The organism is Bacillus sp. 2205SS5-2 (genome assembly GCF_037024155.1).
In the GTDB taxonomy this organism is placed as follows: Bacteria; Bacillota; Bacilli; order Bacillales; family Bacillaceae_K; genus Bacillus_CI.
Map to the genome: position 1 here is coordinate 115,344 of NZ_JAYKTS010000003.1, position 115,343 is coordinate 230,686.

The 115,343-nt window shown below is 38.3% G+C and carries 114 protein-coding genes, 5 pseudogenes and 3 riboswitches (2 of these 122 cut by a window edge); of the genes and pseudogenes, 81 read left to right on the forward strand and 38 right to left on the reverse strand.

Going from position 1 to position 115,343, the window contains the following annotated elements:
• Positions 1–888, forward strand: the 3' portion of a protein-coding gene (locus tag U8D43_RS02985) for a TRM11 family SAM-dependent methyltransferase (RefSeq protein ID WP_335869613.1). Its footprint begins 48 nt before the window's first position; the window shows 888 of its 936 coding nt (coding positions 49–936); its start codon lies beyond the left edge, outside the window; it ends in the stop codon at positions 886–888.
• A gap of 61 nt (positions 889–949) precedes the next feature.
• On the opposite strand, the gene U8D43_RS02990 is transcribed toward U8D43_RS02985, so the two are convergent.
• Positions 950–1,771, reverse strand: a complete 822-nt coding sequence (locus U8D43_RS02990) for a hypothetical protein (RefSeq protein ID WP_335869491.1) — start codon at positions 1,769–1,771, stop codon at positions 950–952.
• A 163-nt stretch (positions 1,772–1,934) separates the two neighbouring features.
• Between U8D43_RS02990 and U8D43_RS02995 the strand changes: the two genes are divergently transcribed.
• Positions 1,935–2,534 carry a TetR/AcrR family transcriptional regulator gene (locus U8D43_RS02995; RefSeq protein WP_335869492.1) on the forward strand — a complete coding sequence of 200 codons (600 nt, stop codon included), beginning with the start codon at positions 1,935–1,937 and terminating at the stop codon, positions 2,532–2,534.
• A gap of 206 nt (positions 2,535–2,740) precedes the next feature.
• Here U8D43_RS02995 and U8D43_RS03000 read toward each other — a convergent pair whose 3' ends face one another.
• Positions 2,741–3,502, reverse strand: a complete 762-nt coding sequence (locus U8D43_RS03000) for an SDR family NAD(P)-dependent oxidoreductase (RefSeq protein WP_335869493.1) — start codon at positions 3,500–3,502, stop codon at positions 2,741–2,743.
• A 276-nt stretch (positions 3,503–3,778) separates the two neighbouring features.
• Here U8D43_RS03000 and U8D43_RS03005 point away from each other — a divergent pair, with 276 nt between their 5' ends.
• The 11 genes and pseudogenes from U8D43_RS03005 to U8D43_RS03055 all read left to right on the forward strand — a co-directional run bounded on the left by U8D43_RS03005 (position 3,779) and on the right by U8D43_RS03055 (position 13,601).
• Positions 3,779–4,138, forward strand: a complete 360-nt coding sequence (locus tag U8D43_RS03005) for a MerR family transcriptional regulator (RefSeq protein WP_335869614.1) — start codon at positions 3,779–3,781, stop codon at positions 4,136–4,138.
• Positions 4,139–4,285: 147 nt separating this feature from the next.
• Positions 4,286–4,477: pseudogene (locus tag U8D43_RS03010) on the forward strand (cysteine hydrolase); the annotation flags it as partial.
• Between the two features lie 404 nt (positions 4,478–4,881).
• A complete protein-coding gene (locus U8D43_RS03015) occupies positions 4,882–5,199 on the forward strand; it encodes an ArsR/SmtB family transcription factor (protein ID WP_335869494.1) in 318 nt (105 codons plus the stop codon).
• Positions 5,189–5,626 carry an SRPBCC family protein gene (locus U8D43_RS03020; protein ID WP_335869495.1) on the forward strand — a complete coding sequence of 146 codons (438 nt, stop codon included), beginning with the start codon at positions 5,189–5,191 and terminating at the stop codon, positions 5,624–5,626. Before U8D43_RS03015 ends, U8D43_RS03020 begins: the two co-directional genes overlap by 11 nt.
• Positions 5,627–5,648: 22 nt before the next feature.
• On the forward strand, positions 5,649–6,044 hold the full coding sequence (locus tag U8D43_RS03025) for an SRPBCC domain-containing protein (RefSeq protein WP_335869496.1): 396 nt from the start codon (positions 5,649–5,651) through the stop codon (positions 6,042–6,044).
• Between the two features lie 510 nt (positions 6,045–6,554).
• On the forward strand, positions 6,555–8,015 hold the full coding sequence (locus tag U8D43_RS03030; protein WP_335869497.1) for a nicotinate phosphoribosyltransferase: 1,461 nt from the start codon (positions 6,555–6,557) through the stop codon (positions 8,013–8,015).
• 676 nt (positions 8,016–8,691) lie between these two features.
• On the forward strand, positions 8,692–9,390 hold the full coding sequence (locus tag U8D43_RS03035; protein WP_335869498.1) for a hypothetical protein: 699 nt from the start codon (positions 8,692–8,694) through the stop codon (positions 9,388–9,390).
• Between the two features lie 96 nt (positions 9,391–9,486).
• Positions 9,487–10,398 (forward strand): HD domain-containing phosphohydrolase, encoded by a 912-nt coding sequence (locus U8D43_RS03040; protein WP_335869499.1) that lies wholly within the window; start codon positions 9,487–9,489, stop codon positions 10,396–10,398.
• Positions 10,399–10,890: 492 nt separating this feature from the next.
• Positions 10,891–11,328, forward strand: a complete 438-nt coding sequence (locus U8D43_RS03045; RefSeq protein ID WP_335869500.1) for a MarR family winged helix-turn-helix transcriptional regulator — start codon at positions 10,891–10,893, stop codon at positions 11,326–11,328.
• Between the two features lie 64 nt (positions 11,329–11,392).
• Positions 11,393–11,788, forward strand: a complete 396-nt coding sequence (spxA, locus tag U8D43_RS03050) for a transcriptional regulator SpxA (RefSeq protein ID WP_335869501.1) — start codon at positions 11,393–11,395, stop codon at positions 11,786–11,788.
• Positions 11,789–12,494: 706 nt separating this feature from the next.
• On the forward strand, positions 12,495–13,601 hold the full coding sequence (locus U8D43_RS03055; RefSeq protein ID WP_335869502.1) for a histidine kinase N-terminal domain-containing protein: 1,107 nt from the start codon (positions 12,495–12,497) through the stop codon (positions 13,599–13,601).
• Positions 13,602–13,932: 331 nt separating this feature from the next.
• Here U8D43_RS03055 and U8D43_RS03060 read toward each other — a convergent pair whose 3' ends face one another.
• Positions 13,933–14,343, reverse strand: coding sequence for a VWA-like domain-containing protein (locus tag U8D43_RS03060; RefSeq protein WP_335869503.1), 411 nt, complete (start codon positions 14,341–14,343; stop codon positions 13,933–13,935).
• 1,345 nt (positions 14,344–15,688) lie between these two features.
• On the opposite strand from U8D43_RS03060, the pseudogene U8D43_RS03065 reads away from it, so the two are divergent.
• The 4 genes and pseudogenes from U8D43_RS03065 to ilvA form a co-directional block, all read left to right on the forward strand.
• Positions 15,689–15,991, forward strand: a pseudogene (locus tag U8D43_RS03065) (aminotransferase class IV); the annotation flags it as partial.
• A pseudogene (locus U8D43_RS03070) lies at positions 15,984–16,967 on the forward strand (aconitase family protein); the annotation flags it as partial. The pseudogenes U8D43_RS03065 and U8D43_RS03070, both read left to right, overlap by 8 nt.
• 15 nt (positions 16,968–16,982) lie before the next feature.
• Positions 16,983–17,582 carry a 3-isopropylmalate dehydratase small subunit gene (gene leuD / locus U8D43_RS03075; protein ID WP_335869505.1) on the forward strand — a complete coding sequence of 200 codons (600 nt, stop codon included), beginning with the start codon at positions 16,983–16,985 and terminating at the stop codon, positions 17,580–17,582.
• Between the two features lie 26 nt (positions 17,583–17,608).
• Positions 17,609–18,559 (forward strand): threonine ammonia-lyase, encoded by a 951-nt coding sequence (ilvA, locus tag U8D43_RS03080; protein ID WP_335869506.1) that lies wholly within the window; start codon positions 17,609–17,611, stop codon positions 18,557–18,559.
• A gap of 192 nt (positions 18,560–18,751) precedes the next feature.
• On the opposite strand, the gene U8D43_RS03085 is transcribed toward ilvA, so the two are convergent.
• Positions 18,752–19,924 (reverse strand): pyridoxal phosphate-dependent aminotransferase, encoded by a 1,173-nt coding sequence (locus tag U8D43_RS03085; RefSeq protein ID WP_335869507.1) that lies wholly within the window; start codon positions 19,922–19,924, stop codon positions 18,752–18,754.
• Positions 19,925–20,022: 98 nt separating this feature from the next.
• On the opposite strand from U8D43_RS03085, the gene U8D43_RS03090 reads away from it, so the two are divergent.
• On the forward strand, positions 20,023–20,808 hold the full coding sequence (locus U8D43_RS03090) for a carbon-nitrogen family hydrolase (RefSeq protein WP_335869508.1): 786 nt from the start codon (positions 20,023–20,025) through the stop codon (positions 20,806–20,808).
• A gap of 296 nt (positions 20,809–21,104) precedes the next feature.
• Here the strand turns inward: U8D43_RS03090 and U8D43_RS03095 are convergent, their stop codons facing one another.
• Positions 21,105–22,418, reverse strand: a complete 1,314-nt coding sequence (locus U8D43_RS03095; RefSeq protein ID WP_335869509.1) for a serine hydrolase — start codon at positions 22,416–22,418, stop codon at positions 21,105–21,107.
• 224 nt (positions 22,419–22,642) lie between these two features.
• Here U8D43_RS03095 and U8D43_RS03100 point away from each other — a divergent pair, with 224 nt between their 5' ends.
• The 5 genes from U8D43_RS03100 (at position 22,643) to U8D43_RS03120 (ending at position 26,668) form a co-directional block, all read left to right on the forward strand.
• Positions 22,643–23,290 (forward strand): hypothetical protein, encoded by a 648-nt coding sequence (locus U8D43_RS03100; protein WP_335869510.1) that lies wholly within the window; start codon positions 22,643–22,645, stop codon positions 23,288–23,290.
• A 382-nt stretch (positions 23,291–23,672) separates the two neighbouring features.
• Complete coding sequence (locus tag U8D43_RS03105) at positions 23,673–24,218, forward strand: sigma-70 family RNA polymerase sigma factor (RefSeq protein WP_335869511.1); 546 nt, start codon at positions 23,673–23,675, stop codon at positions 24,216–24,218.
• Entirely contained in the window at positions 24,218–24,649 is a 432-nt protein-coding gene (locus tag U8D43_RS03110; protein ID WP_335869512.1) for an anti-sigma factor family protein, read from the forward strand. The genes U8D43_RS03105 and U8D43_RS03110 overlap by 1 nt, the downstream gene beginning before the upstream one ends.
• Position 24,650: 1 nt before the next feature.
• A complete protein-coding gene (locus tag U8D43_RS03115; RefSeq protein ID WP_335869513.1) occupies positions 24,651–25,730 on the forward strand; it encodes a hypothetical protein in 1,080 nt (359 codons plus the stop codon).
• The gene (locus U8D43_RS03120) at positions 25,727–26,668 is read left to right on the forward strand and encodes a hypothetical protein (RefSeq protein ID WP_335869514.1); all 942 of its coding nucleotides are present in this window, start codon (positions 25,727–25,729) and stop codon (positions 26,666–26,668) included. Before U8D43_RS03115 ends, U8D43_RS03120 begins: the two co-directional genes overlap by 4 nt.
• Before the next feature lie 654 nt (positions 26,669–27,322).
• On the opposite strand, the gene U8D43_RS03125 is transcribed toward U8D43_RS03120, so the two are convergent.
• Positions 27,323–28,405 (reverse strand): D-alanyl-D-alanine carboxypeptidase family protein, encoded by a 1,083-nt coding sequence (locus U8D43_RS03125; RefSeq protein ID WP_335869515.1) that lies wholly within the window; start codon positions 28,403–28,405, stop codon positions 27,323–27,325.
• Between the two features lie 284 nt (positions 28,406–28,689).
• Here U8D43_RS03125 and U8D43_RS03130 point away from each other — a divergent pair, with 284 nt between their 5' ends.
• The 6 genes from U8D43_RS03130 to U8D43_RS03155 all read left to right on the forward strand — a co-directional run bounded on the left by U8D43_RS03130 (position 28,690) and on the right by U8D43_RS03155 (position 31,713).
• A complete protein-coding gene (locus tag U8D43_RS03130) occupies positions 28,690–28,905 on the forward strand; it encodes a DUF4397 domain-containing protein (RefSeq protein WP_335869516.1) in 216 nt (71 codons plus the stop codon).
• Positions 28,906–28,930: 25 nt separating this feature from the next.
• The gene (locus U8D43_RS03135) at positions 28,931–29,203 is read left to right on the forward strand and encodes a DUF4397 domain-containing protein (protein ID WP_335869517.1); all 273 of its coding nucleotides are present in this window, start codon (positions 28,931–28,933) and stop codon (positions 29,201–29,203) included.
• A 32-nt stretch (positions 29,204–29,235) separates the two neighbouring features.
• The gene (locus U8D43_RS03140) at positions 29,236–29,484 is read left to right on the forward strand and encodes a hypothetical protein (RefSeq protein WP_335869518.1); all 249 of its coding nucleotides are present in this window, start codon (positions 29,236–29,238) and stop codon (positions 29,482–29,484) included.
• 14 nt (positions 29,485–29,498) lie between these two features.
• Positions 29,499–30,047, forward strand: a complete 549-nt coding sequence (locus tag U8D43_RS03145; RefSeq protein ID WP_335869519.1) for a class F sortase — start codon at positions 29,499–29,501, stop codon at positions 30,045–30,047.
• Between the two features lie 242 nt (positions 30,048–30,289).
• Positions 30,290–30,622 carry a hypothetical protein gene (locus tag U8D43_RS03150; protein WP_335869520.1) on the forward strand — a complete coding sequence of 111 codons (333 nt, stop codon included), beginning with the start codon at positions 30,290–30,292 and terminating at the stop codon, positions 30,620–30,622.
• A gap of 11 nt (positions 30,623–30,633) precedes the next feature.
• The gene (locus U8D43_RS03155; protein WP_335869521.1) at positions 30,634–31,713 is read left to right on the forward strand and encodes a threonine aldolase family protein; all 1,080 of its coding nucleotides are present in this window, start codon (positions 30,634–30,636) and stop codon (positions 31,711–31,713) included.
• Between the two features lie 196 nt (positions 31,714–31,909).
• Here the strand turns inward: U8D43_RS03155 and U8D43_RS03160 are convergent, their stop codons facing one another.
• The 7 genes and pseudogenes from U8D43_RS03160 to U8D43_RS03185 all read right to left on the reverse strand — a co-directional run bounded on the left by U8D43_RS03160 (position 31,910) and on the right by U8D43_RS03185 (position 33,483).
• Positions 31,910–32,047 (reverse strand): hypothetical protein, encoded by a 138-nt coding sequence (locus U8D43_RS03160; RefSeq protein WP_335869522.1) that lies wholly within the window; start codon positions 32,045–32,047, stop codon positions 31,910–31,912.
• The gene (locus tag U8D43_RS03165) at positions 31,998–32,165 is read right to left on the reverse strand and encodes a hypothetical protein (RefSeq protein ID WP_335869524.1); all 168 of its coding nucleotides are present in this window, start codon (positions 32,163–32,165) and stop codon (positions 31,998–32,000) included. The genes U8D43_RS03160 and U8D43_RS03165 overlap by 50 nt, the downstream gene beginning before the upstream one ends.
• The gene (locus U8D43_RS03170) at positions 32,116–32,283 is read right to left on the reverse strand and encodes a hypothetical protein (RefSeq protein WP_335869525.1); all 168 of its coding nucleotides are present in this window, start codon (positions 32,281–32,283) and stop codon (positions 32,116–32,118) included. The genes U8D43_RS03165 and U8D43_RS03170 overlap by 50 nt, the downstream gene beginning before the upstream one ends.
• A gap of 54 nt (positions 32,284–32,337) precedes the next feature.
• Positions 32,338–32,544 carry a hypothetical protein gene (locus U8D43_RS03175; RefSeq protein WP_335869526.1) on the reverse strand — a complete coding sequence of 69 codons (207 nt, stop codon included), beginning with the start codon at positions 32,542–32,544 and terminating at the stop codon, positions 32,338–32,340.
• A 41-nt stretch (positions 32,545–32,585) separates the two neighbouring features.
• Positions 32,586–32,912 (reverse strand): helix-turn-helix transcriptional regulator, encoded by a 327-nt coding sequence (locus U8D43_RS20880; RefSeq protein WP_442893548.1) that lies wholly within the window; start codon positions 32,910–32,912, stop codon positions 32,586–32,588.
• 42 nt (positions 32,913–32,954) lie between these two features.
• Positions 32,955–33,131: pseudogene (locus U8D43_RS20885) on the reverse strand (WYL domain-containing protein); the annotation flags it as partial.
• On the reverse strand, positions 33,082–33,483 hold the full coding sequence (locus U8D43_RS03185) for a helix-turn-helix transcriptional regulator (protein WP_335869616.1): 402 nt from the start codon (positions 33,481–33,483) through the stop codon (positions 33,082–33,084). The gene U8D43_RS03185 and the pseudogene U8D43_RS20885, both read right to left, overlap by 50 nt.
• A gap of 593 nt (positions 33,484–34,076) precedes the next feature.
• On the opposite strand from U8D43_RS03185, the gene U8D43_RS03190 reads away from it, so the two are divergent.
• The 8 genes from U8D43_RS03190 (at position 34,077) to U8D43_RS03225 (ending at position 45,275) form a co-directional block, all read left to right on the forward strand.
• On the forward strand, positions 34,077–35,084 hold the full coding sequence (locus U8D43_RS03190; RefSeq protein WP_335869527.1) for a LacI family DNA-binding transcriptional regulator: 1,008 nt from the start codon (positions 34,077–34,079) through the stop codon (positions 35,082–35,084).
• Positions 35,085–35,376: 292 nt separating this feature from the next.
• Positions 35,377–36,711, forward strand: coding sequence for an ABC transporter substrate-binding protein (locus tag U8D43_RS03195; protein ID WP_335869528.1), 1,335 nt, complete (start codon positions 35,377–35,379; stop codon positions 36,709–36,711).
• Between the two features lie 87 nt (positions 36,712–36,798).
• Positions 36,799–37,701 carry a carbohydrate ABC transporter permease gene (locus U8D43_RS03200; protein ID WP_335869529.1) on the forward strand — a complete coding sequence of 301 codons (903 nt, stop codon included), beginning with the start codon at positions 36,799–36,801 and terminating at the stop codon, positions 37,699–37,701.
• 2 nt (positions 37,702–37,703) lie between these two features.
• Positions 37,704–38,534 (forward strand): carbohydrate ABC transporter permease, encoded by an 831-nt coding sequence (locus tag U8D43_RS03205; RefSeq protein WP_335869530.1) that lies wholly within the window; start codon positions 37,704–37,706, stop codon positions 38,532–38,534.
• 13 nt (positions 38,535–38,547) lie between these two features.
• On the forward strand, positions 38,548–39,882 hold the full coding sequence (locus tag U8D43_RS03210) for a GH1 family beta-glucosidase (RefSeq protein WP_335869531.1): 1,335 nt from the start codon (positions 38,548–38,550) through the stop codon (positions 39,880–39,882).
• A gap of 80 nt (positions 39,883–39,962) precedes the next feature.
• Positions 39,963–41,303 carry a glycoside hydrolase family 30 protein gene (locus U8D43_RS03215; RefSeq protein ID WP_335869532.1) on the forward strand — a complete coding sequence of 447 codons (1,341 nt, stop codon included), beginning with the start codon at positions 39,963–39,965 and terminating at the stop codon, positions 41,301–41,303.
• A gap of 270 nt (positions 41,304–41,573) precedes the next feature.
• The gene (locus U8D43_RS03220) at positions 41,574–44,807 is read left to right on the forward strand and encodes a cellobiose phosphorylase (protein WP_335869534.1); all 3,234 of its coding nucleotides are present in this window, start codon (positions 41,574–41,576) and stop codon (positions 44,805–44,807) included.
• 285 nt (positions 44,808–45,092) lie between these two features.
• A complete protein-coding gene (locus U8D43_RS03225) occupies positions 45,093–45,275 on the forward strand; it encodes a hypothetical protein (protein ID WP_335869535.1) in 183 nt (60 codons plus the stop codon).
• A 235-nt stretch (positions 45,276–45,510) separates the two neighbouring features.
• On the opposite strand, the gene U8D43_RS03230 is transcribed toward U8D43_RS03225, so the two are convergent.
• The 4 genes from U8D43_RS03230 to U8D43_RS03245 form a co-directional block, all read right to left on the reverse strand.
• Positions 45,511–48,573, reverse strand: a complete 3,063-nt coding sequence (locus U8D43_RS03230) for an efflux RND transporter permease subunit (RefSeq protein WP_335869536.1) — start codon at positions 48,571–48,573, stop codon at positions 45,511–45,513.
• A 398-nt stretch (positions 48,574–48,971) separates the two neighbouring features.
• The gene (pepT, locus tag U8D43_RS03235) at positions 48,972–50,204 is read right to left on the reverse strand and encodes a peptidase T (protein ID WP_335869537.1); all 1,233 of its coding nucleotides are present in this window, start codon (positions 50,202–50,204) and stop codon (positions 48,972–48,974) included.
• Between the two features lie 203 nt (positions 50,205–50,407).
• The gene (locus U8D43_RS03240; protein WP_335869538.1) at positions 50,408–51,448 is read right to left on the reverse strand and encodes a metallophosphoesterase family protein; all 1,041 of its coding nucleotides are present in this window, start codon (positions 51,446–51,448) and stop codon (positions 50,408–50,410) included.
• A 244-nt stretch (positions 51,449–51,692) separates the two neighbouring features.
• Positions 51,693–52,298 (reverse strand): hypothetical protein, encoded by a 606-nt coding sequence (locus tag U8D43_RS03245; RefSeq protein WP_335869539.1) that lies wholly within the window; start codon positions 52,296–52,298, stop codon positions 51,693–51,695.
• A gap of 144 nt (positions 52,299–52,442) precedes the next feature.
• Here U8D43_RS03245 and U8D43_RS03250 point away from each other — a divergent pair, with 144 nt between their 5' ends.
• The 5 genes from U8D43_RS03250 to U8D43_RS03270 all read left to right on the forward strand — a co-directional run bounded on the left by U8D43_RS03250 (position 52,443) and on the right by U8D43_RS03270 (position 57,904).
• Entirely contained in the window at positions 52,443–52,949 is a 507-nt protein-coding gene (locus tag U8D43_RS03250) for a ferritin (RefSeq protein WP_335869540.1), read from the forward strand.
• A 251-nt stretch (positions 52,950–53,200) separates the two neighbouring features.
• Entirely contained in the window at positions 53,201–53,752 is a 552-nt protein-coding gene (locus U8D43_RS03255; protein WP_335869541.1) for a DUF3231 family protein, read from the forward strand.
• 450 nt (positions 53,753–54,202) lie between these two features.
• Positions 54,203–55,258: a PQQ-dependent sugar dehydrogenase gene (locus U8D43_RS03260; RefSeq protein ID WP_335869542.1), complete on the forward strand. Its 1,056-nt coding sequence runs from the start codon at positions 54,203–54,205 to the stop codon at positions 55,256–55,258.
• A 49-nt stretch (positions 55,259–55,307) separates the two neighbouring features.
• Complete coding sequence (locus U8D43_RS03265; RefSeq protein ID WP_335869543.1) at positions 55,308–56,315, forward strand: DoxX family membrane protein; 1,008 nt, start codon at positions 55,308–55,310, stop codon at positions 56,313–56,315.
• A 149-nt stretch (positions 56,316–56,464) separates the two neighbouring features.
• Positions 56,465–57,904, forward strand: a complete 1,440-nt coding sequence (locus U8D43_RS03270; protein WP_335869544.1) for a DEAD/DEAH box helicase — start codon at positions 56,465–56,467, stop codon at positions 57,902–57,904.
• A 670-nt stretch (positions 57,905–58,574) separates the two neighbouring features.
• Here the strand turns inward: U8D43_RS03270 and U8D43_RS03275 are convergent.
• The 6 genes and pseudogenes from U8D43_RS03275 to U8D43_RS03300 form a co-directional block, all read right to left on the reverse strand.
• Positions 58,575–58,742, reverse strand: a complete 168-nt coding sequence (locus tag U8D43_RS03275; protein WP_335869545.1) for a hypothetical protein — start codon at positions 58,740–58,742, stop codon at positions 58,575–58,577.
• On the reverse strand, positions 58,739–58,861 hold the full coding sequence (locus U8D43_RS03280) for a hypothetical protein (protein ID WP_335869546.1): 123 nt from the start codon (positions 58,859–58,861) through the stop codon (positions 58,739–58,741). The genes U8D43_RS03275 and U8D43_RS03280 overlap by 4 nt, the downstream gene beginning before the upstream one ends.
• A 283-nt stretch (positions 58,862–59,144) precedes the next feature.
• Positions 59,145–59,868: pseudogene (locus U8D43_RS03285) on the reverse strand (DUF421 domain-containing protein).
• A 240-nt stretch (positions 59,869–60,108) separates the two neighbouring features.
• A complete protein-coding gene (locus tag U8D43_RS03290) occupies positions 60,109–60,375 on the reverse strand; it encodes a hypothetical protein (RefSeq protein WP_335869547.1) in 267 nt (88 codons plus the stop codon).
• Positions 60,326–60,493 carry a hypothetical protein gene (locus U8D43_RS03295; RefSeq protein ID WP_335869548.1) on the reverse strand — a complete coding sequence of 56 codons (168 nt, stop codon included), beginning with the start codon at positions 60,491–60,493 and terminating at the stop codon, positions 60,326–60,328. The genes U8D43_RS03290 and U8D43_RS03295 overlap by 50 nt, the downstream gene beginning before the upstream one ends.
• Positions 60,494–60,644: 151 nt before the next feature.
• Positions 60,645–61,928, reverse strand: a complete 1,284-nt coding sequence (locus U8D43_RS03300; protein ID WP_335869549.1) for an MFS transporter — start codon at positions 61,926–61,928, stop codon at positions 60,645–60,647.
• Between the two features lie 404 nt (positions 61,929–62,332).
• Here U8D43_RS03300 and U8D43_RS03305 point away from each other — a divergent pair, with 404 nt between their 5' ends.
• The gene (locus U8D43_RS03305) at positions 62,333–63,781 is read left to right on the forward strand and encodes a SulP family inorganic anion transporter (RefSeq protein ID WP_335869550.1); all 1,449 of its coding nucleotides are present in this window, start codon (positions 62,333–62,335) and stop codon (positions 63,779–63,781) included.
• A gap of 14 nt (positions 63,782–63,795) precedes the next feature.
• Complete coding sequence (locus tag U8D43_RS03310) at positions 63,796–64,215, forward strand: universal stress protein (RefSeq protein ID WP_335869551.1); 420 nt, start codon at positions 63,796–63,798, stop codon at positions 64,213–64,215.
• Between the two features lie 309 nt (positions 64,216–64,524).
• Here U8D43_RS03310 and U8D43_RS03315 read toward each other — a convergent pair whose 3' ends face one another.
• The 3 genes from U8D43_RS03315 to U8D43_RS03325 form a co-directional block, all read right to left on the reverse strand.
• A complete protein-coding gene (locus U8D43_RS03315) occupies positions 64,525–64,968 on the reverse strand; it encodes a CHRD domain-containing protein (RefSeq protein WP_335869552.1) in 444 nt (147 codons plus the stop codon).
• 610 nt (positions 64,969–65,578) lie between these two features.
• Positions 65,579–65,773 carry a YwbE family protein gene (locus tag U8D43_RS03320; RefSeq protein ID WP_335869553.1) on the reverse strand — a complete coding sequence of 65 codons (195 nt, stop codon included), beginning with the start codon at positions 65,771–65,773 and terminating at the stop codon, positions 65,579–65,581.
• Between the two features lie 33 nt (positions 65,774–65,806).
• Positions 65,807–66,472, reverse strand: coding sequence for a DUF6944 family repetitive protein (locus tag U8D43_RS03325; protein ID WP_335869554.1), 666 nt, complete (start codon positions 66,470–66,472; stop codon positions 65,807–65,809).
• Between the two features lie 437 nt (positions 66,473–66,909).
• Here U8D43_RS03325 and U8D43_RS03330 point away from each other — a divergent pair, with 437 nt between their 5' ends.
• From U8D43_RS03330 to U8D43_RS03355, 6 genes are all read left to right on the forward strand, one after another.
• Positions 66,910–68,163, forward strand: a complete 1,254-nt coding sequence (locus U8D43_RS03330; RefSeq protein ID WP_335869555.1) for an MFS transporter — start codon at positions 66,910–66,912, stop codon at positions 68,161–68,163.
• A 133-nt stretch (positions 68,164–68,296) separates the two neighbouring features.
• Positions 68,297–68,785: a GNAT family N-acetyltransferase gene (locus U8D43_RS03335; protein ID WP_335869556.1), complete on the forward strand. Its 489-nt coding sequence runs from the start codon at positions 68,297–68,299 to the stop codon at positions 68,783–68,785.
• Between the two features lie 330 nt (positions 68,786–69,115).
• Positions 69,116–70,114, forward strand: coding sequence for a Gfo/Idh/MocA family protein (locus tag U8D43_RS03340; RefSeq protein ID WP_335869557.1), 999 nt, complete (start codon positions 69,116–69,118; stop codon positions 70,112–70,114).
• A 296-nt stretch (positions 70,115–70,410) separates the two neighbouring features.
• The gene (locus U8D43_RS03345; protein ID WP_335869558.1) at positions 70,411–70,641 is read left to right on the forward strand and encodes an excisionase family DNA-binding protein; all 231 of its coding nucleotides are present in this window, start codon (positions 70,411–70,413) and stop codon (positions 70,639–70,641) included.
• A gap of 182 nt (positions 70,642–70,823) precedes the next feature.
• A riboswitch (purine riboswitch) is annotated at positions 70,824–70,924 on the forward strand.
• 343 nt (positions 70,925–71,267) lie between these two features.
• Positions 71,268–72,428: an MFS transporter gene (locus U8D43_RS03350; RefSeq protein ID WP_335869617.1), complete on the forward strand. Its 1,161-nt coding sequence runs from the start codon at positions 71,268–71,270 to the stop codon at positions 72,426–72,428.
• 419 nt (positions 72,429–72,847) lie between these two features.
• The gene (locus U8D43_RS03355) at positions 72,848–74,071 is read left to right on the forward strand and encodes an aminopeptidase (protein ID WP_335869559.1); all 1,224 of its coding nucleotides are present in this window, start codon (positions 72,848–72,850) and stop codon (positions 74,069–74,071) included.
• A 242-nt stretch (positions 74,072–74,313) separates the two neighbouring features.
• On the opposite strand, the gene U8D43_RS03360 is transcribed toward U8D43_RS03355, so the two are convergent.
• A complete protein-coding gene (locus U8D43_RS03360; RefSeq protein ID WP_335869560.1) occupies positions 74,314–74,793 on the reverse strand; it encodes a hypothetical protein in 480 nt (159 codons plus the stop codon).
• 245 nt (positions 74,794–75,038) lie between these two features.
• On the opposite strand from U8D43_RS03360, the gene U8D43_RS03365 reads away from it, so the two are divergent.
• The 3 genes from U8D43_RS03365 to U8D43_RS03375 all read left to right on the forward strand — a co-directional run bounded on the left by U8D43_RS03365 (position 75,039) and on the right by U8D43_RS03375 (position 77,062).
• Positions 75,039–75,368: a thioredoxin family protein gene (locus U8D43_RS03365; protein ID WP_335869561.1), complete on the forward strand. Its 330-nt coding sequence runs from the start codon at positions 75,039–75,041 to the stop codon at positions 75,366–75,368.
• Positions 75,369–75,843: 475 nt separating this feature from the next.
• Positions 75,844–76,605 (forward strand): threonine/serine exporter family protein, encoded by a 762-nt coding sequence (locus U8D43_RS03370; RefSeq protein WP_335869562.1) that lies wholly within the window; start codon positions 75,844–75,846, stop codon positions 76,603–76,605.
• A 13-nt stretch (positions 76,606–76,618) separates the two neighbouring features.
• Positions 76,619–77,062 carry a threonine/serine exporter family protein gene (locus U8D43_RS03375; protein ID WP_442893544.1) on the forward strand — a complete coding sequence of 148 codons (444 nt, stop codon included), beginning with the start codon at positions 76,619–76,621 and terminating at the stop codon, positions 77,060–77,062.
• Positions 77,063–77,089: 27 nt separating this feature from the next.
• Here the strand turns inward: U8D43_RS03375 and U8D43_RS03380 are convergent, their stop codons facing one another.
• Together U8D43_RS03380 and U8D43_RS03385 are read right to left on the reverse strand one after the other, a co-directional pair.
• Positions 77,090–78,307, reverse strand: coding sequence for a lipase family alpha/beta hydrolase (locus U8D43_RS03380; protein WP_335869564.1), 1,218 nt, complete (start codon positions 78,305–78,307; stop codon positions 77,090–77,092).
• A gap of 409 nt (positions 78,308–78,716) precedes the next feature.
• On the reverse strand, positions 78,717–79,577 hold the full coding sequence (locus tag U8D43_RS03385) for a hypothetical protein (RefSeq protein WP_335869565.1): 861 nt from the start codon (positions 79,575–79,577) through the stop codon (positions 78,717–78,719).
• Between the two features lie 208 nt (positions 79,578–79,785).
• Here U8D43_RS03385 and U8D43_RS03390 point away from each other — a divergent pair, with 208 nt between their 5' ends.
• On the forward strand, positions 79,786–80,082 hold the full coding sequence (locus tag U8D43_RS03390; RefSeq protein WP_335869567.1) for a DUF5658 family protein: 297 nt from the start codon (positions 79,786–79,788) through the stop codon (positions 80,080–80,082).
• 38 nt (positions 80,083–80,120) lie between these two features.
• Here the strand turns inward: U8D43_RS03390 and U8D43_RS03395 are convergent, their stop codons facing one another.
• On the reverse strand, positions 80,121–80,591 hold the full coding sequence (locus tag U8D43_RS03395) for a hypothetical protein (RefSeq protein ID WP_335869568.1): 471 nt from the start codon (positions 80,589–80,591) through the stop codon (positions 80,121–80,123).
• 777 nt (positions 80,592–81,368) lie between these two features.
• Between U8D43_RS03395 and U8D43_RS03400 the strand changes: the two genes are divergently transcribed.
• Positions 81,369–82,358 (forward strand): aldo/keto reductase, encoded by a 990-nt coding sequence (locus tag U8D43_RS03400; RefSeq protein WP_335869569.1) that lies wholly within the window; start codon positions 81,369–81,371, stop codon positions 82,356–82,358.
• A 222-nt stretch (positions 82,359–82,580) separates the two neighbouring features.
• On the opposite strand, the gene ade is transcribed toward U8D43_RS03400, so the two are convergent.
• Positions 82,581–84,128, reverse strand: coding sequence for an adenine deaminase (ade, locus tag U8D43_RS03405; protein ID WP_335869618.1), 1,548 nt, complete (start codon positions 84,126–84,128; stop codon positions 82,581–82,583).
• A 15-nt stretch (positions 84,129–84,143) separates the two neighbouring features.
• Positions 84,144–84,308, reverse strand: coding sequence for a hypothetical protein (locus U8D43_RS03410; protein ID WP_335869570.1), 165 nt, complete (start codon positions 84,306–84,308; stop codon positions 84,144–84,146).
• Positions 84,309–84,362: 54 nt separating this feature from the next.
• Positions 84,363–84,464: riboswitch (purine riboswitch) on the reverse strand.
• Between the two features lie 137 nt (positions 84,465–84,601).
• On the opposite strand from U8D43_RS03410, the gene U8D43_RS03415 reads away from it, so the two are divergent.
• A complete protein-coding gene (locus tag U8D43_RS03415; protein WP_335869571.1) occupies positions 84,602–85,735 on the forward strand; it encodes a glycosyl hydrolase family 18 protein in 1,134 nt (377 codons plus the stop codon).
• Between the two features lie 59 nt (positions 85,736–85,794).
• Here the strand turns inward: U8D43_RS03415 and U8D43_RS03420 are convergent, their stop codons facing one another.
• Positions 85,795–86,871: an ATP-binding protein gene (locus U8D43_RS03420; protein WP_335869572.1), complete on the reverse strand. Its 1,077-nt coding sequence runs from the start codon at positions 86,869–86,871 to the stop codon at positions 85,795–85,797.
• A gap of 239 nt (positions 86,872–87,110) precedes the next feature.
• Positions 87,111–87,200, forward strand: a riboswitch (cyclic di-GMP riboswitch).
• 191 nt (positions 87,201–87,391) lie between these two features.
• On the opposite strand from U8D43_RS03420, the gene U8D43_RS03425 reads away from it, so the two are divergent.
• The 8 genes from U8D43_RS03425 (at position 87,392) to U8D43_RS03460 (ending at position 95,365) form a co-directional block, all read left to right on the forward strand.
• Positions 87,392–88,138 (forward strand): EAL domain-containing protein, encoded by a 747-nt coding sequence (locus U8D43_RS03425; RefSeq protein WP_335869573.1) that lies wholly within the window; start codon positions 87,392–87,394, stop codon positions 88,136–88,138.
• A gap of 52 nt (positions 88,139–88,190) precedes the next feature.
• Positions 88,191–88,844, forward strand: a complete 654-nt coding sequence (locus tag U8D43_RS03430; protein WP_335869574.1) for a GGDEF domain-containing protein — start codon at positions 88,191–88,193, stop codon at positions 88,842–88,844.
• A 312-nt stretch (positions 88,845–89,156) separates the two neighbouring features.
• Positions 89,157–89,870, forward strand: a complete 714-nt coding sequence (locus tag U8D43_RS03435; protein ID WP_335869575.1) for an EAL domain-containing protein — start codon at positions 89,157–89,159, stop codon at positions 89,868–89,870.
• A gap of 236 nt (positions 89,871–90,106) precedes the next feature.
• A complete protein-coding gene (locus tag U8D43_RS03440) occupies positions 90,107–90,826 on the forward strand; it encodes an SDR family NAD(P)-dependent oxidoreductase (RefSeq protein WP_335869576.1) in 720 nt (239 codons plus the stop codon).
• The gene (locus U8D43_RS03445) at positions 90,826–91,857 is read left to right on the forward strand and encodes an S-adenosylmethionine:tRNA ribosyltransferase-isomerase (protein WP_335869577.1); all 1,032 of its coding nucleotides are present in this window, start codon (positions 90,826–90,828) and stop codon (positions 91,855–91,857) included. Before U8D43_RS03440 ends, U8D43_RS03445 begins: the two co-directional genes overlap by 1 nt.
• A complete protein-coding gene (locus U8D43_RS03450) occupies positions 91,854–92,201 on the forward strand; it encodes a VOC family protein (RefSeq protein WP_335869578.1) in 348 nt (115 codons plus the stop codon). The genes U8D43_RS03445 and U8D43_RS03450 overlap by 4 nt, the downstream gene beginning before the upstream one ends.
• Before the next feature lie 498 nt (positions 92,202–92,699).
• Positions 92,700–95,000: an ATP-dependent DNA helicase gene (locus U8D43_RS03455; protein WP_335869579.1), complete on the forward strand. Its 2,301-nt coding sequence runs from the start codon at positions 92,700–92,702 to the stop codon at positions 94,998–95,000.
• 122 nt (positions 95,001–95,122) lie between these two features.
• Complete coding sequence (locus tag U8D43_RS03460) at positions 95,123–95,365, forward strand: YkuS family protein (RefSeq protein WP_335869580.1); 243 nt, start codon at positions 95,123–95,125, stop codon at positions 95,363–95,365.
• Between the two features lie 121 nt (positions 95,366–95,486).
• On the opposite strand, the gene U8D43_RS03465 is transcribed toward U8D43_RS03460, so the two are convergent.
• On the reverse strand, positions 95,487–96,407 hold the full coding sequence (locus U8D43_RS03465; protein ID WP_335869581.1) for a zinc dependent phospholipase C family protein: 921 nt from the start codon (positions 96,405–96,407) through the stop codon (positions 95,487–95,489).
• Positions 96,408–96,861: 454 nt separating this feature from the next.
• The gene (locus tag U8D43_RS03470) at positions 96,862–97,656 is read right to left on the reverse strand and encodes an SRPBCC domain-containing protein (RefSeq protein WP_335869582.1); all 795 of its coding nucleotides are present in this window, start codon (positions 97,654–97,656) and stop codon (positions 96,862–96,864) included.
• 134 nt (positions 97,657–97,790) lie between these two features.
• Between U8D43_RS03470 and U8D43_RS03475 the strand changes: the two genes are divergently transcribed.
• From U8D43_RS03475 to U8D43_RS03495, 5 genes are all read left to right on the forward strand, one after another.
• Complete coding sequence (locus tag U8D43_RS03475) at positions 97,791–98,570, forward strand: EAL domain-containing protein (protein ID WP_335869583.1); 780 nt, start codon at positions 97,791–97,793, stop codon at positions 98,568–98,570.
• 490 nt (positions 98,571–99,060) lie between these two features.
• A complete protein-coding gene (mdxK, locus tag U8D43_RS03480; RefSeq protein WP_335869584.1) occupies positions 99,061–101,355 on the forward strand; it encodes a maltose phosphorylase MdxK in 2,295 nt (764 codons plus the stop codon).
• Between the two features lie 13 nt (positions 101,356–101,368).
• Positions 101,369–102,037: a beta-phosphoglucomutase gene (gene pgmB, locus U8D43_RS03485; protein ID WP_335869585.1), complete on the forward strand. Its 669-nt coding sequence runs from the start codon at positions 101,369–101,371 to the stop codon at positions 102,035–102,037.
• A gap of 434 nt (positions 102,038–102,471) precedes the next feature.
• Positions 102,472–102,999 (forward strand): DoxX family membrane protein, encoded by a 528-nt coding sequence (locus U8D43_RS03490; protein ID WP_335869586.1) that lies wholly within the window; start codon positions 102,472–102,474, stop codon positions 102,997–102,999.
• Between the two features lie 158 nt (positions 103,000–103,157).
• Positions 103,158–103,544 carry a thiol-disulfide oxidoreductase DCC family protein gene (locus U8D43_RS03495; protein ID WP_335869587.1) on the forward strand — a complete coding sequence of 129 codons (387 nt, stop codon included), beginning with the start codon at positions 103,158–103,160 and terminating at the stop codon, positions 103,542–103,544.
• Positions 103,545–103,673: 129 nt separating this feature from the next.
• On the opposite strand, the gene yxzF is transcribed toward U8D43_RS03495, so the two are convergent.
• Positions 103,674–103,790, reverse strand: coding sequence for a small protein YxzF (gene yxzF, locus U8D43_RS21150; RefSeq protein ID WP_335869588.1), 117 nt, complete (start codon positions 103,788–103,790; stop codon positions 103,674–103,676).
• A gap of 410 nt (positions 103,791–104,200) precedes the next feature.
• Between yxzF and paaA the strand changes: the two genes are divergently transcribed.
• The 11 genes from paaA (at position 104,201) to paaX (ending at position 113,782) form a co-directional block, all read left to right on the forward strand.
• Positions 104,201–105,151 carry a 1,2-phenylacetyl-CoA epoxidase subunit PaaA gene (gene paaA / locus U8D43_RS03505; RefSeq protein ID WP_335869589.1) on the forward strand — a complete coding sequence of 317 codons (951 nt, stop codon included), beginning with the start codon at positions 104,201–104,203 and terminating at the stop codon, positions 105,149–105,151.
• Between the two features lie 22 nt (positions 105,152–105,173).
• Complete coding sequence (gene paaB / locus U8D43_RS03510) at positions 105,174–105,521, forward strand: 1,2-phenylacetyl-CoA epoxidase subunit PaaB (protein ID WP_335869590.1); 348 nt, start codon at positions 105,174–105,176, stop codon at positions 105,519–105,521.
• On the forward strand, positions 105,494–106,330 hold the full coding sequence (gene paaC, locus U8D43_RS03515; protein ID WP_335869591.1) for a 1,2-phenylacetyl-CoA epoxidase subunit PaaC: 837 nt from the start codon (positions 105,494–105,496) through the stop codon (positions 106,328–106,330). Before paaB ends, paaC begins: the two co-directional genes overlap by 28 nt.
• Positions 106,331–106,333: 3 nt before the next feature.
• Positions 106,334–106,822, forward strand: a complete 489-nt coding sequence (gene paaD / locus U8D43_RS03520; RefSeq protein WP_335869592.1) for a 1,2-phenylacetyl-CoA epoxidase subunit PaaD — start codon at positions 106,334–106,336, stop codon at positions 106,820–106,822.
• 26 nt (positions 106,823–106,848) lie between these two features.
• The gene (locus U8D43_RS03525) at positions 106,849–107,157 is read left to right on the forward strand and encodes an EthD family reductase (protein ID WP_335869593.1); all 309 of its coding nucleotides are present in this window, start codon (positions 106,849–106,851) and stop codon (positions 107,155–107,157) included.
• Complete coding sequence (locus tag U8D43_RS03530) at positions 107,150–107,926, forward strand: enoyl-CoA hydratase-related protein (RefSeq protein ID WP_335869594.1); 777 nt, start codon at positions 107,150–107,152, stop codon at positions 107,924–107,926. The genes U8D43_RS03525 and U8D43_RS03530 overlap by 8 nt, the downstream gene beginning before the upstream one ends.
• Before the next feature lie 13 nt (positions 107,927–107,939).
• On the forward strand, positions 107,940–108,713 hold the full coding sequence (locus tag U8D43_RS03535) for an enoyl-CoA hydratase/isomerase family protein (protein ID WP_335869595.1): 774 nt from the start codon (positions 107,940–107,942) through the stop codon (positions 108,711–108,713).
• 232 nt (positions 108,714–108,945) lie between these two features.
• Positions 108,946–110,457: an aldehyde dehydrogenase family protein gene (locus U8D43_RS03540; protein ID WP_335869596.1), complete on the forward strand. Its 1,512-nt coding sequence runs from the start codon at positions 108,946–108,948 to the stop codon at positions 110,455–110,457.
• A gap of 92 nt (positions 110,458–110,549) precedes the next feature.
• Positions 110,550–111,413, forward strand: coding sequence for a 3-hydroxyacyl-CoA dehydrogenase (locus tag U8D43_RS03545; protein WP_335869597.1), 864 nt, complete (start codon positions 110,550–110,552; stop codon positions 111,411–111,413).
• Positions 111,410–112,609, forward strand: coding sequence for an acetyl-CoA C-acyltransferase (locus U8D43_RS03550; protein WP_335869598.1), 1,200 nt, complete (start codon positions 111,410–111,412; stop codon positions 112,607–112,609). Before U8D43_RS03545 ends, U8D43_RS03550 begins: the two co-directional genes overlap by 4 nt.
• Positions 112,610–112,906: 297 nt before the next feature.
• Positions 112,907–113,782 carry a phenylacetic acid degradation operon negative regulatory protein PaaX gene (paaX, locus tag U8D43_RS03555; RefSeq protein WP_335869599.1) on the forward strand — a complete coding sequence of 292 codons (876 nt, stop codon included), beginning with the start codon at positions 112,907–112,909 and terminating at the stop codon, positions 113,780–113,782.
• A gap of 54 nt (positions 113,783–113,836) precedes the next feature.
• Here paaX and U8D43_RS03560 read toward each other — a convergent pair whose 3' ends face one another.
• A complete protein-coding gene (locus U8D43_RS03560) occupies positions 113,837–114,331 on the reverse strand; it encodes a hypothetical protein (RefSeq protein ID WP_335869600.1) in 495 nt (164 codons plus the stop codon).
• Between the two features lie 44 nt (positions 114,332–114,375).
• On the reverse strand, positions 114,376–114,897 hold the full coding sequence (locus U8D43_RS03565) for a gamma carbonic anhydrase family protein (RefSeq protein ID WP_335869601.1): 522 nt from the start codon (positions 114,895–114,897) through the stop codon (positions 114,376–114,378).
• A 249-nt stretch (positions 114,898–115,146) separates the two neighbouring features.
• Between U8D43_RS03565 and U8D43_RS03570 the strand changes: the two genes are divergently transcribed.
• On the forward strand, positions 115,147–115,343 hold the beginning of the coding sequence (locus U8D43_RS03570; RefSeq protein ID WP_335869602.1) for an NAD(P)H-dependent flavin oxidoreductase. It continues 751 nt past the right edge of the window; only the first 197 of its 948 coding nucleotides appear in the window; the start codon lies at positions 115,147–115,149; its stop codon lies off the right edge, out of view.

A 115,343-nucleotide genomic window follows, 5' to 3' on the forward strand; every position in this document is an offset into this window, starting at 1 on the left:
TTATGTGCTTTAGAACAAAGGGCATTGTTTGGTAGGAGCGCAGAGTCTAATATTCTAGAAAGCTCGGTGGAAATCGACCCAAGCCGTAGTCCATTTATTCGTGAAAGGCTAGATGTTATTTGCGAAGGGAATGGATTAGAAGAGTTAGTTACTAAAATTAAAGAGCTAGATGAAGTAAGTACAAGCTTCAAGCTAGTCTATTTGAACCATCCTAATTTAACAACGTCTGAGAAAGTAGGCTTTAGAGAACGGCGTCGACTTGAAAAAGAAGTTGGTATGAACATAAAAGGGGAAGCTAATTTAACTCACCCAGATATCATGTATGGAATAGTGAATATGCATGGGCGTTGGGTATTTGGAAACTATGTGAAAAATCAAGCGGTTTGGCTGCACCATCAACGAAAGCCACATAGCTATTCGACTTCTTTAAGCACTCGTGTAGCCAGAGCTGTCGCAAATATTGCTGCCCCTAATCCAAAGGGGATGAAACTGATAGACCCTTGCTGTGGAATTGGAACAGTGGTAGTGGAGGCGCTGTCGATGGGAATGGATTTGGTCGGAAGTGATCGCAATCCGTTGATTATTCAAGGTGTAAAAGAAAATCTAGCCTATTTTGATTTAGAAGGTGAAGTAACGTTGAAGGATATTAACGACGTCACAGGCCATTTCGATGCAGCGATTATTGATATGCCCTATAATTTATGTTCAGTTGTCTCAGCGGAAGAACAACTTACGATGCTACAAAGCGCCCAAGCTTTTGCCGAAAGAGTCGTGATCGTAACGTTAGAAGAAATTGACTCGATTGTGGAAAAGGCTGGGCTGAAGATTACCGATCGGTGTGAGGTCAGCAAAGGAAGATTTATTCGCCAAGTACTTGTTTGTGAATGAGATTAGATAAAAAAAGCCTGACACGAATCGTTGGATAAACGAAGACCGTCAGGCTTTTTTATTAGGCAGATTTCAAACGTCTAAAGCTAACATTTGCTTTATTGCTGTGTAATTGCCACATATGCCAGAAGACGTAAGGGACAATTAAGACGAAGTTGATAATGCCCCACACTTTAAGCACCTCTGGATTGAACCAAGCAGAAGAGTCCATCACTTGTGGGAAAACATCAAAGCTAGCTCTTAGCAATAAATGAGCAGCTAATGTGTAAATTCGAGCTGTGATATATAATTCAGGTCGTCTTTTAATAATCGGGTAAATTTCAGCTGCTAGTAAAATACAGAGTGAACTAGCGAAATATGTTGGGGACTCTGCATATACAAAGCAGGCGTTCCAAGAAGTGTACAAAAAGTTCCAAGAAGCTGTTGTATTGGCGATCAAGTCTCCATACGCAGATGATGTGGTGAACTTCCAAAATTTTGGTGCAAAAGGGATCGTCACACAAAGCAGGAATCCAACAGCTGCATTAAAATAATTACCCATTGTAGCATCTTTAATTGTCGCTTCTAAGATGTTTAAAAAAAGGATTCCATAAAAGAACCATAAGAATTCTTCTCGTTTTAAAAAGTCCCATATCTTCCCTTTCCGATCCTCATAAACAGCAATACGAGAGAATCCGACGATAATCGTTGGAATGAGTACACTTAAGATTTTGACCCAGCGGAACCAACCATCGACACCCCCAATAATCCATAGCGGAAAGGTAAGTAAAGAAGCTATCCAAAAATAAGCTGAAAGTTTGTAATGTTTTCGAAAAAAAGCGATGATTGCAAGCAATAAACCAAAATAGATCGGCATGGATAAAACATAAGGAAAAATAGTCATTACTACACCCTCTTTTCAATTAATGAAAAACCGAACGTTCGTTATGTTTTTAGTATAGTCCTATTTTACCAGGTAGTCAATGCTCAATGTTTCACAAAGTTATGGAATTTATGTGACAGTTTGCGTATGGTATGATGCTAGTGAACAAATAAGGAGGATCATAATGAAAGTGGACGGAAAAACGAAGATATTGGCTGCAGCAAGAAGAGTGATTAGTCAACAAGGTTCCAATGGTGCCACATTAAGAGCAATCGCGGAGGAAGCCGGAATGAGTACAGGGGCCATCTATCATTATTATAAAAACAAAGATGATGTTTTATATGATGTTCTTGATGAAAGCCTATCCGCTTCCACTCGAATCGCGAAAGAGCTCGGTCATCATGAAGTAGAAAAAGAGAGAGTGATCCAGGAAATATTCAATAGCACGGAGGAAAGATTAAAGAAAGAGACAGAGAATCGATTGCAATATCATTTTGCTCACGAGATTATACTTGGAAACAAGGAACTGCAGGAGAAATTTCATGAAAAATACAAGGAATGGAATCAGAGAATTGAGCAGATTTTGACAACAATTTATGGGCTACAAGGTACGCCATTGAATTCAGCGCTAACATCCTGGTTGCTTGGAGCGGTAGACGGAGTGGTCCTGCAATATTTATTAGAAGTGAATGATAATGATGTGGAAGATATGATGAAGGTTTTTGATCTTCTTTTGGAGAAAGGATTGCCCCAATTTATCGAAATTTTGAATGAAAGAGAATGAATATTGTACTTCTGAAAATTCATGAAAAACTGCGACTGCCAGATGAAAAAATAACTAATGCTCTACAATCAATACTACATATGAACAGCACGGGGTGCATGGAGCTAGACAGTTAACTAACTGTCGAAAACTGAAACTTTTAAAAAGCCTGCCTCCCTCAGCACAAATGATTCAACGCAGTGGGAGACAGGATTTTTTACACATATTTACTTCTGATTACGATCGGCATAAGGATAAAGTGGATCTCGAAGTGAGAACTCGTATGTTTGTCCGTTGACAATGCCAACAATTTTTTCACTATCATAGAGCTCAAGCATGTAATTGGCCATTTCTTTGGCGGTGTGAAATTGCGGAACAGCCCCTTCATATTGGAACGAGTCCATATCCATCGAACGTTGGGCAAACTCGGTTTCTGTTGCAGCAGGAGCCAATACTTTTGCCTGTAATTTTGCTCCTTTTCCTAGTAGTTCTTGAGCCAGACCTTCAGTGAAAGCACTGACATAAAATTTTGTGGCACAATAGGTGACCGCATCAGCAACAATAGTGTAACCACCAGCTGAAGAAACGTTGATTAATTGAGTACCTTCCACCGAAGAATAGTCGCGTACGTAAAGGGAAGAAAGAACTGTTAATGCTTCAATGTTCAAATGAAGCATTGTTTCGATCTTAGACAGATTCTGTTCACCAACTGAATCGAAGTTTCCAAAACCAGCATTATTGACCCAAGTTTCGATGTCATATTCTTTCAATGAGTTATAGAGAGAGTGAAGATTTTCTGAAATGGATAAATCCGACGTCTTAATCACAACATTCACAGCTGGGTATTTTTGCTGAAGGTCCTTCTTTAATTCTGCTAGCTTTTCTTCTCTTCTAGCGACAACAATTATGTTTTTCCCGCGGCCGGCAAAAGCAAAAGCGGCTTCGTATCCAATTCCAGAACTAGCACCTGTGATAACCGTATACTTCATTTGTTTTCCTCCTAAATGGATAAACCATTGAATTTTTCTTTCTAGTAGGCTGTTTTCGTATACTGTGGCTGCAGCAAATAAATGTGAATGGAAATCCCCGTAAATGTAGTTCATCGGGTGTGAAATTGATTCTAAGAGATCTCCTAAGTCTATCTTTATTGAGATGTTTGACTTAATGCGAAAAGCCACAATGTATACGAAAATAGATTTCTAGTATGAGTATAATGGATAGAGTTTACTCTAGGTCAAGTAATAACCACTCGGAGGTGAGAATTGATGAAATCCATCGGCGAAGTTGCAAGCGTGTTTAATGTGAGTGTTCATACATTACGATATTATGAAAAAGAAGCGATTCTTTTTCCTCAACGGAATCATAATGGAGAAAGAATTTATGACGAAACACAAATAAAATGGCTACGGTTCGTTCTAAAATTAAAAGAGACTCAGATGCCGATTGCACAAATAAAAGAATACACAAAATACGTCAAACAAGGCGAAAAAACCACCTTAGAACGACTAAAACTACTTGAAAACCATCAACAAACCATTCAACAGCAAATGGAAAATTTACATGCTACAAATGAGATGTTAGAGAAGAAGATTTCGGTGTATAAAGATTATTTAAATACAGTGTGATAGGAAATCATGGAGTGGCAGTCTCTAACCTTTTTTTGAGGTGGACTTTGATTTCCACGTTGTGACAAGTAGGCAAAATTGAGGATTGAAAAACCTATTTAGAGAAAGCAATAAGTACAAATTTCCAATCCAAACAGTAAATAACTTATTAGCGGTTTGGATGTAACATTAGTCTGTGAAGGACATTCTACAACGGACAATGATGTAAGAAGTGCAGAACAAATAATAAAGCATCATAACAATACTCTTTATGGTCATTACAATGTCGAACATTTATCAATTGTTAGAAATACACAGGAAAACTTGTTTCTTCCAATTCATGATTCATACTGGCAATAAAATCCGAAAAATATACATGCACCAACTTAAGAACAACTGGATACGGGTAGGTTGTTTTGTATGCGGGAATTCCGTTATTTAAGGATATGGTGAATAGAGAAGCGCCTAAGGAATGACAAACCTAGGCGTTTTTTTGTTATTGAATTTGTTGTCTTAATGGTATTTGACTGCTAATTGCACTACTAAGTCTCGTACTAAATGGTGTACGACTTATCGTTTTGTAATTCAAATAGGGACTCATTTCCGTGCAAGAAATACGTTTCTTTTTACTCTAGTCGTAACTCATAAGTTTCATATTTTGAGGTCATATTAAACGTGTGCCAAAGTAATTTATGGTAAAAATTTGACAAAGGAATTTCTTTAATTAAGTTGACACTTAATTAAGTGTAAGCTACAATAGTGACATGATCATTCAAACCATACATTCATTGTCGGTACCGACACGTCTCACCATTTTACAGATTTTACGTGATGGGGAGCTAACATCAAGTGAAATTGCGTCTCATTTTAGCATTTCAGCACCTGCGATTTCACAACATTTGAAGGTGCTTGAAAGCTCAGGATTAGTGGATGTCCGCAAAGATGGCACGAAGCGCATTTACAGAATTAGGAGGGAAGGTTTTACTGAATTAAAAGACTTCATTGACCAATTCTGGGAGGACAGTCTGCTTCGATTAAAGGAAGTAGCTGAAGAGGAGGAAAGGAAAAAGCATGACCAGTGAACCGTTAAGAAAAGAAATATTTATTGAATGTAGTCCCGATACGCTTTTCTCCTTTTTTATCGATCCAAATAAAATGGTTCGCTGGATCGGGCGACAGATCTTACTCGAACCTAAGGTATCTGGAAAATACCGGATCGATATTGACGGGGAGAACATTGCCTTAGGGGAGTACAAAGAAATTATTCAGAACGAAAAAATTGTGATGACGTGGGGGTGGGAAAAATCAGAGCTTATGCCACCTGGCTCCAGTACCGTGGAGTTCTTGTTGAGCCCCTTGAAGAAGGGAACCTTGCTGCAATTAACTCATTACAACATTCCAAGCGAAAAACTGACTTCCAATTCTAACGGCTGGACCCATTATATGGACCGACTGCAACGTTTATCGCAAGGAGACAATATTGGGGAAGATCCATGGTCAACAAAATAAAAAATACAGAGGAGCAACAAAAATGACAATTACTATTCATGAAGAAGTTATCTTTCAAGCAACACCGGAAAAACTATATGCAGCCCTAACAGAATCCACGCAATTCAGTGAAGTAACAGGAGGAGCACCAACAGACATTCAAGCAGAAGACGGAGGATCATTCTCTTTATTCGGGGGGATGATTACAGGTAGAAACATTGAGCTTGTTCAAAATGAACGTATTGTACAAGCATGGCGTCCGGGGAACTGGGAGCAAGGTGTTTATTCATTAGTGAAATTCGAATTGAAGAAACAAGATTCAAGCACGTTATTAGTATTTGATCATATTGGTTTTCCAGAAGGACAAGCAGAGCACCTAAAAAAGGGTTGGGAAGAAAACTATTGGTCTCCGCTGAAGAAATACTTCGGAGAAGAATAAGACTAGAGGAGACCGGCACAATGACGGTCTCTTTTCTTTAGGTTTTTTTTCGTAAGCTTTGTTGCTAGTCATATTCAAAGTTTAAGTGAATCAAGATCGTTACATGTTCGCTGTTAGTGAGGGAACAAGGTTTGTGATAAATGAAAAGTACCGCATAATTCTTTGTCTCAGGAGCAACAATGTTTACGAAAGGCTGTTTTTGCAAAGTTTGTGGCTTTTCGAATCAGTTGATCATCAATGAAATAGCTTTATTTCGGGCATCATTTCGTCTATTTTTGATGGAAATCAACAGAGAAATGGAAGATTTAATCAAAAATAAGATAAAATAGCCACAATGTATACGAAAAGAGCCTTGCAAAAAATAGATTTTCTCTATTTCCCCACCTTGTTTAACCTATACAAACGAAAGGGTATTAATAGAAGAAAAGAGCACAGACGGCTTCAGTGAAATTTCTTACATGAAGTGGATAGTTGTGGGAAAAATGAAAATAAACTAAAGGAGAGATGGCGATGAAGAACGAGCTAGATGATAGTTTAGCATTACATACGGACCTTTATCAAATTAATATGGCCAAAACTTATTGGGAAGATGGCATCCACAATCGAAAAGCGGTGTTTGAAGTGTTTTTTCGTAAACTTCCGTTCGGAAATGGGTATGCTGTTTTCGCTGGGCTTGAGCGTGTAATTGAATATGTGAAAAATTTTCATTTCACGGAGACGGATATCTCCTATTTAAGAGACCTGGGATATGAAGATGCGTTTCTTCTCTATTTATCAAATTTAAAATTTACAGGAAGCATTCGCTCGATGGAAGAAGGTGAGCTGGCTTTTGGAAATGTACCTTTGATCCGCGTTGAGGCTCCACTGGCGCAATCTCAATTACTTGAAACAGCACTCTTAAATATTGTGAATTTCCAAACGCTAATTGCGACTAAAGCGAATCGAATTAAGCAGGTAGTGAAAGAAGATGTTGTGATGGAGTTTGGAACAAGGCGTGCTCATGAAATGGATGCAGCGGTATGGGGAACAAGAGCCGCCTTTATTGGCGGATGTGATGCGAGTAGTAATGTCCGAGCAGGAAAACTATTTGGATTACCAGTATCTGGGACTCATGCCCATTCGATGGTTCAAGCTTATCGAGATGAGTATACAGCCTTTCACAAATACGCAGCTAGTCATAAAGAATGTGTGTTTTTAGTGGATACGTATGACACACTAAAGTCAGGAGTTCCAATCGCGATCCAAGTGGCAAAAGAGTTAGGAGATAAAATCAACTTTAAAGGGATTCGTTTAGATAGTGGAGATCTTGCTTATTTATCAAAGCAGGCACGAAAAATGCTCGATGATGCAGGATTCACCGAAACGAAAATTGTTGCATCTAATGATTTAGATGAATACACCATCCTGAACTTGAAAGCACAGGGGGCAAAAATCGATATATGGGGAGTCGGTACAAAACTAATTACCGCCTATGATCAACCAGCACTTGGAGCGGTATATAAGATCGCTTCGATTGAGAATGAGACAGGAGAAATGGAAGATACGATTAAAATTTCGAGTAACGTCGAAAAGGTTTCCACCCCAGGCGTAAAAAAAGTGTATAGAATAATAAATAAGATTAGCCATAAATCTGAAGGGGACTACATCGCGCTCGATGATGAGACACCTCAAAATGAGAATCGATTAAAAATGTTCCACCCCATCCACACGTATATCAGCAAATTCGTTACGAATTTCGAAGCAAAAGACCTGCATGTAGATGTATTTATAGAAGGGGAATTCGTTTACAAAAGTCCACCTTTAGCCGAAATGAAGTCCTTTTTAAACGATAACTTAGAATTGCTCTGGGAAGAGTATAAACGGGCTATGAACCCAGAAGAGTATCCTGTCGATTTAAGCATGAAATGCTGGAGCCAGAAAATGAACTTGATTGAAAAAATAAAAACAAAAGTGGGGAATAAGAGATTATAGTGATTCAAATCTATTTTTTTATAAGGTTGTTGGAAAAATAGATGATTCTTACGATAAGATGCAGATTGTCTCTTTTTAATCTCAAAGGGGACCATCTTTCTGAATGGCTGTTTTCGCAAAGATTGTGGCTTTTCGAATAAAAAGGAATCCCTTGACTTGTATGATTTCGTGCTCTTTTCCTAATGAAAAATTCTTCATTTCTAGATTAAAAAGAAGAAATCAATCGAAAAAACCCTACTGCCTGTTTTTTCTTTGTGTCAAGAGCAACAATGTATACGAAAAGAGCCTTCTGAATAAATATTTATTATGTCCAGTCCCGGCTTCTGGGGCTTTTTTTATCAACATTTGGAGGGGAATGCGGGATTATGGAGGACTATTAAGACAAAAACTGCCAAATAAAAGGAAATAAATTTGTTTTTTGATAAAATTCATAAATATTCAACAATATGTGCCTATTGTAGGAAGATGGTGGTTGGTTTATAATTATGTTAATATTTAGAATTATTACTCCGGAGAAATAGTGGAAAGGAGCGGAGGGAACATTATTTTTTTTGGCAAAAACGTCTAAAAATATTGGAAACACACTGTGCATTAGGGATTTAGTTAACTTAATTTAGTAGGATAGAAAAAGGTTAATATTTATTCAAAGAAAAAAGCCATGAATAGGAGTGTATTTATGAAAAAGTTATTCTCAATTTTGATTCTGTTATTAGCTTTAATGGGAACTGCTTCTCAAGTCTCTGCAAGCAGTTTCACTGAAGATCAGCAAAAGGCTATCGATTTAATCGGAAAAACCAATCAAGAAATCAAGGTGAAAATTGAAGAAGCCGCAGAGAAAGCAGATAAGCTTCAAGCCGAATACCTTGCGGACATTCTTAAGTTAGAAGAAGGAAAAAAAGCGACCAAGTTAAAGGAAGAAAGAGAAAAAATCCTTGCTGAACTAGACGAAAATGCATCTGATGAGAGTAAAGTAGATAAATTACATAAAAAACTAGCAGAAATTGAAAGTGATATTGAAAAAGAGCAAGAGAGAACGAGTGAAAAAGTTAAAAAGATTCAAAAAGAACTAAGTGATTTGACAGTTGAATTGGCAGCGGAAAATGAAAAAGATTATGAAAAAACAACTAAAAAAATCGATAATTTAAAAGACAAACTGAAAAAAGTGTCCTCTTATCACGAAGAGATAACGAATAAATATACAGAAGATCTAGAAAAAATAATCAGCAAAGTATATGATGAGACCCTTGAAATGTCATTAGAAACTATTGAAGAAGCGGCAGAAGCAGGCGTAATAGCCGAATGTAGTTGGACGCTTGTGCGGTTTGCCGATCGATGGGTATGGATTGATCCGATTAAAATTGTAGGAGAAAACTAGTCTCATTATGATATTATGAATCCATATTGATAAAGTTTATTAACAAGTATTTGAAATTGAAATACTTGTTTTTCTTAGTAAAATGAGGTGATCAAGATGGAAGGATTCAAAATCGGGAAAAAGGGCTCTGTTCTTGAAAAAGTTCAATATAATCAGAACGAAATGAGTCTATTGGCAGATGGAGATGGCACAGAGGTTTTATTTCAAACCATAAAAAAGGATCGCTTATTTTATATTTATCCATCTGAAAACTTGGAAGTGATGGAATTTTATTTAATTTTGTCGGGAGAAGTCGAGTGTGAATTAAATAAGGAAAAAGTTAGATTAGGACCTCAGGACTATTTTTCTGCAAAAGGGCTTAAAGAACCGATCCATTTCACAACATTAACAGATTTAAAGTTATTGTGGGTAGTAACTGAACCAACATTTTCTACAGTAAGCAAAGAAAGGTCTACTTTAATGGAAGTAGTAAAACAAGTCGAATTAAAAGATCGATATACTTATATGCACAGCGATCGGGTTGCGAATCACGCTTTTAAAATTGCTAAGAAAATGAACTTAGATATGTTAAGGTTGGATAAGATAAACACCGCTTGTTTTTTACACGACATTGGAAAAATTCATGTTCCAGAGGAAATATTAAATAAACCTAGTAGATTAACAGATGAAGAGTTTGCAATCATAAAAAAACATCCTATCGACGGCGCAGAGATGATTAAAGGGACGTATTATGAGGAACTTGTCCCAATCATTGAACAGCACCATGAACGATTAAATGGCAGTGGGTATCCTTATGGGCTAAAAGGGGACGAAATTCTTTTAGAAGCTAGAATTGTTGCCGTAAGCGACACGTTTGATGCGATGACAGAGGACCGAGCCTATCGGAAGGCCTTCACTCCTCAAGTAGCCATGGCTGAGTTGAAAAGTTTATCTGGCTCCCATTACGACACAGAAGTAGTCAATGTTTTTGAAGGGATTTTAATTGAAGAAGGAGTATTAAGTGGTTGACGTAGTTGAACCTCATTCAAAAAAAGTACAGCAAATTTAAGGTGAATTGATCTTGATACGTAGATAAAATCTACATTTGTAAATAATATCAATTTTGAGTGGAATTATTGCCGCCGTTTTGCTTAGAAAAGCTGGAACGCGTTTTCGTTAAATGTCAATCGGTAATGTGATGAATACAAACCGACCACAAACAATAAGCGACTCATTCTTCCCCTACCATGAAGTAAGTGGTAGGGATCGTTTTATTTCTGAAATTCAAAGTCCGATTGTTAGTGGTAACCTTTCGACTATTGGAGAATAATATAATTCAATCTCCACGTAGAAAAAAATTGAGTACTCATTGCGATATAAGGAATAATGGATGGAAAGAAAAAACGGTAAAGTTAGTAGATGGTGGAAATACGATTCTTGAAGTTGGATAAAAAAGGATGTAAAAATACTTGCATATGCAATGGTTTGATGTTAGGATAGTTATTGAAGGAGGTCATATCCTTGAAAACACATTCTAATTTATCTGATTCAATATGTTTTTTAATTAGTAATACAGGGAAAGCAATCATTAATCAAATTGCTAACTCATTTAAAGAGTCGGGTTTTGACGTAACGTATGAACAGTGGACGATATTAACGCAATTATGGGACCAAGATGGCCGAACTCAAAATGAACTAGCCAATATGACAAGTCGCGACCAAACATGCACTTCTCGCTTGCTGGATAATCTGGTGAAGAGAGGGTATATTACCCGAAATCCAAGTGAAAACGACCGCAGAATTAAGGAAATCTACTTGACTGTGGATGGACAGAAAATTCGTGAGCGATTAAGCGAGCTTGCACAGCAGACCATTACTCAAGCTACAGAGGGTATTAGCGAGAAAGAGCTTGCTAGTTGCAAACAAGTGCTAAAAACCATTTCAACGAATTTACAATAATTTTTACAAATAATACTTGCATATACAAGTAGTGGGATATATTAATAATAATGGAGGGAATAATATGATTTCATTATATACGGCTCCTAGTTGTGCCTCTTGTCGGAAAGCAAAAGCATGGTTAGATGAGCAAGAATTGGAATACACAGAAATAAATATTATGAAACAAGAGCTATCTTTAGATGAATTTAAGTCAATCATTCGCATGACGGAGGATGGAACTTCCGAAATTATTTCAGAGCGTTCGAAGGCATTTCAAAAACTAAATATGGATATAGAAGACCTTACCTTTACGGGACTCTACGAGCTTGTAAGAAAAGATCCAAGTATTTTGAAGCGACCGATTATTGTCGATGAAAAACGTCTTCAAGTTGGATTTAATGATGAAGAAATACGCAGTTTTCTTCCACGAAAAGTAAGAGCCTATCAAGTACAACGTCTGTTAGAAGAAGCGAATTAATCTAGAAGTGCCCTTGTTAAGAGGGTGCTTTTTTTATACTGTTTTCGCAAAGATTGTGGCTTTTCGTACCAGTCTATAAACGTTGATATGGCTTTGTTTCGGACATCATTTAAGAAAAGCGAAAGTGGCTGCCCAGGGACGGCAGGCATCTGGCAGAACACGCAGTGAAGCCTGCTTCACGTAGTGGGCTGACAAATGCCCGAGTCCCTAGCCACAGTAGCTGGATCCGTCTATCTTTTGATGGAAATCAACAGTGAAATGGAGGATTTAATCAAAAATCAGATGAAATAACCACAATGTATATGAAAAGAGCCTTTGGTTAAAAAGATAAGTTTCAGGGCGTATTTTTGTCTTTTTTGAACAAAGTCACTGACCAAATGGCAGATTTCATGGACTATGAAATTAAATAGCAACACTGTATTGAATGAGCTTTACTATAAAAATAATAATGAAGGAATTTATATAGGGTTTTATGTCTTACTTCAGCGAAATAGTTGTATAAATGAATTACGAAAAATATCGACCAATTTTGAATGAACTTTTCTGCCAAAATGCTTTTTTGAAGTTAGTGATGCAAGAAGTCCATGAGCATTGCCCTAATGTTGGTGGAGGGAGGGAAGATTACTAGGCTTCGATGTAATATTCTCGAGAATTTCTGTTATGATAATAGTATGATTAAATAGGCAAGGGGAATGGGTGTAAATCGATGAAAGCTTGTGAAAGACTGACTAAATTTTTAGAAGAAAATTCAGAAGAATTTTTACAAAACTGGAGAAGCAAAGTAGTTCTTGATGAGAATGACTTATACAAAAATGAAGTAATTCAAAATGGAGTTCAGATGTTTGAGTTAATCAAAAAATCACTACGATTTCCATTGAATGAGAGAGGTGTGAAGCTTCTCGCCGACAAAACGGCTCAAGAACGAGTGAACGCCAATGTGAATATTAGTGAATTTGTATACAATATGGGGATAGGTAAGAGTGAAGTGGTTAAATGGGCTGGTAGATCCGGAATTGAATTGCATGAGTTACAACCGTTATTGGACAATATTAATTCCCTGTTTGACCGATTTTCCTATTTCGCTGTTAGGCGTTATACAGAAATCAAAGACAAGCAGCTACAGGATAAAGATTTATTCATCAACCAAACACATAAAGAAAGACTCACTATTCTAGGGCAAATGAGCTCGAGTTTTGTGCATGAATTTAGAAATCCGCTAACCTCTATCATTGGCTTTACGAGTCTATTACAAAAAGAATATCCAGATTTACCCTATTTAGATATTATGAAGCATGAATTGGATCAATTGAATTATCGAATATCTCAATTTCTCCATGTATCGCGTAAAGAAATAATTGAAAGTAAACAGGAAAAGGTGAATTTGGGGAGTCTTCTAAGTGAATTAGAGCATTTTTTATTTCCAAGCTTATTAGCTGGAGATGTCCAACTAAATCTATATGTTGAGAGTGAAATTGATGTTATTAGCAATAAAGGTGAGTTAAGGCAAGTGCTGTTAAACCTGATTGTGAACTCTATTGACGCCCTTCAGGAAAATGAAACGAACCGAAACATTGATGTGGAAAGTGAAGTTTCTGGAGATCAGATAATGTTAACGGTATCAAATAATGGACCAAAAATTAAAGAAGAAGAGATTAAGGCAATTTTTGAACCGTTTTTTACGACGAAGGATCTAGGCACAGGAATTGGCTTGTATATCTGTAATAAGTTGATTGAGAAACATGGTGGTAAATTAACTTGTCGGTCAACAGATGAGAAAACGGATTTTATCATCAGCTTTTTACCTGAAAGCTAAAGTTCGGGCAATTTTTCAGTTAGGTTGCTTTCGCAAAAATTGTTGCTTTTCGAACCAATCTTAACCGTTGATATAGCTTTGTTCGGGGCATCTTTTTGTCTGTTTTTTATGGGTATCAGGTTCCATCTGATATCTGACTAAAGAACCACAAGGTTTACGAAAAAGCCTTCACATAAAACTGAAATGAAGTTGAGGTGCAAGAAGGAAAGTAGTCCAATGAATGTTTTCTCAATTATTAAAATCTTTACATGCTGATTTGAAAAATAGAACTGGATATTCTTGAAAAAGGGCTTCTTGAAAATAGTTTCGAGAAGCCCTTTTTATATTCCTCCTAAGCAACTCTGATGGCCTTCCCAAAAGGAACTTTCGGTATAAAGTCTTCTGGTACAAGCCAAAAAATCTCATAATTGACTGTTAATTCATCATAAAAATAACCGGTTACATCTGTAATATAAAATAGAGAATCAATATTTTCCTGTTCGGCCCATTCCAAAGCTTCCGTATACGAGGACTTACCGTGTTTAAAATACTTTATTGTGGTGAGATCCGTTATAGGGGTGACGCTCCTCACTTGAAAATCAGCCTCCACAAAAATCGTGTTAGGAATCATTTCGGTAAACAATTTCACTATATTGTTGGTTAACATCATATTGGTTGGACTCGTAGATGTATCGACAACAAGTGCCACTTTTTTCTTCTGCCGCTCTTTCAATAAATTCAATAAATTTTTTTGCCATTTCACCTCGTACCATCTCCCCACTTTTTTTACGCACTCTTATTCTGCTCAGTCATCTAGAAAAAATAAAAGAAACTATTTCCAGAACGTTTATCTAAATACAATGAATCACCAACATATAATAATGGATGGTGACGAAAAAATAAATTCCCATCTCTCAAGAATGCTGATTTATATTGGAGAAAGTTTTATTGAATGGATATAGATAAGAAATATATCGTCCGGATTCAGATGATACAACATGGTAAATGGGGGACAGGTATCAATTTGTTCAATTCATTAGTTTATGATGATTAGATTTCCTAATTACTATTATTTTGAAAAAATTTTTTTGGGGAAGCGAACGAAATTTCGTTGAAGGAGTTTTGAAGAAAAAGAATTGATATATTAATAAAATATGTCATTTGAGAAAAGTTTAAATACCACTTTTTCCTAACTCCTCTTTTTAGAATCTTTTTTGTTATTGGCTACTTTCGAACTTGCGTTGCTATTAAAATAATAAACAGATGATTCTACCTATTTTTATCAGTAATTCCATTTTAATGACGAAAAGATGCCCGAAACTTTTACATATCTGATATTCAGACTAATACACAAAACAACAATTTTTGCGAAAAAAGCCTTGTTATTTCAAAATGAATAATATTTGTAAGGAATAGGGGGCGAAAGGTTTTTTCTTTTTGAAAGGCTCTTTGTATGAAAAAAGGCATATTTAGGCATCGCCAAATTAGTAAGTTTGCCCCAAACATACCGGGTTTATACCGTTATTGGGGTTGAAATTACTTTTTTTCATGATAGGCGGTGGCGGCGTGACGTGAGCGCTGCCATCGGGTTTTTCGTATACATTGTGGCTATTTCACCTGATTTTTGACTAAATCCTCCATTTCATTGTTGATCTCTATCAAAAACAGACGAAAAGATGCCCGGAACAAAGCTATATCACAGATGATTAACTGATACGAAAAGCCACAATCTTTGCGAAAAAAGTCTTTTGAAATAAACCGTGCATCGCCGCTCAAGAAATTTGGTTTACCTCCTATAATTGGTTCTCTCGTCTTAATATAAAAAAATTTATTCTTACTCCAAAAACATTAACGAGAAAGAGATGTAAATGCTTACTAATAATCTGAATAGTCAAAAAACTCAAAAAAACAATGTTGACCTTCCTTTGAGACCGGAGTAATATTGTCCACAATATTAAAAAATGAAAGCCAAGATATGTAAATGAGTGGACATGAAAACATGTATTTCAAAAGCGGGATTGAACATAAGAACATCGCAACAGTCAATTCAATCTGTTACTGAAAAAGTAGAGATTTTCTACAAGACAAGCGTGGAAAGGCGGGGGAGCATGAGTGAACAATGGATTTACTTGAACGGGCAATTTGTGAGAAAAGAAGATGCAGTTGTGTCTGTTTATGACCACGGTTTTCTGTATGGCGATGGAGTATTCGAAGGGGTTCGGATGTACAGTGGAACAGTTTTTCGCTTAGAAGAGCATATTGATCGCCTGTATGAATCGGCCAAATCAATTATGTTAAATATTGAAGTTTCAAAGCAAGAGATGAGTTCCATTGTGGTTGAAACATTGAAAAAAAATCAACTTCAGAATGCGTATATACGGATAGTTGTATCAAGAGGTGTCGGGAATCTTTGAAGTGGAACATGTTTTAGCAACACAAACGCTTTGGCAACTAAAACCGAAAACACTCCAACTGGAAGTATCTGGTCAATTAGGATTTGCTGTTACAGCCAAGGATTTGATATTACACATTATCTCAACAAATGGAATCGGCTTTGGAACAGGTTATGTGATCGAATTCACAGGTGAGGTTATTCGCAATCTCTCTATGGAAGAACGTATGACGGTTTGTAATATGAGCATTGAAGCAGGTGCCAAAGCCGGGCTAATTGGTCCGGATGAAGTGACCTTTGCTTATTTGGAAGGTAAAGAACATCTACCGAAATAGAAGGGATTTGCCGACTATAAACGGGAATGGAGTGCGCTTAGGAGTGATATAGATGCACGTTTTGACCTAAAAATGGAAGTGAGGGGGGAAGAGGTAGAACCACATGTTACGTGGGGAACCAATCCAGGAATGGGGACATCAATTTCTAAGTATGTTCCGTATCCTGAGGAGTTTATGGACCATTCAGAAAGGGATAGTGTGGAAAGAGCTCTTACTTATATGGGAATTGAAGCAGGAATGTGGATGGAGGATATTGAGATTGATTATGTTTTCATCGGATCATGTACAAATTCCAGGTTGAGTGATTTAAGAGCGGAAGCGGAAGTGGCTCGGGGCCATACGGTTAAACCGGGAGTGATGGCTTTAGTTGTCCCGGGGTCTCTTAAAGTAAAAAAATCAGCTGAAAAAGAAGGTTTGGATCAGATTTTTATCAAGGCTGGTTTTCAGTGGCTGGAGGCTGGTTGCAGCATGTGTCTCGCAATGAATGATGATATTGTTCCTCCAGGTAAACGCTGTGCTTCTACATCAAATCGGAATTTTGAAGGAAGACAAGGGAATGGGTCCCGAACTCACTTACTTAGTCCAGCCATGGCTGCCGCCGCAGCCATAACCGGAAAATTAACCGATGTTCGAAAAGTCGAAACCATACCGATAGTTTAAGGAGGATTGATGACGATGAATGATTTTGTAGGAAAGGTATTTCCGCTTCAGCGAGATCACGTAGATACAGATCAAATTATCCCTAAGCAATTTTTAAAGCGTATTGAAAGAAGTGGATTCGGTCGCTATTTATTTTATCATTGGCGGTTTGAGGACGATGGTAAAAGTTTGCGAAAGCAATTCTATTTAGATCAGCCGAAGTATCAAGAGGCAACCATTCTTTTGACTGGACATAATTTTGGCTGTGGCTCCTCAAGAGAGCATGCTCCTTGGGCTCTGAAGGATTTTGGGTTTCAAGTGATTGTAGCTAAAAGCTATGCGGATATTTTTTATAATAATTGCTTAAAAAATGGGATTTTGCCGATTCAATTAGAGGAAGACTTGATCCAGACATTAACAGAACATGAAAGCGGGGAGAATTCTTACAAAATCACCGTTTTGCTTGATAAACAACTTCTTCGTGATTCTCGCGGTCTTCAAGCTTCCTTTGAGATTGATCCTTATTGGAAAATGATGCTATTGAATGGCTATGATGAAATTGATTTAACCTTTGAGCATCAAAATAGGATTAAACAATATGAAGAGCGAAATGAGGTCAGTGCATTGGGAATTTAATGACTAGTAGAGATGTGGTAGAAGCCATGGAGAGAATTAGTCAATATGTCCATCGAACCCCGTTAAAGCAATCGACTACATTGAATGCTCTGACGGGTGGCAAGATCTTTTTAAAAATGGAAAATCTACAAAGAACGGGTTCATTTAAGCTAAGGGGAGCGATGAATAAAGTGGTGTCCTTGTCTGACAGAGAAGCAAGTAGAGGGATTATTGCCGCTTCGGCAGGGAATCATGCTCAAGGAGTCGCGCTTGCTGCTTCTTTACGAGGAAGATCGTCAACGATTTTTATGCCAAAGAAAACCCCATTTACGAAAGTATCAGCAACCAAGGAATACGGAGCAGAAGTAGTTCTCGATGGAGCGACTTATCAGGAAGCCTATCAATTGGCATTGGATGAAATGAAGAGGGAGGGATCAACCTTTATTCATGCATTTGATGATCCAAAGGTAATGGCTGGGCAAGGAACCGTAGCGCTTGAAATGCTCCAACAATTCAGTGATTTAGATGTAATTTTAGTTCCAGTTGGTGGTGGTGGATTATTAGCGGGCATGGCTATAGCTGTGAAAGCTTTATATCCACATGTTTCAATTATTGGTGTACAGGCGCAAGGAGCACCGGCGCTGTATAACTTTTTCAAAGGAAAAAGCAAACGAGCAATAGATCATGCTCATACCATTGCTGAAGGGATACTTGTGAAGAAACCAGGAGAACTTACTTTCCCAATTATACAGAAATATGTAGATGATATGGTCACGGTAAGAGATGAAGAAATTTGCCAAAGCATCATATTCATGCTGCAAAGAGAGAAGACCTTAGTAGAAGGGGCTGCGGCATTAGCAGCAGTCATGTGTCAAAAGGTGACTGTTCCTGGGAAGAAGGTAGGCTGCGTTATAAGCGGTGGAAATGTTGATCTTAATATGCTTGCAAGCTATCGTGACTTATCAAGAAGGATGACTCATCTAGATGAGAGTGGATAGGAGGTCATTTTTCTTTAGAAACAAAATAATAAAAATAGACGGACAAAAGGGAAGGAAAACAGAAGTCTATTTAGGAAGCATTAAAGGTCGTTTCAGAGAGTTATTTAGGAATAGAACTCCTCAATTAGAGAAAAGAATGGAGAAAATCGACAGCCTTTGCTGTCGATTTTTACTGTTTCAGCAAATGGAAAGTTAGAAAATAGCTAATTTGTTTATCCGCTGAATCGCTTCCTTTAACCGAGCTTCATCACATAATAGAGCACAGCGTACATAGCCTTCTCCGTGTGTACCAAAACCAATACCTGGAGCAACAGCTACATGTGCTTTTTCGAGAAGGAAATCTGTAAAACTTTCTGACGTAAAGCCAGTGGGAACAGGCAGCCAAGTGAAAAAAGATCCAGCAGGTGCTTCTACTTTCCAACCAATGTTGTTTAAGCCTTGAATCCAAGTATTTCTGCGTAACTCGTATCGATTTTTGAGTTCTTCTACACATTGCTGTGATCCTAGTAACGCAGTAGTCGCAGCCTCTTGAACCGCTCCGAATAGACTACAATACAGATGATCTTGAAGTTTATTCAGTGCTTCAATCACACTTTTGTTTCCAACAGCAAAGCCAACACGCCATCCGGCCATATTATAGGTTTTCGAGAGGGTATATACTTCAATGCCAATTTCTTTTGCTCCAGGAAATTGCATAAAGCTAAAAGGTTTTTGGTTGTCAAAGCCAATAGCACCGTAGGCAAAATCATGAACGACACAAAACTCATGTTGATTAGCCAATTCAATTGTTTCTTGAAAAAATGCTTCTGTCGCGATGGCCCCTGTTGGGTTATTTGGGTAATTTAAAAACATTAGTTTTGCTTTGTTTAGTGTGGCAGGGTCTATTTTTGAGTAATCAGGCAAAAATTGATTCTGTTTCGTTAATGGCATAGATTCCATGTGTGCTTGAGCGAGAGCAATGCCAGACCAATAGTCCGGATACCCAGGATCTGGCACTAGCGCAATGTCGCCTCTATTCAAGAAGCATTGGCTTACTTCAACGAGTCCACTCTTTGCTCCAAATAATATAGCGACCTCAGTGTTAGGATCAATCTCAACGCCAAAATCACGCTTATAAAAAGTCGCAATCCCTTCTCTGAAAAACTTATTTCCACGAAAGGGTGGGTATTTATGGTGTTGCGGATTTTCACTTGCTTTTTGTAGAGAGCGAACGATGTGTTCAGGAGTTGGTTGATCTGGATTTCCTTGTCCTAGATTAATAATGTCATATCCTTTTGATGTATAGGATTGAACCTTATGTGCAAGCACCGCAAAAAATTGATCTGGTAAATCATTTATGGTCTGTGAATGAGGAAAGTTTTTCATTAGAAATCTCCTTTTTTGAAATATTCTTGAAATTATCGAGGTGAATAGGATATCGTTAAATTAATATAGAAACTTATTTGAATGGAAGGGAGTCTGAGATGACCATGAGAATAACTTGTTTACAAATAGATGTAGCCTTCGGAGATCCTGAAATCAATTTTACAAGAGTAAAGTCAGAGTTTCAGCGGCTATTTCAAACCCAAAAACCGGATGTGGTGGTGTTGCCAGAGTTATGGAGTACTGGGTATGATTTATCTCGTCTAGATGAAATTGCTGACGATGAGGGACAGAAAACACAAGCTTTTTTGTCGACCTTAGCTAAAAAATATCATACTAATATTGTATCAGGTTCTATTGCAAAAAAAAGTGGCAATGAGACCTTCAATACGATGTATGTTTTCGATCGTAACGGGTTGTGCCAAGGTGAATATAGTAAAACACATTTATTTCAGCTGATGAATGAGCATTTATATTTATCACCAGGTCAACACAAAGGTGATTTTACGATTGAAGGACAGGCTTGTGCAGGGTTTATCTGTTATGATCTCCGTTTTCCGGAATGGATACGAAAGCATACGGTTAGTGGAGCAGAGGTTTTGTTTATTGTAGCGGAATGGCCTTTGGTGAGATTGGCACATTGGCGCACATTATTAATAAGTAGAGCCATTGAAAATCAATGTTATGTCGTTGCTTGTAATCGAACCGGAACAGATCCGAAAAATAAATTTGCTGGACACTCCATGATAGTGGACCCATGGGGAGAGGTTGTAGTAGAAGCGGGAACTGAGCCAATACAAATGAGTGGGGACATTCATTTAGGAAAAGTGAGTGAGGCGAGAAAGAAAATTCCATTATTCCAAGATCGACGACCAGAGCTTTATTAAAGACTGGATTCGGAAAGGAAACTGCTTTATGGAGAGAGGAGTAATTATTGTTTTTAAGCACGAACTGTTGTGATTTACGCACAACTTTCCGAGGTTTATGCACGACTAAAGGTCAAACGTGCACGACTTTTTGGAAATATGCACAAGTATTGATTGGTGCACAAGCTATTGCGAATTATGATCCACTTTTCAGATATACGGGCCACCCCATCACATTCCTGTAAACTTGACTCAAAAAAATCTCGATAATAAAAAACCTATTCCAAATGAATAATTTGGAATAGGTTTCACTGAGATCAAAATAGTTTTTTGAAAAAATCACCAATTGCTTGCGAAGTGAGAACAAACCAATTGGATTTTTCAACCGCCTCTTCGGCAAACACGTCGATGGTGTACTTTTCAAAGAGTGGTTTATCTACCCATTCATATTCTTGTGGATTTTCAATCAGTAGTTCCCCGATTTTTTCTCCTTTTTCAACGGGTGCTTGAAGTTTTCCGTCTTCATCGAGCTTGGATTCATCCATAATAAGCGTGAGATTCACGTTTTCTTTTTGCGACTTGTTCATTTTTAGCTGAATCGTATCATTTGCAGTAAAAGAAAGGCTTTCTTTTTCCCCATCTGCAACTTCAATCGTCCGAGGTAGGTCTTGGTCGTAATCTGCTAAGGAGAAGTCCACCAATCCAAATGAGTTGTAACCAAAATCCAATAACATTCCAGTTTGGATAAAGCGCTCTCCGCTACTCGGTTGATTTTGAGCGTCTTTTGAATTCATGATGACCGTAATATACCTGGTTCCGTCTCTCTCAGCCGTACCCGTAAAGGTTGAGCCGGCGAATGGAGTTGTTCCCGTTTTTAATCCATCGATCCCTGCGTATTCATACTTACGTCCCTGTAACATGGCATTAGTGTTTTTCATGACTAGTTCTTCGCTTGTACCTTCACGAAAGGTTTCAGAAGAAAGGTTTGCGGTCTGTAATAATTCAGGATAATCATTGAGTAAATGATAGGCAAGCGTAGCCGTATCTTGAGCTGAGAGCAGATTTTCGTCATTGAATCCAGTTCCTTCAGGGTGTAAGCCGAACATGTCGTAGTTACTAAGTCCGGTAGAATTAACAAACTGATAGTGCTCTAATCCAAGTTCAGCTGCTTTTCTATTCATCAAACGGACGAATTCGCCTTCGGAACCTGCCACAATTTCGGCTAAGGCGATACTTGCTCCGTTAGCTGACTTAATGACCATTGCTTCATATAGTTCTTTAACCGAGTAAGCCTCATTCTCTCGCAGTGGAACGTTACTTAAACCCGGTGCATTGGCTAAAGCGTAAACTTTGTCACTTACTGTATATGGCTGCTCCCATGTGATTTTTCCACTAGCAATGGCTTCTAATACTAAGTATTCTGTCATCATTTTGGTCATACTGGCAATGCCAAGTGGTTGATCTTCGTTTTGTTTATATAAAATTTCCCCCGAATCAGCGTCTACTAATATGGCTGCATCGGCATTAATATTTAAGTCAGTACTTGCCTTTATTGTAAGTGGGAGCTGAGATAGAAGAATCAGGCTGGTCAGAAAAAGGATACTAGTTTGTTTAACAAAATGTTTTGTCAACATATTCCCTCCATATAGATGTAATTTCACAACTGTGTCATTCTACCACAAAATCAATAGAGTTTCTTAGACTTTTATAGCAGACAGAACCAGAATCTTCTCATATGCACTAGCTCCATGCAATGAATCATCAAAAAAAGCATCTATTTTCACAGCTTTTCGTATGATAGGATAAGAATACCTGTAATGACATAATTAGGTTTAATCTAGAGGGGGTAGACAGAATGGAATGGGTATATAGTATTCTCTATATCTTCTATGTACTATTATTTATAGGCGTCTTTATTCAAGTTATCTATTATCGTTATCAGCTAAGAAGTTCCGTTTACTTAACGAAGCAAGCTATCTTCCCAATGGAACAGGCACAATATGAGACAATAAGGATAGCCCCAGAATGGAATGCGATGCAGCCCTTCACCTCAACGTCAAAGCGCTACAAATGGATCAATATCATTACTTTATTGATTCTCGCCTTTGTAGGTTTCCTAGGCTATTTCGTTTTTATCGATCAAGCCATTCAAGAACAATTTATCCTGGTCATTTATTTGCTAGCTAGCGTACCTGGTTGGATGAAACAACCTGGGAATATTTATATAGTAAAAAAAGGGGTCATTCTACATGGCCTATTCTATCGCTGGTCAGAAGTAAAGTCCTATGAAGTAGAAAAAGTGGTAAAGTGGCATAGTCTTTATGGCTATCATGAAAAAGTGAATAACGGCTACCTCTTAAAAGTACGGATAAAGAGAAAATGGCTTCAGCCTGAAGCTGTCGTGTTTTCCGATAAAAAACGATTGGATGAAGCACTAAGTTATTTTCATCAGCAAGAGATAGTTAAGAAGATAAAAGAGGAGAAAAAAGTACGAAACTATTAGTCTATAGAGACAGAGTAAGAAGAATCCTAGGGGAGAGCGAGGAATTCGTTTTCTGCCCTGGGTTTTTATGTTTTTTTAAGGGGAATATTTTATTATGCTAAATACATGTCTATTTTTAAAAGGCTGTTTTCGAAAAGTTTGTTGCTTTTCAAACCAGTCTATAAATGGTGATATGACGTTGTTTCGGGTTATTTTTACGTCTATTGTTGATGGAAATCAACAATGAAGTGGAGGGTTCAATCCAAAATTAGCCGAAAGAGCCATAATGAATACGAAAGAGCCTTTGATAATCACGGAATAAAAAAGAATTTCAAAAAAAGTGTAGGGGTCAAAAAATTGTCATCGTCTATTCCTATGACAGCGAGAGAAGGGGGGAGAGTTTGTGGAATCGTTGATTGAAAGAGCTCAAAACGGCAGTGAACATGCTTTTCGTATCTTAATAGAAACCTATAAAGAGCAGGTGTTTCGAAGTGTTTACGGCGTTCTTCGCAATCAAAAGGATGCCGAGGATGCTTCTCAGGATGTGTGGATCAAGGTTTACGCGGCTCTCCCTCAGTATCAGCATCAAGGGTTTAAAACCTGGATAACGCGAATCGCGATTAATCATTCTATAGATTGTAAACGAAAGAGAAGTAGGAGTGGTGAAGAGCTAGTCGGTGAATTCCCCAATCCATTAGAATTTAGCCGTCCAAGTAGGAGTCATAACGTTGAAAGCATATTGCTTCAGAAAGAACAAAAACAACTCGTTATCAAAAAGCTTGAAGAAGCTCCAGTTGGGTATCGAGATGTGTTAGAAGGCTTCTACATACAAGAAAAGACGTATCAACAGCTAGCCCATGAACAAAATGTCGCTGTAAAAACAATTGAAACAAAGCTGTATCGAGCTCGGTTGTGGATGAGAAAGCACTGGGAGGAGGAGGATTTTTGATGAAGCATTATTCAGAGGAAGAATGGCAATTGTATGTTCAGGATGTGCTAAGCGAGGAAGACCGACGTGAATATGAACAGCATCTCTATCATTGTGATGAGTGCATGGCCTCCTATTTGCTTGGACTCGAATGGATTCAAGAGGATCTTCCTTCGATCGGAGAAGTGAAAGGTTATACGGATGAACTGATGGGGAAAATCCCCTATCAACGTACTTTGGAGCACCCGCAGCGGAAAAGGGGAAATAAAGAAAAAGTATTCCACTATATGATAGCGATGGTGATGACCTTTTTGTTGATGGCGTCAGGCGTGTTTACCGAACTAATCAAGATTAGCTCACAATTTGGAAATAAGGAAAACTCCTCATTTACGACCAATGTATTAAATAAAACGGGATCCTTAATGGATCAATTAGAACAGGAGGAAGAGTAATATGGTGAAGCAAAAGAATCCAATCATCGCCTTTTTATTAGCCTTTATACCAGGTGCAGGGTTGATGTATTTAGGAAAGATTTTTAAAGGAATATTGTTTTTCCTAGCTGTTATGGGGTCGATTCCACTTGCTATTGTTATGATGGGCCTATTCTGGTCAGAACCGGCAGCTTTTGCATCGATAGCTGGAGGAGGAATTATCTATCTTATTAGCATTGTCAATACGGCCCTCACAGCTTCTGGAATAGTGAAAAAAGATATGGGAACAGAGCGTCATTCGTCAGTTACTTCAGAACGATTCTACACGATTATTTTATCCCTGATGCCTGGACTAGGCCATTTTCAAATGGGTCTAATGAACCGAGGGGTAACCTTCTTGGCCTCTTTTCTCGGAGTGGCAGCGATGATTCTGTTTGTAACAGCGATCACCGGAGAACGAGAATTTATTGTCTTTTTAATCATTCTTCCTGTCATCTGGGTATACAATTTTTTTGACGCGATGCAACTTCTCAACAAGAAGGAAGCTGGGGAACCAATTCAAGACAGGTCTATACTCGAAGATTTTGAAGCTCATCATGAGGGCGGGAAAAAGAGCAAAGCATTGGCAACGTTATTGTCGATGTTTCCAGGAGCGGGTCAGCTGTATTTAGGCTACCAACGAAGAGGAGTACAATTGATGGCAGCCTTCTTATTTTCCATCTATATACTTGATGTTCTTCGGTTAGGGATCTTCCTCTTTTTAATTCCGATTATTTGGTTTTATAGCTTTTTTGATGGATTGCAACGGGCTTCTAAGCATAGCAAGGAACCCATGGAGGATGAACCGATTGTTTCTTATTTCATCAATCATCAAAAATGGATAGGAATCGGACTTGTCTCTCTCGGAGTGTACTACTTATTCACTAATATGCTGGTTCCGATTTTGGCACCGATCGTATCTCAATATTTAGAAGTGGATCTATATAGCTGGGTTTATACCTATTTACAAACGGGGATTGTATGTGTGCTATTAATTGGTGGTGGCATCAAGCTTTTGTCAGGAAGTAAGAAGAAAGGTAGTAAAGAGGGGGTGGCAGAGTGAGAGTATGGCGAGTTGGAACCGTATCGATGGGCGCATCGCTAGTGTTTTTAGGGATAAGCCTATCCCTTTCTCAGATTTTCAAATGGGATGTCGCTTACATTTTAGTGAGCTGGTGGCCAGTGTTACTAATTGTATTAGGAATAGAAATTCTACTCTACTTATTTTTGGCACGATCAGAAAAGCCGAGGTTAAAATATGATTTTCTTAGCATCCTTTTTGTGGCTATTCTTGGAATGGTAGGGATCGGTTTCACCACCTTTCAGGCAACGGGTTTTTTAGATCAGGCTCAACTCTTTTTTAAAGAAGAAGTGACTACGGCGACTCTTCCTGCTTACAGTCAGGATCTCAAAAATGAAATTAATAGAGTTGTCATTTCAACCGGAAATCATCCAATTACGATTGAAAACTCTACGGCGACTGATGTCAGTATTTTTGGCACGTACCGTTCGCAGATGGTGGAGGAGGAACCTCTGCTGAGGGAGGTTGATGATTATTTGCTGATAAAGGTAATTGGCGATACAATGTATGTTTCCTTTAAAGAGTTACCTCAGCGACATAAGTGGATCAATGAACGAGGAAATATAGAAGCAACGGTCGTCATTCCTTCAAGAGTGGCGATGGAGTTGGACAGTGAATACGGTGAGGTCACCTTGAAGCCCAGAAGACTATTAAGCTCTTGGAATGTCTCTGATTCTTCGAATGTAGCACTCCAGCTTTCCGATACAGAGGATTTGACTATCTCTCTGCAAAATGTCGATAGAATTCAAGCTGATGAGCTGCAATGGAGCGATTCCAAAGCGGAAAATGCCAACATCAACGGAGAAGAGTCACTCAACCATCAAGATGATGGGCTGTCGACAAGTGCCCAACTTGGAAGTGGTAAATATTCTATTTCAATTGCCAACGCCGGCTCCGTAACAGCAATGGTGAGAAAATAGGTATATCTCATTGGAAATAATCTTAAGAGAGTGTATCATTATCTCAGGATAATAAAAAACATAGAGCAGAAAAATCTTCTTCTGCTCTATGTTTTTTACTGTCTTAATTTCAGTGGCTAAGTTAAAAAACTCTGTTGATTTCCCCAAACGCTCCTTTTAGTCTTAATTATATAGAGAAAGTATAATTTCTTTTCTAGGAATCTTGGTTTTTGTAAGTTCATCTATAAAGGCTCTTTTCGCATACTTTGTGGCTCTAGCGTATAAAAACGGATGGAAACCCATTTTTCTTTCCTTATTCCGAGTTAAAAATAAGGCGAAAAGATGTTCGAAATCATTCTTCATCACAAAATAGGGACTAATTCGAAAAGCCACAATCTTTGCGAAAACAGCCTAATAAAATAATAATAGTAATTATTTGAACTTAACCTTTGTGCTTATTCTAACTATTTCAAAGGGACCCTCAGATAATCCTATTGAAGCTAGATCATTTTAGCAAAGTATGTTGTTTTTCGTGCCATTCTATAAACTTTGAAGTTCCAGGTTTCGAGTCCTCAATTCGTAATTAGTTGATTAGAATATTTGAAAATAAATGGTTATTCAAGAATGTAGGTTTCATAGCAAAAATGTATACAAAACGACCTTGCAGAATCCACGTTATTGAAAGAAATCTTCCTGTTTCTTCAACGGCGCTGTGATATAAAATAAATGCTTGAGCTTCTTTTCATGTACTTGGATCAAGGTTTTTTGAACGTGGAAATTTTGTTTTTCAACAATAGTAATGAACGCATGATTTGCATCCATTTTTTGAGAAACAGAAATAGAATCGAATCCATAGTTCAAGAGTTTAGTTGCTTGTCGAAATCGTTCATGACTATTAGAATAACCTACACTGTCTTTCGAATTTAAAATTACAGTAATAAATCGTATGCCATTTCGCTCGGCAGTTCCGGTAAATGTAGGTCCTGCGAACGATGTGGTACCGGTTTTTAAGCCATCCATTCCTTCATAAGCATAAATTCTTCCCTCGAGCATCGCATTCGTATTTTTCATCCAAAAGGCGTCTTCTGTCCCCTCTCGAAAGATCTTCCAAGGAATGCTTGCAGTCTCTAATACTTCATGGAAGTCTCTTAGCAGGTGAAAGGCTAATGTTGCTGTATCCCGTGCAGAAAGAAGATTTTCATCTTGGGGGTCTGTTCCAGCTGGGTGCAAGCCTAACATATCGTCATTCCCTAACCCTGATGCATTAATAAATTGATAATGTTCTAGTCCGAGCTGCTTTGCTTTGTCATTCATTTGTTTGACGAAATTCCCTTCTGTACCTGCGGCGATTTCTGCTAAAGCAATAGCGGCTCCATTCGCCGATTTAATCGCCATGGCATCAAATAATTCTCTTACTGTATAACGCGTATATTGGCGAAGAGGAACATTGCTTAGCCCTCCAGCGTTGGCGATTGTATACACTTTTTCACTTATCATATAGGTTTGATTCCACGTGGTTTTACCTGTATGAATAGCCTCTAAGACCAGGTATTCTGTCATGATTTTCGTCATGCTGGCAATGCCCAGTGGTTGATCTTCGTTTTGAGCGTAGATAATTTGGCCAGAGCTGGCATTAATCAAAATGGCTGCGTCAGCATGGATGGTCATATTGGTGCTGGCTTGTGAGAGGTGTGGCACGGTAAGTGAAGATAATGAGTAGAGAAGGAAAAAACAAATCATTTGTTTTATGAATTTCATATAGAAGTTCTTCCTCCTTGTCGAGTAGTTGGAAATTCCCTTTCTCTGCAGTCCAAAGTCATTCTTGAAAAGAAATAGATTCAGAATATAGAATAGTAATGTCGTTTGGATAAGCTTTATTCAGAAAGTTTATTGCTCCTATTTAGAAAAAGTATTTTTTTGAGTTAAAGAGGGTTCAAAATAGAAAGAAATAATGTAACCGAAAACAGTCATTGATAAAGTGAATTCTTTCAATGTGCTCATTGAAGACCATTTGAGTTGAAAATCATAATCAAAAAAAAGAAATGAAAAAGTTTTTTTCGATTTTTGTCATGTTGGTTATGATGATGTCTCTTGCAGATGGTCCATTTGCTGAAGAGAATGACGCAATGGTACGAATTGTCCATGCTTCACCAGATGCGCCTGCAGTTGATGTTTACGTGAATGGAGATACAGTGGTAGAAGGAGCTGCTTTTAAAGCGGCAACTGATTATATGAGTCTAACCAGCAGGAGAACATAAGGTAGAAATTTATGCGACAGGGACGATGGGAAGCACTGATCCGGTTATTTCGGAAAAGCTAAAAGTGAAATCGGGAATGGCTTATACGATTGTGGCGGCCAATCTAGTAGAAAATTTAGAGTTAGCTGTTGTTGGAGATTCTATGAAGGCAATGGATGGTAAGACAAAGGTACGAGTTGGTCACCTGTTACCAGATGCACCAACTGTTGATGTTGGCTTAGTCGATGGAGAGTCTCTTCTTTGTGGTGCTAGCTTTGAAGCGATAATAGATTGTATGGAGTTCAATCCTGGAACATAGGATTTAGAAATTCGCACACCAGAAGGGCAAAAGTGTTGGATTTATCTGGAACGATGTTAAAAGGAAATACTGTGTATAGTGTGAATGCTATTAACACAGTAGATTCATTAGAAGTTCTTATGTTACAAGATTATAAGATTATGCCCGAAAATATGCCTGGAACCGGGATGGGTGGAGCAACGGAAGAACCAGCCTCGTTCTTCCCATTTGGAATTGTGAGCCTATTAGTTATAGGGGGAGCGGTTCTAGTCATTACTCAAAATAAATTAGCCGAACAATGAAAAGAGTATTGTTGGTGGGTCTTTTAGGTGCTTGCTCAGCATCAGGTGCTGTGCCTCAAGTGGTTCAAGAGCCGTTTCCCAAATCGCTTGAGACAGTGAGTGAAGTTAATGAAGCGGACTTAACTTTATTAATCGAAGAGGATTTGAGCGCGATTATCCCTACGAAGCTACCTATCCCCGAATTTGATATTGAAGCACCTATCAAAGCATTCGGATTAGACAGTAAGGGAAATATGGAGCTTCCGGAAAATGGAGTTGATGTCACCTGGTTTCAGCCAGGATACAAACCGGGTGAAAAAGGAAATGCTGTTTTAGCTGGACATGTTGACGACGAAAAGATGTCAGCCATTTTTTTAGACTTTAAGAACGAGAGGAAGGATGAAGAAGCAGTAACGTTTATTGTTCGTGAAAAGATAGCCTATGATAAGGACCGTGGACCAATGCAAAGAATTTTTGGTCCAAATCAAGCAGATCAACTCAACTTGATTAGCTGCACTGGTTATTTCGGGCGGGTAATAAACAATTATGTGGAGCGCTTAGTGGTTTATACTGAGCTAAAATAATGACTTCAAAAAAGGTCCCGTTTGGGACCTTTTTTCGGTATGCTAGTAGTATAGAGAAAAGCAAAAGGGATTTCACCAATCATTTCATTATCATCGCTACAAATCGATGCCCTATCATGCACTTGGCCAGCTTTTCTCGCAATATCAACTAAACAAAGATGATCGAGTGGTTGATTTTGGCTGTGGTAAGGGTAGGTAGAGTTTTTACCTGAATCATCTATTTGATTGTGAAGGAGTAGGGGGTGAAATGGATTCATTTTTTGCGGTGGAGCACTAAAAAACCTAGACCATTTTCGCGAGAGGCTCTTTTGGCATACTTTATGACTCTAGCATATAAAAACGGATGGAAACACACTTTTCTTTCCTCATTTCGAGTTAAAAATAATGCGAAAAGATGCCCGAAACATAGCAATATCTTAAATGATAAACTGATACGAAAAGCAACAAAATTTGCGAAAACAGCCTTAAATAATCACCCATCCTTTGAATTAATAGAGGAATTCCGATTATCAGAAAGTTATGAAAAATATCAGTGTGAACGCTTTTTAATCTATCAACTCGCTTTTAAGCGATAAGGAGAGAAAAAATGAATTCATTAATCGAAGCATATAAAGAAACAAAGTATCAGATCAGCGGACATGGGAAACGAAATTTGGATGTATTAAAAAAATCGATTGAGAGCATACCTAGTGAGCAAGAAAGTGACATATATGGATCAGGAAAAATCATCGAAGACTTTGAAGAGAAGTTGGCTCATCACCTCGGGAAAGAGAGTGCCGTCTTCTTCCCGAGTGGGACAATGGCCCAGCAAATTGCCTTACGGATCTGGTGTGATGAGAAGGGTGCTGCCAAGGTTGCTTATCACCCTTATTGTCATATGGAAATACATGAAGAAGAAGGGTTAAAAGAACTTCACAACATCGAAGCGGTTTTACTTGCAGACAAGGAGCGCTTGATTGATTTAGAGGATGTGGAACGAATGGATTCGGATGTTTCTTGCTTATTGTTAGAATTACCGCAAAGGGAAATGGGCGGATATCTACCAGACTACGAAGTCCTAGAAGCTATTTCAAGTTATTGTCGCGAAAATGGAATCAAGCTACATTTAGACGGAGCTAGACTTTTTGAAGTTGTTCCTCATTATGGTAAATCCGCTGCTGAGATTTGTGGATTATTCGATAGTGTGTATGTCTCCTTTTACAAGGGAATTGGGGGGCTGGCTGGGGCAATACTTGCTGGAGGTGAAGAATTTATTAGTGAGTCAAAGATTTGGAAACGTCGACATGGTGGCGATTTAATAAGTCTCTACCCCTACATTGTGAGTGCGGATTATTATTTTGATCAACGAATCGAGAAAATGGAACGTTATTATGAGGATGCCAAGGAATTAGCTGCATTATTCAATAGCTGTACAGGTGTATTTACCAAACCAGCTATCCCGGTTTCGAATATGTTTCATGTTCATTTTCAAGCTTCAAAAGAAAAACTTGAGGAACTATTTATGGAGATCTATGAAGCAACAGGTATCGGGTTTACTTCGTACTTGCTAGATGTGAAAGAAGGCGAGGTATTCTATGAAGTCAGTATCGGTGATCTGTTCGGGAAGATACCAAAAGAGGAGGTGGCTCTGGCGATAAAAATACTGAGGGAGAGAATGAGTTGTTAATTAATCTATTCTAAAAATGATCATTGATTAAGGGGACTTTCTTTCTTTTAGGCTCTATTCGTATACATTGTGGCTTTTTCATCTGATTTTTGATTAAATCCTCCATTTCGCTGTTGATTTTCATCAAAAACAGACGGATCCAACTGCAGTGGCTAGGGACTCAGGTCAAATGTCAGTCCCCTCCGTGAAGCAGGCTTCACTGCGTGTACTGCCAGATGCCTGCCGTCCCTGGGGCAGCCACTTCCGCTTTTCGTGATCCAGCTACAGTGGCTTGCGGCTCGGGGTCAAATGAATAACTCTCCAGCGATGCAGGCATCACCTCCGAGTTCTTCATTTGCCTGACGCCGCAGGACAGCCACTTCCGCTTTTCGTGATCCAGCTACAGTGGCTTGCGGCTCGGGGTCAAATGAATAACTCTCCAGCGATGCAGGCATCACCTCCGAGTTCTTCATTTGCCTGACGCCGCAGGACAGCCACTTCCTCATTTCGTGATCCAGCTACAGTGGCTTGCGGCTCGGGGTCAAATGAATAACTCTCCAGCGATGCAGGCATCACCTCCGAGTTCTTCATTTGCCTGACGCCGCAGGACAGCCACTTCCGCATTTCGTGATCCAGCTGCAGTGGCTAGCAGCTATGGGACAAATAACATCCAACTCCAAAGGTCAGGACCTTCTCCGTTGGATAACATTTGCCCGCCGCTGCTGGGCGAGCCACTTCCGCTTTTCGTATATGATGTCCGAAGCCATTCTTCATCACGATAGGAGGACTAATTCGAAAAGCCATAATCTCTGGGAAAACAGCCTTTATTTTAATCAATCGAGTCGATTTCATAAATATATTCACTAGCCATTAAATAGGTATCATGAGATTGATTAATATATTTCAAAGATTCTTTTTGCCATGTCTTTTAACTTATTCCGGATATGTTGCGGTTTTAGCACCTCCACATGATCTCCCAAGCTAAGAAGCAGGCGATAGATCCAGCCATCTTCGGGAAATGTTTCCGTTATGTATATCCAACCATCCTCCTCAAAAACCATCCCTTCAAATTCAAAGTAATTTTCAAGTTGATTTAAGGCATGCTGTGTAAACTTTAATGTTAGAGTAACGAAATCTCGGTTTGTGTAAGGTTGATATTGATACTCTTTCACTTCTACGTTTGAGAAAAGTTCACTCTCTAAAACAGTTAGTTTGAACATTCTACCTAATTTAAATAAGCGGAAATCCTTTCGTAGCTGACAAAATCCATACACATACCATTGATTGACCTTTAATATCAGTGAATAAGGTTCCAAGTTTCTTGAAGAGAGATTTCCATTTATATCAAGATATTCGAAAGATAAAATTTTTTCCAAATCAATAGAATTTTTAACGGTAGACAATTTTTTTTGTTCGTTTTGAAGTGGGACCCCACCCACTGAAGTCAAATTGAACAGAGGAAGGGGAAGTCGATAAGGGGGTGGACCGCATGACTGAAAATTTTTCAATAAGCATTTTTACTTGAGTATCATCATAAGCGGAATACACTCCATACAATGAGGTCATCAGGAGCTTATGTTCAATTTCATTTAGAAAGTGGCTTGTCAGTTTATAGCCCTCTACCAAGCCATAGCCACCGTGAGCACCTTTATAGAATATCACCGGGATTCCCGCGATATTGATCGAATCAATATCGCGTTGGATGGTTCGAACTGAAACTTCAAACTCCTCAGCCAGTTGTTTGGCCGTTACTCTTTTATTGTTTAATAATTTGATGACAATCCTAATAATCTGTCAATTTTCATATAGTACTGTTCCCCTTGTTCCTTTGATAAGGCTCTTTTCATATGGCTGTTTTCGTAAAGATTATTGTTTTTCGAATAGTTTATTATGATTGAAATAAAAAAAAACTAGATAGCCGATGCTTTAATTTAACCTTGCGATAGGAAAGAAATAGAAAATACAGCCTTATCATAACAAAAAAAGATAGCGCAAAATCCATACCCTAGGTCAGATCGAAAACAGTAACTTGAAGTAAGAAGGAGAAAACATGCTCAAATCGTTATAGCTAATGGTTAGTTTGGGTAATCATAGCCACTTTTTGCATCATTCTAGACAGAGTTCTGATCATCTTTCCTCATTATTTGCAGGGTAATCTAGCAATAAAGTCTGTTTCCGGTTGATAACTACAAATAATATGAAAATAGCTTAGGTATAAAGAAAAACCACCTGACTTTGTAAAACATGAAATATACTAGAGAGAAAATATACATTGAAGTCTGAAAGTTCACAATTTAGCCCAAAAAAGGGTTTGCAAATTACATAAATAGAGAATATAATAAATTACGAAAGCGCTTTCGATTTATGGATGGAGTGAAAAACCAATGGTTACAATTTACGATATCGCAAAGAAAACTGGTTTTTCAGTTACGACTGTTTCAAAAGCGATTAATAACTATTCCGATGTTAGTGAAAAAACGAAAAAGTTGATTTTAGAAGCTGTAGAGGAAATGAAATACTTTCCGAACTCGTCGGCTAGAACTTTAACAACGAAAAAATCATGGACTATTGGAGTTATTTTTGTCGAGTCACTTGGAATAGGGATTAAACATCCGTTTTTTAATGAAGTGATCGAGAGTTTTAAACAGTCTGTCGAGGTATTTGATTACGATTTACTTTTTGCTTCACGAAATCTGCCGAAACATAACAAAAGTTATTTAGATCACTTTCGTTATCGTGGTGTAGATGGGGTAGTGGTCGTATGTTCTAATGTAGAAGATAAACAAGTGCAAGAGTTAATGAAAGATGCGATTCCGAGCGTGGTTATTGACTTAAATAGCCAAACATCAAGTGTGGTATTTTCTGACAATGTTACTGGTAGTCAACTTGCCGTTGATTATTTATACTCATTGGGGCATAGAAAAATTGCTCATATTGCAGGACATGAAAAAACATTTGCAGGTCAACAACGATTAAAAGGTTATATTGAAAGTATGAAAAGTTTGTCGTTAGATGTTCAAGAAGAGTATATAGTGAATGGAGATTATTTCTCACAAGAGGGCGGATATCGGGCCATGAAGAAGCTTTTGAAGCTTGAATCTCGACCGACAGCCATTTACGCATCGAGTGATAGCATAGCCATAGGGGCAATTGAGGCGATTAAAGATATAGGCCTTGATGTTCCACACGATTTCTCGATCATAGGTTTTGATGATATTGCTCTTGCTCAGCATGTGAGCCCTTCTTTAACCACAATTAAGCAACAAACCGATATTATCGGTCAAAAAGCAGCCGATCTTCTTCTCCAACAGATTAATCAAAAGGAGAAAGTGATCGAACAAATTCAAGTACCAGTTAAACTTATGGTGAGAAATAGCTGTAAAAGAATTTAACTTCTAATAAAGCTATTTTTTATTCCAAAGCGAAACCGGTTCAGAAAAATGAGTTTCTTCTCTTTTTTACATAAATTTCACAAATCAATCAGTAGATGTAGTGATTGATTTGTGAATTATATTGAAAATCTATGTTTAACCTGCTTGTTACGGTAAAAATAGGGAAGCGTTATAAGTTAATTAGCTGCTTTTTTTAACCAAAAACGAAACCGCTTTCGAATTAATAGATTTGGTAATTCAGGTGGCTAGCTAGCATCTATTACAATAAAGAAAACATAATGGGGGTATTAAGATGAAACGATGGATTCATATGCTTTTAGCTCTTACATTAATGGCAGGAATTATTGCTGGGTGTTCTTCAAGTAATGAAGCAAACTCAGACGGAGGTAAAAAAGATAGCAAAGTATTAAAGGTTTGGTCCTTTACAGATGAACTACAAAAAGGTGCAATTAAAACATTTGAAGATAAGCATGATGTGAAGGTGGAACTAACCATTGTTCCTATCGCTGATTATCCAACAAAAATCAAGCCCGTTCTTGAAAGTGGCGTTGGAGCACCAGACGTATTCACCGGAGAAGTTGCTTTCTTAAAACAGTGGACAGAGCGAGATTACTGGGAAAACTTATCTGAAGAGCCTTACAACGTAGATGAATGGGAAGAGGATTATATCCCATATGTATATGATTTAGGGAAAGATTCAGAAGGAAATGTTAAAGCATTATCTTGGCAGACAACTCCAGGTGGAATTTTCTATCGCCGTAGTATTGCTAAAGACGTGTTAGGTACAGATGATCCTACTGAAATTGGAAATATGATGAGCACGTGGGATGGACTGTTTGAAGTCGGAGAAAAGTTAAAACAAGAAGGAGTTCGCTTATTTCCTGATGAAGGAGCTATTCGCTGGTTCGCAAGAGGGGTAGATTCTACACCATGGGTGGACGAGAACAAAGAATTAGTCATGACTCAAGCAAAATTAGATTATTTCGATCAAGCAAAACAACTTCGTGATAAAGATTATACAGCATTTGCACCAGAATGGTCACCATCTTGGTTCGCTTCTATGAACGGTGAGATTGCCTATAACGGCGGATGGGAAGAAGTAAAAGAAGATTCTGGAGACAAAACAGAAGTATTCTCTTATGCTCTACCAACATGGGGATTGCATAGTGTTCTTAAACCAAGTGGAGAAGATACTGCTGGTGATTGGGCTGTTACATCTGGACCAAATCCGTATTTCTGGGGTGGTACATGGTTAGGGATTTACAAAGGATCGGATAAAAAAGATTTAGCGTTTGAATTCGTTAAAATGATGACACATGATGAAGAATTCTTAACGGACTGGGCGAACGAAACAGGAGACGTATTATCATATCTTCCTGTAACTTCAAAGATTAAAGATGATTTCAATGAAGATTTCTTGGGTGGACAAAATAACTATACATTCTTCTTAGAGCAAGCAAAAGCAATTGATGCAAAGGCTGTAACCAAATATGATCAAGAAATTGATACATTATTAGGCGCACATGTAAGCGAATATGTGGATGGCAAAAAGACGAAAGATGAAGCGATTCAAGATTTCTATAAAGCTGTTAAGAACGCCTATCCAGATATCAAAACACCTAAATAAAAAAGAGTGTGAAACAGTAAATGAGGATAGATTTGTTTTTAAGGTCTATCCTCATTTATTTCAGTAATGAGAAAGAGGGAATATATTATGAAAAACATCAATTACAAAGGTTATTTCTTTGTAGCACCATTCTTTTTAATCTTCCTCGTCTTTAACATTTACCCTGTTCTCCTAACTTTTTATTATACCTTCACACATTATGAAGGATATGGGAGTCCAGAATTTATTGGTCTAGAAAACTATATCCGAATATTTTCTGATACATATTTTTATGAAGCATTTTTTAACACCTTAAAAATTTGGGGATTAAACTTCACGTTACAGCTTGGGATCGCGCTACTACTGGCAGCTTTGTTCTCGGATTTACGCTTTAGAATGAAGGGGTTAGGATTTTTTCGAGCGATATTTTACTTACCGAATTTAATTACCATTAGCTCGGTTGCAATTTTATTTAATATTATGCTTGATTGGCAATACGGATCGATTAATCAATTTTTATTGAAATTAGGAATTATTGGCGAGCCAATTAACTGGCTAAATGAACCGATTACTGCACAAGTTTCGGTAGCCCTAATCTTAACTTGGATGTGGTTTGGTTATACGTTTATCGTGTTAATGGCCGGGGTGTCAGGTATTTCAAAGGAATACTACGAAGCTGCTTTGATCGATGGCGCAAACCGTTGGCAAACGTTTACACAAATTACATTACCTTTATTAAAACCAATTATGCTTTATGTGTTAATTACGTCTTTAATTGGTGGTTTGCAGTTATTTGACTTACCAATGCTGATTACAGATGGTTTAGGAGAACCTGAAGGCGCATTAAACACGTTGGTGTTGTATTTATACAACCAAGCATTCCGTTACAATAATTATGGCTACGCAGCGACGATTGCTTACGCGCTATTCTTGATTACTGTAATATTCTCAGCCATTACATTCAAATCCATGTACCGCGATGTAAAAGCGACGAAGAATCGGGGTAAATAATGATGAATTCCAAAAAGAACTTTAAAAAAATAATCATTTATACATTATTAATTGTGCTAGCGGTGATCAGCATCATTCCATTCTATATGATGATAATCAATGCAACGAGAGATAATAAAGATATTATTATGGGTTTTAGCTTTCTTCCAGGCAGCAGTCTTGTTGAAAACTACAAAACGATGATGGATTATGTGAACATCTGGATTGGATTTAAAAATAGTTTGATTGTTTCAGTTTCGGTCACCATTTTAAGTGGCTATTTCTCGGCCTTAACTGCTTATGGATTTGCGGTATACGATTTTAAAGGGAAAAAATATTTATTCCTCTTTATGCTATTAATGATGATGGTTCCAGGGCAGTTAGGATTAATCGGGTTTTATGAATTAAACAAAGTACTAGGTACTCTTGATACGTATATCCCATTAATTGTTCCAGCAATTGCAAGTCCATTTGTCGTGTTCTTCTTACGACAATATTTAGCTACGACTCTTCATCCATCACTATTAGAGGCAGCTAGAATGGATGGGGCTGGGGAGCTTAAAATTTTTCATACGGTTGCATTGCCAATTATGATGCCAGCAGTAGCAACAATGTCAATCTTCACTTTTATTGGATCTTGGAATAACTATATTGTTCCATTAGTGGTGTTGTTCTCACCAGAAAAATACACACTTCCAGTTTTAATGGGATTCTTAAGAGGCTCTCAAGTAGCTCAAAACTTAGGTTCCTTGTATTTAGGGATTGCGATATCGGTTGTGCCAATTATGGTCGCATTCTTGTTCTTCTCTAAGTACATTATTAGCAGTATTTCAGCAGGATCTATTAAAGGATAATGAGGTGTAAGATATGAAACATTTTTCACGAAATTTTATTTTTGGAACAGCCACGTCATCATATCAAATAGAAGGAGCAACAACAGCTGATGGTCGTACCCCTTCTATTTGGGACACTTTCTCAAAAACTCCGGGGAAAGTGTTAAACGGAGACACGGGGGATGTCGCTTGTGATCATTACAATCGAGTGGAAGAAGACATTGAGATCATCAAACGTCTCGGTGTAGATTCGTATCGATTTTCAATTGCGTGGCCACGTGTTTTTCCAAAACAAGGACAGTACAATCCAGAAGGTATGGAATTTTATAAAAAATTAGCTTCAGGTCTACTAGAAGCTGGAATTAAGCCTTTCGTCACTATCTATCACTGGGATTTGCCGCAATGGGCCGATGATCAAGGTGGTTGGGTAAACCGCGCTTCGGTCGATTGGTTTATGGAATTTGCTAAAAAATGTTTTGAAGAGTTAGATGAGTATGTTTCGATGTGGATCACTCATAATGAACCTTGGTGTGCAGCGTTACTTGGATACCATCAAGGCGAGCATGCTCCAGGGCACCGCAATATGGATGAAGCCGTTCGCGCGTCTCATCACATTCTTCTCTCACACGGAAAGGCCGTTCAATTCTATAAAGAAACGATTCAAGCGACAAAACCGATTGGCATCACACTTAACCTTTCACCAATCTATGCTGCTAGTGATAGTGCGAATGATCTGTTAGCTGCAAATAACTTTGATGGATATTTGAATCGCTGGTTTTTAGATCCAATCTTTAAAGGTCACTATCCAATGGATATGATGAACTTGTACTCCAAGTACGTTCATTCCTATGACTTTATCCATGCTGGAGATTTAGACGTAATTTCTACACCAATCGATTTCTTTGGTATTAATTATTATAATCGTGCCCTAATAGAATATTCAGCTGCAGAAGATTTCTTATTCACGTCAGCTTACTCAGATTATGAAAAGTCTGGAATGGGGTGGGATATAGCACCAACCGAGTTTAAAGAATTAATTCATCGACTTCGAAAAGAATATACTAGTCTACCAATTTACATTACAGAAAACGGTGCAGCTTATGACGATGTACTAGAAGAAGATGGTCGTGTTCATGATGCTAAAAGAGTAGACTATATTGAAAAACATTTGTCTGCTGTTGCTCAATTGAATGAAGAGCGTATGAATATTGCTGGTTATTATCTGTGGTCGATGCTGGATAATTTTGAATGGGCATTTGGTTATGAGAAGCGATTTGGCATTACGTATGTAGATTTTAAAACACAAGAAAGATATTTAAAGGATAGTGCAATAAGATATGCAGAGATTATCAAAAATCGTTCCATATAAGCAATATGACAAGGAAAACGAAACCGATTTAGAAAAACCGTAGCTTTGAGATGAGAATGATAATAGGATGTGTATAGACTATGTCAAAAATAACCATGATTCTTACAGCAAAAGATACTGAAGATCGCTTAACAGAGAAAGAGCATCTAGTTTTTTCAGAAAACAAACAAAGAAATCCAGTAGATATTGTCGTATCTCTAGATGAAACCTATCAAACGATGGTTGGATTTGGAGGTGCCTTCACAGAGGCTGCAGCATATACACTTGCCCAAATGCCTAAAGAAAAACGCCAAGAAGCGATTGAGAGCTATTTTGACGAAAAGAAAGGTTTAGGGTACAACATAGGTCGAGTTCATATTCATAGCTGTGATTTTGCTCTAGAAAATTACACGTACGTGGAAGAGAATGATCAAGAACTAGCTACGTTTGATATTGCAAGAGACCATCAATGGGTGATTCCAATGATTAAGGATGCAATGAAGGCAAAAGGGGGAAGTATTCCGTTATTAGCTTCTCCTTGGAGCCCTCCTGCTTGGATGAAGTCGAACCAGGAAATGAATAATGGTGGAAAACTGCTTCCAGAGTTCAGAGATACATGGGCTTCTTATTATACGGAATTTATTAAAGCCTACCAGAAGGAAGACCTCGACATTTGGGGGATTTCGGTCCAAAACGAACCAGCAGCCGTTCAAGTGTGGGATTCGTGTATTTATACCGCCGAAGAAGAACGTGATTTTGTGAAAAATCATTTAGGGCCGATTATGCACGAAGCGGACTTATCGGATGTAAATATCATTATTTGGGACCATAACCGCGACTTGATTGTTGAGCGAGCTTCTACCGTTCTAGAGGACCCAGAGGCAGCGAAATATGTTTGGGGAACAGGTCTACACTGGTATGTGAGTGAAGAATTCGAGAATGTAGGCGAAGTTCATCATCGCTTCCCGGATAAACACTTATTATTTACCGAGGGCTGTCAAGAAGGTGGTGTAAAGCTAGGCGAGTGGTTTACAGGGGAACGTTATGGTCGAAATATGATCGGTGATCTCAATAATTGGGTAGAGGGTTACTTGGATTGGAACTTGGTTCTAAATGAAGAAGGCGGTCCGAATCATGTCGGCAACCTATGTGATGCCCCAATTATTGCCGATACGAAAACAAAGGAATTACACTATAATAGTTCCTTTTATTATATCGGCCACTTCAGCAAATATATTCGACCGGGTGCGGTACGGGTGAAAATTGAAAATAGTAGTGAGTGCATACAGACAACAGGATTCTTAAATGAAGATGGATCAGTTGTCGTCGTAGCGATGAACGAAAGTGACCAAGCAACTGCTTTTACGATGGGATATATGGAAGATGTATGTGAAACGGATTTACCTCCGCATTCAATCGCGACTTTTATTTTCACTAAATAAGTTCTTTTTCAAGAAAATACAAGGGGCGGATCGAGAACTCTCTCAGGTCCGTTTTTTGTATGAATGGTAGATATGCGATGAGTCCGAGTTGTTTTTAAATATTTTGTTGTTTTTTGGATAGAGGAGGATCCCCCTAATAAGGGACTGTTTCTTCGTTATTTTCCCATCTCAATAAACTATTCATTCAACTTTCATTAAGGAGTAGAGAATAAAAGTGTAACAAAAAATGCGAAAAGAGCTTGAATAAAAAACGTTAGGTGGAAAAAGTTCATGACAATGGGAAATTATTCTTTTGATCAGAAAAAAAGATTTGAAATACAAGACTTTGATAAAGCGAATACATTTTCTAGCTTTTTACCAGGGATTGCTGGTGTAAATGGGATTCCAATGTGGACATTTTATGTTAATCGTGGCCAAGGAATCACTAGTTTTGGGGTAAGAGATAAGCATACACCGATTATGGAATTTTCACCGGCTAGTATTGCATATAAAACGGTTGCGACGAGTGGTTTTAGAACGTTTATCAAAATGAAACATCAAGACACGGTTTATGAAGCATTTTGCCCTACGCGAAACCGCAAGCATATTCAACGCAAAATGTTTATTGAAGCGAATCAGTTGAGTATTGAAGAAATCAATCAAGAAATGGGACTAAAGGTAAGTATTCAATATTTTCACATGCCAGAAGCAAATTTTGCTGGATTGGTCCGAAAAGTCGACATTACGAATTTAGCTGGAGAGCCAGTCGAAATGGAAGTGATGGATGGACTACCAGAAATTCTTCCAAACGGTGTAACGAATGAAGCGTTCAAGGAATTAGGAAATCTTTTACGAAGCTGGATGGAAGTATATAACGTTGAAAATCAAATCCCTTACTACCGGGTAAGAGCGAGTATGGGAGACGAAGCAGAGGTAAGTGAAATCAAGAGCGGTCATTTCTATTTATCGTTTTCTAATGACGAGCAGCTTATTTCACCTATTGTTGATGCAGAGCTTATCTTTGGCCGTGATACCTCACTTCAGTATCCAGAAAGATTTAACAGTATATCAATAGAAGAAATCATGAAATCGCAACAAGTGACCGCGAATAAAGTACCATGTGGATTTACGCCTGTGAAACGAGTATTAGGTACAGAAGAGACCATGACGATATGTACGATTATTGGTCATGTCGATGATATAGAGCGTATTCATCAACAAACGGAGGAGATTGTGAGTCTGAAGTTTATCGAACAAAAGCAGCAACTTGCTTTTACGATGATTTCAGAGCTGACGAACCCGATTGAGACGAACTCAGGCTCGGAAATTTTTGATGAATATTGTCGTCAAAACTATTTAGATAATTTACTACGCGGAGGCTATCCTCAAGTGTTAGAGAACGGGGACGAAGGGTTCGTGTATCATCTTTTCTCAAGAAAACATGGAGATTTAGAGCGAGACTATAACTTCTTCAGCATTGCTCCAGAATATTATTCACAGGGGAATGGGAATTTCCGAGATGCCAATCAGAATCGAAGAAATGATATTTACTTTAACCCAAAAGTCGGAAGTTTTAATGCCAAAATGTTCATGAGTTTGATTCAAGCAGACGGATATAATCCTCTATCCGTAAAGGGATGTTCGTTTGAAATAAAACAAGCTCTTCAAAATAAGGTAAAGGAACTAATTCAAAATAATATTCCGGCCCGTCAAGTGGAAATGACCAAGTTGCTGCAGGGGAAATTCACACCAGGTCAAGTAATTCAGTTGCTTACGAATGAGGCAAACGAACAGTTGTTAGAGGGAAATCGCTTTTTAACTGAGGTATTGAAGCTTTCTCAACAAAATATTGAAGCAGGATTCGGGGAAGGATTCTGGATTGATCACTGGACCTATAATTTAGATTTGGTGGAAAGTTACCTCGATATTTATCCTGATAGGCAAGAAGAATTTTTATTTGAGGATAAGGAGTATACCTTCTTCGATAGTCCTGCCTACGTACTGCCGAGAGAAGAAAAATATGTACTCGCAGAAGGAAAGGTAAGACAATACGGTTCTGTGATGGAAGACGACGAGAAGATGGCTACGTTAGGAATCAAGATCAATGATACGAATTGGCTTAAAACAAAGAGCGGTGAGGGAGACATTTATCGTACGAATCTCTTGGTTAAGTTAGTCTCGCTTTCCTTGATGAAGTTTTCCACTCTGGATCCATCGGGTATTGGTGTCGAAATGGAGGCAAACAAACCAGGATGGAATGATGCCTTGAATGGTTTGCCAGGATTAGTAGGTTCAGGGGTCGGTGAGACGTTTGAATTGAAGCGATTGGTTGGATTTATTTTAACAGCGATTTCTTCCTATCAAAATCGAGAGTGTACCTTACCGACTGAGATGGCTACCTTATTAAGAAAAATTTATCCTCTAGTAGAGGCTCAATTAAATGGCGAGTTAACTGATTTTGATTATTGGGATCAGGTGTCTACTTTACGAGAAGCCTATCGCTCTAGTATTCGTTTTGGAATCGATGGATCAGAATCAACACTTATGCTTAGTGAATTAGAGCATATCTATCAAGGGTTTTTACGGAAAATTCAAGTAGGTATTGCAAAAGCAGAAGTACTTGGAGAGGGATTATATCCGACGTATGTAATCTTTGAAGCGGAAGAGTTCGAAGTGGTGATGGATGCGAACGGAAACGAAGTCATGAGTTCTTACGGCCTTCCGAAAGTGAACGTGAAGAAGTTTTCTAAACCGAGACCGTTACCTTACTTCTTAGAAGGTCCAGCTCGCGCTCTAAAAGCCAATGAAACTACTGAAAAAGCAAGAGAGATCTATCGAAAAGTAAAAGAGACGGACTTATTCGATGCTGACATTAAGATGTACAAAACATCTGTCAGCCTAAACGATGAGCCTCATGAAATTGGTCGAATTAAAGCATTCACTCCTGGCTGGTTAGAGCGTGAATCTGTGTTCTTGCATATGTCGTACAAATACTTACTTGAGCTATTAAAATCAGGTTTATATGAAGAGTATTTTAACGAGCTTCAGACCTCGCTAATTCCATTTTTAGATCCAAAAATCTATGGAAGAAGTACGTTAGAAAACTCCTCTTTCATTGCCAGTTCTGTGAATCCGGATGCAAATACGCATGGTCGAGGTTTTGTTGCCCGCTTGAGTGGCTCAACGGCAGAGTTTTTAAGCATGTGGAAAACGATGATGATTGGATCAAGCCCATTCCAAATGTATAAAGGAAAGCTGACGTTTACTCTAGCTCCAAATTTACCTGATTGGTTGTTTAAGAAAAATGGTGAATTGTCCTTCCAACTCTTTGGGCAAACAAAGGTTACGTATCATAATCCGAAAAAATTAAGTACCTTCGGTGATAGCAAAGTAGAGGTACGTTCTTATGAATTACTCTTCAAGGACGCGAGGATGCAAACGCTACTAGCGGATAATCTGGAGGAGAAGGAAGCTCTTTCGATAAGAAATGGTGAAGTTGCAGAGATTCATGTCACTTTAGCCTAAAGAATTTTGTATAAGAAGCTGGAAATCGCTTAGGGAGCGCTTCTCCAGCTTTTTTATTTTTTTGAAAGGCTGTTTTCGTAAGGCTCTTTTCGCATACTTTGTTGATGTAGCATACAAAAAGGATGGAAACACTAATTTCATTCCTCATTCCGTGTTAAAAATGATGCGAAAAGATGCCCGAAGTCAATCTTCATCACGAATTGAGAACTAATTCGAAAAGCCACAATCTTTGCGAAAACAGCCTGTCGTAAAGATTGTGGCTTTACGACAGGCTGGAAAATTGGGGTGGTATATGAAACCAACGAATTATTGTCTAGTGCACAAAAACTAAGAAATATGATTTTAATGATTGCTACCATAGCGGTTATCATCGGACTGATTGTTGCATTTATTGTTGCTAGAAGCATCGAAAAACCTATTTCATTTTTGAATAAGCAGGTACATAAAATATGGCTAGTGGCGATTTGACTGTTCAAGTAACAACGTAGGTAAAAGATGAAACCGGACAGCTTACTAATCATTTTAACTATGATTACTAAAGAATGCTTACGTAAATAGGCTAGCTAATCCGGAAAGTAATAGAAAGAAGGGCGCACTACACGGAATCTAATCCAAATGCTTACTTTACTGTTACACAAGTTAAAGAAATAACCGAGAGACAAAAACACGCTCAAAGTTATGAACGTGTTTTTGTCTCTATACTTTAGATTACCTCTGGAACGCTAGGAGTTGAAGATTCACTGTTTTTTTCCTTCTTTTTACTCCGCCCTACTTGGCTGATCCCAACACCTAAGCTTGAAAATAATCGATAAACAGCAGGAACGAGCAACAAGGTGATAAAAGTGGCAAATAAAAGTCCAGAAATAATGACGGTTGCCATCGGTGCTTGGTAGTTACCGGAGGACCCTGATGCTAAGGCTAATGGAACCATACCACCTGCTGTGGTGAAGGTCGTCATGAAAATAGGACGAATACGATCCTTTCCTGCTCCGACAAGTGCATCTTGAACAGAGAGACCTTGATTTCTTAGTTGGTTTGTACGGTCAATTAACAGAATAGCATTGTTCAGTACAATTCCAATCAACATGATTACGCCCATCCCTGACATGACACTAAGCTCACGTTGTGTGATAAAGAGTCCAAGAATAACGCCGACAATCGTCATTGGAATCACCGACATTACCACAACCGGATGGATAAGATGATTGAATTGTACCGCCATCACGAGATACACCAAGAAGATAGAAATTGCTAAAATCATCAACATCTCCATGATCAATTCTTGTTGAGCCTCCAAGTCACCTGCGACTGATATGCTGTAACCACTAGGCGTTTCAAAGTCGGAAATGAGATTTTGGACCTTACGATTCACAGTTCCAAGATCCGTATCTTCAATGTCAGCAGAGATGGAGATAAAGCGTTCACCATTTTTATGTGAAATTTCATTCGGTGTGTCGATACTTGATAATTCAATAAAGCTAGAAAGTAGTTTTTCTCCATTTAAGGTAGGGATCATTAAATTCAGTACTTCTGAAGTTTCATCTGTTTTTTCTTTCCAGCGTACTTTTATTGGTGTGGTCTCGTTTTCTATTGAAATGGAACCAACAGGCATGTCGATAAATGCTTGTTCGATGAATTGTTTGATTTGTGTGGAGGTTAAACCAGCTTCTTGGATGGGGCCTTCTTTTAACGTAATAACTTCTTCAATCGATGTTCGTTCAATTGATGTCGTCACTCCTACGATTCCAGTGATCGCTTCTAATTCGGATTGAAAGTCTGCGGCTAAGGTTTGAAGATCTGCAAACTTTTCTCCCTGGATTGTGACTTGGACTGGGGAACCACCTCCACCAGTCATGGCACTGGCAACACTTTCAATTGGGGTCGTATCTTCTAGTGCACGTAAAGAACGAAAAATATCTTCATTTACTTCCTGTTGTTCTTTTGTGATATCTTCACCTTTGGTCATATTGATAATCGTATATAACATACTACCTTCATCCATGATGTAGGCCGTATCAACATCTTCCACTTTTGAGAGTGATTCTGTCATTTCTGTTATTATTTTTTCTTTGTCCGCTACGGATACCCCTGTTTCAACACTTACGGCAATTTCTGCGTAACGATTAAACATATCGGGCATAATCGTCATCGGTATTTTCGTTATAAGTAATAATGATCCTACAAAAAACAGAAAGAATAGGGTGACTACCGCAAAACTGGAGCGTTTTTTCTTAACGACCCATGAGATCATTTTGCTGTAGCCTGTAGTGAAATTACTTTCTTTTCTATTAACTGTTTTTTTACGAAGCTTTAAGAAATTCTCTGAAAGTGATGGGATTAGTGTAAAGGATACAATTACTGAACTAGTCAGCGTGATGGCTACTACAACTGATAGCATAATCATAAAACGGCCCATTTCGCCTCCAAGTAACCCGATGGGAACAAATACAACAATAGTGGTAAGCATTGACGCAAACACGGCAGATGCAACTTCTTTTGTTCCTTTAATGACGGCTTCAAGTTTAGAGAAGCCTTGCTCTTTTTTATGATAAATGGATTCTAGGATAACAATGGAGGAATCAACCATCATCCCAACCCCTAAACCAAGACCCACTAAAGTTAGGATATTAAAACTGTAATTTAATAGCCACATTGTCAAAAATGTTAGCAAAATGGAGGTAGGGATTGATAAACCAATGATCAAGGTTGCACGTAAGTTTCGTAAGAAAAGCATCAAAATCACAATGGCGATCACACCACCGATGATGATATTATTCGTAACCCCATCCAATGATTCCTGAACATAATCGGCCAGTGCAACCATTTCATTCATTTCAAATCCTGTGATTAAGTTTTCATCACGAATCGATTGTAGTTCAGCTCTAACGGCATTGGCCATGTCAATCTGGGTATAATTAGAACCGCGTCCTACTTGTATAAAAATAAGATCCTTTGATCCGTTTTTCCAAACAAATGATGAGTTTTCTAAAGGTTGTAAAGAAACGGTGGCAATGTCTTCAATTGCGAGATAGCCAGTAGGTGTAGGGATTTTGACAGCCTTAATATTTTCGACATTTTCTAAAGTGGTATTCCAACGAAGGGTCGGTGTATTATCTTCCCCGCTTAACTTACCAAGAGTGGCAGCGGTATTCGCTTCTGTGATAGCAGAGATGGCTTGTTGTAAGCTTACTCCTTTCTGAATTACCTTATCACGATCGAATTCAATCGCAAGTTCTTGTTCTTGTATCCCCGATAACATGACATCTCCAACCTCAGGGAGTGCTTCTAGTCTAGGTTTAAGGGTTCCTTTTGCAAAGGTAGTCATTTCCGCCATGTCCCCATCTGATAAATCCATATAAAATTCGTAGCTTTGCGTTGTGCTGTATTGATCGGAGAAAACGTCCTGAACACCAGGCGTATTTAAGGCAGTGTTGGCAATTCTTTCGACTTCTTTAGAAAGCTCTTCCCCTTTTCCACGTTCAAAGGTGACATTAAGAGAGCTTCTCCCGATTGAAGAAGTGGAGTTAACATCCTCCACTCCATTCATACTAAGAATTTGCTGTTCTAGAGGCGTGGTAATGTTTCGTTCGACTTCAATAGCAGGCATTTCTCCGGCCGTTACTGAAACATAGGCACCATCAAAATCAAGTGGAGGGAATAATTCTTTGTCTAGTTGGAAAATTGCGTATCCTCCTAATGCTAATACAAATGAAACTAGTAAACCTACAAGAATTTTTCTGTTTACGATGAATCTTAAAAATTTCATAATTGGCCTCCTTTTAAAAGTTTGATTATTCAAAATCTATTCGCATGAACAGTATAATCTATAAAGATTAATGATTGTATAAAATTCTCACTTTTACTATAATTTACATCTTGAGGATGAGTTGATGGTGGTACCGGTGGTGTAGAGGAAGTTAAGAAAAGAAGAGGAGAGTAACCGAGTGGCCATTTTGAGAATAAAAAACCCCATCTGATTGCTAAATCAGATGGGGTTTTTTTATTGGCTCTTTTTGTATACATTGTGGCTATTTCATCTGATTTTTGATTAAATCGTCTATTTCACGATGAATTCCATAAAAAATAGACGAAATGATGCCCGAAACAAAGCTTCCCCGTTTATAGACTGGTTCGAAAAGCCACAAACTTTGCGAAAACAGCCTTTTATTTTGTTGCTTCGGTTAATCGTGCAATTTCTACGATGACCTTTACGGCTTCAATCATATGGTTAACGGATACAAATTCGTATCTACCATGAAAGTTTTCTCCACCTGTGAAGATATTAGGAGTAGGCAGCCCCATATACGATAGTTGGGAACCATCGGTGCCTCCGCGAATGGGTTCGACAATAGGTTCAATATTTAGGTTTTTCATGGCTTGATAGGCGACATCGACGATTTCTTTAACGGGTTCGATTTTTTCTTTCATATTGTAATACTGGTCGTTTAGTTCCAATTGTATCGTTTCTTTTCCGTATTGTGCGTTTAACTCTTGAGTGATCTCCACCATTTTCGCTTTTCTGGAGTGGAACAACTCTTTATTATGATCTCGAATGATATAGTCTAGTTTTGTTTCTTCGACATCACCTTCAAAGGATGAGAGATGATAGAAGCCTTCATAGCCCGATGTGTGCTCTGGTGCTTCTTCTATTGGTAACAGTGAATGAAACTCCATGCCAATTTTAGTTGAGTTCATCATTTTATTTTTTGCCGAACCAGGATGGACATTTCGCCCTTTAATTGTTAGCTTAGCGGAAGCAGCGTTAAAACTTTCATACTGAAGCTCGCCAAGTGGACCGCCATCAATAGTGTAGGCATAGTCTGCGTTAAATTGGTCTACGTCGAATTTATGGGGACCTCTGCCAATTTCCTCATCCGGTGTGAAGGCGACTCTGATGGTTCCGTGCTTGACTTCAGGATGCTGAATGAGGTATTCCATCGCGGTCATAATTTCAGTGATGCCTGCTTTGTTATCAGCACCAAGCAATGTCGTTCCGTCAGTTGTGATTAAGGTTTGACCCATATAGTTTGCTAGTGACGGGAAGTCCTCTTGCGATAATACAATATGTAGTTCTTTGTTTAAGAGTATGTCTTGTCCGTTATAGTTTTCGACGATTTGCGGGTTAACCTTGTGACCGGTAAAGTCAGTAGCCGTATCAAGATGGGCTAGAAAACCAATCGTAGGCAAGGTCTTTTCTGAATTCGATGGCAAGGTTGCCATCACATAACCATTGTCATCCATTGTAACCTCTTGCATACCGATCGAATTTAATTCTTCAACAAGCATATTTCCAAGGGTTAGCTGGCCTTTTGTAGAAGGACAGTGTTCATTGTTTTCATCTGATTGTGTATCTACTTTTACATATGAGGAAAAGCGTTGGATGATTTCTTCTTTCATAATGAATTCAACTCCTATTTAGTTATGCTTCTATTATAGTCATAACCTTGTCGATGTTCTAGTGTAGAGCGGGACTTAGATGCCCCGTTCTGATTTTTCCCTAGAGCTAGTTGTGATCGATTGAATGGGAAGAAACTCGTTTTCATTCTCGTTGATTATTAGCCAAAAGGGGTGCCAGCGATTGTTCGACCAACGAAGGAGTCCTATGCTATTTTTGGTAAGAAGTAGATAATTATTTGCGTCTTATCCGTAGATAATTTCTTCCCGCCATAAGGTTGGTGCAGTTGTGTCGTTTTTTTGATGGCAAAGGTTCTTGTGCAGATTCGCTGAATGACTTTCCTTCTACGTTTCCAGATATTGAGTCGAAGGAATTGTTTAAATAGATAGCCTTTAATTCCAGAGAAGCTACGATTCCGAAGGGGACTACTCGTAAACTGATGAATCTTTATTTTCCACCCAGTGTGCCAGAATATAGTCGCCCTTACTACTGAAGAGGTATGGACATCTCCAGATAGAATAAGGCATGATTGGGGCTGCCATTGAACGAGTTTTTCGAGAAATAGACTAAAGCGGCACCCGTTATATTTCCACATCTCATAGTCCACTGCAGCTTGAATAGGGAGGCCAAGGGAATACAGCAATCTCACCATTTTATTCAAGAAGCTTTCAACTAATCCAATTCCATATAGAGGGGTAGGGGAAACCAAGAGAAGTGGATCCTGTTTTTTCCATCCTGTTGAAAATAGAGAATGCTCAAGGTGCGACCACTCAGCTTCAGAAACTAAGCTTGGACTTAATGCTTTCTTTGCTGGCTCTTGATAGGCACGCTTCGTACGCGTATCGATAAAGAGTGTTGAAGGATAGGTTGGAGTAATAAAATGCCAAGATGTCTCATGCCACATCATCGTTCCCAATTTTTGTTGTAGAGACCTTGAAAGAAAAGGTGAACTTACATAAGCCTGAATAACTTCCTTGAACTCAGGTGAAAAAGAAGAGGGGACATTTCCCCATCCTTGAACAAGCCAATAGGCGGTTAAACCAATTGCGACGACCTGTCTTCCTAGTGGAGCATTCCATACTTTCCGTTTCCAATTAGCAGATAAATTCCAATCATCTGTAACATCATGGTCATCGAAAATCATATAGGTTGGAACATTGGCAAGGAATCGACGAACAGCAGGTAGTGAGGTGTAGAAGGATTTTAGATGAAGGTCTTGCTGCTTTAAGGATCTTTTTCTCCTCAACTTTTGGAAGAAGGATAAGGAGGGATTTTGTGACTCGTAAATCCAGGACGTTGATTTTACGGCCCAATCCCATAGTTCGGGTCACCAGCATAATAAATACATACAGAGGTACTCGCTCAAACGAAGTAAGTGATTCTCAGCTTTAGTTGATGTGAAAAAGCAGAGCTGATGTGCGGTAACGGAACGACTTCTAATTTGATCGATTGGTTTTGAGTTCAGCCGTGGCTCAATGTGGACCAGGTTTTCAGCTTTTTTTTTCCATAAGAGCGGACTGAACGATTTGGATTAAGGAAAATAAGGAATCAGCAACATCATCCGTGTATATTTGATCGCCCATTAAAAATAGACAGTCTGGGTGTTCGGTTGGCGAGTTCACTTTTTCGGCGGCAATTCTTAAGGCATCTGGCCCTTTTCCATGTGGTTTTCTACAGGATCCATACATAATGGTGGCTGGCGAACTAGCTGAAGGGACTGAAAATGTTGGATATGGCATGTTTTGATATACAAGTGAGTATGGATGCTTCTCTGATAAATAGCCGAAATCACCTAAGTCAAGGGTATTGTGATTTGAGATGAAAAATAAATTGTAGCCGAGTAGGACTCCTTCTGGAAATGGTTGACCTTGAGGTGTTAGCTTTATTAAAGAAATATAAAGATGTTCACTAACGACTTGAGTTTCTGTTTCAGAATGAATGGACAAAGGTTCGTATGTGCCAAGATTCGGATTTTGATCCATAAGGTAAAGTTCTCCTTGGATTTGGAGGTTTTCACTAGTGACAATCCAAATATAGGCGTCAACAGCTGTTACTCTTCTTACTATGGGTCCTGCCAAAATAGTAGGGAGGTTCATGAGTAGTCCATCCTTTTCAAATATTTAGAATAGAATATGTTTAGATGAAAAGGGATGTGTGGGACAGACTAATCTCAAGGCAAAATAGTCCAATCTTCATGATATTTAGGGTATACTATACATGAATAGTAGGAGGGATTTTAGATGTTAAGTGAAAAACTAGTCCAGGGTTTAAACGATCAAATGAATTACGAATTTTATTCCGCTCATGCGTATATGGCCATGGCTGCCTATTGCTCCGCTGAGAATTTAGATGGGTTTGCAAACTTTTTCTTGATTCAAGCAGAAGAGGAGCGCTTTCATGCGATGAAATTTTATAATTTTATTAATGATATGGGCGAACGTGTGACATTCGATGGGTTTTCATCACCAAATAATGAATTTTCGTCAGTGTTAGGTGCCTTTGAAGAAGGATTAAAGCATGAAAAGGAAGTAACGAGCCGAATTTATCATCTGGCCGACATGGCTTTAGATGAGCGCGAGCATGCAACAATGACATTTTTGAAATGGTTTATTGAAGAGCAGGTTGAAGAAGAGGCATTATTCGATAGCTTAATTCAGAAGCTCAAAAGAATTGATAAAGATAGTAATGCGTTCTTTATGCTAGAAAACGAACTAGGAAAGCGCTCATTTGTTCCGGAAGCAGAATAAGCTATCTAGTAAAAAGCACTTAGAAAATTTTAAGTGCTTTTTCTATTGCCATTTTTCGTATAGGTTATTGTTTTTATCTGGCAGAAGAGAATGGTAGAATGACTTCAATCATTGCACCGGGGGTTGCTAAAAATGAATTCGATGTGGCATACTTCCAGTCTTTAAAAAGAAGTTGATTTAGTAGAATAGCCAAGTATATGTTTTTTTTTTGAAGGATGGTTGGTGATAATTGTATTTAGAGGTGATAAGAAATGGTAAATCCTTTTGAAGCGTTATGGGATACAATTAAACCAATGGTCGATGAAGAACCAAAGCCCCCTTTGCATGTTGGAGAAGTGATGAATTTATGGACAGTGCTCACCATATTTGAAGAAGCACACTCGATTTATATTTCTTCCTTAAATATGACAACGGATGAAGAATTAACTCATGCACTAAATGTTGCAGAAAAAACCTCTAAGAAGGACATCGTGGAATTTCAGGTTTTTTTGAAAAAAGAAGGTGTTCCTTTGCCAGTGGCATCCGATGAAAAACCGAAATCAGACCCAAATGATGTACCTTTAGGGGTCAAATTAACAGATAACGAAATTGCGAATGCCGTTTCAGCTAAAATTGCCGCATGTATTGTGCTATGTGCAACGGGTTTAGCAGAAAGTACTCGAACAGATGTAGGTGTTAGATTTTTACAATACCAGGCTAAATTAGTGACGTTTGGAGCGAGTTTTAAACTGTTGATGAGAAAAAGAAGTTGGATTAAAATTCCACCTTATTACTACCCACCTGGCAGTCCCCATTCGAAATAAGTATTTCTTCACCATAGAAAAAAAGCAATCTAACAAGGGATTTCTATACTTAAGGAGGTCCTTTTGTGGTGTTTATCATAATTCTTCACTCGTTGAATGACGATATCTTTCTTAATGGATGTTTTCGCAAAGATTGTGACTTTTCGAATAAGAATGACTCCCTTGACTAGTATAACTTCGTGCTCTTTTCCGAATGAAAAATTCTTCATTTCTAGATAAGGCTGTTTTCGCAAAGGTTGCGGTTTTTCGAATTAGCCCTCCTATTATGATGGGGATTGACTTCGGGCATCTTTTCGCAACTTTTTTAACACGAAATGAGGGAAGAATAGCGTGTTTCCATCCGTTTTCGTATCAGTTTATCATCTATTATTTAACTTTGTTTCGGGTATCTTTTCGTCTATTATTGATGAAAATCAACAGTGGAAAAGAGTCTAAAAAGGGGGGGAAGATATGAAAAGAATGTTAACAACAACTATTGTGTTGCTCCTTCTTGGATGCCAGCCAAATCAGCCACAAGAAACCGTAGAATCTACAGCTAACAAACAGAAAAATTTTAATGTGATAGCCACTCAACTTAACATCCCATGGGAAGCCGTAAAGTTAGACCAAGTTTTGTATATAACAGAACGAGGTGGAACGATTGCTAAGATTGAAAAGGGAAACGTATTGAGAATGCCTTTGTTGCTAAAAAAGAAGGTTTTTCCGTTTGGTGAGGGTGGGCTATTAGGTATGACTGCTGAAGACGAACATACAATGTATCTTTATCATACGTACAGTGAAGGCGAAAAGGTGTTTAATAGAGTTGTGGAGGTAGAGCTTCAAGCTGACACTTGGGTGGAAAAAAGGGTTATTTTAGAAAAAATACCAGGCGCTCGTTTTCATAATGGAGGTCGCATAGACATCGGCCTAGATGGGAAGTTATATGTCACAACTGGAGATGCTCTCGTTCCTAAAAATGCTCAAGATCTTACCTCATTATCAGGCAAGATTTTGAGAATGAACAAAGATGGCACGATCCCAGAGGATAACCCGTTTAAAGATTCCCTCGTTTATTCTTACGGACATCGAAATCCTCAAGGACTTGCATGGAATGATACTGGAAGCGTGCTGTACAGTTCCGAGCATGGACAAAATGCTCATGATGAAATTAATATAATCCAGCCTGGTCACAACTATGGTTGGCCCATAATTCAGGGTGATGAAAAGAAGAGTGGTATGGATTCACCTTTTATGCATTCTGGTAACATAACTTGGGCGCCTAGCGGGATGGATATAGCCAATGGAAAACTTTACGTAGCAGCATTAAGAGGAGAAAAAGTGATGGTCGTTGACGTAGAAACGAAAACGATTTCTACCATTGTTGATAAGGTGGGAAGGGTTCGTGCTGTAAGACTGGACGGGAAGAGCGCTTACCTTATTACAAGCAATCGGGATGGAAGAGGGAATCCAATCGAAACGGATGACAGATTAATCAAAGCGAGCATTTTGCATAATTCTTCTTTTTAAGAAAAACCTATTGAGACAATGATTTTTTCTATAGGAGGAACGTATGCAGATGTTTTCTCGTTCAAAGTGGCTACTCTTTCTAATAGGGGTAGCTATTATCGGACTAACCCCATTATTTGCGGAGGCTCATGTAAAATGGTTTACCGAGGCTGCACCAGTGAAGGAAAGTATTGAAAGGATTTTATCCCCTTTATTTATGGGGATCGCTCTTTTAGTCGCCGTTTTATTAGCTGCATTGACTCAATTACTCCCTTTACTGGATCGGGTCCCCCTCATTCAAAAAGTAGATGTTTTTTTTGATCGTTACCGAATGTCTTCCAGATATATTTTAAAATATGGAACGGCTTTTGCGTTAGTCGTACAAGTATTATCAGGCTCAATTTTTGCTCCAGAATTCATCATTCATCAGCAAAGCATAAGAGTGGCCTTGTGGGTAGCAATCTTTCTGTTGCTGATTCCGATTCATTATGCGACAAAAGCAGGAGCTCTTGTTCTTTTGGGTCTCTTCATTTTCCAACTAAGTGAAACAGGTTTGTTTCATATGCTTGATTATGGGTTTTATTTAGCGATTATTGCAGTGTTGTTGATTGGGAAAACAAAGCTTGAAAATTGGGGCTTTCCGTTTCTATATTTAGGAACAGGATTGTCTTTGTGTTGGGTTGCCGTTGAGAAGTGGGTTTTTCCATCGATGAGTGTAGATATTATTTATAATCATGGTGTTCCTACCTTTGGATTTGAACCGGTTACGTTTGTCGTGCTTGCTGCGTTTATTGAGTTTGTCGTCGGGTATTTGCTCATTGTAGGAATTTTAAATCGGTTACTGGCCTTCGTGTTAACCTTGATTTTTATTTCAACAACAATGCTGTTCGGTGTTACAGAAATAATTGGCCATCTTATGATTCATATCATTTTAATCATTTTCATCATTGAAGGAGTTTCCTTTTATGATCCTCCTATAAAAATTCACCGTACAAAATTGGATCAATGGGTGTTTGTTTTCTTGAATTTTCTGTTTGCGCTAGCATTCTTTTTGCTCATCTATTATCGTTTTGCTTAATGAAAGTTTTTGGTTGCATCAATGAATCATCGTTTGTTCTGGGGAATAAAAGTAAATGTGGTATGATGGTAAGAATCGTCTTTCAAAGGTGGAAGGATGATCATGTAAAAGATAATAAGGAGTTTCACTCCAATAAAAGAGGTAAAGAGATGAGAAACAACTTTCAAGAGTATAGATTAAGCAAAGAAATTATTCGTGCACTTACCAGCTTGAATTACGAATATGCAACTGAAGTTCAGAGTGAAGTGATTCCAGTAGCTTTGAGGAAGCAAGATCTAGTTGTGAAATCCCAAACAGGTAGCGGAAAAACGGCTTCTTTTGGTATTCCGGTTTGTGAAATGGTCGATTGGAATGAGAACAAACCACAGGCGCTTGTTTTGACACCCACACGGGAATTAGCTGCACAAGTGAAAGAAGACTTAACCAATATTGGTCGTTATAAGCGACTGAAGGCAACTGCTGTGTACGGAAAGCAACCTTTTCAACCCCAAAAGTTAGAACTAAAGCAAAAAACACATATTGTCGTTGGAACACCGGGGCGAGTTCTCGATCATATTCAAAAGGAAACGCTAGATGTTCAACAAATCCAATACCTGATTATTGACGAAGCAGATGAAATGCTGAATATGGGCTTTATTGAGCAAGTAGAAGCAATCATTAATGAGTTGCCAAAAGAAAGGGTAACCATGCTGTTTTCTGCAACATTACCACAAGATATAGAGGCGCTATGTTATAAATATATGTCAAATCCCACACATATAGAGATTGACTCCCAAAGCCTTACGACTGAGAAAATTCACCATTCACTCATTCAAGTGGTAGAAGAAGAAAAGGTTTCGGTCTTAAAAAACTTGACCATGGTGGAGAACCCCGATAGTTGCATGATTTTCTGCCGAACACAGGAACGGGTCAATTCTTTGTTTGAAGAATTAGATGATGCGGGCTATCCATGTGATAAACTCCATGGTGGAATGTATCAGGAAGACCGCTTCGCAGTTATGAAAGAGTTTAAACGAGGAGAATTTCGCTATTTAGTTGCAACCGACGTAGCTGCAAGAGGAATTGATATTGATAATATTTCACTTGTGATTAATTACGACGTTCCTCTGGAAAAAGAAAGCTATGTCCATCGTACCGGCAGAACAGGACGAGCAGGGAACGAGGGTAAGGCGATTACTTTATTAACCCCGTATGAGGAAAAATTTCTCCAAGCGATAGAAGAATACATTGGGTTTACAATTCCAGTGATTGATCCACCTTCAAAAGAAATGATTTCTCAATCAAAAGAAGCATTTCGGGTGAAAATGGAAGAAGTTCCTCTTCAAAAAATAGACAAAAGTGCTCAGTTAAATAAAGATTTTATGAAGCTTTATTTTAATGGTGGAAAGAAAAAGAAAATTCGAGCCGTTGACTTTGTCGGAACCATTGCCAAAATTAACGGAGTGTCTGCCCAGGATATCGGCATTATTACGATTCAAGAGAATGTTTCGTATGTCGAAATCTTAAACGGAAAAGGTTCAACAGTATTGAAGACCATGAAGAACACAACGATCAAGGGAAAGCAGCTTAAGGTACAGGTAGCTAGGTGACAGTTCACTGGTTCATTTTAATAGGAAAAGATGTCGAACATCTTTTCCTATTATTTCTTTAATTTAGGCTCTTTTAGAATACTTTGTTGCTCTAGGCACAAAGAAAAAACAGGCAGTAAGGCTTTTTCGACTGATTTCTTACTTTTTATCTAGAAATGGAGAAATTTTCATTAGGAAAAGCGCCCGAAGTCATACAAATCAGGGAATATATTTTTATTCGAAAAGCCATAACCTTTGCGAAAACAGCCTCAATTTAAGTGAGTCAATAGGACCAAATCGTTAATTCAGAGGTCATAAAGAAAGTGAATAAAACAAAGGAAGAGCTTAGGGCTACCTAAGCTCTTTTAAGTAGTGCAACTTAAATGTTCAGCCTCTCTCTTTTCCCTATACTGTACCCAATAGAAATACCCATCACTAAGACAAACAAGAACACAAGACTATGTTCATCTATGAAGAATCCGAAAACCAGCCAACCTACGAGAGCTCCAATAATAGCTAGTTATATTCCTTTCATCTAAATCCCTCCCCCTATCATGACGTAACAGTGATATCCATGGTTATTTCGTATATAATGTGGCTATTTCATCTACTTCTTAACTAAATCTTCTATTTTACAGTGGGTTTTTATCGAAAACAGACGGATCCAGCTGCAGTGGCTTGCGGCTCGGGGTCAAATGAATAACTCTCCAGTGATGCAGGCATCACCTCCGAGTTCTTCATTTGCCTGACGCCGCAGGGCAGCCACTTTCGCATTTCGTGATCCAGCTGCAGTGGCTTGCGGCTCGGGGTCAAATGAATAACCCTCCAGTGATGCAGGCATCACCTCCGAGTTTTTCATTTGCCTGACGCCGCAGGGCGAGCCACTTCCGCATTTCGTGATCCAGCTGCAGTGGCTTGCGGCTCGGGGTCAAATGAATAACCCTCCAGTGATGCAGGCATCACCTCCGAGTTCTTCATTTGCCTGACGCCGCAGGGCAGCCACTTCCGCATTTCGTGATCCAGCTGCAGTGGCTAGGGACTCGGGCATTTGTCAGCCCACTACGTGAAGCAGGCTTCACTGCGTGTACTGCCAGATGCCTGCCGTCCCTGGGCGAGCCACTTCCGCTTTTCGTAAATAAAGCTATCGATGTGCTAAAGTTGAATTTAAAGCATGATTTAAAAGACTTATGAACAGGGTTCTTCCCGCCTAATTGTGAGAACTCCCTAACCTCTATTGTTATGAGGGAAGAGTACCTCGTCTCTAGTGATACAACTTCGGAAGGGCAACATCTTCTTCGTTTTTAAGTGAAATATGTAGTTCTAGATTTTTAGTGATTGAAGCAAAAAAGATATCCTTAAACTGAAATCCCTTGAGGCTTAGTTGTTGTTTTAACCAAGCTCGATCAACATTAAATTCTGATAGCACTTGATCATAAACATCCCCCCTCCATAATAACGGGTAGCGCAATTGAAGATGAAGAGGATATCTGACCGATGCTTTCTAGCGTGGCAAAGCGTTTTTCCGGTTTCTTTAATACACTCAAATTCCCACTCGATTCAATAATCGCAGTTTCCACTTCATTTACATCAAATATATCCTTTTCACGAAGCATCTGGAGAATGTTATCTATTGAATAACGAATCTCTTTTAAGTTTTCTCGTAACAGCTTGCCGTCTTGTATCACAATGGTCGGCTCAAAGGTGAGCACTCGCCCCATTTTCCGATTCGAAATTTTGATTCGGGCCACCATTCGTTGAAGAATGCCAATCGAGATGATAGCAATAACGGTATGGGTATGCTTTATTTCTGGATCAGCGATGTCAGCTCCCACGACAGAGCCGAGAGTTAAGACAATCAAAAAATCAAAGATAGGTAGTTCTCCAATTGATCGCTTCCCCATGAAGATTGCAACTGCTAATAGTAGAGGTAAGATGGTGAAAATCCGCCCAATTACTAGAAATAAGTCTTTTATAAGATCTGGCATTTCTGCGACTCCTTTTGCTTTAGCCTCTCCGAATGAGCCAGGAACCCACGGATGAAGAGAATCTAATTAAATTTCATTTTTACTTACTTTTCCTGAAATTTGGTGTAATTATGCAAGTGGCAATGGTCTTAAACTGATGAGCCTTTTTTCGTAAGCTTTGTTGTTCCTGATACAAAGAAAAAGCAGGCAGCAAGTTTTTTTGCTATTGCTTACTTTTTGTCTAGCAATGAAAAACATCTCTTAGGAAAAGTCTTCACTGCGTGTACTGCCAGATGCCTGCCGTCCCTGGGCAGCCACTTTCGCATTTCGTGATCCAGCTACAGTGGCTTGCGGCTCGGGGTCAAATGAATAACCCTCCAGCGATGCAGGCATCACCTCCGAGTTCTTCATTTGCCTGCCGCCGCAGGCAGCCACTTCCGCATTTCGTGATCCAGCTACAGTGGCTTGCGGCTCGGGGTCAAATGAATAACCCTCCAGCGATGCAGGCATCACCTCCGAGTTCTTCATTTGCCTGACGCCGCAGGGCAGCCACTTTCGCATTTCGTGATCCAGCTACAGTGGCTTGCGGCTCGGGGTCAAATGAATAACCCTCCAGCGATGCAGGCATCACCTCCGAGTTCTTCATTTGCCTGACGCCGCAGGGCAGCCACTTCCGCTTTTCTTGATCCAGCTGCTGTAGACTCTTTGCGAAAACAGCAAACCGAAAAAAAGAAGCTTGGATTGCCAAGCTTCTCGATGAGTTTCAACTTCAACACAAATAGTATGGGCTTTCATTTCTAAACACGAACAGGTTCTGCTGATATATTCTGGGCATCTTTTGGTTCAGGTACAAATGAAAGAATAATAATTCCTATAATAAAAAGAATCACGAGACTGAAGACACCATAGCTTGAGTTTCCGGTAATCTGGGCGGTTACACTCACTAGAAGTGGACCCATAATAGAAGCGAACTTACCAAAAATATTATAAAATCCAAAAAACTCATTGGCATTTTCCTTTGGAACAAGCTTGGCAAAATACGAGCGACTCAATGCTTGAATTCCTCCTTGTGAGGAGGCGACGAGCATAGCTAAAACCCAAAAATCGAAAGTGGTTTTCATGAAAAAAGCATAAATGCACACAATGATATACACAATAATCCCGACATAGAGCATCTTTTTTCCGGTGAATTTCTCGGATAGCTTTCCGTAAAGAAAGGCAAAGGGTGCGGCAACGACCTGAGTGAAAAATAAAATAATTAATAGATTTGTAGCACTTATACCGAGATCTGACCCGTAGGCTGTCGACATGGTGATAATGGTGCCGACGCCATCAATATAAAAGAAATAGGCCAGAAGAAATAAGAATAAAGCTCGGTATTTTCGGATTTCGATAAATGTCTTCCCTAACCGCTTAAAGCTATTAACGACAGGATTAGGTTCACGCTGAATAAAATACTTTTGGTGAACATTTTTAAATAACGGAATCGTAAATAATCCCCACCATAATGCGGTGATTAAGAAGGAAATTTTACTAGCTAAGGTTGTTGTGATGGGAATGATCTCATTTTGGGCTAAAATAATGATGGCAATGCTTATAATAAACGGAATCGTACTCCCAATATAGCCCATTCCAAAACCACGTGCTGACACTTTATTCATGCGATTCTCTGAAGTCACATCCACTAGATAAGCATCGTAAAAGACATTGGCCCCTGATGATCCAACTGCAGCGAATGTATAACAAATTAATAAAAGTAACCACTGTTCGGTTGGTACAAAAGCAAGCAATGCAGTAGCGCTGATCCCTAGAGCGAAAAAGAAAGTGAAGAATTTCTTCTTCAATCCTTCATAGTCGGCAATGGTCCCGAGAATGGGTCCGAGCATCGCTAATATAAAGGTAGCAATCGCAATCGTGTAGCCTAAATAAGCGGTGGAGTCCTCGCCACTTACACCTGCATTTGTTGAAGCAGCCTTAAAAAATAATGGAAATACAGCTGTAGAAATAATTATCGAATAAGCCGAATTGGCCCAGTCATAAAAAACCCAGCTATTCTCTGCCTTTGTAAGTCCCTTATTCAAAACATTTTTCGCCTCCTTCACCTGTTTTTTTTATTGGCTGTTTTCGCAAAGTTTGTGGCTATTTCATCAAAAATATGATGAAATAGCCACAATGTATACGAAAAGAGCGTTTTAATTCAATATTATTGTACCTGAAAAAATAGTCAGAATAATAAGAATGATAAAACTTAATTGTAGCTTAATAATTGCTTGTTCGTTTTTCGTAAAATACAATCTAGTTTAAGGATTTTGCTCTTATTTGACAAGTCCTATTCCAAACAACATAAACGCCCATCACCCACCACATTTTCATCCACTTACTGCCTACTAATCCAAAATCGGCTTCGAAAAAAGTAGTGAAGTCAAATAGGATTGCATGAAATGGAAAATACTATCCTTGAACAGTACGGAAAAGGAGGACATTGATGGAAAACTACACGTACAAACAATCGTGGTTCGGTAATGTGAGAGGTGATATACTCTCGGGGCTTGTCGTGGCGTTGGCGTTAATTCCTGAAGCGATTGCTTTCTCCATTATTGCAGGGGTAGATCCTATGGTAGGGCTATATGCTTCCTTTACAATCGCCGTAACGATTGCTTTTGTTGGTGGTCGTCCAGGGATGATTTCAGCAGCTACTGGCGCGATGGCACTTGTGTTTATTGATCTAGTAGCCGATTATGGTTTGCAATATTTATTAGCAGCGACTATCCTGACAGGAATTCTTCAAATTATTTTCGGTCTATTAAGATTAGCAAAGTATATGAAGTTTATTCCTCGATCGGTAATGGTTGGATTTGTGAATGCTCTAGCCATTTTAATTTTCACTTCTCAGCTTCAACACTTTGTGGATGAAGTGTGGGTTATGTATGCCTTGGTTGGGTTAACCCTAGCCATTATTTATTTGCTCCCTTACCTGACAAAAGCTGTCCCTTCGACCCTAATCGCCATTGTGGTCGTAACCGCTTTAGCCATTTTTATGCAATACGGGGTGAGGACGGTAGGGGATATGGGGACTATTTCACAAACCTTACCACAGTTTTTACTTCCGGATATTCCCGTAACCTTGGATACCTTGATCATTATTCTTCCTTATTCCCTTGCTTTAGCGGTCGTTGGCTTACTAGAGTCGCTGTTAACCGCTTCTATTGTTGATGATATTACTGATAGCGCGAGTGATAAGAATAGAGAGAGTCGGGGTCAAGGAATCGCGAATGTGATTACTGGATTTTTTGGTGGCATGGCTGGTTGTGCGATGATTGGTCAGTCGGTCATCAATACAAAATCAGGCGGAAGGGGGCGACTTTCAGCTTTAGTTGCGGGTGTATTCTTAATGTTTCTGATTGTGGTGCTTGGTGATATTGTAGTACGCATTCCCATGGCCGCTCTTGCCGGCGTTATGATTATGGTATCCATCAGTACATTCGATTGGAACTCCTTAAAAACACTTCATCTTGTCCCAAGGAGCGATGGCTTGGTTATGGTTGTCACGGTAGTGACGGTAATATTTACTCATAATCTAGCCTTTGGCGTGTTTACAGGAGTGTTGTTAAGTGCGATCTTCTTTGTCGCTAAAATTTCACAAATTCGTGTGGAAAGGACTTTTGACGGAAAAAAAAGAATATATATAGTACACGGTGAATTGTTTTTCGCATCTGTAACAGATTTACTGCTACAATTTGATTTTAAAGAAAAGGTTGATAGGGTGGAAATCAACCTAAGTCGATCACATATATGGGATGATTCGGCCGTTGCTGCAGTGGATCGAATTGTGTCAAAGTTTGAAGAAAGCGGCGCTAAAGTGAAAGTGACCGGTTTAAATGAAGACAGCAGTGAATTGGTTGGTAAACTTGCGAATAAATTAGGTGCTCATTAAAAGGAGGAAGAGCTATGTATAAGAAAATTGTATTAGCGACAGATGGATCAGAGCATTCAAAACGCGCGGCTCAAAATGCCATACATATTGCTAAATGTAGCTCAAAATCATTCATCGAAGTGGTGTATGTAATCGATCCAAGCCGCTCAAAATCAGATGTTCTTCACAATTGGAATTCCGTGGATGTCAATGAATTGCGAAAGGATCGAATGAAAGAGGTGGAGAGTGAAGCGAAGCGGGCCGGGGTAGATTATGAAATTAAAGTATTACATGGTGACCCAGGACCGACGATAGTGGACTATGTAAACAAAAATAAAGCAGATATTGTTATTATTGGTAGCAGGGGTCTCAATGCTCTTCAAGAATTTGTGCTTGGAAGTGTCAGTCATAAAGTGGCGAAACGTTCCAATTGTCCCGTACTGATCGTGAAGTAAATCTCTTGCCTTTTTTAGTTTTAATTGCGAAAAGGGAGACATTCGGAAAGGTTATTTTTGCAAAATTTGTTTCGTTTGTATCAAACAATAAACTTTGGTATATCATTGTTTCAAGGCAGCTTTTCCTCTGTTTTTGAGGGATATTGACAGAAAAATGGAGGGTCCATCTAAAAACAGACTAAATAGCAACGATGTATGCGAAAAGAGTCTTTGGAAGAAAAATGCTAAATCGAAGCAGTAAGAGAAGGGAGCGACTGCATAAAAGAAGCTTCGTTCCCTATTCTATACTTTTCTCATATTGCCTCTCTTCTAGTATTTTCGATGTTTAACGGGTATGATTTGACCGCGGATTTCTCCTGAGGGATTTTGTTCAGTATGAACATTGACATATGTTTTTTCTTTTCTCATTAATTTAAGCAAGTCTGCTACATCTTTTACCCCCACCGGATTTTCAACAATATCCTTATCGGTAATGGTCCCCATCACCACTCCTTTCCGAGTGGAAATTCCGTTTTGTTCTTCAAGGGTGGCGAGATCGGCTCCGAATAAAAATACCAAGACGGGTCCGTTTTCATCTCGATTGCCAAAGTGAATATGAGCTTGTACAAAATTTTTAATATCTTCTACCTTAAGGATGAATTTTATCCTGGTACAGTCTTTATTCGACACGAATTTTGCAATGCCAAATGCATCGGAGTCAACTGGCGGTACTTCATTTCTGCCCCTAAGCTTCGCGAAAAAGAACTCTTCCATTCTATCACCTCCTAAGTAACGCTACTGTATACTATTCAGAATGTAAGACTTTCGTGTAGGTGAACGAATCAACAAGTTTCAAATTCTTTCATCCTTTTGTAAAGTTATTTTTCATATCTATCGTTGCTATTTCATTTAAACATCGCTGGAATACCCTTTTTTGGTATTGATTTCACTTGAGAATATAATGGGGAATGCCGCAAACCCTATTTTTAAAAAGGAATAACCATTGCTTCGTAAAGCAATCTTCTTTTTGAGAAAGTCTCTTTTTGTATACTTTGTTGCTATTGGCACAAAGAAAAAAAGGACAGTAAGGTTTTTCGACTGATTTCTTACTTTCCATCTATAAATGGATAATTTTTCATGAGGAAAAGAGCACGAAGTCATACAAATCAGGAAATATATTCCTATTTGAAAAGCCACAATTTTTGCGAAAACAGCCTTGAGAAATAAGATAATGAGTTACCAGCTACTGCAGAAATACCTATTTGGAAGGCATAGAGAATGGAGACTTACAGTTTAACTTGGTTACATTACCAAAATCAGTCAATACTAGACTATCAATACGAAAAAAGCCTCCTATTTGAGAAGGAGGCTCATTAAATGTAATTTACCTTATTATCTCTTTCACTCGACCAACTTGTCCGTCTTGAAGACGTACTTTAATTCCATGAGGGTGATTACTTGATTTTGTAAGTAAGTCCTTTACAACCCCTTCGGTTAATGTTCCTGTTCGTTGATCTTGTTTAAGGACGATTTTGACTTTTTGACCTGGAGAAATATTCTTTCGTTCTTGTCCATTCAATGGGCTAACCTCTTTTCTTTAATCTTCTCTATTTTAATATAAATCCTTAATAGAACCAAAAGAAAAAGGATGATTGTTATTTTTATTTCGCTGTGGACTTCGATGATGCTTATTTTCAAACTCCTTCGTCAGAGCTATAGCTGAAAGAGTTGCCCCTGCAGCTTCAGCGTAGCTTCCCAAAGCTTGAATTTGTTCCCCGATTTTCTTCTGTTTTCGTAAAACAAAGGTCTCACCGATTCCCTCGATAGCCGCTCCCAATGATAATAATGTATTTCCATATGCTTGAATTTGTGCAAATTCTGAATCGCTCATACTGGCAGAAACAGCTTCAAATGCAGCCCCAATAGATTGGATAGAGTCGCCTAAAATATCTAATTTCAATCCATCTTCTTCCAAGTCGTTAATTTGAAGACCTGCAGCCACAACATTTGTAGAATTTCCAGCAGCTTGTAACCATGATCCAAGAATACCTAAAGACTTTCCTTGACTAACATCCCGTCCTTTCTGTAGACCAATCGCTTGCAATGAGTTTCCAAAAGCTTCCATTCCGTTTCCGAGTAGAACAAGTTTGAGGGCTAATTTCTCGATTGATTCCCCCTCTTCTTTTGCAATAAGGGTTTCACCACTTGCCGATACGACAGTCCCAAATGTTTGTATCCACCCACCCGTGACTAACAGTAAATCACCATACACCTCCATGTAGACAGCCCCTCTTAGTTATTATTACAGTGTATTCGTGATCATGAAAAAGGCTAATGAATTTTCTGAAAATGATGAATAAGCGTATAAAATCAAAAAGAACCCCTTGTAAAGATTGTATTCGCAAAGTTTGTTGTTTTTTGAATCCATCTATAAACAAGGATACAACTCTGATTCGGGTCTTCTTCTCGTCTATTTTTGATGGGAATCAACAGTGAAAAAGAGGGCTCAATCAAAAATTAGATGAAATAGCCGCATTGTATATGAAAAGTGCCTATGAAAATGAACAAGAAGGACTTTAGTAGTTAGGAGGGAATTCAGATAATATTGTCACTCACCTTCATCCTTAAGACGGAGATAAAACCAATCTCCAGAAGTTGTCAGGAGAATTATTTAGATAGTACACTTAAAGTATCAAATTAATAGGAGTGAATCAGATGACGTATGAAGCAAGTGCGGTTGTTCAAAGCAAACAAAGTAAATCATCTATTTTTGGAAATAAAAATTTCTTATTATTGTGGATTGCTGCATTACTATCAAGCTTTGCCATTTCTTTCTTCTTATTTTCGCAAAGTTGGTATGTTGTGAAGGTTTTAAATCTTGAGGCCTCTTTAGGATTTATTTATATTGCTTCAAGTATTCCGAGGCTTTTGTTTATGGTGATAAGTGGCACAGTCGCTGATCGCTATAGCAAAACGAAAATTATGTTCATTTCCGACTTTAGTAGAAGTTTGCTACTAGGTGGACTAGTCATTTGGTTTCTTTTAGGAAGCGTAAATTTGTGGACCTTCGTTATTTTCGCCTTTTTCTTCGGTATTTTAGACGCCTTCTTTTGGGCAGCTGAAAGTGCGGTTCTTCCATCAATTATTAGAAAAGAAAACTTAACTAGAGGAAATTCTATTATTCAAATGACTAACCAAACCTCTTTCATTCTTGCGCCGATGTTAGCGGGTGTCATAATTGCTTTTGGGAATTTTGAAATCGTTTTTGGTACAACAGCGGTTATGCTATTTTTAGCCTCTATATTGATTTCTTTTATGAAAGTAGCTAAACCTGAAGGTGTTGAGAACACAAAAGAACAAGCCTTTTGGGACACTTTTAAAGAGGGAGTACAGTATGTGAAAAACTCACGTCTATTGACCCTCATCATTTTAGCATCGGTGCTTATGAATCTTTTTATGGTCGGACCAATGACGATGGGTCTTCCTTTATTTGTTAAAAACATCCTCCAGGGTGATGCGTTACAGTTTAGCTACTTAGAGGCTGGCATGGCAGTGGGAATGTTGATTGGATCGATTTTAGTTGCGGTGCTAAATTTACAAAAAAAGCGTGGGCTCTTAGGCATATCTTTAATTGTTGTCGCTGGATTCTTCTTTATACTTCTCAGTTTTTCAACAAGTATTTGGATGAGCATCGTGGCTTTAGCTGGATTTGGAGCTTGCTTAGCAGCTTCAAACATCCCACTCATTTCAGCGATTCAAAGTATTATCGAGGAAAAAGTACTAGGACGTGTTATGGGGCTGCTATCACTCGCTTCGATGGGCTTGATTCCCGTCAGCTATGCGATTACCTCCCTAGTTCTTTCCATGGGTGTATCGATTCATCATATTATGGCAACAGGAGCAGTACTGGTGATGTTATATTCTGCCTTCATTCTTATTCGATTTAAGGAAATTCGCTTGTTAGATTAGAAATTTGAAACTGTGAATGGTATTCGTGATGAAAAGAGGAGAGAGGGTTGTGAATAGAGAATTGTTCTTAAAGGTGACCAGGCCTGCACATGCGGGATGGAAAATAAGGTAGGGGAAGACAGGGGACCGAAAAATGGAACAAGAAGTTAAGATAATCGAGTATAATAGCGAATACCAAAAGCAAGTTATCGAGTTAATTCTAAGGATACAGCAAAAAGAATTCCAAATAGAAATTTCTCTAAATAATCAAAAGGATTTAATAGGAATTGAAGACTTTTATCAGCAATACAACGGGAATTTTTGGGTGGCTATTTTTAACGAGAGAGTTGTTGGCACAATCGCTCTATTAGATATTGGAAATCCAGGTGTAGCACTTAGGAAAATGTTTGTAGCAAAAGAACATCGTGGCTCAAGAGGTGTCGCACAACAGTTATTAAAATGTGCGATTAGTTTTGCAAAACATAGAAAAGTTCGTGAAATATATCTTGGAACAACACCTCAGTTTTTGGCTGCTCATCGTTTTTACGAAAAAAATAATTTTCAACTCATAGAGAAAGCTGAACTTCCTGATACGTTTCCTATTATGACTGTTGATAAGCGATTATACCGGCTTATCATCTAAACCATTTTGTTAGGGGATTTTAATCAAAAGTAGTACAATTAGAAGGAATTAACAAAAAAGGAGGGTGCATGCACTTTCCTTTTTAAAGTGGTTTTTGTCTAGCTCTAGGTACTATCGGCTCGAGGCCATAAGCCGGTGGACGCGTGCTTTGGGCTATACATTGTTACTATTTCATTTAATTTTGATTGCCCTCCATTTGGCAGTTAATACCCATCAAAAAAAGACGAAAAGATGCCCTGAAACAAGGATATATCAAAGTTTATTGTCTGATTAGAAAAGCAACATGCTTTTTGAAATCAGCTTTTCTTAATTGTGAAGGAGGAGACATTAATGAAGGTGAATTGGGGAATTTTGAGCACAGCAAATATTGCGAGAAAAGCAATCATCCCAGCACTAATAGACGCAGAGAATTGTGAGGTAAGAGCCATCGCTAGCTCAAACGCAAAAGTAGACGAAATTGCGAAGGAGTTCGACATTCCTACCGTTTATAAAAGTTATGAAGAATTAATCGATGATAATAGTATTGAAGTTGTCTATATCCCGCTTCCAAATGCCTTACATAAAGAAGGGGTTCTAAAAGCAGCTGCGAGGGGGAAACACATCCTAGTTGAAAAACCAGCTGCTTTAACAAGTGAAGATGTAGAGGAAATGAAGCGAGCTTGCGAAGAGAATGATGTCTTGCTCATGGAAGCCTTTATGTATCAGTTTCAGCCCCAGCATCAGCGTGTGAAAGAAATCATTGCAACAGGAGAGATAGGTGAAGTGAGGCACCTCAATTCAGCATTTACGTTTTCGTTGAATTTTGAAGAAAACCGTCAGAATATCCGCTTGAATCCTGAACTTGGTGGCGGCAGCATTTGGGATGTAGGATGTTATTGTATTCATTCAACTAGGATGATTTTAGAAGAGGAGCCAACGAGTGTATACGTGTCAGGTGATATACATCCTGAGTTTGGAATCGATACAAAGGCGACAGGCATCTTGAATTTTTCCAATGGAGTAACTGCAACCTTTTATTCTAGTTTTGAAGAAAGTATGAGAAACACCTATGAAGTTCGCGGCACAAAAGGGTCGATTTTCCTCCCGAATGCTTATCGTTCAGACAAGGTCGGGGAAGGAGAGGGTGAAATTCTAATCACAAATGAAAGTGGTGAAACGCGAACAGAAATGGTGAAAGGACAACAATATGTGATGCAGGTCCAACATTTCAGTGATTGTGTCCTCACAGGTGAAACGCCTTCTTATACAATTACTCAAACGACTCAAAATATTAAAACAATCGAGGCGTGTTATCGTTCATTGAGGGAAGGACAGTGTACGGGCGTTTGAACTACCTCCCACTTCTTCATTGAGCAACGCCCTTCTCATTCCTTGGAAATGCGGGATTTTTCGCCTATTTCAGACAAAATTAGGGTCCACTCATCACCAGTATTAAAAAGCAGCGAGAGCATCTAATCAAGTGATCTATAAAGACGTTTGTAGAAAAAATTATATGAAAAGATGTGCGGAAACGAACCAGTGATGCTGATCGGAAAACTTCAAAAAAAAGATAAAGATCGCCCAGCTTTCCTTGAGGAATTAAGCAAGTTATAATAGATGAATTATAGGATTAGCGAGGAATGTGAATGTACTTAACTGTAAAAGAAACCGCCCAGTACTTGTCTTTTCCAGAAAACTATATTGAAGCACTTATAGTTGAAGGGAAAATCCGTGCCGTACACGACGGATATCAGTATCTAATCAACCGTGAACAATTCAATAATCATTTGGAACAATTAGAAAAACACAAAAAGCTCATGTTAGATTATTTAAATGAGCCAATTCCAGAAGATATTGATATTAAAGACGAGGATTAGTTTCTAGCTTCCCTAAGCGGGGGGCTTTTTTTGATGAAGAAAATCCCTCCCACAACTAACTGCATTTGATGTAACAAGTCCTAAGTCACAAATAGTAGAATACTTGAAACTAACTTTTATTTCTCCGGACAAAGTAAATTGTATTGACCGTTACAAAATGCGAGTGTTATGCTACTTTTTATAAATTTCATAGATATTTACCTTGTACTTGCATGAGAATATGGCTCGAGCGTTTCTCCCAAGCTACCGGAAAAATTTGTCTACACGGGATTAACAATTCTTTTGTTTATTTTTCCCAGTGTGGTCTATTTTATATTTATGTGAAAATTTTCGCCTTTTTTGAATGCAAACTAGAGTGTTTTTAATGATACTGAGCGATTCTAATGAAGTTCTCTACTACTATTATTCCTTTGTGATGAGGATGTAAGAAACTGGCACTATTTTCAAATTTAGTACAGGTCAACAAATCTCTTCCATATCCTCATCCCAAAAAGTGTGATAATATTTAGGGAATCGAAATAAATGAAAGATACTGAGATGAACTCTACGTTTTACTTACATCTCTCTGAAATGAGGCGAAATAGTTGCAAATAAAAAAAGAACCGCTATGGAATTCTGCCTTTATTATGTTAATGGTTGGAAATTTATTTGTTTTCATGAGTTTTCAAATGCTCATTCCAACCTTGCCACCTTATATAAAATCAATAGGGGCATCTGGTCTGGAAATAGGGTTGGTTACCGCTTTATTTTCAATAGGGGCAGTGGTCATCCGTCCATTTGTTGGTTATATGCTAGAATATAAAGTTCGAAAACCACTCGTAATTATTGGGTCGATTTCACTCCTGTTGATTACGATGATCTATCCGTTATCTCAAATTGTTGTCATTTTTTTATTATTCCGTTTTGTTCATGGGCTAGCATGGGGTTGGTCAACAACAGTAAATGGTACGGCGGCTGTCGATGTGGTCCCCAATTCTCGTTTAGGTGAGGGAATGGGCTATTATGGAATGTCGATCACGATTGGCATGATCATTGCACCAAGTATTGGGATTTATTTGTATCAGGTTAGCACGTTTACGAATTTAATCATCGTGTCGAGTGTATTAGGACTGATTGCTCTTGGACTCCTGTCAATTGTTCACTATAGAACACCTGAAACCGTTCAAAAGACCAAGCGAGAAGATTTATCTTTTTCTTATGTCGGATCGCTGATTGAAAAATCAAGTTGGTATACGTCGATGATTACACTTGCTGCCACATTCGGATACGGAACGATCGTGACGTTCATCGTTATTTTTGGAGAAGAGCGAGGGATCGGTCACATCTTCCTTTTCTATTTAGTGAATGCCGTAATGGCTTCGATTTCACGACCTATCGCCGGAAAATGGTTTGATAATCACGGGGCGAAAGGACTGGTCATTGCTTGTTTATCGCTATCTTTTATTGGAATGTGGGTATTGTCGCTCTCATATTCTGAAATCGGCATTGTCGTAGCAGGGATGCTATTTGGTGTAGGATTTGGTTCATTGATTCCCACGTTACAATCATGGACGCTCTCGAAAACGCCTGCTAATCGACGTGGTGTGGCCAATGGGATGTTTTTCTCATCAATTGATTTAGGAATTGGGCTAAGTGGATTAGTGTTTGGAGCAATCGTATCCTATGTAGAAATAGGTGTTATTTTCAAAATTTCTAGTGTGTTTATCCTTTTGGCAATGGTTTTAACTCTTCTTGAAGATCGTAAAAAGAAAGAGACTAGGAAAGAAATGAAAGTAGTAGAAGGCTAGCAAATGCTAGCCTTTTTTTGAAAGGCTCGTTTCGTATACATTGTGGCTATTTCATCGTATTTTTGATTAAATCTTCCATTTCGCTGTTGATTTCCATTAAAAATAGATGGATCTAGCTGCAGTGGCTAGCGGCTCGGGGTCAAATGAATAACTCTCCAGTGATGCAGGCATCACCTCCGAGGTCTTCATTTGCCTGCCGCCGCAGGGCAGCCACTTCCGCTTTTCGAGATCTAGCTGCAGTGGCTAGCAGCTATGGGACAAATGTTATCCAACTCCAAAGGTCAGGACCTTCTCCGTTGGATAACATTTGCCCGCCGCTGCTGGGCGAGCCACTTCCGCTTTTCGTGTTTATTATGGTAATTTCGGTTTGATTTCGCTATGATAGATTTAGAGTTTATATACATACTAGGGGGAGTAAAGTGGATACTCAACTAAATAAATATGCAGAGCTTGCTGTTAAAGTGGGTATTAATATTCAAAGAGGACAATATTTGTGGGTTTCTGCACCTATAGGCACGGAGGATTTTGTACGAAAAGTCGTTAAGGAAGCTTATCTTGCTGGGGCAAAAAAAGTACATGTAAATTGGTACGATGAAGAAATTTTGAGGACTCATTACGAGCTTGCACCTGATGAAGTGTTTCTTGAATTTCCAAGCTGGGAAGTGCAGGCAACTGAGGAAGTTGTAGATGATGGTGGAGCTTTTTTATATATAGATGCAACAGATCCTGATCTTCTAAATGGGATCCCGGTGGAGCGAATTATGAACTTTCAAAAAGCCCAAGGAGTAGCGTTAGAGAAATTTAGAGAAGCGATTCAAATTGATGCAATTAGTTGGTCGATCCTTGCGATACCAAATACAAAATGGGCTGATAAAGTCTTTCCTTCTTTGCCGGAAGAGAATCGAGTGGAAGCGTTATGGGAATCCATTTTTCAAGCTGTGCGAATTCATGAAGAAAATCCTATTTCTGCCTGGAAAATCCATATAGAAACATTAAAAGAACGAGCAGATCTACTAACAGAAAAGAAATACAAAAAGCTTCATTATGCTGGACCTGGAACGGATTTGACGATTGAATTGCCAGACAAGCATTTATGGCTAACAGGAAGCTCCATGACGCCACAAGGAATCACATTTGTTGCGAATATGCCGACGGAAGAAGTCTATACGGTCCCATTAAAAACAGGCATTAACGGCTATGTGACAAGTACAAAGCCATTAGCGTATCAAGGAAATGTCATCGAACAGTTTACCTTAACGTTTGAAAATGGAGAAATTGTTAAGATAGAAGCTGAAACAGGTGAAAATCTACTTCAGCAACTCATCGAGACGGATGATGGTGCTTGTTTTATTGGAGAAGTAGCGCTTGTTCCTCATCAATCTCCGATATCAAGTTCAGGGATATTGTTCTTTAATACTCTTTTTGATGAGAATGCATCCAATCATTTAGCGATAGGTTCTGCTTATCCAACGTGTTATGAAGGGGGATCAAACATGACGGAGGAGGAGCGATTAGCGGTTGGCCTGAACGATAGTATTGTTCATGAAGATTTTATGATAGGCTCAGAGAAGATGAATATTGATGGGATTTATGAGGATGAGTCAAGAGAACCCATCTTTCGAAACGGAAATTGGGCCTTTTAAGTGAAGGCTTTTAACTAATGGTTCTTTTCGTATACATTGTGGCTATTTCAGTTGATTTTTGATTAAATTCTCTGTTTCACCCTTTCGTAATCCAGCTGCAGTGGCTAGCAGCTATGGGACAAATAACATCCAACTCCAAAGGTCAGGACCTTTTCCGTTGGATAACATTTGCCCGCCGCTGCTGGGCGAGCCACTTCCGCTTTTCGTAAATGATGCCCGAAACAAAGCTATATCACAGATGGTTAACTGATACGAGAAGCCACAATCTTTGCAAAAACAGCCTTTGATAACGTAATCACAGGTGCACTAAGCTCTCGAATAAGGGAGGCCTGAGATTCTAGACGGCTTGTAATGATTTTCATGAACGAAACGGTAAATGAATCAAATACATAATCAAGGGAAAAATTTATTTTTCTTTCCCAATTAAAAAAAGCTTGGAATCCAACATCCAGAGTCGTTTCCTTAACAAATTTCTCGATGAATTGCCAATAAAGCTGACGGAAGCTACCTGAGTTTTTTACTACCTCTTCTAATGATGTATTGGATTGAACACGCTCAGAGGCTGTTTTTCTTGTCCAAGTTGAAATGACTTGACGCATTTCTTCTTCAGAACGAAGAAGTGAGGTAGCAATTAAAATGAGATATTTTCCGTTTTGTTCCATAATTTTTGCATTAACTTCAGGTGGAGCGTCTGGGGAATAGTGTGAGCCAGGCTTGTTCAATTAATGCGAAGCCCACTCACTTGTGAATTCGTTTTTAAGCTTAACTAGAGATTCGTATAAAGCAAGTGCTTTTGTTTCCATAGAATAATCACCTGTATTATTAGTCTTTCTTCTATTTTTAGGTATAATAATGGATTTTGTCAATTTGGAATTTAATAAGTTCCTTTTGATGAATTATTATGAGGAATTCTCCCTATTAGTACACTCACAAACAGGGTATCCTATAACAAGAAAGGGAGGATGATGTGGAGAAAATAATAGATTTAAAAGTCCTTCATAACAGGATTGCAGCGGAAAATTTGGCGTTACTATACATTTCAAAACAGAATTGTTCAGTTTGTCATGCCTTGTTGCCTCAAGTGGAAATACTGTTAGAGAAATATCCTTTCATTCAATCTATGCAAGTAGACGCGGAAGAGGTGCCGGCAATTGCAGGGACATACTCCATATTTACCGTGCCGGTTGTGATTTTTTTTGTGAATGGAAAAGAAATGTTCCGTGAAGCACGATTTGTTCCAATGGAAGAACTAAAGAAACAAATCGATAAGTTAGTTACGTTAATAATTGATCAGTGAGACAGATTTTTCTTGTGTAAAGGCTGTTTTTGCAAAGATTGTGCCCTTTCGAATTAGACCTCATTTCGGGTTTAAAATGACTTTGGGCATCATTTTAAACCCGAAATGAGGAAAGAAAAGAGTGTTTCCATTCGTTTTTGTATGCTAGAGCAACAAAGTATGAGAAAAGATCCATTGGAAAAACTTTACTCTTCTAGAATGTCGTTGTTTGTATTTAGTGTTGAATCATCAATGAAATATCCTAAAATCTATTTTTCATGTGATATATACTCAGTAGAAAATGAGCAAAGCAAATTAGTCAGATAGATGGATTTTTCTGGAGTTGTAAGAGAAGAAAGAGAAATACAAAGTCATGGGGATTATGAGTAAGGAGCTTCGTCTATTTAATTCGATTGCACCCAATCCTTTTAACTGATAAAGTAACGAAGAATCAGTATGTAAAATATTTTTGGGTTTTCCCTGAAGTGGTGAGGAAATGAATAAAGAGAAAAGAGAAACTTATGATGTGATGCAAGTCTGCTTGTTAGCAGGTAAAATTATGCTCAGAAGTGGAGCAGAAACCTATCGAGTAGAGGATACAATGATGCGTATTGCAACCTCATTTGGAATGGAGCAATCTCACAGTTATGTTACACCAACTGGTATTATCTTTTCCATAGAGGGTGATGAACCGACGAAAACGAAATTAATAAGAATTGTAGCAAGGTCAACAGATTTAAAAAAGGTAACAGTTGTAAATGGTATTTCTCGTCAAATCGCCGAAGGGGGACTTTCGGTGAAAGAGGCTTATGACAAACTAAAAGAAGTGGAAAATAACAATCTGACATTTCCTTTGCCAATTCAAACAATAGCTGCTGCAATCGCTAGTGGTTGTTTTTTAATCATGTTTGAAGGGCATTGGAATGATTTTTTACCTGCTTTATTAGCAGGTGGAGTTGGCTATTATAGTTTTGTTTATTTTCATAAAGTAATTGAGATAAAGTTTTTTGCAGAATTTTTAGCCTCATTTCTAATTGGTTTGTTAGCCTATTTATTTACTAATATCGGGTTGGGGCATGAACTGGATAAAATAATTATAGGCTCGGTAATGCCACTGGTTCCTGGTGTATTGATTACAAATGCAGTACGAGATTTGATGGCGGGTCACTTAATTTCAGGATTATCTAAGGGAGCAGAAGCCTTTTTAACAGCTTTCGCAATAGGGTCAGGAATAGCAGTAATACTTTCATTTTTGTGAGGTGAGGAAATTGATGTATGTCGAACAGATAGTTACAAGCTTTATCGCATCGGCAGCCTTTGGCGTTATTTTCAATGCCCCGAAAGATTCACTGATAAAGGGAGGGCTTGTAGGAGCCTTTGGATGGATGATTTATATTCTGTTATCGGTAAATGAAGTAGATCATGTTCTTTCAACATTGATTGCTACATTCTTTCTTGCTGTAATGAGCCAACTTTTTGCAAAAAAGTACCGCACACCAGTAATTATTTTTAGTGTGGCAGGAATTATTCCTCTTGTTCCAGGAGGACTTGCTTACGATGCCATGCGTGAATTCGTCTTAAATGATTACAATACAGCCATAAATTTAGCGGCGAAAGCGTTTATGATTTCCGGTGCGATCGCCATTGGTTTAGTCTTTTCAGAAGTGGTTAATCAGATCATTCGTCAATCAAAATTTAAACATAGTAGACTGTAGCCCCTTGAATAGATTCTTGGGGTTTTTCTAACACTCTAAACAAATTAGTTGATCTTTCTGGAGGTGAAGGGAAGAATTCTCATAGTTTAGAGTATCTATTTTAAAGATCTCGATCTTTTGTTTACTGTGAGAACGAAATTGAAGCACTTCTGTTCCCGTAAGAAGAGCAATATGAAGGGTCTTCGAAACCTTTATATTAAATCCGGATTTTCCCACCAAAAGTTCTCCTTGACCTTTAATAGCAAAAAAGAGAAGATCTGAGGGAGAAATTGCTGATGGTGCCTCTTTACGTTCGAATGTACGATTTAGAATCTTAGCTAGAAATGGAAGGCTCAGAAAAAGGATTTCTTCATGATTCCCTTCAAGGAGAAGAGTTTCACCATGAATCGAAAAAACACTTGAAGTTGGAGCATATCCGTCGCCGAAATCTGTGGAAAGAGTCCCAATTACTTTTCCATCATCTGAGCGAAAAGGAGTAGCCACCACTTTTAATTTCTCTACCGTATTGTAGCCAAACCCTGCAATTAAATAAACATTCACTTTTCTTTTTTTCAGTAAAAAGTCATCTTGATTTAGTGAATTAAGAAATTCATTTTTCTTTTTCATTTTAATGGGCTGTATCCATTGCCATGCACTTCTCGTTTTCTGAAGCAGATAAGGTCCGTATTGTTCACTTGGGAGAAGATCATGAAGACCTTTAAATTGTTGATGGATAGTTTTGATTGTATCCGTTTCTGACAGAGAAGATAAGAGAATGAAATAGGCATTCATAAGCAGAGAAGTTAAGGAGGCATTTTGTGCAATCAATTTTTTCCCGCTCGTCCAATAATGAAAAATAGGTGCTGTTCCGTTATTCGGCGTTCCGATTAGGATTAGTTGATTCACGTCTTTTTCATACACTCTACTTTCAATGTAAGCTCTAGCAAGTAAGCCCCCCATGCCATGAGCGATAATATTCACTTTCTTTTTCTTGTTTTTTTTCTTTGCAAGATCGATTGTTTTCTTTAGATATTGTCTAAAAGAAACTCTCACTTTCTTTCGCCAGTCGTAGAATGCAATAAAAAGGTTGACACCTTTCTTGAATTCTAACGTTTCTTCTAAAAGACAGATAAATGGGTCGTACACGATTCCTGCGATTCCAAACTGCCATTCACCTGAGCCAGGAATTATTTCTTCTCCAACTGAACCAAAAATACCAGGAACGAAAACGACTGGGTACTCATCATTTTTGGACAGAGAGAGCATCTTATTCCTCCTTTCTAAAAGGCTGTTATCACAGCAATATACTCCGTTAAAAGATTTGGTTTCGGGGCATCTATTCGTCTGTTTTTGAAAGAAAGTCATTTGAAATGATGGATTCCTTCAATAATGAACTTGAATAGCCAAAATTCATACGAATAGAGCATTCTAAAAAGTTCTCTTTCTTCTATTATATTCGATGAAAAAAGAACAAAGAAGTAGTAATTGACCTCAGTGTGCAAACAGTTAGGTTCTTTTCGTATATATTGTGGTTATTTCATCATATTTTTGATTAAAATATGTCTTTTGACGGAGAATGTATACAAATAATTTTGATAAGTAATAATTTTTTTCTAATATAACTATATAAAAAACCAGCTTCCAGAAAGGAGGCTGGTTTAGTTTATTTGTAAACTTATGAGGCATCTGTTGGTTCTTGAGGAGATGAAAGTCCTTGATGATGTCCTCGGCGAGGCTTGTTCATATCAAGTCCTAACTCTTCTAATTGACTTCTGGCTTCTTCTTTCGTAATTTCACCAGCCTTGACTTGGTCACGGATCTCTTTTAGTAGTTCTCGGGTTTCATCATCAAGGTCATTAAAGGAGCGATAAGGTAAAGCAATGTCAAGTTCCTCAAACTTTAGTTTGGCCTCTTCCTTCGTAATTTCACCAGCCTTGACTTGGTCGCGTATATCTTTCAGAAGTTCCTTGGTTTCATCATCAAGGTCATTGAAAGGATGATGGGGTAAAGGAATGTCAAGTTCTTCAAGTTTTAGTTTGGCTTCTTCTTTCGTAATTTCACCAGCCTCGACTTGTTCGCGAATCTCTTTTAGTAGAGCTTTGGTTTCATCATCAAGCTCATTGAAGTGTCGATGAGGTAAAGGAATATCAAGTTCTTTAAGCTTTAGTTTGGCTTCTTCTTTCGTCAAGTCGCCAGCCTCGACTTGTTTGCGAATGTCTTGAAGCTGTTTCATTTGGTTCTCATCTAAAGGCTCGTGTATTCCTTTCTTGCCCATTTGTTTAGAATGTGTGCGTTCGATTCCGAGCTCCTCTAGCTTCAGATTCGCTTCTTCTTTTGAAAGTTCACCGTTCTCGACTTGTTCACGAATCTCTTCTAACTGTTCCTTTGTTTCTCCATCATAAACTTCTACAGAAGCCTTTGTCTCCGTTGGTGTGACAGATGTAGATTCACTCGCCAGTACCGTATAAGCCGTAGGTGCTGCGATTGCTGTTGCAAGAGCAGCAGCAACAAATTTTGTAGAAAATAAGTTAAACATTTTCATCAACCTCCAAAAAATTTTTGTTTCTTACAATTCCTATCTTAGGACAAGAATGTGTCAGCTAAATGTCAAGAGGGATATTATTGAAAAGTTTATTATTTGGATAACTATAGGTAATATATCGAACGAATCAAGCGAGAAGGAGAGTTTTTTTGAAAGTTATGTCGTATAATTAATTCTATATAAAGAACAAAAGGGGTGTGTGATGAAAAAAACATTTTTACTTTTAGCTCTGCTAAGTATGCTGGATGGGGTCCTAACCTATTTAGGCATTCAACTTGGATTAATTCAGGAAGCGAACCTTCTAATGAAATTGCTCATTATGTATGATCCAATTATTTTCATCGGAATAAAACTCGTCTTGTCAATATGCCTCGTCGCAATGGCTATTATGATCAAAGCACCGAAAAGTAACATCATCAAACAACTCTCTTATCTCGCCCTTTTCATCTATGGAGGTATTTTCCTCTTACACAGTTATTGGATATTTTTATCCATATAAAAAAACGCAGCAAAATGCATACGTTTTAAAAAGGCTGTTTATAAACGAGAAAATCCTTCTTCCTCTAAATAGGAAGTAGCTTCACCATAGGTTGAAAATGTTCCATCTAAATTTAACCCGGCATAGACATTCCACATTTCATCTTCAAATAGGAGAATTAGAGTGTGATTATCTTTATTCATCCATTTTTCTTCCTCTTCATCACCGATGATTGCTGCTTCAGAATTCGATTTTGGTGCTAATGATGCAATAGATTTTTCAATAAGTGTACGAAGCTCGTCCTCGGAGTAGTCACGAATATTGACCATTCCTTTTTGTCCTATTTCATATCCCGATAACTCTCCAGCGTAGACAAAGCCATTGCCATTTGGGTGTAAGTGATAGACGACATTCTTTTTGTCTGATCCACTCTTCTCGTATTGGAAATTGAGGCGTCCTAGAGAAACTTTTTTCTCAGAAAGCTGTGGGAATGTTGAAATAATAGATAATTTTTGTTCAAATGTAAGCATGTGACCTCCGAAAGTAAGTTAGTTGATTTGCTTAGTATATCATAGCGTTTTTTTTATGCAAAAGTAGAAAAGATTTTTTTCTTTCACATTTTGAAGCTAGAGCAAGAATTTGAAGACAGATTTTGACGCCAACTAGAAAGAAGGGTGGGTCTCAGAATTGATATTTGCTCAAAGTGACATTTATAAAATATACCAGCTTTTAATGTGTCATGAAAAAACAGTAAGAGAGGAAGTAGGCTGAAAAGGTCTCAATCAATGTTTGATTTGTTCAGTAAAATGAACAGAAAAATGATGAATGTTCTTGAACGGGTGAAGAAATAGCCTTTCCTAATGAAAAATTCTTCATTAATAAATAAGAAATCATCCGAAAAAAACTGACTGGTTGTTTTTTCTTTGAGCAAATAACAAAAAAAGTTAAAGAAAAGGGTCATTTGAAAAGGAAAAAATCCGCAACAAGTAGAAGAGTTGTAGGAATTTTCAATTTAAAGATAAATACCCGAAGCTTCTTCAAGTGTAAAATGAATCGATAGTTAACTGAACATGATATGATAATGATAGGCTGTTTTCGCAAAGATTGTGACTTTTCGAATAAAAAGGAATCCCTTGACTTGTATGATTTCGTGCTCTTTTCCTAATGAAAAATTCTTCATTTCTAGATTAAAAAGAAGAATTCAATCGAAAAAACCCTACTGCCTGTTTTTCTTTGTGTCAAGAGCAACAATGTATACGAAAAGAGCCTAATGAAAAGAAATACTAATAGAAAGAGGGGTGCAGAATATGATAACTGAAACAAAGGTTCCTCTTCGTCGATTGGGCGAAAGTGATTTGGAAATTTCAGCACTTGGTTTAGGCACATGGCAGTTTAGTAAAGGAAATAATATGGTTGGTCGATATTGGTCTGATGTCAATGAAACCGATATCGAGAAAATTGTTGAGGTAAGTTACAGCGGTGGAATCAACTGGTTTGATACCGCTGAAGTGTATGGAAAAGGAAAATCAGAGGAAGCTCTAGCATTAGCACTTAATAAGCTTAAAGATGGCGGAGAAAAGGCCTTCATTGCGACAAAATGGTGGCCATTATTTCGAAAGGCCGACTCAATTATTAAAACAATTGATGAACGAATTGTTACATTAAAAGATAAAAAGATTGATTTATACCAAATTCATCAGCCATACTCGTTTTCAAGTGTAAAGGCGGAAATGGATGCACTAGCGGAATTACTGAAGCAGGGGAAAATTCGTTATGCAGGTGTAAGTAATTTCAATGAAGCAAAAATGAGAGAAGCGCATGCAGTCCTAAAAGAGCACGGTTTTCCGCTTGTTTCGAATCAAATGAAGTATAGTCTGCTGGATCGTCGAATTGAAAAAAATGGCGTATTACAAGCTGCCAAAGAGCTAGGCATGACAATTATCGCGTACTCTCCATTAGAACAAGGGCTGTTGTCAGGAAAATTTCATAAAAATCCTGAATTACTTCAAAATATTAAAGGAATGCGAAAGCATTTTTCTGCGATCAAGCCTCAAAACTTGGAGAGAACGAGACCACTTATTGATTTACTTGATAAATTAGCAATTGATTATGGAGTATCAACAACGCAAATCGCTTTGAATTGGTTGATTCATTTTCACGGAGATACGATTGTGGCCATTCCAGGTGCATCTAAAATACATCATGCCGAACAGAATATTGGCACACTATCATTTAAATTATCTCAAAAGCATTTACAAGAGATTGATAGAGTCTCTAATAAAGTGGCTTTAAAGTAATTTCTGCTAAAAAACCACTCAATGAACGAACAGAACTTGTTCGTTCATTGAGTGGTTTTATTTGTCCTGGAAATGGACAGTATTTATTAATGACTATTTTCGCTTTCGTATATATTACCGCTCTTAAAGAAAGAGTTTAGGGCAACATTAAGAATTTCTTTGGTGGAAATCATCGTCAAAATAAAGAACTCCATTAACAATTAATATTTACAAGAACGAGCCTTAGACATCGATGCTGACATCTATATATTGAAAGGTGGTGACGTCGAACAATCCCATATCTGTAAGCTTAATTTCAGGTATAACTGGAAGGGTTAAAAAGGATAGAGTCAAAAACGGATTGAAAAGGGGATGAAATCCTGATTGGCTCATAACATTTTTTAAATGTAGTAGCTTTTTGTTCACTACGTAGAATGATTCTTCTGACATCAACCCGCCTAGTGGAAGAGAAACGGAAGCCTTGACTACGCCATTGACTACATACACTAAACCACCCTTTAATTCTGCTAATGCTTGAATGGCAGCCAGCATATCAGTATCGTTTGTACCAGTGACTACGAGATTATGTGAATCATGAGCAATGGTCGTGGCGATAGCTCCTTGTTTTAATCCAAAGCCCTTCACAATTCCTAGTCCAATATTCCCGGTTCCTTTATGCCTTTCAATAACAGCTAACTTCAATTGATCCTTTTTTGGGGAAGGGGAAAATTGTGAGTTTGTTACCGTCACTTTTCCGATTATTTTATGGGTGTGTAAACGGTTTGGAACAATCTCAATCACATGAGCATTAATAGAGGTGAGTGGAATCTCTAAATGCTTTGTGGTTAGTTTGGGAAGGTTGATCGTATTGGTTAAGGGAGCGGGTACCGAATTTTTCTTTATTTTCCTTCCAACGTAGACACCATTTTCAGCTACAAGTTGGCCTGCCTTATACACTTCCTTGATGTTAAATGATTCTAGGTCATCTACCAATATTAGGTCTGCATCATACCCCGGGGCAACTGCGCCTTTCGAATGATGACGATAGCATTTTGCCGCGTTTAGTGTAGCCATCGTAATCGCAATCATAGGCTCTAGGCCGTGTCGGATGGACAGGCGAACATTATGATCAATACTCCCCTCTTTTAGTAAATCATCCAAATGCTTATCATCGGTGCAAAACATGCAATTTGACATATTGTGAGGTGTTACAACTTCGATTAATGAGAGTAGATCTTTAGCAACTGAACCTTCACGAATTAATAGTGACATTCCTCTTTGAAGTCGTTCTTTTGCTTCTAGAAAGGTAGTAGCCTCATGATCGGTTTTAATCCCAGCAGTACGATATACATTGATTCCATCAGATGATAATCCTGCACCATGTCCATCTATTAGAGTTGAAAGAAGGAGCTTATCCAATATGTTTGAATTGGTCGCCTTTACAGCAGGGAAATCCATCACTTCAGCCAAGCCAATAACCCGATGATTTCGTAAAAAGGGTGCTAAATCTTCCGCGTGTAGAGTAGCGCCATTATGTTCATAGGAAGTTGCAGGAACGCTTGATGGTAGCATAAAAAATATATCTAACGGGATCCCCTCGGAGTTTTCAATCATATATTGAATTCCAGTTGTTCCAGCGACGTTCGAAATTTCATGAGGATCTGTAATGGCTGTAGTTACCCCGTGCGGAAGAACGACTTTAGAAAATTCTGAAGGTGAGATTAAAGAGGATTCGATATGAACATGTGCATCAATCAAGCCAGGATAAATATACTGACCATTGACATTAATGACTGAATTTCCACTTTATTCTCCGATGCCAACAATCTTTCCATCACAGATAGCAACATCGCCAATGATGATCTCCCCGTTGAAAACATCGACTATTTTTCCGTTTTTCAATACTACATCAGCTAGAATGTCTTTACCCGCAGCCTCAATATTTTGTGCTAATTGTTTTTTTGAAAGCAAATAAACCCTCTCCTTTGGGTGGTGTGAACCGAATGAGTAAGAGAAGGTAGGACAAAGCAAACCTCACTTCCTCGTAGGCAAACCATTTTAGGTAGTTTGGTAGAAACTTTTGAACCATAATTCTAATATTATACGAGTAGTACTGCGAAATTATTCGAAGTGCAAGGGTATTGCATATCATTTTAATAGGGTCTAGGACCACTGTCATAATATTTTTGGTAGTAACCCCCTCTTAAACTTAAGAGAAAATCAAGTTACAATAGTATTTATCTGATAACGAGGGGAGAGGAATTATGAATAAACAATTTTTAATTATCAAGCTTTTGTTTATAGGCATACTAATATTCCCAGCAGATAGTAATGGAGAACAAGGGTTTTCTAAACTACCAGATCGGGAGTATTGGCAAGATGGAAAAATTTCCAAGGAATCGCTGACTTTGCTTATTAAGAATGGAAAAAGAGCGACAGATACTCCTGTCATTCTTGGATTTTATACGAAATACTATGAAGATGATGAAAAGTCATTAAATTCCTTATCAAACTATTATTCTTATATGAATGCAGTAGCTACCGCTACGTTCGAGGTTAACAATATGGGGGAAATTCTCGGAGAAATACCAACGGAGGGGTTAGCACTTGCAAAACAACATGAAGTAAAGCGATTCGCGACCATTCAAAATGGCTTCGATCCAGATTTAGCTCACACGATTTTAGCCAGTAATGAGAAAAGTAGTATGTTGATTCAAGAGCTTGTAAAATTAACAAAGGAAAATGGCTATACCGGAGTGAATGTAGATTTTGAAAAAATGAATCCAAGTGATCGTCTGTTATACACAGAATTTATAGCGAATCTCTCTCTATCATTAGAAAAAGAACAGATAGATCTTATGATTTCCGTCCCTGCAAAAACAGGTGACTTTCCTGATAATGAGTGGATAGGAACATTTGATTACCATGAACTAGGAAAAAATGCTGATTATATCCAATTGATGACTTATGATGAGCATGGCACCTGGGGAGAGCCAGGACCAGTAGCGGGAGTAAATTGGATGACAGATGTGCTCGACTACGCTGCCACACATATTGATTCTGAAAAGCTTTTATTGGGTATTCCTTCTTATGGTTATGATTGGAATTTAACGCTGGGAGCAGACCACAAAGCAGTTTCCCAAGCGGAAGTAGAGAACCTGCTTCTTGAAAAAAATTTAGCAGTACAGTGGGATGATCCCTCGCAATCACCATATGTTCATTATCAAGATGAACAGGAACAAATTCATGTTATTTGGTTTGAAAACAACCAAAGTATCTCTGAAAAGGTGCATCTTGTTAAAAAATATAAATTAGCCGGAATTTCCATGTGGAGAATGGGATTAGAACAAGAATCCTTTTGGCAAAGTATTGAAGAAACGTTAGAGCAATTTAATTAATGTGAATAGGATTTGTATTTGTTATTTTAAGAGGAACCTCCTATTTTGTATAAGTGCCCTCAATTTGTTTCACCATATTCAGAGGGGACGTTTTTGACTGTTGGTAGAGTAAGAGTCACTTTAGTGCCAAGGTTTTCTTTGCTTTCTACTAGAATATGCCCTTGATGGTATTCAATAATCCTTTTGCAAACCATTAAACCCAAACCTGTTCCTTTTTCTTTAGTCGTATAAAAAGGCTCAAAAAGCTTTTTTTGTCGTTCCAATGAGATTCCGGTTCCCCCATCTTGAATTTTGATCGTATACCAGTGCTCGTCAACTTTTTTTAAAGAAATGTGAATATCTCTTTTAGTTTCAAGTGATGCGTCAATGGCATTTTGAAGGAGATTGATTAGTACCTGCTTAATTTGATTACCATCACACTCACCTTCAATCGAGCTGTCAATCGCTGCTGTAATCGAAATGCCTTTTAGCATGGCCTCTGGTTTTATTAAATTGAGGACACCGTATAGTAAATTAGAAAGATTATGTTTGCAAATCTTAATGTTTTCGTGCGGTTTTGCAATCATCATAAATTCGTTCACGATACTATTAATTCTATCTAATTCATCTAGCATAATTTCTACGTATTGTTTCAGGTGATCTTCTTGCACCTCTTTTTGAATCATCTGTGTAAATCCTTTTAAAGAGGTAAGTGGGTTACGGATCTCATGTGCGATACCGGCTGCTAATTCGCCTACCATAGCTAGTTTCTCTGTCTTTTTGATTCTTTCTTCGTTTTGCTTCTCTTTGGTAATATCAATCGCAGTACCAATCACTTCAACTACTCTATTGTTTTTTTTATAGGGAGTTAAGGTTGCCATATAATAAATATCATTTATATGCCCTTCATAATTGGTCACTGATCCAGACCAGGCCTCCTCATAAATAGCTGATTTTTGTTCAGCTTGAGGATGAGGAATAATGTCATCAAGGGATTTCCCTAAGATAAGTTCTGGAGATAGATTCATCTTTTCTAATAATTTCCCTTCACAAAATGTGTGAATAAATCGATTCTCTTTTTTAATGAATTTAAATACAAATCCATTTTGAAATGGAATAAAATCGTAATAATCAATAGTTGATTTAGGAAACTTCATGTGAATTTTCACCCCGTTCATAAATTAGACTAAGAATGTCTATAAACATTCGACTAAAAACTAGTTTATTCCTTCAATTTTCTATTTTTTGTGAATGTGTTGGGTGGTTAAATAAATTGAATGATAAGTATCAAACTGAAGATCTGAGGTTATTTTATAGAAAAAATTGGTTATTTTTTACGAGTTAGTATGTAAATGTAACGGAAGTTGTGGTAGAATTATCCTAGTAATCAATAGAATATGTACGTGGGCAAACTAATTGAAAGATTAGGACGCAAAGCTAAAGGGGCTAATGCTGTGAAAGATAGCAATGCCAGCCAGTTGCGAGTATAAGGATTTTATTTGTACTGCTGCCCTTAAAAATGGGCAGCTTTTTTTGATGTATTAGTATGGTCAACTTCGAGAACATTGGGTAGAACCTATGAGGCTATTAGCAGTCCGTTATGTGATTCAGACGGCAGTCCACTCTCAACTTATATAATACTCTTGAATAGAGGGGAAGGAGAGACAAGAAATATTTATGATGAATATTCCGATTGAAAAAGTGATAAGAGAGCGGCTGTTTACACATGTCTTTCAGCCAGTGCACTTAGTTCATACAGGTGAAATTATTGGGTATGAGAGTTTAATTAGGTGTGGGTTTTTTTCATCCCCGCAACATTTATTTCAGAAAGCATTAGAGGAAGGGTTGTTGTTTGAGCTAGATTGTGCATCTATGCTTGAAGCAATGAGGGTCTATAAAAACCACTACAAAGATGAACTGATATACCCTAGACTATCTGTCAATGTTTATCCCTCAACACTGACCAATCCGCTATTCCAGGAGTTCTTAGATTCTGTTATTTCAGAAGTTAAATATCCATTAAATCGAATTGTGTTTGAAATTAGCGAAGCGGCGACCACCGAGTGTTTTGAGGTATTAAATGATCGGATTGTCTATTTAAAGAATGTAGGTGCTTTAGTAGCATTGGATGATTTAGGAAAGGGACAATCTACGATTCGGACTGTCATTGAGTTAGAACCAAGTATTATCAAGTTAGATCGATATTTTGGAAAGAACCTAGCAAACCACGCACGAAAACAACATTTTTTGAAAAGCCTCGTTTATTTTTTAGCAAATGATCATATAGTTCTCGAAGGGATTGAAACAGAAGCCGATTTAGCATTTGCTCGAAAAATAGGCGTCCATTTTGGTCAAGGTTACTATTTAGGTAAACCCCATAATGTCGAGAACTGTGAGTCATTTCCTTTGAATTTTCTACCTTAACTATCATGAGAAAATTACTTCCAAGAAGCAAATAATTATGGAAGATTAGGTGATGAATGCAATGAATTGGCATGGTCGTATTTGGGTGATAGGCTCCATTACAGGGTTTGGTTCGTTGTTTATCATAATAAGGTATCTGACTTATAAGAATATCTATTTTTCCGGAATAGCGGATTATTTTCTTCTCGCAATGTTCTTTTTACTATGTACCTTAGGCTTTCTTTTAGGGTATTATTTTGACAAATATCGGTATGTTGCTCACATGGACGTACTGACTAATCTAAGGAATCGTTATTTCTTAACGAAGGCCTTTGAGAGACGAAAAAAGAGTCAAATTTCGTTTTTTCTTCAGTTTATTGATTTAGATGATTTTAAGAGAGTTAACGATGTTTATGGTCATCAAGTAGGAGATGAAGCGCTCATATCGATCGCAAGCACGCTCAGGAAATATTTTCAGAAGGGAGATGTTGTTTGCAGATGGGGGGGAGATGAATTTGTAGTTTTAACCTCCGAGAAGCAACCAAATCTACAAAAAGCGATAACGAATGAATTGAAAACACTTTTGCCGAATGAAACCATCTCTCTCTCAATCGGAATAGTGAGTTATCCTGCTGACGGTGAATCACTCCAAGAGTTAGTGAGAACGGCTGATAAAAAAATGTACACAAATAAAATAGACAAAAAACGGTACGCAGCATGTGAGTGATAAGAGGGAAATATCAAAAAAATTTTAGGATAATAAAAAGAGGCTGTTTTCGCAAAGGTTGTGGCTTTTCGTATCAGTTAATCATCTGTGATATAGCTTTGTTTCGGGCATCATTTCGTCTGTGTTTAATAGAAATCAACAATGAAATGGAGGATTTACTCAAAAATCAGATGAAATAGCCACAATGTATACGAAAAGAGTCTACCAAAAGAATACTATAGTAGATTGTATGATATATTTATTTATAGGAAAATAGAATCAGTATTAACATACCTTCATAATTGTACATAAGTCACGATTTTAAGGAGACCTATGAATATTTTTGATTTTTTTCAAGAAGATGTTATCTATCATGAATATCAACCATTATTTAGTTTAGATAGTGGAAATGAATTGTATGCTGTAGAAGCTCTCCTGCGCAATGCTTCAAATGTCAATCCGGAGAGTGTTTTTCAATCTGCGATACGAGCGAATATTTTATATAAGCTGGATACGCTTTCGATTCAAAAAGCGGTAGAATCTTTTTTGGACTCAAGTACATCTACTTGTAAATTGTTCCTAAATATATACATCACAACCATTTTGCATCCTAATTTCTTGCGTTTCTTTCAAAGCTTATTGCAACCACACCCGGACTTAGCTCATCGATTGGTATTAGAAGTGAATGAATCGAGTGCGGAAGAAATGTGGAATAATCCTTTACTCAAACAAAAATTGAATGAATTACGCCAGGTAGGAATTATGTTTGCAATCGATGATTTTGGACAAGGCTCTTCATCCATCAAAAAAGCCATTGAATATGAGCCAGAATGTATCAAGCTAGACCGCTATTTTGCTATCGATTTAGCTAAGGATGAACGAAAACAGCGCTTTTTATCTATGTTTAAATCCTTTTATGAAAAGGATACCATTCTCGTTTTAGAAGGAATTGAGACAAAAGAAGATTTGCTTGTTGCCCAGCAACTTGGAATAGATATAGGGCAAGGATATTACTTAGGAAAACCTAAAGCCCTTTTCGCAGGATAAGCCATAGAGCTATAGCTCTATGGCTTTTTTTCCTGCTTTGTAACTCAAGTGTATACTGTTATTTCGCTATTATATAAACTGTCTGTGAGAAATCATCTTAATTGTTTAAGTGTCGGTCAATAGTCGTATGGTAGTGACCGACGAAAGATCGAGTAAAAGTCTATCCTATTAGCCGAATCCTATTTCTTCTCTTTTTACTACAATAAATGTAACGAAAAGTTGAAGGGAGAAGGAAAATGAAAAAAATCATGGTAACGGGAGCATCGAGAGGATTAGGTAGAGCACTTACATTGGCATTCGCAAAAGAAGGTTTTCAGTTGGCGATTTGCGCTAGAGGTGAAGAAGCGCTCCTAAAAGTAAAAAAAGAAGCAGAAGAGCTTGGTGCGAAAAAAGTGATTGCGATTAAAGCTGATATAGCGAATCCACGTGATGTAGAAAGGTTTGTGTCTATTGTAGAATTTAGTTTTGGAGAAATTGATGTATTGATTAATAATGCTTCTATTTTCGGACCAGGTCCTACGCTGTTGGGAGATTATAGCGCTAAAGAATTTATGAATGTATTGAATGTTAATGTCATGAATCCATTTTTGCTAACGAAGCGAGTCCTCCCTGGAATGCTTATCAAAGATACAGGTGTGATCCTTAATATTACTTCTGAAGCTGGTCGTACTGGCTTTGCGGAATGGGGAGCATACGGCGTTTCGAAATTTGCTTTAGAAGGTTTAACCCAAATATGGGCAGATGAATTAGATGGTACGAATATTAGGATGAATTTGGTTGATCCAGGTGAAATGGATACAGAAATGCATGATCGTGCAGTGCCAAATTGCGATTATGATCTGGCTAAACCAGCCGATGTAGTGGATGTATTCTTATATTTAATATCAGAAAAAGCAATAGGGGTTTCTGGTAAACGTTTTCTTGCCCAGTCATTTAGGTGGGAGGAGGTTGAATAGTGAATACTTTGACAAATTCTTTTCGTATACCTTCCTATTTAAATGCGACAGTACCTGCAGAAATGATCAGAGGATATCGGGATGATGTTCGCTTATTGGTATTGGATTCAGAATCAGGAAACACTACTCATGCTAGATTTTGCGAGCTAGGAAATTTTTTGAAAAAGGGGGATTTGCTTCTTTTTAATAATAGCCGAACCATACCAGCTGTGTTAGAGGGGGAGAAAATAAAAATACACTTATCAAGAAAGAGGGAAGATGAAACATGGGAAGGCCTGGTAATCTATGAAGGAGAAGACAAAGGTGCTGAGAATTCATTTTTACTTCAGGGGAATCTTACAGGTAGAATTATTGGAAACGGAAGTGAACATCCACTTAAGATAATTTCTTTTTCAATGGAGGGCGAAGCGTTTATTAATCATTTGTATACGTATGGAGCCCCTATTCGCTATGAATATATTCAATCTCAATGGTCACTTGATGCCTATCAAACGGTTTTTGCTTCTGTACCTGGATCAGTTGAAATGCCTTCTGCGGGGAGGGCCTTTTCTTGGAGATTGCTCGAACAATTAAAAGCCCAGGGAATAAATTTCGCTTTTTTATCTTTGCATACCGGGCTTAGTTATTATGGAGAAGATCAATGGCCAAACCCTACTAAACATCCAGAAAGTTTTGAAATACCACTGGAAACAGAAAAGCTAGTAAATGAAACGAAAAAGAGAGGTGGACGAGTCATTGCTGTAGGTACCACAGTAGTAAGAGCCATTGAATCAGCGAGACATGTAGGCGATGAAATACAGGCAGGGAAAGGACTAACCACTCTCTATATTAACGAAGGATACGACTTAAACGTTGTAGATGGCTTGTTGACAGGATTTCATGAACCGGAAGCAAGTCATTTGCATCTTCTCACCTCCTTAATTAAGGAGAAGCAATTGATGGCGTCCTATCAAGAGGCATTAAGTCAAGGATATTTGTGGCATGAATTTGGTGATGTGAATCTCATTATCTCACAGAGTGTGCCAAAATGAATATACATCATATTGGTATACTCGTGGAAAACATCGAAGCTTCAATGAGTTTTTATCTGAATTTTGGGTTTGAAGAAATGAGTAAGTTTAGGTTCAAAGGTGAACAGATTGTGCTCATGAGCAATGGCGGTGCGATTCTGGAGCTGATTTTAGAAACAAAATGCAAGAATCATCATCATTTTTGCTTAGAAGTGGAATCCATTGATCATTGGCTAACTCATTTAGCTAAAGTAAATATTGCACCTATTGAAGGACCATATGCCTTAAATAATGGCTGGAACATTGTTTTTTTTCAAGGATTGGATGGTGAGGTAATTGAATTACTTGAGAAAAGAAAATTGTAGAAAATAGCTGGATTTTTGAACAGGTGTAATCACCTAGGGATTTATTAATTTCTTTAAGGGAATTAGCCAAACCGATAGTGCATGAAGTTCTTAATCCTCTCACTGAGGTAAAGGGATTTTTACAACTAATAGTTTGGTTTTTTAGTTAAATCGCTAAATTAAATTAAAAATTATTCGGCTTTAAGAATGGTCAATTTAGGTATGTCCCAGCCTCTTCTTTTTTCTGGATATTAATAATCACTCTCTTTCAATATAAAGACAGTAATATTTTCAGTTGACTTGCTAAAAAGGGGCATGTTATATAACTTAGAAAGTTTAGGGCGACTTCGAATAGGTAGTAAGTATGAGACTGATAACGCTTCACTATCAATGACAGAACTTTCGCCTTTAAACAACAGATGCATGCAGGATTAGGGCGAGCCCCTGCCTTTTGTGGTATCTAAATATATTTTTATCCTGTTATAATGGAAACAAACATTCGTATTAGGTGATGATTTTATGAAGATGAAAGTAGCGGTTCGGTCGTTAGTGGAATATGTTTTTCGTAGTGGGAGCATTGATGCAAGGTTTCGTTCTTCCAACACATTGACGGAGGGAACAAGACTACATCAAAAGGTGCAAAAGAAATATGAGGAAACAGCAGAAGTAGAATACTTATTAAAAGAGGATCTTCATTGTGAAGGAATATCGTTTTCGGTAGAAGGGCGGTGTGATGGGGTTCTTTATCCTGCTGGAAAGGTAGTGATTGATGAAATTAAATCAACACGAAGAGATCTGCATACTATCGAAGAGAATGACTATCCTGTTCACTGGGCACAGGGGAAATTTTATGCTTATATGTATGCGAAGCAAAATCAACTCGATGGATTGAACGTTCAGCTTACGTATATTCATGTAGATTCTGAAGAAATTAAACAATTTCAAGTTCATTATTCCTTCTCTGAGCTCTGTAATTTTGTGCAAGAGGTAGTCAGGAAATATGTTCCTTTTGCTCACTGGAAGCTCACTCACATTGAGGAAAGACAAAAAAGTATTCAGACTCTATCATTTCCTTTTTCTTCTTTCAGAAAGAATCAACGGCAATTAGCCGGTGCTGTATTTAAAGTGGTGAAAGAAGGAAAAAATTTATTCGCTAATGCGCCAACAGGAACTGGAAAAACCATTTCGACGCTTTTTCCAACTGTAAAAGCGATGGGTGAGGGGCATATTGAGCGCTTCTTTTATTTGACCGCAAAAACAATAACGAGAACGACAGCAGAAGAAACGTTGGCTCTACTAGAGGCAGAAGGATTAAAATCAAAAATTGTGACGATAACTGCTAAAGACAAAATGTGCTTCAAAGAAAAAACACTTTGTCATAAAGAGTATTGTGAATTCGCTGCTGACTATTATGACAAAATCAATGAGGCAATACTAGATATTCTAGCCAATGAACAAGCTTTAACGCGGTCTGTGATTGAACAATATGCATTGAAGCATCGAGTTTGTCCGTTTGAATTTTCTCTTGATTTAGCATATAGTGCCGATGGAATTATTTGTGATTATAATTATATTTTTGATCCTCGTGCTTCATTAAAGCGCTTGTGGGAAGAACAAAAAAAGAGCACGACCCTTTTAGTAGACGAGGCTCATAATCTTGTGGATCGTGGACGGGAAATGTTTTCGGCAAGTCTTCGAAAATCGGTTTTTTTAGATTTGAGACGGTCTTATCAACATCAAAATAAACCATTAGCAAACACTGCTAAAGAGATAAACACCTATTTTATTAGTATCAGAAAGCAGTGTGAAAATCGTGGGACCTATTTGAGAAAAGAAAAAGATGAAGCTTTGTATGAGCTGTTATTGAAATTTAGAACAGAAGCAGAAAGAGTGCTTCCGTTCTATTCAGAAGAGACAGCGTATGGAATGTTGTTAGAAACGTATTTTGAAGTTACTCGCTTTTTACGTATTTTTGAATTGAGTGAAAAAGGTCATGTGTTTTATGCAGAGGATCAGCGCAAGGAAGTTGTGGTGAAATTATTCTGTTTGGATCCCTCTACTTCATTAGCTTCTGTTCGAAAAGGATTTAAGTCGACCGTGTACTTTTCTGCCACGTTGCAACCAAGCGCGTACTTTCTTCATATGCTTGGGGGGAGTGAAGAAGACTTTACACTAAAAATTCTTTCTCCTTTTGATAAGGACAAGCTGGATGTATCTATTCAATCACTATCGACAAGATATCAACACAGGGCAGCTTCGGTAAAGGCCATCGTAAATACAATTCAGAAAGAGTTGAGATCAAAAGCTGGCAACTACTTAGTGTTTTTCCCGTCGTATGCTTATATGAATTTAGTGTGGGAGGCAGTACCTGAAGAAGATTCCTATACGAAGATTTTGCAGTCAAATCGGATGACAGAGAATGAACGGGAACAGTATTTATCTTCTTTTGTACAAAAGCCAACCAAAGCTCATATTGGGTTTGCCGTCCTCGGCGGAGTCTTTTCAGAAGGAATTGATTTAACAAGAGATCGATTGATCGGTGTTATGGTAGTAGGAGTCGGGCTCCCCATGTTGAGCTTGGAACGAGATTTGATTATGAACTATTTCAATGAAAAAGAAACAAATGGCTTTCATTATTCTTATACCTATCCTGGTATGAATAAAATTCTTCAAGCAGGAGGGCGTTTAATCAGGACAGAAGAGGATTCGGGGAGATTAATCTTAATGGATGATCGTTTTTTAACAAAAACTTATCAAGACTTATTACCTGCTGAATGGCGAGATTTTCGTAATTATTCGAAACACTTCGAAGGAAAATGAATAAATAAGGGCTAACTCCGGTCATTCGAATGTGTAGATGTACGCCATTGATTGGATTTATTATTGGATGTATAAAAACACCTTCTTCCTCTAAAAATAGCAGAGGATGGGAGGTGTGATGAATGGCAAAAGTAGGAGTTGAACAATCGCTCACAAATGTAATGGATGCCCTCAGACAACAAGGTCACCAAGTAGTAGAACTAAATCAAGAAGTTGATGCACAAGGCTGCGAATGTTGTGTGGTATCTGGATTGGATTCAAATGTCTCGGGAGTTCAAACTGCGGTAACAAAAGCTTCTGTGATAGAAGCCAAAGGTTTGAGCACAGATGAGGTGTGTCAGGAAGTGCAATCTAGAATGCCGTAATAAAATAAAAAAGCCTGAGAGAATCAGGCTTTTTACTGTCTTCACTAACCCATTTCTAGTGTCAGAAAAATAATAACTTCACCCAAAATAACACTCCAAAAAACAGAAGCCAAAATCCCCTTTACACAATCGGATCAAAGTAAAGAAGTTGATCTCGAACTGAACTATCTTTTCCAGTATCATAGGAGACATTTTTTATTTTGTCTTTTAGTTCAGAGAGGATGCCCAAATCATCTTTTAACCAGTATTCTTGGACTTGCAAAAGAATTTCTTTACCCTCATGAAGTGCTTCTTCGAAAAGCTCTAAAAAGGAAGAACAACTTGTTTCCTGATCATCAGTTGGATGTAGCCATTCTAGCTTTTTTTCATTTAAATAATCTGCTTTTGGAAAGCTTTTTCGGTGGGAAAACGGAGTGATTTTCCCAAAAAGTAATTTGTTTTTTAGTCCAGAAGGATCATGGAAAAAGGTGAATGCTTTAAGCATATCTTGGTAGGATTCATTAACAAAATGAGTTGGAATATTAGTTAAGCTGTCTGGGAAGTGTATTTTTATTAATTGTTGTAAAAAGGATTCTAGGGAATCTAAAATTGTTTTTCCTACATATATTTGTTTATAAGCGGGATGTTCCCATGTGTCGAGGTGGCGTATACGTTTCACCATCAACGTGTCAATCGTCGTTTCTAGAAGCTGATGCTTATATCTCTCTTCTCCGGATCGATAAATAATATAGGGGTGAGTTGTTCGGTCAAGAATATGATGCGTTATAAATCCTAAAATATAGGCATTTATGCGCGAATCTATAGCCTTTTTTCCTTCCATAATCATGTTCATCAAGAATGGACCGCAATGCTGATAATGAATGTTTAAACCAATTTGTGGAACGGTAGACTTCTTCCAAGGCCAAAAATTGTGATAAAAGAAGGGGTCTGGTCCTTGGGAACCATAACGGTAATAAGCTTGTTCTTCCTTAGAAAAAGAAAGTAAAGGAAGTTCATCTGAAAGTTTTTCGGCAAAAATAATATGAGTCCAAATATTTGGCATGTGTTCAACTCCTTCTCATACAATCTTACAAGAGAAATGTATCATAGTTCCAGTTAATTTGGTGAAACAACTATTTACAAGCGGGTAAGGTTTTACTTTACCTCAACTAATTGTAATGGTAGGTGTAATGAAAGACGTACTATCAATGATTGAATGGTAATAAAAAAAAGAGTGAAAAATGGGGTATATTCTTTGGGATAAACCTTGTGAATAGAAAAAAACAGGCATTATGCCTTTTTTTTAGGATAGCCGTCAATTCAACTAATCAGCGCCTCAGGGTCAGTCCCAGTCTTATGCAGGTCGCCGGTAAACGGGCGCCTTACGCTTTTCAAGAGTCTAGCTTCAGGCGCCACCGGCTCGAGGTCATAAGCCAGGCCCTGTCATGAGGCAAAGAACGCCTCAGGGTCAGTCCCAGTCTTATGCAGGTCGCCGGTAAACGGGCGCCTTACGCTTTTCATTTTGTGTAAGGTTTTCCTTCTTCGACAAATTGTGTTAGGAACCTACCTAATAATTCTTGCCAACCTGCTGCATGTTGTTGATGCCATTCTGGGTTTAAAAGTCCTGCAGCATGATGAGATAAGTAAAGGACCGTGGAATCGCCATTTTCCTTGAGACGATACGTATAAGCACTATTGACTGCTCCATGCATGCCAAGTACCCCGTTTAAACGAATCTCTTCATTTTCTTTGAGATAAGTGACTGTTCCCCAAAGAGCACCTGATCCATCTTTTCCAGTTTCTAAGAAGCTTCCACCAATTGTGGGTTGAAACGAAAGTTTGGATGAGTCACCGCAAAGTCGGTATGCCCACCAAGAATCAATCTGAGTTGTTAACGCCTCAAATACCTTTTCCTTTGAAGCGTTAATCATAACCTCTTGCTCAATTTTAAATGAATCTAATACTAAGCCTTCTTGTTCCATTGGAATCGCCCTTTCTTCTACTATATTCTTTAATAAGTGCAAGGATCTAGCGTCATTCTCTTGGTATTTGGAAACCCATCTTTCCTGTAAATACTGTAAAGGAGTGGCATTGAGATAGTTTAATCTTGTTCGTCCTTCGCGCCGTATAGAAATCAATGAAGAGCTCTCTAATAAGTTGAGATGCTTCATGACGGCATATCGACTGACTTCAGGAAAAAAACTAATTAAATCCCCTGTTGTTTTTGGGCCATCCTTGATTAAATCAAGAATTTTCATTCTAATGGGATGACCGAGTGCTTTAAATAAAATGATTAGCTCCTTATCATCCATGAAGTCTCTCACCCTTCTTATATGTGACTAAAAGGTAACTTTTAATGTGTGACTTAATAGTAACATTTTATTTCTACATCTTCAAGTTCTTTTCTTGATATACTTAAAGAAGATAGAGAAAAAGGGGGATTAGGATGCTAAAATTACTATTTTCTAAAAATAAATCGGATTGCAGTAAAATGATGGAAAGAGTTAGTTTTCTCTTAAAACATGAAGAAATTGAGACTTATGCTCAAAGTATTGTTTCACTTCAAAATAAAGAAGTTTTAGCTTTCGAGTTGTTAAATCGTCCAAATTCTTCAACAGAATTTCACTCACCAGATCAATTTTATTCTTTTGCAGCTAGTCATGGGCAAATTCATAAAGTGGACACTCATGTGTTAAAACTCGCCTTGAGGAGAGCATCATCTCATTCTCCACTAAAACAGCCACATTTTTTATTCGTCAACATACACTTATCCACCTTATTTTCGAAGGAATGGGAAGACTGTTTACCTGCAATCAAAAAGTCTTCTTCAAGGGTTGTTTTAGAGCTCTCTGAACGTGAAGGTCTTGAAGGGTATACAAAGCAACAAGTAATGAATCGGATGAAAACATTGAGAAGCTATGGGATGAAAATTGCTGTTAATGATATCGGTAAAGGCTACTCCGGGCTACACACCTTAAGTATGGTGCAACCTGACTTTGTGAAAATTGATCGTGAGCTGGTGAAAGATATTGAGTCAGATCCGTATCGTCAGTACATGATGACGGCTTTAGTTCAGTATTGGTCTTCTCAAAATGTAGATATTATTGCAGAAGGAATCGAACGCGAAGAAGAAGCCACTTTCTTTCGTAATCTTGGTGTTCAATATGGTCAAGGTTACCTTTATCATAAACCAGAACGTATAACGAAAGAAATGGCGACAGTTTAATAGAGTGAAAAAGGACAATGATGGCAGGGAGCCTATTGTCCTTTTAAAATGGCTGTTTTCGCAAAGTTTGTTGCTTTTCGAATCAGTCTATTTTTGATGGAATGCAACAGTAAAATGAAAAAGTCAATCAAAAATAGGATTAAATATCCACAATGTATACGAAAAGAGCCTTTAAAGTACACAAAATATATTTGCGATTCCTTTATTAGTAGTAAATGGAAGCTTCTTTTTCCTTTTTTAGCGGAATAAAAATACTAATCAACATGGGAATGATCTTGCTTCGTTTTACTACATATGACAACATTCATAAATTCATTATATCTATTGTTTTTGAAGGGGAAATTAGCAAAATGACATTTGTTTTAAAAATGTAATAATTTTTGGTTTTATTTTTAATGAAATCCTTTACAATAGAGGTGGGCATGCTTTATTATTTTTTTTGGGATAGTGTGGAACCGTTTGCACAATATCGAGAAAAGGGTGAAATATATTGAAAAGACTTTTTGAAATAGATAATTGGAAAATAATCGAAACATCTCTACATCAAGACGATTTTCGCCTTGCAGAAAGTATGATGAGTTTAGGAAATGGACATATGGGAATGCGTGGAAACTTTGAGGAAACATACACTGGCGATTTCCATAGAGGATCGTATGTAGCTGGAGTTTGGTTCCCAGATAAGACACGTGTGGGCTGGTGGAAGAATGGTTATCCTCATTACTTTGGAAAAGTAGTTAACTCGACGAACTATATCGGAATTAATGTGTTTATTGATGGAATTGAACTTGATTTAAACACAGCAGATGTAACGGAATTTTACCGTGAGTTAGACATGAAACATGGTATACTTACCCGTAAATTTACAATCGTTCAATCTAATAATGAAACAGAAGTTGAAGTCGTTCGTTTTTTATCTATTGCCGAAAGTGAATTAGCAGCTATTCAATACAAAGTGACAGCAAAAAATTATTCAGGTGAAGTGACATTTGTACCCTATTTAGACGGTGAAATTCGAAATAAGGACTCCAACTATGAAGAAGATTTCTGGTTAGAAGTTAGCAAAACGTCTGCTGATTATGAAGGTAGTCTTGTGATGAAAACGGTGGATAACTCATTTGGGACGCCTACTTTCCAAGTCGCGACAACGATGAAAGTTGTTGTAGATGAGGCAGTTAACCATGTTTCTCACAATGCGAAACAGGAATATGTTGAAACAAGAGTGAACGTAAACGTGAAGGAAGGCGAATCTGTCACCCTGTATAAATACATTGCGATAACGACGGATAGGGATTATAAAGAAGAAGAACTTGTTCGAACAGGGGAGGAAGTGTTAGCCCGTTCATTGGATAAAGGATTTGAACAGCTTTTACAAGAACATAAACAAGGCTGGCTAGCTCGTTGGGAAATTGCCGACATTGAAATTGATGGTGAAGCAGACGCCCAGCAAGGCATTCGCTTTAATCTTTTTCAACTATTCTCTACTTACTACGGGGAAGACGCTCGTTTAAACATCGGACCCAAAGGTTTCACAGGAGAAAAGTATGGTGGAGCCACCTATTGGGATACAGAAGCCTATGCCCTTCCCCTTTATCTTTCAACAGCAAAGCCAGAAGTAGCTCGTAATTTGTTAGTCTATCGTCATAACCAACTCAACGGAGCCTATCATAATGCAGGTCAACAAGGACTTAAAGGCGCTCTTTATCCAATGGTCACGTTTAACGGAATCGAATGTCATAATGAGTGGGAGATTACGTTTGAAGAAATCCATCGTAACGGGGCCATTGCTTATGCTGTGTACAACTATGTTAATTACACAGGGGACAAGACTTACTTCCATGAATATGGGATCGACGTCTTAACTGGTATTTCCCGGTTCTGGGCAGATCGTGTACATTATCAAAAGAAAAAAGACGTTTACATGATGCACGGAGTGACGGGTCCGAACGAATACGAAAACAATGTAAATAATAACTGGTACACAAATCGTATTGCACAGTGGACACTTCAATATACATCTGAGGTCATCAACTACTTAAAAGAGGTAAATGAGACCTCACAAGTCGACGCACTCAATATTACAGAGGAAGAGCAAGGAAAATGGAGCGAAATCGCTAAGAAAATGTATCTGCCTTATGATGAAGAGCTGGGTGTATTTGTTCAACACGATACCTTCCTTGATAAAGATTTGATGATAGCAGATGAACTGAATCCAGAAGAACGACCATTAAATCAAAAATGGTCATGGGATAAAATATTACGAAGTTGCTTTATTAAGCAAGCAGATGTCCTACAAGGATTATACTTCTTAAATCATGAGTTTACACTCGAAGAAAAACGACGAAATTTTGATTTTTACGAACCGATGACCGTCCATGAATCGTCCCTTTCTCCGTCCATTCATGCTATTTTAGGGGCCGAATTAGGAAAAGAAGAAAAAGCATATGAAATGTATCATCGTACCGCTCGTTTGGATTTAGATAACTACAATAACGATACAGAAGACGGACTTCATATCACGAGTATGACGGGCTCTTGGTTAGGGATTGTCCAAGGTTTTGCAGGCATGAGAACAGCAAATGAAATCTTGTCTTTTGCCCCATTTATTCCAAAAGCTTGGGATCGTTACGCTTTTAACATTGTGTACCGTGAATCTATTCTCAAGGTTGAAGTAACTAAAGACAATGTCACGATCTCACAAGAAGGTCCAGAGCTAGAGATGCTGCTTTTTGAAGAAAAAATAATTTTAGAAAAAAATGGAAAAATAACCATTTCAATCGCTCAATAAGAGGAGGAAAAGCATGGAAAAACTAGTTCAAGCATTTATTTTTGACTTAGATGGTGTGATTACAGATACGGCAGAGTATCACTTCTTAGCATGGCAAGCTCTTGCCAATGATGTGAATATTACCTTTACTCGTGAGCATAATGAAGAGCTAAAAGGGATTTCCCGCATGGAGTCATTAGAAAAGATTCTTTTGTTGGGTAATCGTGAACACGATTTTACTGATGATGAGAAGCAAGGGCTGGCTGCGAAAAAAAATGATCATTATTTAACTCTGATTAAAGAAATAGCGCCATCCGATATCCTGCCTGGGATGAAGGAATTTATTCTAGAGATCAAAGAGAAAGGTCTTAAACTCGGACTTGCATCCGCAAGTAAAAATGCTATTACTGTCATGGAAGCATTAGGATTAAAAGATGAGTTTGATGTTATTGTCGATTCAAATAAGATTGCAAAAGGAAAACCAAATCCAGAGATCTTTCTGACAGCAGCCGAACTCTTGCAGGTTGATCCAAGGGTCTGTATCGGTGTAGAGGACGCAGTTGCAGGAGTCGAAGCTATAAAAGGAGCAAGTATGTTTGCGGTGGCGATTGGACCGAAGGAATCCTTTAAGAAGGCAGATCTTGTTTATGCAAGTACGGGTGCTGTCTCACTTACAGAGATCTTGTCGGTTTATGCTTCATAAAAGTAGAAAAAAGATCAGGCTGCTTGTTACAAAGCAGTCTTTTTTGCCTGGATTGAGGAATGTTTTTGAGAGGCATATTACGAGATGAAGTGATGAAAAATTGATCGGAAGATACGGTGGACTGATTAAAAATAATCGGGTAGGTGGCTGAATCTGAAGGAGGATATATGTGGAGGAAATTTTAATTTCATAGGATTTAAATCATATTCACTGTACATAATGTAAATTTCATATCAATGTGAAAAATCTTATTGAACAATATGTGAACTCCATTGCAAAAGAGATAGAAGGGGCGTATATTAAGAGTATAAAGAGTAAGTGAAATACTTCACAAACTTTCGACGGATAGTCTTAAGAGTTGTAGCTATAATATTTTATTAAACTATATGTGAGATGTTTCACAAACCTCAACATTCATACTGGAGGGATTTATCATGTTTGTACAATTTTTAAGAGAAAACAAAATTGCAGCGTACATCTTAACAGCACTTCGCTTATACTTAGGGTATACTTGGATAACTGCAGGCTGGGGTAAAATAACTGGCGGATTTGATGCAGGTGGATTTTTACAAGGTGCAGTTGGTAAAGCTAGTGGTGATCATCCTGCCGTTCAAGGTTGGTGGGCCAGCTTCCTAGATAGCTTTGCTATACCAAATGTGGGACTTTTCAATGTGTTAGTTCCTTGGGGCGAATTCTTAATCGGATTAGGATTACTTCTTGGTTGCTTAACTACTGCTGCTGTATTCTTTGGAATGATGATGAACTTTGCATTCTTATTTAGTGGAACTACTTCTACAAATCCAATGATGCTCTTAATTGGAATCTTTATAATTGTTGCTGGTGCCAATGCAGGTAAATTTGGATTAGATTACTGGGTGCAACCTGCTATTAAAACAATGATTCAAAATAAAATACTAAAAGGCAAAGGACATTCTGGCCAAATGGAAAATAAATTTGCCTAATATATCTTTTGAAAGCTGACTCTTCTGGGCGAGAGTCAGTTTTTGTCTGTTTTAGATGGAAATCAACGGTGAAATGGTGGATTTAGTCGAAAATCAGATGAAAAAGACACAATGTATGCGAAAAGAGCCTATAATAAAAAGAAAAAAGGAGAAAGATGATGAATCATTTTATTGTATTTTTCGACGGTGTTTGTTCGCTTTGTCAAGGATCGGTTCAATTTATTTTGAAACGAGACCACAAGCGAATATTTCACTTTTCTTCTTTACAATCTGAAACGGCCTCTAACCTATTACCTTCAAAATTGGATGAAGTAGATTCTATCATTCTTTTGCAAAATGATACCATCTTCACTCATTCTACAGCAGCGCTTAAAATAGCCAAAGAATTAAGGGGAATATGGCCACTCTTGTATGTGTTTATTATCGTTCCCAAACCTATTCGAGATGTTATGTATAAATGGATTGCAAAGCGTCGCTATCGTTGGTTTGGCAAGACAGAAAATTGTATGCTACCCAAACCAGAATGGAAAGATCGGTTTTTATAAAAGGCTCTTTTCGCATGCTTTGTTGTTCTAGCATGTAAAAACGGATGGAAACACACTTTTCTTTCCTCATTTCGACTAAAAAAAAACGCTTTCTCCTTTTGGGAGATGGCGTTTTTTCATATGCCTATCTTATGCTTTTGTATACGTTGTTTTGGCACTCTTTGATTTACGCTTATTTGCCATCTTTTTTGCAATCGGATAAATAATGGGCGCCCACTTAATTGCACTTCTTACTAATTTTTTCATAGTCATTACCTCCTAATTAGTACTTCTATTCCCTATATTGAACAGAAAAAACTTGATATGGCTATTTGATTAGTTTCGTTCCCTAACAATTGTAAAAATGAATCATCTCTCTTAGAAGTAATGCTTACCATAATTTTTAATGTCAAGATGAAAGAACATCTCATGAGATAAAGTTCCTAAAAGTTAAAATTTTCAGAATATAAGTTGACTTTTTTTTCTATTCAAGGTATCTTGTCATTAAATGAATATTACGATAATTACGTAGTTCGAATTTTTAACGTTATATAAAAGAGGTGAATACTTGGAAGGTTTGCGAAGGTTCAGTTGCAAAAGCGAAACCTATTGTGGAACCGGGAGTACTCCTCTTTTGATGCTTCATAATGATAACGCTTACAAAAAGGAGGATATCTATGAACCCAGTTCTTTCATTTGATGATTTGACAGAAGAAGAAAAACAGGAACTTTTTCTTCAACGAGTTCAAGCAGGAGAAAAAATCGAGGCAGACGATTGGATGCCAGAGGAATACCGGAAAACTCTTATCAAACTTATATCGATGCACGGAATCAGTGAAATAATGGGAGCATTGCCTGAAAAAGAATGGGTTCCAAAGGCGCCTACTCTGCGGAGAAAATTAGGGATTATGGCTAAGGTACAAGATGAAATGGGGCATGGACAGCTACTTCTTCGTGTTGCCGAGGATTTAATGGAGCCTTATGGGAGAACAAGAGAAGATATCATGCAGGACTTATTTTCAGGAGATTTAAAGTTTCATAATGTTTTTCATATGGAAGCACCCACATGGGGAGATGCTGGGCTGATTGGCTGGTTAGTAGATGGGGCGGCAATCATCACTCAAACAAATATGCTTCAGGCCTCTTATGGTCCATATGCAAGGGCTCTAAAGCGCATTTGTGCAGAGGAAGTCTTTCATGCTCAACATGGTGAAGCAATTATTATGGCGCTAGCTGAGGGGACTTCACAACAGAAGAAATTAGTACAAGAATCCGTGGATAGATGGTGGGAATCATTATTAATGTTCTTTGGTCCAGGAGATGCAACTACTACCGGATCATCTAAACAAGATATCACGATGAAATACAATATTCGGACGAAATCGAATGAAGAATTACGCCAAGATTTTTTTACTAAATATGTGCCAAGAATGCTTTCACTTGGTCTAACTCTACCTGATAAAACCATGCATTATGATGAAGGCAAAGAATGTTGGATTTATAAACAACCAGATTGGACCCGCTTTAAGGAAATTATTCGGAATAAAGGACCAAAATCAAAGGAACGGCTTCGTTTGAGGCAACTTTCTTATGAAAATAATGACTGGGTAAGGAAGGCATTAAGCTAAGGTGGATGAGAGAGGTGAGGAAATGAGCAAAGGTTTTTATCAAGAATTTGAGGTGTTCAGTAAAAAGTCCGACACTGCTCCAATGCAATATCAATTTAGTTTATTAGCCCCTAATCATGATATGGCATTAGTATTGGCACAAGAAAATTTCATGCGCCGAGAGCCTGTCGCAGATATTTGGGTTGTGAAGCGTGACGATGTCCGGAAAATGAATTCAGCGGAAAGGGAAACTTTACCTCGTTTAGATAACAAGGACTACCGCACAACGAAGGGATATGGTTACTTAAAGAAGAAATGGCGTCGGTATGAGCAAGGGATGCTAGATGAGGAGGAAATTTTGTCATGGGGAGGGAAATTGAAAAAACAATGACTAAGACAGTTGAAAGCAATCATGATGTTGAGAAAGTTGCCCTATTTGAGTTGATATATCAGTTGGCGGATGATGATTTTATTCATGCATACCGTGGTTCTGAATGGTTGGGGCTTGCACCACATATTGAAGAAGATGTCGCCTTTTCATCCATTAACCAAGACACTATGGGACACGCAACGATGCTATATGAACTTTTATCAGAGCTTGGAGAGGGAGAGGCAAATGATCTTGCTCATGGGCGTTCTGTAAAGGAAAGACGAAACGCAGTATTACTAGAATTGGTCAATGGACCAGGCACATATCTTGAAGAACCGCGATATGATTGGGCTTTTACGGTTGCAAGGAATTTTTATTATACAAGCTGGAAAAAAGCGAAAATTGAATCTCTTAAGCAATCGAGCTATCAGCCACTAGCTCATATTGCAGTGAAAATTAATATGGAACTTTCCTACCATTATCTTCACTGGAAAACGTGGATAATTCAATTATTCAATGCGAGTGAGGATAGTCGGGATCGAATGATAGAAGCCTCAGATCGTGTTCATCAAGAGTTTGCAGACGTAATGTCACTCGGACCAATGGAAGCGAAGATGGTATCGCTTGGTTTTATTTCGACTCAACATGAGTTATGGAAACGCTGGACATACTTAGTTGAGCCGGTTTTTCAAGCAATCAATCTACACTTACCGAAGCATTTTTCTGCACAAGGTGGTCAAGGACGTATGCAGGAGCATACATCGGATCTTGCTTCAGCTCTTGAAACACTAAGCGAGGTTTATGAATTAGACAGGACAGCAAGTTGGTAAAGGATGAGGACATTGAAAGAAACCATCATCAAAACACTGCAACAAGTAAAAGATCCAGAAATTGATTCTATAAGTATTGTGGAGCTAGGTATGGTCGAAACCATCTTAGTTCAAGGTCAAGAAGTAGAAGTACATTTGCTTCCAACTTTTATGGGCTGCCCAGCCTTGGACATTATTAAGAGAAATGTAGAAACAGCGTTGAATGAAAGGAAAGAGATTAAAAATGTAAAAGTTATATTTTTACATTCACCCCCGTGGACATCTGACCGAATTAGTGAAGTCGGTCGAGAGAAATTGAAGGAGTTTGGAATCGCACCCCCACCTCGATTCTTCGAAGATATAGGGAGTTGGCATGTAGACTGTCCGTTTTGCGGATCTACCTATACGACGCTAGATAATCTATTTGGTCCCACTGCTTGCCGAAGTATTTTGTATTGTAAAAAGTGTAAAAATCCGTTTGAAGCGATGAAGCCGATCTCGACGGTTATGTAAAAAACTATAAAAAGGGAGAGTTTTTAATGATTAAAATGATTGCACTATACAAGCATCCGGAGAATAAAGAGAAATTTGATGAACACTACTTTGGAACACATGGCCCGATTACTGCTGAAATTCCAGGATTACAAAAAATGGAGGTGACAAAAATCGTCGGCTCACCAATGGGAGGAGAAGGTAAGTACTACCTCATGTGTGAAATGTATTATGACAGCCATGAAGCTTTAAAAGCTGCGATGAAAACGGATGAGGCTAAAGCTTCTGGAAAAGATCTAATGTCGTTTGCGGGTGATTTAGTCACATTAATGATTGGTGAAGAAATGAATGAGTAGCTTTCAACATATCGAATCGTGGGTTGAAGGTGATTTAGGTTTTATTGAACTAAATCGTCCCCACGTCTTAAATGCGATTAATAAAGAGATGGTATCAGAAATTCTCTATTGCTTAGAGAAGTATGATCGAGATGCCAACGTGAAAGTCATGGTCCTATTAGGAAAAGGGCGAGCCTTTGCAGCAGGAGCAGACATTGATGAGATGGCGAATGTTGGAGCGGTTGATTTAGAGCTAATGAATCAATTTAGAGACTGGGATCATATCGCCGAAATCAAAAAACCAATTATCGGAGCTGTTCAGGGGTTCGCACTAGGTGGCGGATTTGAGCTCGCGTTATGCTGCGACCTATTATTCGCTTCTGATGACGCAGAGTTTGGCTTTCCAGAGGTCACACTAGGCATTATGCCTGGTGCTGGTGGCACACAAAGATTAACCAAATTAATCGGAAAAACAAGAGCGATGGAGTGGCTACTAACAGGTGAACGAATGATGGCGAAGGAAGCAGAAAAATTGGGCGTGCTGAACCGGACATTTGCAAAGGAATTATTAGTAGAAGAGACGATTGCGGTAGCTCGAAAAATTGCTGCACAACCCTCACTTTCCGTCCGTCTTATTAAAGAAGCGACCTTAAAGGCGGTCGATGTGTCTGTCGAGGAAGGGATGAAGTTTGAGAGGAAAAACTTTGCCATTCTCTTTTCTTCAGAAGATCAAAAAGAAGGAATGAAGGCTTTCCAAGAAAAGCGAAAACCAGATTATCGTGGACGATAAGGAGGTACATAGTATGTTTGAAAGCATTAAATATGAAGTCCGTAACGCTGTGGCTTGGATTACCCTTAATCGTCCTACGAAATTAAATGCATTTACAGAGCTATTAAACAAAGAAGTTACCAAAGCGATTAAGGAATCATCGAAGTCAGCGGATGTTCGCTGTATTGTCATCTCTGGAGAAGGTCGAGCTTTTTGCTCGGGTGAAGATTTAAGTGGTGTGAACGAGGAGATGAATCATGGAGATGTTTTAAGAAATCGCTATGCTCCGATGATGAGGGAACTGGCAAGCTGCGAGAAACCGATAGTTGCTGGAATCAATGGAGTAGCAGCGGGGGCAGGACTAAGCTTGGCACTCGCTTGCGACTTTCGCCTTATGAATGAAAAAGCAAGCTTAGTTCAAGCGTTCATACATGTTGGACTAATCCCCGACTCAGGAAATTTATACTATCTTCCGCGTTTAATTGGTCATGCGAAAGCACTTGAACTTTCCGTAATGGGGGATAAAATCTCAGCTCAGGAAGCAAAAAATTTAGGGCTAGTTACTAGAGTTGTTGAAGGAGAACAGTGGCAGGAGGAATTAACTGCTTTTGCTGAGGCGATAGCTAATAAACCTACGAAAGCGATCGGGCTGATTAAGAGATCTTTAAGACAAAGCTGGCATAGTGATTTTAATGAATATTTAGAAAAAGAGGCGCAAGGACAACGAATTGCTGGCTTGACAAAGGATCATCGAGAAGGAGTTCACGCGTTTATTGAAAAACGGAAATCAAATTTTTCGGGTAAATAAAAGGGTTTAATAAGGTTATTTTTGTATGACTTGCTGCTAGTGTCACCGGAAAAATTCGGCAGTAAATTATAGGTCAGTCACATTCATCATGATTATCCACAATTGGATATCGTCTTATCAAAAGAATGCGAACTTATAAATCTTGTAAATAAATAGCCTTCAATATGGATGATTTTTCTTAGAGTAGGTGGCAATTAACCTAAAGAAAAGACAGGAAAAGGAGACGATCGATATGGCAACAGTAAAAGAATCAAGCTTCGTGAAACTAGAGATGAAAAGAAAGCACTATAGCATGATAATTAATGGGGAAAGGGTTGACTCATCAGAGACGGTGTCTACCTATAATCCTGCCACTGGGGAGGAAATCGCTACAGTAGCAAAGGCAACGATTGAGGATGCTGAAAAAGCTGTTATGGCTGCTCGTCAAGCGTTTGACTACGGGAAGTGGAAAAAAAGCCCTGTTAATAAGCGTTCTCGTGTATTAAATAAAATTGCTGGAATTATGAGAGCAAGATTCAATGAATTAGTTGAACTTGAAATCTTAGATAGTGGAAAGAGCTTATCAGCTGCTCAAGGACAAGTAATGCAAGCGATCGAAGATTTTGAATTTTATGCAGGGGCGATTGTTGGTCATCGAGGTACCGTGAATAATGTACCTGGTCAGTTTCAAAATATCACAGAAAAAGAACCAATAGGTGTTTGTGCACAAATTATTCCGTGGAATTATCCGTTAATGATGGCTGCTTGGAAAATTGCTCCGGCCATTGCAGTTGGTTGTTCAGTCGTCGTGAAACCGGCCTCTTTAACGCCGTTAACGGCCATAGTTCTTGGTGAAATTTGCATTGAGGCGGGAGTGCCCGAGGGTGTCGTCAATATTCTTCCAGGATCTGGTTCTACCATTGGAAACTATCTAGTGGAGCACGATAATGTGGATAAAGTAGCCTTTACTGGATCGACGCCAATCGGAAAAGACATTATGGGGAAAGCCTCCCAGACATTAAAGCGGGTCACTCTTGAGCTGGGTGGGAAATCCCCAAATATCGTGTTTGAGGATGCGGATTTAGATGCGGCTGTTGATGGTTCGTTATTCGGCATTTTCTATAATACAGGTCAATCATGTGAAGCCCGTTCAAGATTGTATGTTCATGAAAACATCTATGAGGCATTTATGGAAAAATTTGTTGAGAAAACGAAAAAACTTAAGTTAGGTAACCCTTTTGACAAAGACACACATATTGGTGCTGTGATAAGTGAGGAACAACTCGACGTGATTCAAGGATATATCACTTCAGCAGTAGACGAAGGTGCTACGATTGCTTCCGGAGGTAGAGTAGCCCAGCTTGCCGGTTATGAAAATGGTTATTGGTATGAACCAACCATTATTACTGACGTGAATCATGATATGACAGTGGTGAAAGAAGAAATTTTTGGACCAGTTGTTGTCGTGATGCCGTTTAAAGATGAAAAAGAAGCGATTAAGCTTGCGAATGATAGTGATTATGGTCTTGGGTCGGCTATTTGGACTACTAATTATGCGAAAGCAACCAGAGTGTCGAAAAGAATTGAAGCGGGAATCGTCATGGTTAACTGTCCATTCTCAGCATTTCCTGGAACACCATTTGGAGGCTATAAGCAGTCTGGTTTTGGCCGAGAACTTTGCATCGAAACCCTAGATTTGTATACGGAAACGAAAAGTATTGTTTCTTATTATGGAAATCGTCCTTTAAATCCATTTGGAATCTAATTTTTAACTACCTTCATCCCCACTTTGGCTTTAGTCAATAGTGGGGTTTTATTGCAAAACTAAGGCGATACCGATTTAAAGGAGTGAAAAAAATGATTAATAACATCGTTGTGATAGGATCAGGTGTGATGGGAAGAGGTATAGCTTATGTTGCAGCTCTAGGTGGGTTTCAAACGACCATTGTAGACGTAGAGGAGTCCATACTAACATCCGCACAAAACGAAATTGAGGCTATTTTTCAAAAAGGGTTGGAGAGAAAAAAGCTAACAATAGAAGAAAAAGAAGCCAGTTTGGAAAGATTGTTTTTTTCAGCGGATTTAGAAAAAGCATCCAAGAATGCTGACTTAATTATTGAAGCGGTTCCTGAAAAAGTGGCCATTAAAAAAGATATTTTTCAAAAGATAGACACATATGCGAAAGAAACCTGCTATTTTGCGACTAATACCTCTACGATGAGTCCAACTGAAATTGCCTCTTATACGAATCGTCCTAACAAACTTATTGCGATGCATTTCTTTAATCCTGTTCATAAAATGCCTCTTATTGAAGTGATTAAAGGGCTAGAAACTAGTGAGGAAACAGCTGAAATGGCGCGAGCAGTTGCGAAGCAAATGGGAAAAGAGACCGTGGTGGTGAACGAGTTTCCTGGATTCGTGACCAGTCGAATCAGTGCTCTAGTGGGCAATGAAGCCTTTTATATGTTACAAGAGGGACTAGGGACACCAGAAGAAATTGACAAAGCAATTAAACTTGGGTTGAATTATCCGATGGGACCATTCGAGCTTGGTGACCTTGTAGGGTTAGATACTCGCCTAAATAATTTACGCTATCTTCATGAGAAGTTAGGAGAAAAATATCGACCTTCTCCACTATTAGAAAAGTACGTCAAGGCTGGAAGGCTCGGCAGAAAATCTGGGAGGGGTGTATACGATTACAGAGGAGGAGAGAAGGTATGACAGATGTGGTTATTGTCGATGCGGTCCGAACTCCCATTGGACGATACAAAGGGGCACTAAAGTCGATTCGACCGGATGATTTAGGAGCGCTTGTTATTGAAGCACTGATCGAACGCAACCCTTCTGTTCCACTCAAGCAAATAGAAGAAGTCGTGTTTGGAAATGCCAATGGTGCTGGAGAAGACAATCGAAATGTAGCAAGAATGTCTGCACTACTAGCTGGGTTACCCGTGGAAGTAGCTGGTACAACGATTAACCGTTTGTGCGGTTCTGGGTTAGATGCCGTCAATTATGCGGCGAGGGCCATTCTTGCTGGCGAAGGAGATATCTTCATCGCGGGTGGGACCGAAAGTATGACACGAGCTCCTTTTGTGATGGGTAAGCCAGATGCAGCGTTCCCGCGGGGAAACCAGCAGCTGCTCGATACAACAATTGGTTGGCGTTTTGTCAATGATAAATTGAAAGAGATGTACGGGGCAGATAGTATGCCGGAAACTGCTGAAAATGTGGCTGTGAAATATAGTATATCAAGAGAAAAACAGGATCAATTTGCCTTTGAAAGTCAACAAAAAGCAGCAACAGCGATCAAGAATCAAGCCTTTAAAAATGAAATCATTCCAGTCCATTATTTTGATCAAAAAGGAAATGAAGTAATAGTTCAGCAGGATGAACACCCAAGGCCCTCTTCATCCCAACAAAAGCTGGCCAACCTGAAACCATTATTCAAAGGGGGAACTGTAACAGCTGGAAATGCTTCTGGAATCAATGACGGGGCCTCCGCACTTCTATTGATGAGTAAGAAAAAGGCTCAAGAACTAGGCATCAAACCGCTTGTTCAATACGTCACATCGGCTACGGCTGGATTAGAGCCGAGGGTCATGGGGTTGGGACCAGTGTTTGCGACGAAAAAAGCCATAGAACGTGCTTCTCTTTCGACGCAAGATTTAGATCTCATCGAATTGAATGAGGCTTTTGCCTCGCAGTCGCTAGCGTGTATTCAAGAGCTTGATTTACATGTAGAAAAAGTAAATGTGAATGGTGGAGCGATTGCTTTTGGGCATCCTCTGGGAGCAAGTGGAGCTAGGATTCTAACTTCGTTAATTCATGAAATGCAGAAGCGGGAATCGACTTACGGATTAGCAACAATGTGTGTAGGTGTAGGCCAAGGTATAGCGACAATAGTCAAGAAATTATAAAAGAATCATTATATCGACATAGATAGTGAATTCCATAGAATCTTCTATGGGATTTTTCTATATTGAGAAGTATTGAATGAATTGAAGGAAAATTCGTACATATAAATGTATTTTGTATGATAAAATAGATAGCAACCGTGAGGGTATCGTTATGTATTATTTTACTAGAAAAACATCAGTGTGGATTTTTTAGTGTGAGAATAAAATGCTCTTCAACAATTGCAAGCTTTTATAACTATTGAATGCTAAGGGAAATCGACAATTGCAACTTAATATAAGTGCCTAAGGAGAATGAAAATGAATACAAGATCAATGATTTTCACATTGTATGGTGATTACATTCGTCACTACGGAAATAAGATTTGGATTGGTAGCTTAATTCGTTTACTTAATGAGTTCGGTCATAATGATCAAGCGGTTCGAGCTGCTATTTCTCGGATGAACAAACAGGGTTGGGTTCAAGCCGAAAAACAAGGAAATAAGAGTTATTATTTCTTAACGGATCGAGGAGTCAATCGAATGGAGGAAGCAGCAAAGCGGATTTTTAAATTAAACCCTGAACAATGGGACGGAAAATGGAGAATACTGATGTATAGTATCCCTGAAGAAATAAGAAGTGTACGAGATGAATTACGGAAAGAACTAGTGTGGAGTGGGTTTGGAACGTTTTCCAATAGTTGCTGGGTCTCACCGAATAATCTTGAAAAACAAGTTCAAGACTTAATTGAAAAGTATGCTATTCAAGACTATGTTGACTTTTTTGTTGCTGATTATAAAGGTCCTCATGATAGTCAACGTTTAATTGAGAAAAGCTGGGACCTTGAAGATATAAATCGCCGCTATCAGGAGTTCATTGATTACTATGGTGAGAGATTTATCCAGGATCAGATAAAAATCCAAAAGGGGGAGATGACAGAGGCTTCCTGCTTTGTTGAGAGGACGAAGCTTATCCATGAATACAGGAAGTTCCTTTTCGTCGATCCAGGATTGCCGCAAGAGCTTCTTCCGGAAAAATGGCTTGGTGGTGAGGCTGCAACTTTATTTAGTGATTATTATAAAGAACTTGCACTTCCATCTTCGTGTTTTTTTGAGAGGGTTTTTCAAGAAGGAAATGAAATTAATTCGAAAGATCGTGGGTATAACGTTCTAGAGCATCCATTAATATCTGAATAGATTTATGTTGAAGAAAGCTAAACGTATTTGCGTGAAAAATAACAGCAGTGGTGCTTAATAGTCACTGCTGTTTTCTTCGTTCTTTTTTCTTACGAAGTCAACGCAAATTTGAACAATGTACATGAGAATAGCCTTCGCGAAGAATAAGCCGAACAATCCTATACGACTGAGCTTGACGAGGGAGAAGATGTGAAGCTTTTTAAACACTGAATAGAATGGGAAAACAAAGAGTAAATGGACAATACTGTTTAACAATAGAAAGGTTAGTGGTTTGCCGTATGTCCATTTTAAAATCCACATGCTTCCAACGATGAACGGACCCCAAATTAACGGAGTTTCGCCAATCGTTTTTGGATGTAGAAATTCATAAAACTTCCACCATCTTAGCTTTTTCGCTAGTACACTTTCCCCTCGTACAAATAAACTCATAAATAAAGCAGCTGGAAAGTATTTTTTGATTGATGACATTCCTATAAAAGGAACTGTTGACCAAGAAATAAGAAGTAATGATATCAACAACCATTTCTTTTTTATGATCATGCACTCCATTCAAGTTTTTCTTAGTTTGTTTAAATGAATGGAAAATATGTGCATTATTTAAGTAGTGTGAGTTGATCGCGATACTCTTTTCCCTTTTGGACATACGTATCAATTGATAACTGAATAAGCTCTAAATCTTTTTCACCTAAATTGCGAACAATTTTCCCGGGTTGGCCGACGACTAGTGAACGGGGAGGAATCTTCTTACCCGGTGGTATTAATGTGTTTGCCCCGATAATGCATTCTTCTCCAATTTCAGCCCCATCTAAAATGGTAGATCCCATACCGATGATACATCTCTTCCGAATGGTCGCCCCGTGCAGGATGGCGTTATGACCGACCGTTACTTCGTCCTCCACAATTAAGGGTGATCCCTCATATAAATGAGCGCTCACATTATCTTGTATACTGCATTTCTTCCCGATAGTAATTGGTCCTTCATCACCTCGAAGAACAGCGCCAAACCAAATGGTTGATTCTGTGCCGATTGTGACGTCCCCAATGACACTGGCTCCTGGAGCTACGTAGACGGAATCATCGACGTTTGGAATTCTTTCCCCTAAAGAATAAATCATAGAAATTCTCCTCTCTTATTTGTAGTGCGTTTGTGGATTTTTGATAATTATTCTAGTTCCAAGTTTGTTAGTAGCCTGAGGTCGAGCGAATCGATCAAGTTAAGGGACAAGTAACAGCCAGTTATGAAGTCAGGTCCTTCTCCATGGTCTTACATTTGCCTGCCGCCGCAGGGCAGCCACTTCCGCTTTTCTTTAGTTGTTTAAATTTTGTAAATAGTATAACATTATTTTAACGAAGGGGGAATTTTTGTGAATAGGGTTGTGGAGTTGTTGGGGATTTCCTATCCGATTATTCAAGGTGGAATGGGGAATATTAGCTCTAGTTTTTTAGCGGCTGCTATTTCAAATGCCGGTGGATTAGGAACGGTTGGAACGGGGACGATGAATCCAAGTGAAGTAGAAGAGTTACTTACTGATTTGCAGGATTTAACGAAAAGAAAATACGC

Coding starts and splice junctions, on each gene's coding strand:
- U8D43_RS03535 (WP_335869595.1), top strand. CDS start 107,940: ATGTTTGAAAGCATTAAATATGAAGTCCGTAACGCTGTGGCTTGGATT.
- leuD (WP_335869505.1), top strand. CDS start 16,983: ATGAATGATTTTGTAGGAAAGGTATTTCCGCTTCAGCGAGATCACGTA.
- U8D43_RS03245 (WP_335869539.1), bottom strand. CDS start 52,298: ATGAACCTCCCTACTATTTTGGCAGGACCCATAGTAAGAAGAGTAACA.
- U8D43_RS03215 (WP_335869532.1), top strand. CDS start 39,963: ATGTCAAAAATAACCATGATTCTTACAGCAAAAGATACTGAAGATCGC.
- U8D43_RS03435 (WP_335869575.1), top strand. CDS start 89,157: ATGAATATTTTTGATTTTTTTCAAGAAGATGTTATCTATCATGAATAT.
- U8D43_RS03110 (WP_335869512.1), top strand. CDS start 24,218: ATGAAGCATTATTCAGAGGAAGAATGGCAATTGTATGTTCAGGATGTG.
- U8D43_RS03305 (WP_335869550.1), top strand. CDS start 62,333: ATGGAAAACTACACGTACAAACAATCGTGGTTCGGTAATGTGAGAGGT.
- U8D43_RS03540 (WP_335869596.1), top strand. CDS start 108,946: ATGGCAACAGTAAAAGAATCAAGCTTCGTGAAACTAGAGATGAAAAGA.
- U8D43_RS03270 (WP_335869544.1), top strand. CDS start 56,465: ATGAGAAACAACTTTCAAGAGTATAGATTAAGCAAAGAAATTATTCGT.
- U8D43_RS03335 (WP_335869556.1), top strand. CDS start 68,297: ATGGAACAAGAAGTTAAGATAATCGAGTATAATAGCGAATACCAAAAG.
- U8D43_RS03115 (WP_335869513.1), top strand. CDS start 24,651: ATGGTGAAGCAAAAGAATCCAATCATCGCCTTTTTATTAGCCTTTATA.
- U8D43_RS03205 (WP_335869530.1), top strand. CDS start 37,704: ATGAATTCCAAAAAGAACTTTAAAAAAATAATCATTTATACATTATTA.
- U8D43_RS03450 (WP_335869578.1), top strand. CDS start 91,854: ATGAATATACATCATATTGGTATACTCGTGGAAAACATCGAAGCTTCA.
- U8D43_RS03545 (WP_335869597.1), top strand. CDS start 110,550: ATGATTAATAACATCGTTGTGATAGGATCAGGTGTGATGGGAAGAGGT.
- U8D43_RS03160 (WP_335869522.1), bottom strand. CDS start 32,047: ATGAAGAACTCGGAGGTGATGCCTGCATCGCTGGAGAGTTATTCATTT.
- paaC (WP_335869591.1), top strand. CDS start 105,494: ATGGGGAGGGAAATTGAAAAAACAATGACTAAGACAGTTGAAAGCAAT.
- U8D43_RS03275 (WP_335869545.1), bottom strand. CDS start 58,742: ATGAAAAACTCGGAGGTGATGCCTGCATCACTGGAGGGTTATTCATTT.
- U8D43_RS03025 (WP_335869496.1), top strand. CDS start 5,649: ATGACAATTACTATTCATGAAGAAGTTATCTTTCAAGCAACACCGGAA.
- U8D43_RS03030 (WP_335869497.1), top strand. CDS start 6,555: ATGAAGAACGAGCTAGATGATAGTTTAGCATTACATACGGACCTTTAT.
- U8D43_RS03420 (WP_335869572.1), bottom strand. CDS start 86,871: ATGAAGTTTCCTAAATCAACTATTGATTATTACGATTTTATTCCATTT.
- U8D43_RS03475 (WP_335869583.1), top strand. CDS start 97,791: ATGCTAAAATTACTATTTTCTAAAAATAAATCGGATTGCAGTAAAATG.
- U8D43_RS03175 (WP_335869526.1), bottom strand. CDS start 32,544: ATGAAATCGACTCGATTGATTAAAATAAAGGCTGTTTTCCCAGAGATT.
- pgmB (WP_335869585.1), top strand. CDS start 101,369: ATGGAAAAACTAGTTCAAGCATTTATTTTTGACTTAGATGGTGTGATT.
- U8D43_RS03370 (WP_335869562.1), top strand. CDS start 75,844: ATGAATAAAGAGAAAAGAGAAACTTATGATGTGATGCAAGTCTGCTTG.
- U8D43_RS03455 (WP_335869579.1), top strand. CDS start 92,700: ATGAAGATGAAAGTAGCGGTTCGGTCGTTAGTGGAATATGTTTTTCGT.
- U8D43_RS03525 (WP_335869593.1), top strand. CDS start 106,849: ATGATTAAAATGATTGCACTATACAAGCATCCGGAGAATAAAGAGAAA.
- paaB (WP_335869590.1), top strand. CDS start 105,174: ATGAGCAAAGGTTTTTATCAAGAATTTGAGGTGTTCAGTAAAAAGTCC.
- U8D43_RS03130 (WP_335869516.1), top strand. CDS start 28,690: ATGAAAAAGTTTTTTTCGATTTTTGTCATGTTGGTTATGATGATGTCT.
- pepT (WP_335869537.1), bottom strand. CDS start 50,204: ATGAAAGAAGAAATCATCCAACGCTTTTCCTCATATGTAAAAGTAGAT.
- U8D43_RS20880 (WP_442893548.1), bottom strand. CDS start 32,912: ATGTTCAAACTAACTGTTTTAGAGAGTGAACTTTTCTCAAACGTAGAA.
- U8D43_RS03330 (WP_335869555.1), top strand. CDS start 66,910: ATGACGTATGAAGCAAGTGCGGTTGTTCAAAGCAAACAAAGTAAATCA.
- U8D43_RS03195 (WP_335869528.1), top strand. CDS start 35,377: ATGAAACGATGGATTCATATGCTTTTAGCTCTTACATTAATGGCAGGA.
- U8D43_RS03565 (WP_335869601.1), bottom strand. CDS start 114,897: ATGATTTATTCTTTAGGGGAAAGAATTCCAAACGTCGATGATTCCGTC.
- U8D43_RS03425 (WP_335869573.1), top strand. CDS start 87,392: ATGATGAATATTCCGATTGAAAAAGTGATAAGAGAGCGGCTGTTTACA.
- U8D43_RS03040 (WP_335869499.1), top strand. CDS start 9,487: ATGGAAGGATTCAAAATCGGGAAAAAGGGCTCTGTTCTTGAAAAAGTT.
- U8D43_RS03260 (WP_335869542.1), top strand. CDS start 54,203: ATGAAAAGAATGTTAACAACAACTATTGTGTTGCTCCTTCTTGGATGC.
- U8D43_RS03470 (WP_335869582.1), bottom strand. CDS start 97,656: ATGGATGATAAGGAGCTAATCATTTTATTTAAAGCACTCGGTCATCCC.
- U8D43_RS03395 (WP_335869568.1), bottom strand. CDS start 80,591: ATGCTTACATTTGAACAAAAATTATCTATTATTTCAACATTCCCACAG.
- U8D43_RS03255 (WP_335869541.1), top strand. CDS start 53,201: ATGGTAAATCCTTTTGAAGCGTTATGGGATACAATTAAACCAATGGTC.
- ilvA (WP_335869506.1), top strand. CDS start 17,609: ATGGAGAGAATTAGTCAATATGTCCATCGAACCCCGTTAAAGCAATCG.
- U8D43_RS03015 (WP_335869494.1), top strand. CDS start 4,882: ATGATCATTCAAACCATACATTCATTGTCGGTACCGACACGTCTCACC.
- U8D43_RS03400 (WP_335869569.1), top strand. CDS start 81,369: ATGATAACTGAAACAAAGGTTCCTCTTCGTCGATTGGGCGAAAGTGAT.
- U8D43_RS03200 (WP_335869529.1), top strand. CDS start 36,799: ATGAAAAACATCAATTACAAAGGTTATTTCTTTGTAGCACCATTCTTT.
- U8D43_RS03220 (WP_335869534.1), top strand. CDS start 41,574: ATGACAATGGGAAATTATTCTTTTGATCAGAAAAAAAGATTTGAAATA.
- U8D43_RS03005 (WP_335869614.1), top strand. CDS start 3,779: ATGAAATCCATCGGCGAAGTTGCAAGCGTGTTTAATGTGAGTGTTCAT.
- U8D43_RS03495 (WP_335869587.1), top strand. CDS start 103,158: ATGAATCATTTTATTGTATTTTTCGACGGTGTTTGTTCGCTTTGTCAA.
- U8D43_RS03055 (WP_335869502.1), top strand. CDS start 12,495: ATGAAAGCTTGTGAAAGACTGACTAAATTTTTAGAAGAAAATTCAGAA.
- U8D43_RS03035 (WP_335869498.1), top strand. CDS start 8,692: ATGAAAAAGTTATTCTCAATTTTGATTCTGTTATTAGCTTTAATGGGA.
- U8D43_RS03165 (WP_335869524.1), bottom strand. CDS start 32,165: ATGAAGAACTCGGAGGTGATGCCTGCATCGCTGGAGAGTTATTCATTT.
- U8D43_RS03430 (WP_335869574.1), top strand. CDS start 88,191: ATGAATGCAATGAATTGGCATGGTCGTATTTGGGTGATAGGCTCCATT.
- U8D43_RS03000 (WP_335869493.1), bottom strand. CDS start 3,502: ATGAAGTATACGGTTATCACAGGTGCTAGTTCTGGAATTGGATACGAA.
- U8D43_RS03345 (WP_335869558.1), top strand. CDS start 70,411: ATGTACTTAACTGTAAAAGAAACCGCCCAGTACTTGTCTTTTCCAGAA.
- yxzF (WP_335869588.1), bottom strand. CDS start 103,790: ATGAAAAAATTAGTAAGAAGTGCAATTAAGTGGGCGCCCATTATTTAT.
- U8D43_RS03550 (WP_335869598.1), top strand. CDS start 111,410: ATGACAGATGTGGTTATTGTCGATGCGGTCCGAACTCCCATTGGACGA.
- U8D43_RS03170 (WP_335869525.1), bottom strand. CDS start 32,283: ATGAAGAACTCGGAGGTGATGCCTGCATCGCTGGAGAGTTATTCATTT.
- U8D43_RS03490 (WP_335869586.1), top strand. CDS start 102,472: ATGTTTGTACAATTTTTAAGAGAAAACAAAATTGCAGCGTACATCTTA.
- U8D43_RS03340 (WP_335869557.1), top strand. CDS start 69,116: ATGAAGGTGAATTGGGGAATTTTGAGCACAGCAAATATTGCGAGAAAA.
- U8D43_RS03280 (WP_335869546.1), bottom strand. CDS start 58,861: ATGAAGAACTCGGAGGTGATGCCTGCATCACTGGAGGGTTATTCATTT.
- U8D43_RS03385 (WP_335869565.1), bottom strand. CDS start 79,577: ATGTTTAACTTATTTTCTACAAAATTTGTTGCTGCTGCTCTTGCAACA.
- paaD (WP_335869592.1), top strand. CDS start 106,334: ATGAGGACATTGAAAGAAACCATCATCAAAACACTGCAACAAGTAAAA.
- U8D43_RS02990 (WP_335869491.1), bottom strand. CDS start 1,771: ATGACTATTTTTCCTTATGTTTTATCCATGCCGATCTATTTTGGTTTA.
- U8D43_RS02995 (WP_335869492.1), top strand. CDS start 1,935: ATGAAAGTGGACGGAAAAACGAAGATATTGGCTGCAGCAAGAAGAGTG.
- U8D43_RS03020 (WP_335869495.1), top strand. CDS start 5,189: ATGACCAGTGAACCGTTAAGAAAAGAAATATTTATTGAATGTAGTCCC.
- U8D43_RS03135 (WP_335869517.1), top strand. CDS start 28,931: ATGGGAAGCACTGATCCGGTTATTTCGGAAAAGCTAAAAGTGAAATCG.
- U8D43_RS03350 (WP_335869617.1), top strand. CDS start 71,268: ATGTTAATGGTTGGAAATTTATTTGTTTTCATGAGTTTTCAAATGCTC.
- U8D43_RS03315 (WP_335869552.1), bottom strand. CDS start 64,968: ATGGAAGAGTTCTTTTTCGCGAAGCTTAGGGGCAGAAATGAAGTACCG.
- U8D43_RS03375 (WP_442893544.1), top strand. CDS start 76,619: ATGTATGTCGAACAGATAGTTACAAGCTTTATCGCATCGGCAGCCTTT.
- U8D43_RS03155 (WP_335869521.1), top strand. CDS start 30,634: ATGAATTCATTAATCGAAGCATATAAAGAAACAAAGTATCAGATCAGC.
- U8D43_RS03265 (WP_335869543.1), top strand. CDS start 55,308: ATGTTTTCTCGTTCAAAGTGGCTACTCTTTCTAATAGGGGTAGCTATT.
- U8D43_RS03415 (WP_335869571.1), top strand. CDS start 84,602: ATGAATAAACAATTTTTAATTATCAAGCTTTTGTTTATAGGCATACTA.
- U8D43_RS03460 (WP_335869580.1), top strand. CDS start 95,123: ATGGCAAAAGTAGGAGTTGAACAATCGCTCACAAATGTAATGGATGCC.
- U8D43_RS03295 (WP_335869548.1), bottom strand. CDS start 60,493: ATGAAGAACTCGGAGGTGATGCCTGCATCGCTGGAGGGTTATTCATTT.
- U8D43_RS03210 (WP_335869531.1), top strand. CDS start 38,548: ATGAAACATTTTTCACGAAATTTTATTTTTGGAACAGCCACGTCATCA.
- U8D43_RS03310 (WP_335869551.1), top strand. CDS start 63,796: ATGTATAAGAAAATTGTATTAGCGACAGATGGATCAGAGCATTCAAAA.
- U8D43_RS03440 (WP_335869576.1), top strand. CDS start 90,107: ATGAAAAAAATCATGGTAACGGGAGCATCGAGAGGATTAGGTAGAGCA.
- U8D43_RS03190 (WP_335869527.1), top strand. CDS start 34,077: ATGGTTACAATTTACGATATCGCAAAGAAAACTGGTTTTTCAGTTACG.
- spxA (WP_335869501.1), top strand. CDS start 11,393: ATGATTTCATTATATACGGCTCCTAGTTGTGCCTCTTGTCGGAAAGCA.
- U8D43_RS03085 (WP_335869507.1), bottom strand. CDS start 19,924: ATGAAAAACTTTCCTCATTCACAGACCATAAATGATTTACCAGATCAA.
- U8D43_RS03530 (WP_335869594.1), top strand. CDS start 107,150: ATGAGTAGCTTTCAACATATCGAATCGTGGGTTGAAGGTGATTTAGGT.
- U8D43_RS03090 (WP_335869508.1), top strand. CDS start 20,023: ATGACCATGAGAATAACTTGTTTACAAATAGATGTAGCCTTCGGAGAT.
- U8D43_RS03100 (WP_335869510.1), top strand. CDS start 22,643: ATGGAATGGGTATATAGTATTCTCTATATCTTCTATGTACTATTATTT.
- paaA (WP_335869589.1), top strand. CDS start 104,201: ATGAACCCAGTTCTTTCATTTGATGATTTGACAGAAGAAGAAAAACAG.
- U8D43_RS03390 (WP_335869567.1), top strand. CDS start 79,786: ATGAAAAAAACATTTTTACTTTTAGCTCTGCTAAGTATGCTGGATGGG.
- paaX (WP_335869599.1), top strand. CDS start 112,907: ATGAATACAAGATCAATGATTTTCACATTGTATGGTGATTACATTCGT.
- U8D43_RS03560 (WP_335869600.1), bottom strand. CDS start 114,331: ATGGAGTGCATGATCATAAAAAAGAAATGGTTGTTGATATCATTACTT.
- U8D43_RS03465 (WP_335869581.1), bottom strand. CDS start 96,407: ATGCCAAATATTTGGACTCATATTATTTTTGCCGAAAAACTTTCAGAT.
- U8D43_RS03230 (WP_335869536.1), bottom strand. CDS start 48,573: ATGAAATTTTTAAGATTCATCGTAAACAGAAAAATTCTTGTAGGTTTA.
- U8D43_RS03290 (WP_335869547.1), bottom strand. CDS start 60,375: ATGAAGAACTCGGAGGTGATGCCTGCATCGCTGGAGGGTTATTCATTT.
- U8D43_RS03125 (WP_335869515.1), bottom strand. CDS start 28,405: ATGAAATTCATAAAACAAATGATTTGTTTTTTCCTTCTCTACTCATTA.
- U8D43_RS03325 (WP_335869554.1), bottom strand. CDS start 66,472: ATGGAGGTGTATGGTGATTTACTGTTAGTCACGGGTGGGTGGATACAA.
- U8D43_RS03380 (WP_335869564.1), bottom strand. CDS start 78,307: ATGCTCTCTCTGTCCAAAAATGATGAGTACCCAGTCGTTTTCGTTCCT.
- U8D43_RS03250 (WP_335869540.1), top strand. CDS start 52,443: ATGTTAAGTGAAAAACTAGTCCAGGGTTTAAACGATCAAATGAATTAC.